This is a genomic window from Metapseudomonas phytobenefica, from assembly GCF_043392685.1.
GTDB lineage: Bacteria > Pseudomonadota > Gammaproteobacteria > Pseudomonadales > Pseudomonadaceae > Metapseudomonas.
The window spans coordinates 1-107,423 of the sequence record NZ_JBHZGM010000016.1 but is presented as its reverse complement, the minus strand read 5'-3'; the positions used below and the strand labels follow the sequence as shown (position 1 = coordinate 107,423).

The following is a 107,423-nucleotide window of genomic DNA, read 5'->3' as shown; positions in this document are numbered from 1 at the left end:
GGCGCGAAGGCCGACTGGCTGATGAACCAGTCGGGGGCCGAGCAGGCAGCGTAGGCGTCGCCTTCTTCGGTGTTGATCTGGTTGAGTTCCTTTTCACGAATGCCGTTGTAGGGTTTCCGCTCCATGGACATGGCACTCACTCCTTGTTTTGCAAAAGGGCGTGGAGGGAGCCGAAGCCCAGGTTGTCGAGCTGAGCACGCTGGCTTTCAAGCGGGGTAACTACCCCGTGCAGGCTGCGCAAGGGCTTGGCCGGTGGCAGGCTCAGGCCGGCGAAGGGCAGCGGGATGGGCGGCGGGTGCAGGCTGAAGTGGGCGGCCTGGCCGAGCAGCCGGTCGGCGGGCAGGTCGCGCTGGGTGGCGGTGAATTCCACCTGGTAGGCGAAGGGCCGGCTGAGGGCTTCCTTGCCCGTGAAGGCGAGCACGTCGAGCGCGGCGTCGAGGTTGCGGACCTGGAGCTGGTGGCGGCTGTAGTCGAAGAAGGGGCGGCGTTCGGTGAGCATGAGGACGGGCTTTCCTGCGTTGACTGCGAACGCAGAAGACTGCCGCTTGCCCTCGCCCCTCACTATCGGATCACTTCAAAACGAACGCTTGAAAAGGAGCTTCGTCGTGCAGGGAGACAGGTAGACGCCAGAAAGGCATTTCCGACGGACGCCGGAAACCCATCGAACGGCGCTGATGGGTATCGCTGCGCTCAAGCGGAACGCCGCCCGCCACATCCCACAAAAAGCGAGCCTAAACTGCACCCACCGCCTGCAACACGCTGGCGCCGGTGAAGAGGAACAGCACCTGCTCCTCCGCCTCCGCGCGGATCGCCTCGCGGCGTTCCGGTTCGCCGATGTAGTCCAGGGACATCTGGAACAGGTTGCGGCTGATCAGTCGTGACACGCGGCGCACCACCGGCTCCGACACCAGCGCCGGCAGCAGTTTGAATTCTCGGACGTCCTCGGCCATGTCAGCGGCAAAACCCTCCATCACCTCCTGAAGCGCCTCGCGCAGCACCGGGGAGGCGCCATGCAGTTCGCGCACGCCGATGATGAAGGCCTCTGCATTGCCGTCGACGAAGTCGAAGAACAGCTGCACCGTCTCGTGGCAGACGCGCCGGCCGCGTCCCAGGTCGATGCCCATCAGCTTCGGCAACACACCGCCGTCGCCCTGCACGGCTCGCGCCGCCGCTTCCCGGCGCAGATCACGCAGGGGCTGGCGCAACTGGGTGGAAATGTTGCGGATGATGGCCAGTCCCAGGTCATCCACATCCTTGAAGTGGCGGTAGAAGGTGTTGGGGTTCAGCCCGGCCTCCCGCGCCAGTTCGCGCAGCCCCAGGCTGCCCAGGCTGCGGCTCTGGGAACCCAGGCGCAGCGCGGCTTCCATGAGCAGGCGCTTGCCGGGGGCATCGGGAGCTCGTTCTGCCGACTGGAGCTCGTCGCCGCTGGCGGAATTCATCTCTGGCCCTACCTAAGGTTGGTTGTGACGACGCTGGATTGCCGGCGAGTATACAGATGTCTACCTTGGTATACAGCTGTATACGCCGCGATTAATAAGAACAGGAGCCCGGCCAATGACTGCGTCACCCAGACCCTCTGCCCGCCACTGCAAGATCGCCATCATAGGTTCCGGTTTCTCCGGCCTCGGTATGGCGATCCGCCTGAAGCAGAAAGGCGAGAACGATTTCCTGATGTTCGAGAAGGAGCCCGGCATCGGCGGCACCTGGCGGGTGAACAACTACCCGGGCTGCGGCTGTGACGTGCAATCGCACCTGTATTCCTTCTCCTTCGAGCCAAACCCGAACTGGACGCGGATGTTCGCCAAGCAGGAAGAGATCAAGACCTACCTGGAAGGCTGCTGGGAAAAGTACCGCCTGCAGGACAAGACTCTGCTCAACACCGAGATCACCCGCCTGGCCTGGAACGATGTAGACGAGCTGTGGCAGATCGAAGACGCCGCCGGCAACCACTACAGCGCGCAGTTCGTGGTCTCCGGCATGGGCGCCCTGTCCACCCCGTCGATCCCGGCGCTGAACGGTCTGAAGAACTTCAAGGGCGAGACGTTCCACTCCCAGCAGTGGAACCACGACTACGACCTCACCGGCAAACGCGTGGCGGTAGTCGGCACCGGCGCCTCCAGCATCCAGTTCGTGCCGCAGATCCAGAAGCAGGTCGCCCAGCTCGACCTCTACCAGCGCACCGCGCCCTGGATCATGCCCAAGCCGGATCGCGCCATCAGTGAGGGCGAGCGCTCCCGTTTCAAGCGTTTCCCCTTCCTGCAGCAGCTCTGGCGCGGCGCCATCTACGCCATCCTCGAAAGCCGCGTGATTGGCTTCGCCCTGACGCCGAAGGTGATGAAACTCGCCGAACTGGTCGCCAGGGGCTACATCAAGCGCAAGATCAAGGACCCGGTCCTGCGCGCCAAGGTCACGCCCGACTACACCATGGGCTGCAAGCGGGTGCTGATCTCCAATGACTACTATCCGGCGCTGACCCGATCCAACGTCGACGTGATCACCGACGGTATCCAGGAAATCCGCAAGAACAGCATCGTCACCGCCGACGGCAAGGAACGCGAAGTCGACGCCATCATCTTCGGCACCGGCTTCACCCCCAGCGACCCGCTGCCCCGCGGCGTGGTCTTCGGGCGTAACGGTGTCGACCTGCTGGACACCTGGCCGCAAGGCCCCGAAGCCTACAAGGGCACTCTCACCGCCGGTTTCCCCAACCTGTTCTTCCTCATGGGGCCGAACACGGGCCTGGGCCACAACTCCATGGTCTACATGATCGAATCGCAGATCCATTACGTGCTCGGTGCCCTCGACCTGCTCGACGCGCGCCGCCTTCGCAGCCTGGAGGTCAAGCGCGACGTGCAGGACAAGTTCAACGGCAAGCTCCAGGGCAGCCTGGGCAATACCGTGTGGAATGCCGGCGGCTGCATGAGCTGGTACCTGCACCCGGTAAGCGGCCGTAACTGCACCGTCTGGCCCGGCTTCACCTGGCGCTTCCGCCTGCTGACCCGCAACTTCGACCCGGCGGCCTATCACTTCAGCCGCAGCGTGCCGGTGCACACCGCCCAGGGCCCGCTGCAAATGTCCACCCAGGAGGTGCCGGCATGAAATCCTTCGAGAACAAAGTCGCTGCAGTCACCGGTGCCGGCTCCGGCATCGGCCGCGCCCTGGCTTGCGCCCTCGCCCGCCAGGGCTGCACCTGGCGCTCGCCGACGTGAACGCCGATGGCCTGGCGGAAACCGCCGCCATGGCGCGCAAGCTGGGTGTGCAAGTCACCGAGACCAGCGTCGACGTCGCCAACCGCGATGCCGTGCACGCCTGGGCCGAACAGGTGGTGCTGGACCATGGCCGGGTCAATCTGGTCTTCAACAATGCCGGCGTCGCCCATGCCGGCACGGTGGATGGCAGTGACTACTCGGAATACGAGTGGATCATGAACATCAACTTCTGGGGGGTGGTGTACGGCACCAAGGCCTTCCTGCCACACTTCAAGGCCAGCGGCGAAGGTCATGTGGTCAACGTGTCCAGCGTGTTCGGCCTGTTCGCCCAGCCCGGCATGAGCGCCTACAACGCCACCAAGTTCGCCGTGTGCGGCTTCACCGAGTCGCTGCGCCAGGAACTGGACATGGAAGGCTGCGGGGTATCGGCCAGCTGTGTACACCCCGGCGGCATCCGCACCAACATCGCCAAGACCGCACGCATGAACGACAGCCTGGCCAAGGTCACCGGCCAGGAATCCAGCCGCGCCCGACAGCTGTTCAACGACCAGTTACTGCGCACCAGCCCGGACAAGGCAGCGGAAGTCATCCTTCGCGGCGTGCTACGCGACAGCCGCCGCATCCTCATCGGCGCCGACACCTGGGCCCTGGACGGCATGCAGCGCCTGTTGCCGACGCTCTACCAACGTCTGGTCACCACCTCCATGCGTCTGGCCGCGAAGTTCGCGCCCAAGCCGAGGGCGAGTGAGGTATCCAAGGCAGTCGATTGATCGAACCGCTTTTACTTGTGGGGACGATTTCAATCGCCAAGCAGACCGGAGGGCTGCCCTGCTGATTATCAGGGGCAGCTACGCTGCCCTCAGCGAATGAATTCGCCCCCACAAAACACCGACCTGCTTTTCCTTGTAGGGGCGAATTCATTCGCCAAGCAGGCCGAAGGTCTGCCCTGGAACGTCCAGCGAGCCGCCGCCGCCCTCACCCCAACCCTCTCCCAGAGGGAGAGGGGGCTTTTTCTGCCTTGGCACCACCCCCTCCAAACATGACCGCAAAGTCACCCGTTCGGAAACCCGAACGACAGTCGGCGCGCATATTCGGAAGCCCGGACACACCCCAAATCAACATAGTTTCCTATCGATATAAAGCCGTTAAATATCAACAACTTAAGTAAAAACTCAAACCACCATACAGCTGGCACGCATTCTGCCAATACAGATCTCGACGGACGCGACTTCCTACTCGCGCCGATAAGAACAAACATCATCGAGGACTGTCGTTCATGCGTATGCTCCCCAAGGTTCTGGCCACCGCTATCGCAGCAACCCTGATTTCCGCTCCGGCTTTTGCCGCCGAGCTGACCGGTACCCTGAAGAAGATCAAGGAGACCGGCACCATCACCCTCGGTCACCGTGACGCTTCCATCCCCTTCTCCTACCTCGGCACCGAGCCGGGCAAGCCCATCGGCTACTCCCATGACATCCAGCTGAAAGTGGTCGAGGCCATCAAGCAGGAACTGGGCATGCCGGAACTGAAGGTCCGCTACAACCTGGTGACCTCCCAGACCCGCATCCCGCTGGTGCAGAACGGCACCGTGGACTTGGAGTGCGGCTCCACCACCAACAATCTTGAACGCCAGAAGCAGGTCGGCTTCTCCGTGGGCATCTTCGAAGTGGGCACCCGCCTGCTGTCCAAGAAGAGCGCCGGCATCAACGAGTTCGACGACCTGAAGGGCAAGAACGTGGTGACCACCGCCGGCACCACCTCCGAGCGCCTGCTCAAGTCCATGAACGCCGAGAAGCAGATGGGCATGAACATCATCTCGGCCAAGGACCACGGCGAGTCCTTCCTGATGCTCGAATCCGGCCGCGCCGTGGCCTTCATGATGGACGACGCCCTGCTCTACGGCGAGATGGCCAAGGCCAAGAAGCCGGATGACTGGGTCGTGACCGGCAAGCCGCAATCCTTCGAAATCTACGGCTGCATGGTTCGCAAGGACGACGAAGCCTTCAAGAACGTGGTCGACAAGGCCATCGCCAGCACCTTCGCCTCCGGCGAGATCAACGGCATCTACGACAAGTGGTTCACCCAGCCCATCCCGCCGAAGGGCCTGAACCTGAACTTCCCCATGAGCGAAGAGCTGAAGAAGCTGGTCGCCAACCCCACCGACAAGTCGGCTGAAGAAATCTGACGCATCTCTCCCTTCACCTTTGGAGGGGGGAATCTCACTCCCCTCTCCCTTCAGGGAGAGGGGCCGGGGGAGAGGGTTGGTGGGCTCCGTGCAATGTCATGCGACCCTCACCCCAGCCCTCTCCCAGAGGGAGAGGGCGCTGTCCGTGCCAGGACAACCTCTCCCCCCTCCACTGCCTTCAACCGCAGACAGATCGACCTGAAAGGGGACAACCCTGATGAATTACAACTGGGACTGGGGCGTGTTCTTCAAGTCCACCGGAATCGGCAGCGAAATCTACCTGGACTGGTTCGTCACCGGCCTGGGCTGGACCATCGCCATCGCCCTGGTGGGCTGGATCATCGCCTTGCTGCTGGGCTCGCTGCTCGGTGTGATGCGCACCGTGCCGAACCGCTGGGTTTCCGGCTTCGCCACCCTCTACGTGGAAATCTTCCGCAACGTGCCGCTGCTGGTGCAGCTGTTCCTCTGGTACTTCCTGGTGCCGGACCTCTTGCCCGAGCCGCTGGAAATCTGGTTCAAGCAGGACCTCAACCCGGCCACCTCGGCCTACCTGAGCGTGGTGGTGTGCCTCGGCCTGTTCACCGCCGCCCGCGTTTGCGAGCAGGTGCGCACCGGCATCCAGGCCCTGCCCAAGGGCCAGCTCGGCGCCGCCCGCGCCATGGGCTTCCGCCTGCCGCAGATCTACCGCTACGTGCTGCTGCCCCAGGCCTTCCGCATCATCATCCCGCCGCTCACCAGCGAGTTCCTCAACATCTTCAAGAACTCCTCGGTGGCGTCGTTGATCGGCCTGATGGAGCTGCTGGCGCAGACCAAGCAGACCGCCGAGTTCTCCGCGAACCTGTTCGAAGCCTTCACCCTGGCCACCCTGATCTACTTCACCCTGAACATGAGCCTGATGCTGTTCATGCGCCTGGTAGAGAAGAAGGTCGCGGTGCCCGGCCTGATCTCCGTAGGGGGTAAGTGATGGATTTCTCTGCAATCATCCCCGCCCTGCCGGGCCTCGGCGAAGGCCTGCTGATGACCTTCAAGCTGATGCTGCTCGGCGTGTTCGGCGGCGTGGCCCTGGGCACCGTCCTGGCCCTGATGCGCCTGTCGCACAACCCGCTGCTGTCAAAGATTGCCGGGCTGTACGTCAACTACTTCCGCTCCATCCCGCTGCTGCTGGTGATCACCTGGTTCTACTTCGCGGTGCCCTTCCTGCTGCGGGCGATCACCGGTGAAGACACGCCGGTAGGCGCGTTCACCTCGTGTCTCGTGGCCTTCATGATGTTCGAGGCGGCGTATTTCTGCGAAATCGTCCGCGCCGGCATCCAGGCCATCCCGAAAGGCCAGATGGGTGCGGCCTCGGCGCTGGGCATGACCTACGGCCAGAGCATGCGCCTGATCATCCTGCCCCAGGCCTTCCGCAAGATGACCCCGCTTCTGCTGCAGCAGAGCATCATCCTGTTCCAGGACACCTCGCTGGTCTACACCGTGGGCCTGATGGACTTCCTCAACGCCGCCCGCTCCCGTGGCGACATCATCGGCCAGCCCCATGAGTTCCTCATCTTCGCCGGCCTGGTCTACTTCAGCGTCAGCTTCATCGCCTCCCAGCTGGTCAAACTCCTGCAGAAAAGGTTAGCCGTATGATTTCCATCAAGAACGTCAACAAGTGGTACGGGGACTTCCAGGTGCTGACCGACTGCAGCACCGAGGTGAGCAAGGGCGAAGTGGTGGTGGTGTGCGGCCCGTCGGGCTCCGGCAAGTCCACCCTGATCAAGTGCGTGAACGCCCTGGAACCCTTCCAGAAAGGCGACATCGTGGTCGATGGCACCTCCATCGCCGACAAGGCCACCAACCTGCCCAGGCTGCGTTCCCGCGTCGGCATGGTGTTCCAGCATTTCGAGCTGTTTCCGCACCTGTCCATCACCGAGAACCTGACCATCGCCCAGACCAGGGTGCTCGGCCGCAACAAGGACGAAGCCCTGGACAAAGGCCTGAAGCTGCTCGACCGCGTCGGCCTCAAGGCCCATGCCCACAAGCACCCCGGCCAGCTCTCCGGCGGCCAGCAGCAGCGCGTCGCCATCGCCCGCGCCCTGGCCATGGACCCGGTGGTGATGCTGTTCGACGAACCCACCTCCGCGCTGGACCCGGAAATGGTCAACGAAGTGCTGGACGTGATGGTCGAGCTGGCCCAGGAAGGCATGACCATGATGTGCGTAACCCACGAGATGGGCTTCGCCCGCAAGGTGGCCGACCGGGTGATCTTCATGGACCGCGGGCAGATCGTCGAAGACTGCGCCAAGGACGAGTTCTTCGGTGATGTGAACGCCCGCTCCGACCGCGCCCAGCAGTTCCTCGCCAAGATCCTCCAGCACTGACCCACCTCCCGCCGCCCGGCTCCCGCGCCGGGCGGCGACTGGCACGGCCCGGATGTCTATGATGCAATGCCCCACCGCCAGCTTCCGCGCCATGCCGCCCGCCCTGACCGTGAAACCGCGTCTTTCCCGCCACCTGCTGCTGTTCCTCCTGCTGCTACTGTGCATGGCGGGCTTCGGCTACATCGGCTTTCACCTGAGTGAGGAAGCCGGCATTCGCCAACTGCGGGTCAACGGCGAGCGCCAGCTGGAACTCCACGCCCGCGCCGTGGAAAGCGAGATCAACCGCTACACCTACCTGCCCAGCCTGCTGGAGCTGGAGTCCAGCGTCAGCCACCTGCTGCTCAACCCCACGCCCTACCGGCGCAACCTGGTCAACGACTACCTCGAAGGCCTGAACCGCCGCAGCGGCGCCCGCGCCATCTACCTGCTGGACACCAACGGCCGCGTGCTGGCCACCAGCAACTGGCGCGATGCCGACAGCTACCTGGGCGAAGACCTCGCCTTCCGCGCCTACTTCCAGGAAGCCGTGCAGGGCCGCCCCGGCCGCTTCTACGGCATCGGCAGCACCACCGGCGAAGCGGGTTACTACCTGGCCCATGGCCTGCGCTACCAGGGCCGGATCATCGGCGTGGCGGTGGTCAAGGTGAAGCTCGAAGCCCTGCAGGAACGTTGGGAAAAGGCCCGCCTGCAAGCCTTCGTCAGCGACGAGAACGGCATCATCATCCTTTCCAGCGACCCGGCCCTGCGCATGAAGGCGGTGCGTCCGCTTTCCGCCGAAGACAAGGAGCGCCTGGCCCGCAGCCTGCAGTACTACTGGTGGGCGCTGAACGAATGGGAGCCCCGCACCCGCGAGGTGCTGGGCGAAGGCCTGGAAGCCATCAGCTTCGCCGCCAGCGGCCCGCAGGGCGAGGCGGAAGGCGACGTCGCCTACCTGGCGCAGACCCGCACCCTCAACGACACAGCCTGGCACTTCACCCTGCTCTCGCCGCTGGCCGACCTGCGCCGCGAAGCGCTGATCCAGGGCATGCTCGCTGCCGTCGGCTTCGCCCTGCTGGCCTTCCTGCTGATCGCCTGGAACGAGCGCCGCAAGGTCATCGCCACCCGCCTGGCCGCCCGTGAAGCGCTGCTGGCGGCCAACAACGAGCTGGAACGCAAGATCGCCGAACGCACCCAGGACCTGCGCGCCAGCAACAGCCGCCTGCTGGCGGAAATCCGCGAGCGCGAGCAGACCGAAGACAGCCTGCGCAAGGCCCAGGACCGCCTGGTCCAGGCCGGCAAGCTGGCGGTGATCGGGCAGATGTCCACCAGCATCGCCCACGAACTCAACCAGCCCCTGGCCGCCCTGCGCACCCTTTCCGGCAACGCCATGCGTTTCCTCGAACGCGGCGCCCTGGACACCGCCACCACCAACCTGTCCGCCATCAACGAACTGGTGGATCGCATGGGCCGCATCACCGCCAGCCTGCGGGCCTTCGCCCGGCGTTCCGACGACCACGGGCAGGCGCGCCTGGGCAAGGCGGTGGATGCCGCCCTGTTCCTGCTCAACGCACGCCTGGAACGCTCGCCGCTGGTACTGCACCGGGAAGTGGACGACGTGCTCCTGGCCATCGACCAGACCCGCCTGGAGCAGATCCTGGTCAACCTCATCACCAACGCGCTGGACGCCATGAGCGGCCAGGCCGACTGCCAGCTCTGGCTCAGCGGCCGGGCCGACGGCGGCGTCTACCGCATGCAGGTGCGCGACAACGGTCCCGGCATCGATCCGGAAAACCGCGTGCACCTGTTCGAGCCCTTCTTCACCACCAAGCCCGGCGAGCACGGGCTCGGCCTCGGCCTGACCCTCTCCGCCAGCCTGGCCACCGCCGCCGGCGGCAGCCTGGCAGCGCACCACCCCGACAGCGGCGGCACCGTCTTCGAGCTCAGCCTGCCGCTGCTGGACAGCCCCGATTCGAACGCGAGCCCCCGACCATGACCGAGCCGCTCAACGTCCTCATCGTCGAAGACGACCCCCACGTCCTGCTCGGCTGCCAGCAGGCCCTGGCCCTGGAAGACATTCCCAGCATTGGCGTCGGCAGTGCCGAGGAAGCCCTGGACAAGGTGGGCGAGGACTTCGCCGGCATCGTCATCAGCGACATCCGCCTGCCAGGCATGGACGGCCTGACCCTGCTGGAACGCCTCAAGGCCCGCGACCGCCAGCTGCCGGTGGTGCTGATCACCGGCCACGGCGATATCAGCATGGCGGTGGGCGCCATGCGCAACGGCGCCTACGACTTCATGGAAAAGCCCTTCTCCCCCGAGCGCCTGGTGGACGTCACCCGCCGCGCCCTGGAGAAGCGCCGCCTGGACCGCGAAGTCAGCAGCCTGCGCCGCCAGCTGGCCGGCCGCCAATCCCTGGAGCAGCGCATCATCGGCCGTTCGCCGGCCATCCAGACCCTGCGCGAACTGATCGCCAATGTCGCCGACACCTCGGCCAACGTGCTGATCGAAGGCGAGACCGGCACCGGCAAGGAACTGGTCGCCCGCTGCCTGCACGACTCCAGCCGGCGCCATGACCACGAGTTCGTCGCCCTCAACTGCGGCGGTCTGCCGGAGAACCTGTTCGACAGCGAAATCTTCGGCCACGAGGCCCACGCCTTCACCGGCGCCGGCAAGCGACGCATTGGCAAGATCGAGCACGCCCACCAGGGCACCCTGTTCCTCGACGAAATCGAGAGCATGCCGATCAGCCTGCAGATCAAGTTCCTCCGCGTGCTGCAGGAGCAGACTCTGGAGCGCCTGGGCTCCAACCAGCCGATTCCGGTGGACTGCCGGGTGATCGCCGCCACCAAGTTCGACCTCAACGAAGCCGGCCGCGCCGGGCGTTTTCGTAGCGACCTCTACTACCGCCTCAACGTGGTCACCCTCGAACTGCCCCCGCTGCGCGAACGCCGCGAAGACATCCTGCTGCTGTTCGAGCACTTCCTGCAGCTGGCCTCCTTGCGCTTCGACCGCGCCGCGCCGGAGCTGGACAACGCCACCGTCTCCGCGCTGATGGCCCACGACTGGCCCGGCAACGTGCGCGAACTGCGCAACGTCGCCGAACGCTTCGCCCTCGGCCTGCCGGTGTTCAAGAAGAGCGGCCAGACCCCGGACGGCAACGAACCGCGCTTCGCCGAGGCCGTGGAAGCCTTCGAAAAATCCCTCCTCAGCGCCGCCCTGGAACGCCACGGCGGCAACCTCAGCCAAGCCAGCATCGCCCTGGGCATGGCCAAGACCACCCTGTTCGACAAGGTGAAGAAGTACGGGCTTTGACCGAGCCCCTTGGGGGCAGGCTGAACCTTGTGGGGGCGAATTCATTCGCTAAGGGCAGCGCAGCTGCCCAACCAGGTCCCGAATGGCAGACCTGCGGTCTGATTAGCGATTGAAATCGCCCCACAGGAAAAGCGACGCCCGCCGCCCTGTGGTCTAAAACCACCAGACCACCCCACACGAACCGCCACCATGTCCTTCCTGCACCGCGCCATCCATGCCAGGCCCGGTGAACTGGCTCCGGCCCTGGCTGCCTTCGCCCTGCTGCTGTGCCTGTTCGGCGGCTACTTCATGCTGCGCCCGGTGCGCGAGTCCATGGGCATCGCCGGGGGCGTGGAGAACCTGCAATGGCTGTTCAGCGCGACCTTCCTCGCCATGCTGCTGGCGGTGCCGGCCTACGGCTGGCTGAACGCGCGGGTGCCCCGGCGGGTCTTCCTCGACTGCGTCTACCTGTTCTTCGCCAGCAACCTGCTGGGCTTCGCCTGGCTGCTCTGGCGTACCCCGGACCCATTGTGGGCGGCGCGGGCCTTCTACGTCTGGCTGTCGGTCTACAACCTGTTCGTGGTGTCCCTGGCCTGGAGCCTGCTGGCCGACGTGTTCGACCGCCGCCAGGCCAAGCGACTGTTCCCTTCCATCGCCGCCGGCGCCAGCCTCGGCGGGCTGCTCGGCCCTCTCGCGGGCGGCCTGCTGGTGAGCGCTCTGGGCACCGCCGGACTGCTGGTGCTGGCCGCCCTGCTCCTGCTGCCCACCCTGGCCCTGCGTCGGGTGCTGATGGATTGGCGGAGCAGCGGCGGCGCCGGGCGGCCCGGGGCGGAAAGCGAACCGCCGGAACGCCCGGTGCCCGGCAACCCCTTCGCCGGCATCAGCCAGGTGCTGAACTCACGCTACCTGCTGGGCATCTGCGCCTTCGTCCTGCTGTTGTCCTGCACCAGCACCTTCCTCTACTTCGAACAGGCGCGGCTGGTGGCAATGCTGTTTCCGGATGGCCGCCAGCAAGTGCGCGTCTTCGCCCTGATCGACTTCACCGTGCAGGCGCTCTCTCTCGCCTGCCAATTGTTCATCGCAGGTCGCGTGGCGCAGCGCTTCGGCGTCGGCGCATTGCTGGCGGTGGTGCCGCTGCTGGTGGCCCTGGGCTTTCTCGGCCTGGCGCTGCTGCCGCAATTCGCCGTGCTGGCCGCGGTGATGGTGCTGCGCCGGGTAGGCGAATACGCCTTCGTGCGGCCGGGCCGGGAAATGCTCTTCGTCCCCCTCAGCGCCCAGGAGAAGTACCGGGCGAAGAACTTCATCGATACCGTGGTCTACCGCGGCGGCGACGCCCTGAGCGCCTGGCTCAATGCGCTGCTCACCGGCCTGGGCCTGGCTTCCGCCGCCGTGGCGCTGGTGGGCGCGGGCGTCGCCCTGGCCTGGTCCGCACTGGGCTGGCGCCTCGGCCGCCGACACGAGCACACTGGACCCTCGTCACCCTCACAGGAGACCGAGCCATGAGAAGCGGCATCACCCGCGCCGAATTCCTCCGTTTGAGTGCCGGCACGGCGCTCCTGGCCATGAGCCCCTTCAGCCTCGCCGCCGACATGGGCCAGCAGCCCGTGCGCCGCCGCGCCATTCCCTCCAGCGGTGAACAGCTGCCGGTGATCGGCGTCGGCACCTACCGGGGCTTCGACATCTCCCGCAGCGACAGCGAGGCCTGGGCGGGCTGTCGCAAGGTGCTGGAGGAACTCTTCGCCGCCGGTGGTTCGGTGATCGACAGCTCACCCATGTACGGCCAGGCGGAAGCAGTGGTGGGCGGCCTGCTGAACGAGCTCGACGCCCAGGACCAGGCCTTCGTCGCCACCAAGGTGTGGACCCAGGGCCGCCAGCGCGGCGTCGAGCAGATGCAGCACTCCATGGGCCTGCTGCAGCGCCAGCGCATCGACCTGATGCAGGTGCACAACCTGGTGGACTGGCAGGAACACCTCGCGACCCTGCGGCAATGGAAGGAGGAAGGCCGCATCCGCTACCTGGGCGTCACTCACTACACCTCCAGCGGTTATGACGAACTGGAGCGGGTACTGCGCGCCGAGACGCTGGACTTCCTGCAGATCGACTACTCCCTCGATGACCGCGATGCCGAGGAACGCATCCTGCCCCTGGCCCGGGAACGCGGCGTGGCGGTGCTGATCAACCGTCCCTTCGGCGGTGGCGGCCTGCTGCGAAATCTGTTGCCACAACCGCTACCGGCATGGGCCGGCGAGTACGGCTGCACGAGCTGGCCGCAACTCCTGCTGAAGTTCTGCCTCAGCCACCCGGCGGTGACCTGCGTGATCCCCGGAACGGGAAACCCCCGCCACATGCTGGACAACCTCCAGGCCGGGCGGGGGAAGGATGCGGATCAGGCGCTGCGGGACAGGTTGATCCGCCTTTTGTAGGGTCAGAATCGCCCTTTGCCAGCCGGACTCCGCGCTTTCGTAGGATGGGTTTCGCTTCGCTCTACGCCATCCTACGAACGACCATCTGCCCGCCGTCAGGCCGAGAATCCGCCATCGATCATCAGGTTCGCCCCGGTGATGTAGCCCGACTCCGGGCCGGCCAGGTAGGCCACGAAGCTGGCGATTTCCTCCGCCTTGCCATAGCGCGGCAGGGCCATGAGCTGCTTGAGGGATTCGGCGAAATCGCCCTGGTCCGGGTTCATGTCGGTATCCACCGGGCCGGGCTGCACGTTGTTGACCGTAATGCCGCGCGGGCCGAGGTCGCGGGCCAGGCCCTTGGTGAACCCGGCCACCGCCGCCTTGCTCAGGGCATAGACCGAACCACCGGCGAAGGGCATGCGTTCGGCATTGGTGCTGCCGATGGTGATGATGCGGCCACCCTCACCCATCACGCGGGCGGCTTCCTGGCTGGCGATCACCACGCTGCGCACGTTCACGTCCAGCGTGCGATCGAGGTCTTCGATGCGGAATTCTTCGATGGGAGCCACGGCCAGTACCCCGGCGTTGTTCACCAGGATGTCGAGACGGCCGAAGGTATCCACGGTGTGGCGAATGGCTGCACGGATGGCCTGCTCGTCGCGGCTGTCGGCCTGGATGGCAATGGCGCGACCGCCCGCGGCTTCAATGGTCTGCACCACGTCGAGCGCGCCGGCGGCGGATGCGACGTAGGTCAGGGCAACGGCGGCGCCGTCACGAGCCAGGCGCAGCGCTACGGCGGCACCGATGCCACGGGAACCGCCCTGGATGAATGCGACTTTGCCTTCGAGGTTTTTGCGGGTGCTCATTCGAAATCTCCTGATACGGGGAATGGGTGAAAGACGGCTCCAGTATTCACCTCGCATTCACGACCGATAAGCTGGCAATCGCTATATTCAGTCGATACCAAAGGTTCATGGAGAGCCCATGGAAACCCTCAGTAGCATCGAGTCCTTCGTGCGCGCCGCGGAGGCCGGCAGCTTCGCCGAAGCCGCGCGGCGCATGGGCCTGACGCCTGCGGCAGTGGGCAAGAACGTGGCCAGGCTGGAGTCCGGCCTGGGCGTGCGCCTGTTCCTGCGCAGCACCCGCCGCCTGACCCTGACCGAAGCCGGTGAGCGTTTCCTGGCGGAGGTGAGTGGCGGCCTGGCAACCATCCAGGGCGCCGTGGCCAATCTGGCCACCAGCCGTGGCCAGCCGGCGGGCACCCTCAAGGTGAGCATGGGTGTGGCCTTCGGTCGCGATTACATCCTGCCGCACCTCTCCGACTTCCTCGCCCGTTATCCGGCGATCGTCCCCGACTGGCACTTCGACAACCGCCCGGTGGACCTGATCGGCGAAGGTTTCGATGCGGCCATCGGCGGCGGTTTCGAGCTGCCGCCCGGGGTGATCGCCCGCCAACTGGCGCCGGGCCACCGGGTGCTGCTGGCCTCGAAGGACTACCTCGCCCGGCATCCGGCCATCGAATCACCCGACGACCTGGCCTGGCACGACGGCATCCTCATCCGCTCCCCGCAGACCGGCCGTGTGCGCAACTGGCCGCTGCGCACCCGCGACGACCGCCAGGCCAGCTTCGAACTGAAGCTGCGCATGACCATGAGCGACCCGGAAGCGGCCTGCCATGCGGCGATGCAGGGGCTGGGCGTGACCCTGGTCAGCACGGTGCACGCCCTGCCCCACCTGCAGCGCGGAACGCTGGAGCGGGTACTGCCGGACTGGTACGTGGAAACCGGCAGCCTGTCCCTCTACTTCAGTGCGCAGAAGCTGCTGCCGGCCAAGACCCGCGTGTTCATCGACTTCATCGTCGAACGCTTCCGCGAGCAGAAGCTGGCGGAAAAATTCAACGCCAACTGGCGCGCCTGAACGCTAACGCCGCTGGCACCGGCCGGTCACCTTGCAGGCCTGGCCCAGGTGCCGTGTCGATGCCCCGAGGCAAAGGCTAGCCGGCTCGCCATCCCCGCAACCACAACATCCTTGCAGTTCAGGCAATAGTCATTATCTGCGGGGATGATTTTTCGCCCTCCCGGTCCATTGGTAACCTGCGCGCACTCACCCATGCACACCGGTACCCCCCATGCAGCACGTCCGCATCCTTGCGCTATCGGTAATGGCGCTGATCCTCACCGGCTGTGCCAGCCAACCCGAACCCGAGCAACGCCCCTACACCGACGCCGAGGTGAAGCAATTCGCCCTGGAAATGCTCAGCCGCGCCGGCCTGCCCTACGACGACTACGAGAAAGTCCGCCAGGCCATCCTCCACCCCAAGGTGCCCGAGGCGGGGAAAGACCTGCCCAAGGTAATGCCGCGCAAAGGCTGAAGTGCCCGTCCGGGCCTCACAGGAGAGGTTTGGCAAATCGTAGGGGGCGCCGCGCGCACCGACTCCGGGTTCGCCTTCTGCGCCCGATCAAACCGCAGGTGCGCATGGCGCCCCATGCCGGATCGCCTTCAGAACCGTAGGTTGGGCAGAGGAACGAAGCCCAACGAACGGTTGCCCCCTAGCGAACGCGCTTGCGCCATACGCTCGCCAGCCAGGGCTGCTGCTCTCGCGGCAGGCCGGTTGGGCGGTAGTAGTGTTCCAGGGCGTCGAAGCCCGCCTCTTCCAGCAGTGCCTTCCAGCTTTCGTAGTCGTGCCAGGAGCCGTAGCGGCTGCCGCTCCAGCCTTCGGCGTTCTCGCCACGGGGGTTGGAACTGAAGAGCACGCCGCCGGGCTTCAGGGTGTCGCGGAGTTGGCCCAAGACGCGGGGCAGTTCCTGGCGTGGGACGTGGAACAGGCTGGCGTTGGCGAAGATGCCGTCGAAGTGTGCCGCCGGCAGGTCGAGGTTCAGGAAATCCTGCCGCCAGACTTCGCAGCCGGAGTCGGCGCGCGCCATGGCGACGAAGCTTTCCGCGCCGTCCAGGCCGATGGCCTTGTGGCCCAGCCGGGTGAAGGTGGCCAGGTCACGACCGGGGCCGCAGCCGAAATCGAGGATGGTGAAAGGCGCCTCGCCCCGGATATGCCGCAGCAGCGCCTCGATGTTCTGGCTCACATCGTGGTCGCGGGTGCCTTCACGGAAACCTTCGGCGTTGCGGTTGTAGTCGTCGAGGGTGGTGGCGGTGATGTTGGCGAGGTCTTCAGGCTGCAGGGGCATGGGCTGTTCTGTGCGGTACGTTGCAGAAAAGTGAATTCTACTCCCGGCATGCCTGCAACAACGCCAGCCTCGTCGTGTTGGAACGGCTCCCGTACAAGGTGTATTCGCGTCCCTGAAAGGCCTCGAATTCGACCGCAAGAGTCGGGATGCACACTCCCCGTCGGCCGCATACTCTCTGCCATGAACGAACAGAAAGCGGAGAGCGCCATGAAGCCCGCAGCCACGACCGCCATCGAACAGGACCCGCGCTGGGCCGCCGTGCAGGCGCGGGACCCGGCCGCCGACCGGCAGTTCGTCTACGCGGTGAAGACCACCGGCATCTACTGCCGCCCCAGCAGCCCGACCCGCCTGCCGCGTCCGGAGAATGTGGAGTTCTTCGACAGCGCCGAACAGGCCGAGGCCGCCGGCTATCGCCCCAGCCGTCGCGCCGTGGCCAGCATGACCGACGTCGCCGAGCAGCACGCGGCGCTGGTTGCAGCCGCCTGCCGGCAGATCGAAAGCGCCGAGCAAGCACCGGGCCTGGAGGCCCTGGCCGAATCGGCCGGCATGAGTGCCTCGCACTTCCACCGGGTGTTCAAGGCGGTCACCGGGTTGACCCCCAAGGCCTACACCCGCGCCCGTCGGGCCCGCAAGGTGCGCGAGCAGCTCGTCCCGGGCGCCTCGGTGACCGAGGTGATCCTGGACGCCGGCTTCAACTCCAACAGCCGCTTCTACGCCGACTCGACCCAGGTGCTGGGCATGAAACCGGCCGACTATCGCGCCGGCGGCACCAACAACGAGATCCGCTTCGCCCTGGGCGAATGCTCCCTGGGCCACTTCCTGGTGGCACAGAGCAGCGTAGGCGTTTGCGCCATCTTCCTGGGCGACGACCCGGATGCCCTGCTGCACGACCTGCAGGACAAGTTCCCCCGCGCGCACCTGATCGGCGGCGACAGCGACTTCGAGCAACTGGTGGCCAGTGTCATCGGTTTCATCGAAGCCCCCAGGCTGGGCCTGGACCTGCCGCTGGACGTTCGCGGCACGGCCTTCCAGGAACGGGTCTGGCAGGCCCTGCGGGAGATTCCGCCGGGCAGCACCGCGAGCTACGCGGAAATCGCCGAGCGCATCGGCTCGCCCCGCGCCGTACGCGCCGTGGCCCAGGCCTGCGCGGCCAACAGCCTGGCGGTGGCCATCCCCTGCCACCGGGTGGTCCGCAGCGACGGCAACCTCTCCGGCTACCGCTGGGGCGTGGAACGCAAGCGCCGCCTGCTGGAGCGCGAGGCCGAGGGGTGAAAACCTGGTCCTTGCTGGGCGCAGACGGGCGGCCATACGCCAGCCCCGCTCCCGGAACCCTCGGCGGGCACCGCAAGTCGCGCATCTTCGGCCGCCTCGACTGCCCCACCGCCCTGCGCGCCATCGCGCGGGGCGGCTATGTGCAGGAACGGGTGTTCTTCCCCGATGAAGCGACCGCGCGGGCAGCGGGGTATCGGCCTTGCGCGCGATGCATGCAGGAGGCGTATCGGGAGTGGAAGGCCCATCGCCAATGAATTCGCCACGGGCCATGCAGCGGCCCCGTAGGTTGCTCCGAGCCCGCGAGGCCCAACGCAGCCAGTCAGAAGCGCAGCTGCGTTGGCTTTCGCTGCGCTCTACGCCAACCTGCGCCCCTGACACGGCCTCCGTAGGCGGACTCACTCGGGAAATGCCGGACTAGCGCACGTAGTCGCTCTCCATCACATCCCGATAGGCCGTGGCGAAGGCTTTCCAGTCCTCATCGGGCATGGGTTTGCGGTGCTGCTTGAACAGCTCGAAATCGTGTTTTGACGCGCTGTAGGCCGTCAGCCGATGGTTGCTCTTGGCCAGGCCCAGCAAGGCGATCTCCACTTTTTTCTCCTCCTCGCCGCTGACCTTGACGAAGATGTTCTTCGGATACAGCCGGCCATGCTCCCAGCCCGCCCGGTGCATGCGGCCGATGGTGTTGGCCAGTTGCTGGATCATCTGCTGGCGCAGCTCGACGGATAGCGGCTGGGCGTACCAGTCTTCAAGGCTGATGAAGCCATCGAGGCTCTCGGTCACCAGCAGCGCCTGCCATTCGGTTTCGGTCTTGCGCGCGGCGCTGAACACCACCTTGGGCACGCGGATGCCCAGCTGGGAAAGGGCCTGCAGCGCCTTCATCTCGTGCAGGATGGTGGGCTCGCCGAAGGGATGGACCAGATCGCGGTGGAAGTGATTGATCTGCCGCTTGCTGTACAACACCTGGCCATCCGGGGCGTGAAGCCGCTGGATGCCGCTTTCGCCGCTCAGCAGCTGATCCTGGGAATCGAACCACTCGCCGTAGGTATCCCACCACTTGTCGAAGCTGCCTTCCGAAGCGCCGTTGTCGTGCCTGAACCACTGGGTGTTCATGAGAGCACCTCCTCGTGAAGCGCCATGGCTCCACCGGGCTACTACCGAGGCAACCCGACAAGGGCCGCCGCCTGGGGCCGATGGGTCCCTGGATTCACGTTAGCGCCCTTTGGCCAACCTTGCCGGCGCGTTCCCAGACACCTGGGGGTCGAATCCAGACAACTCCCGGCACAGCGTTAGACCTAAGGTGACGGACCTTTCATCAGATCGTTTGGAGCTGAAATGTCCGACTTCATCACCGTTCTGCGCGAAACCTGCCCCACCCCCGTGCTGGATGCCACCAAGTGGAAGCGCATCGGCGGCGATCCGCACACCGTGAACCTCAACGCCTACCTGTCCAAGGACGGCAGCAAGATCATGGGCACCTGGATCTGCACTCCCGGCAAGTTCGAGGTGAACTACGAGAAGTGGGAGTACTGCCACTTCCTCGACGGCTACTGCATCATCACCCCCGAAGGCGAAGCGCCCAAGCACCTGAAGGCCGGCGACGTGTTCGTGATCGAACCGGGCATGAAGGGCACCTGGGAAGTGGTGGAGACGGTGCGCAAGTACTTCGTGTTCGCCTGACCTGCCCCCGGCGGGGCCAATCGGCCTCGCCCTCTCATACGATCGAACGAACACCCTGTTCCTTTTCCTAACTGCGCTTGATTGTCGCGCCCTGGCCCCGCCTCGAAACTGATGCCATCAGATTCCGAGACCCGGGGCCATCACAATGAAACTGACAATCACCCCTCCCCTGAAGCCCAGTTACTGGATGGAGTCAGCCGACTCCGCCCCAGCCGCCACCTCCCCCCTGAAAGGACAGCATTCGGTCGACGTGCTGGTGGTCGGCGGCGGTTTCGTAGGCCTCTGGACGGCCATCACCCTGAAGCAGCTGGAGCCCGATGCCCGCGTCATGCTCCTCGAGCAGGATGTCTGCGGCGGCGGCGCCTCCGGGCGCAATGGCGGCTTCGTCATGTCCTGGTGGCCGAAGATCGGCACCCTGCGCAGCTTCTGCGATGAGCAGCAAGCGCGCTTCCTTGGCGAGAGCGCCGAGCGCGCGATCCATGAACTGGGCGAGTTCTGCGCCGAACACAGGATCGATGCGCACTTCCGGCAGAACGGCTGGCTGTGGACCGCCACCACCCCCCAGCACGTGGATACCTGGAACGGAACCCTGGCCGCCTGCGCGCGCCTGGGCGTCCAGCCCTTCGAGCGTCTCAGCGCCGCAGAGGTGGAGCGACGCACCGGTTCCTCAGTGCATCTGGCGGGGGTGTTCGAGCGCAGCAATGCCACGGTGCAGCCGGCGCTGCTGGTGCAAGGCATGCGCCGCGTGGCGATGGTCAGGGGCGTGGAGATACACGAGCGCTCCGGGGTGAGCGGAATCCAGCCCGGCCAACCGGCCAGGGTCGTCACCGCCCATGGCCAGGTGATCGCTCGCAATGTGGTGCTGGCGACCAATGCCTGGTCCGCCGCACTGCCGGAGCTGGCCGCGCTGATGGTCCCGGTCAACAGTTCCATCGTGGTCACCGAGGCCATCCCCGAGCGCCTGGCGAAAGCCGGCTGGAGCGGCGGAGAAGCCATTACCGACTCACAGCTCATGGTGGATTACTACCGCACCACCCGCGATGGCCGCATCGCCTTCGGCAAGGGCACCGGCGCCATCGCCTACGGTTCGCGCATCGGTCCGGTGTTCAGCGAGGACGCGGCCAGCCTCCAGCTCACCGAGGCGGATCTGCGCCGCACCTATCCCCAGCTCGGCGACGTCGGCCTGACCCATCGCTGGTCCGGCCCCATCGACCGCACCTATGACAGCCTGCCGATCTTCGGCCGCCTGGGCGGCCAGGCCAACATCCACTACGGCATCGGCTGGAGCGGCAATGGCGTGGGCCCCAGCCGCCTGGGGGGCCGCATCCTCGCCAGCCTGGCCCTGGGCCGAGACGACGAGTGGAGCCGCTGCCCGCTGGTGGAACGCCATTGCCGTCGCTTCCCGCCGGAGCCACTGCGCTATATCGGCGGATCGATGGTGCGCAACGCGGTGATCCGCAAGGAGCGCGCGGAACTGAGCGGCATCGCGCCGGCCAGCCTGGACCGTTTTCTCGCGCGCTTCGCGCCTGCCGGACTCGAAGACAAATCCTGAGGAGCCAGACATGTCCCCCTTACTCTTGCGCCTGAATGACGAAAGCAGCTTTTCCGAGGCGGCCCCGGTGGGCGCCCCCATCGGCCAGCCCGTCGCCATGAGCCGTAGCGCCGGGCACCAGGTCCTGGCGGACCGCAACGCCACGACCGGTTTCTGGGAATGCAGCCCGGGCCGGTTCCGCCGCCAGGTGGCCGAAGCCGAATACAGCTACGTGATCAGCGGCGAAGGCAGCTTCACCCCGGACGACGGCGAAACCATCGAGTTCCGTGCCGGCGACGTCCTGTACTTCACCGCCAACACCCAGGGCACCTGGGAAATCCGCCAGACCCTGCGCAAGACCTATCTGATCCTCGGCTGAACGCCGAGGCCCTGCCCCGCCCCGAACAAAAGAGGAAACAAGAAGTGGGTATGAACGAACGGATCGAACTGGAACCCGGCCTCAAGGCCCATGCCCTGGGCTCGCTGGAATCCATTGCCATCATCATCGGCACCAATATCGGCGCAGGCGTGCTCAGCATGGCCTACGCCGCACGCAAGGTGGGCTACCTGCCCTTGCTGGTGTGCCTGGCGATCACCTGCATCTTCTGCATCATCACCATGCTCTACGTCGCCGAAGCCAGCCTGCGAACCCGGGGCAACAAGCAGCTCAGCGGCCTGTCGCGGCGCTACCTCGGCTCGCTGGGAGGGTGGCTGATCTTCATTGCCGTCGCCGCCAACAGCTACGGCGCCCTGGTCGCCTACATGACCGGCAGCGGCAACATCATGACCGACTTCTTCGGCGAATACGGCATGAGCCGGCAGCTGGGCAGCCTGATCTTCTTCGTGCCCTCCGCGCTGGTTCTCTACCTTGGCCTCAAGGCCCTGGGCGTGGGCGAAAAGCTCATCAGCGCCGGCATGGTGACCATCGTCTGCATGCTGATAGGCGCCACCCTGCTGCACGATGACACGCGTATCGCGCATCTCTGGCAGAGCCAGTGGCAGTACGTGGTGCCCGTGTTCAACCTCGCCGTCTTCGTCTTCGGTGCGCAGTTCCTGGTTCCTGAACTGGTCCGTGGCAACCTGACGACGCCGAAGCGTCTCCCCCGGCTGATCGTGCTCGGGATGGTGCTGACCTTCGTGCTGGTGGCCGCCATTCCCGCGTCGGTCATCGCGCTGGTGGGCAGCGAGAACCTCAGCGAGGTCGCCACCCTGAGCTGGGGCAAGTCGCTCGGCCTGTGGGCCTATTACGTGGCCAACACCTTCGCCCTGCTGGCCATGCTCACCTCCTATTGGGGCCTGGGTGGCTGCCTTTTCACCAACATCTTCGACCACTTCCGCCTGGGCAGCGAAACCGATCGCCGCAAGCGCCTGGCCGTGCTCGCCCTGGTGGCCGTCCCGCCGTTCCTGCTGGCGTACTCGGGCCTGGGCAGCTTCGTCGATGCGCTCTACTTCGCCGGCACCTTCGGCGGCGTGCTGATGGGTATCATCCCGATCCTGCTGCTCAATGCGGCACGCCGGGCCGGCGACCGGACTCCCGAGTTCACCTGCGGCTGGTACGCCCATCCGCTGATCCAGGGTTTCATCGTGCTGATGTTCGCCGCCAGTGGCGTCTACGCGGTGGTTTCGGCCCTGGGCCTGTTGCCGAGCAGCTGGTAACGGGCCCGGCGAGCCTCGCCATCAGGCCCTGGTTCCGGCGATTTCCCCGGCGCGAAGCGCGATCCAGAGCACCGCGACATCCTCGGTGCTATCCAGAGAGCGGCCGGTGATTTCCTCGATACGGCGCACCCGATACACCAGGGTCTGCTTGTGCACGTTCAGATGCTGCGCGGCCTTCTGCCAGGAGCGGTTCTGCTCCAGGAAGACCCGCAGCGTCTCCTGCAACTGCGTGCCTTGCTGCTGGTCGTAATCGGCCAGCGCGCCGAGCACGCTGCGATGGACGCGCGCGGCCTCTTCCAGGCTGCCGGGTAGCCAGGGTTGTTCAGCCTGCACGCTGTCATAGGCCACCAGGGGGTAGCGTGCAGAGGCATGGGCCAGGGCAAGGCGCGCCTCGCGCAGCGCCTCCTGGGCCCGCGCCGGGTGCCCGACCCGGTTGCTCAGCCCCAGCGGACAACCCAGTTCGGCCTGCAGGAGCGCTGCGCTTCCCCGCACCCGGATCATCACCACCAGTTCCTGGCCCATGCTGCGCGCCAGGAACACCAGGCCACGGCGCCGCAGGCGCTGCTGCCAATCCTCCGCCAGCCCTGCCGGGTGGCGGGCCAGCGCCACTGTCGACTCTTCCACCGGGCATTGCAGCTGCGCCAGGCGTTCCCGCGCGGCGCGTTCCCCCAGCCGCTGCTGCAGCAGGTCGTCGAGCAGTTCGGAACCCAGGCGCAGCTGCCGCTCCTGTTCCGCGTGCAGGCGCTCCAGTTCGATTCCCAGCACGCCCACCAGGTGGTGCAGCAGGCCGTAGTCCAGCAGTTCCCCGCCATGAGCGAGTATTTCGCAGGAGGGTTGTGACGGCAGCGCCATCACCAGGGCCTCGTCGTCCAGATCACTGAGCGTGCATCGCAGTACCGCCGGTGCCGCCCCGCGCAACTCCTGGCGACGGCCCAGCAGCGCCTCGCGCCAGGCTACCGGCAAGGGTTCGAGCGTCGGCTGCCAGGGCTCCAGGCTGCGCGCATCGAACAGGTAGAGCCGCGCCCGCACATCCTTCGCCAGCCGCTCCAGCAGGGCTCGGACACCTATTCCGCGCAGGCCCATCCTGGCGCTTTCGTACAGGCGGCTGATGGCGTTGCGACGCTCGAACTCTTCCTGCTTGTCGGCTTCGAGGATGGCGCGGGTCACCGCCGAGAACGGCACCGAGTAGTGGGTCATCAGCAGCGGGAAATCCAACTGCTCGGCAGTGGCCTGCAAGGCCTGGATATTCGCCGGCGCCTGCATGTTCTCGCCGATCATCAGGCCGGCCACCTTGGCCTGGGCCAGACGCTCCAGATAGACCGTTTGCTGGCTGGCATCGGCGGGAATGCCGATCCCCGTGGTCATCAACAGATCACCCTCGCCCAGCCACTCGGTGGGATCGGCAAGTTCACAGACATGGGCCCAGCGCACACGGCGCGACAGGCCAGCCGCGCCACTGAGCAGGCGGGTACGCAGTGAGGCGTTGTCGATGATGTCCTTGATGTTGAGGGGCATGGGTCGGTCCGGGCTGCCGTCTGGGAAATGCTGGGGAAGGCGCAAGGATGGCATCAACGACAGGTGCCTGTCGCGGCCCGGAAAATGCCTTGGCACACAGGAATGAAGGCCGGCCGTGCGTGGCTCACTACAGTGCAGGGCCAATCGGCCCTGCCTTGCCAACCGCCTCGAGCGCTGATGGCGCTCAGGCCTTGTAACGCTCCGCCGCCGCCGAGCGCGAGAGATTCGGCGCCATGTGGAAGCGCGCCGCGGTGAAGCGGTCCCAGTCTTCCTTTTCCGGCAACGAGGGGATGGTCACCAGTTCGCCCTGGTCGAGTCCGGCCAGCGCCGCGTCCACCATCTCGCCCACGTCCATGAGGATGTCCTGCGGGATGTTCTCGATACCGGTGCCCGAGCGTTCCCAGATTTCCGTGCGGGTCGCGCCCGGCAGCACCACCTGCACGCGCACGCCCTTCTCTCCCACTTCCTGATTCAGCGACTGGCTGAGGTTCAGCACGAAGGCCTTGGTGCCGCTGTAGGTGCCGTTGAACATTTCCGGCGCGAGGGCCAGCACCGAGGCGATATTGATGAGGGTGCCGCGCCCCTGGGCGACGAAGTTGGCGGCAGCGGCGGCGGCCAGGTGGGTCACGGCCACCACGTTGAGCTGGATCATCGCGTCGAAGCGCTCCAGGTCGGTGTCCAGCAGGCTGCCGCTGATGGCCACGCCGGCGTTGTTCACCAGCATGCTGATGGCGGCGTCGCTGCGCAGGCGCTGGGCCACGCGGTTGAGCTCGGTCTTCTCGGTGAGGTCGGCCTTCAGCACTTCCACCTTCACGCCCGCCTGTTCGCGCAGCTGGACGGCCAGGTCTTCCAGGCGGTTCTGGTCGCGGGCGACCAGCAGCAGGTCATGGCCCCGCTCGGCAAGGCGCCTGGCATAGGTGGCACCGATACCGGTGGATGCGCCAGTGATCAGGGCAACGCCTTGGTGCTTCTGTTCGCTCATGGTTCTGTCTCCGGGGAAAGGGCTTGGGGCTTCAAGCGGTGGACTTAAATTACGCTCGTAATATTACGAACGCAATATATCCTCGCCAACCGTTCGTCGTCAGGTCTCTGTGGTGCTGAATCGTTGTAGGGCGATCTCAATCGCCAAGGGTTGCGAAGCGACCCCAAGGGGCAGACCTTCGGCCTGCTTGACGAATGAATTCGCCCCTACAGCAACAGGCCACCAGAATCCCGCCATAAAAAACGGCGCGCGGGCAGCAATCCCGGGCGCCGTAAAACTGCCTAGCAGCTGTGGTGTCGGGCCGCCGGCCCTGGTCGCCGGCAATCCGTAGTGGGCGTCAGAGACGTCCCAGCTCCTGCGCGGTGCGATCCACCGCGATTTTCGTCTTGCTCACCAGTTCGTCGATCTCGGCACGAGTGGCCACCAGGGCTGGCGCCATGATCATGCGGCCCAGGGTGGAACGGATGATCACGCCCTCCTCGAAGCCGATGGTGCGGCAACGCCAGGCGATGTCGTTTTCGTTGGCGAAACGCTTGCGGGTGGCCTTGTCTTCGGCCAGCTGCAGCGCGGCAACGAAGCCGGCGCCCTGGATATCGCCCACCAGCGGGTGGTTGCCGAACACCTCGCGCAGGCACTGCTGCAGGTAGGGGCCGGTGTCATTCTTCACCTGGGCCACCACGCCTTCGTCACGCAGCGCCTTGAGGTTGGCGATGGCCACGGCCGCCGCCACGGGGTGGCCGGAATAGGTCAGGCCGTGGGCGAACACGCCGCCCTGTTCCACCAGCACTTCGGCCATGCGCTTGCTGAGGATCAGGCCGCCCATGGGGATGTAGCCGGAGGTCAGGCCCTTGGCGATGGACAGGGTGTCCGGTTCGAAACCGAAGTGCTGGTGGGCGAACCACTCGCCGGTGCGACCGAAGCCGCCGATCACTTCGTCGGCGCACAGCAGCACGTCGTACTTGCGGCAGATGCGCTGGATTTCCGGCCAGTAGCTTTCCGGCGGGAAGATCATGCCGCCGGCGCCCTGGAAGGGTTCGGCGACGAATGCAGCCACCTTGTCGGCGCCCAGTTCGAGGATCTTCTCCTCCAGCTGGCGGGCGGCGCGCAGGCCGAACTCTTCCGGCGTCAGGTCGCCGCCTTCGGCGAAGTAGTACGGCTCGCCGATGTGGGCGATGTCCGGCAGCATGCCGCCCATCTCGTGCATGAACTTCATGCCGCCGAGGGCCGTGGCCCCCAGGGTGGAGCCGTGGTAGCCGTTCCAGCGGCCGATCATGATCTTCTTCTCGGGCTTGCCGAGGATCTGCCAGTAGCGGCGCACGGTGCGGATCAGCACTTCGTTCGCCTCGGAACCGGAGTTGGTGTAGATGGCGTGGCTGTAGTGGCCCGGCAGCAGGCTGAACAGCAGTTCCGACAGCTCCACCACCGCCGGGTGGGTGGTGTGGAAGAACATGTTGTAGTACGGCAGCTGCTCCAGCTGGCGGGTAGCGGCAGCGGTGAGGTCCTTGCGGCCGTAGCCGAGGTTGGTGCACCACAGTCCGGACATGCCATCGAGGTAGCGCTTGCCGTCGTTGTCCCAGAGGTGGAGGCGCTCGCCGCCAACGATCACCCGCGGCCCTTCGGCGTTCAGCGCCTTCTGGTCGAGGAAGGCATGGATGTGGTGGGCCGCATCGGCTGCCTGGTAGTCACGGGTTTCACGTTGGGCCTGGAATTGAGCGTTCATTGTTAGGGGTCTCCTCGTCCCGGTATTCAGGGGTACCTGATGCTGGCTTAAGCCGCCGGGCAGCGAAATTATTAAAATTGTCTTCGGGCTATACGAAAAAGCTGCCCTGCCCGCCGGGCGCCCTGCGGCCGCGGCAATGATGCAAGGCCAGCGGCGGGCAAGGGCCCGGCACGCGGTCGGGCGGGATCGGGACCGGACCGGCCCCGGGTGAATCGGTCACAGGGTCAGTGGATGTTCTCCAGGGATTCGGGGCGGAACAGGTCCTTGCGCATCACGACCTTGATCCACACCACCGTGATCACCGACACCAGCCCCAGCACCACGCCAGCGATGCCGAAGATCTTTCCGGTCATGTCCGGGCTCGGCGAGGCATACCAGATGGCGTAGAGCATCCCGGCGATACCGAAAAGCTGCGGCAGCGGATAGAACGGCGTCTTGAACGGACGGGCGATGGCCGGGTAGCGACGACGCAAGGCGATCACATCCAGGTGGACGATGATGTAGGCCAGCAGCCAGGCCAGCGCGGCGGCCAGCAGGAGCAGGTTGACCGAGGCGGCGTCCTGCCCCAGCACCAGGATCGGCAGACCAGTGATGGCCGACACGAACAGCACCGACACCCAGGGCGTACGGGCGCGCGGACTGAGGCGCTTGAGGATCGGGAACGCCTGGCCGTTCTGCGCCATGCCATAGAGCATGCGCGGAATGGACGCGAGGGAAGAGTTCAGGGTGCTGAACGTGGCGGTCACCGAGGCGATCACCAGGAACAGCTCACCGGCCTTGCCGAACACTGTGGTGGCCAACAGGTAGTGCGGCAGCGCGTCGGTGGTCAGCGCTTCCTGCGGCACCATGAACAGCGCCCCCAGGCAGTAGAGAGCGATGGTGAAGAAGATCACTGTCAGGCCGATGATCATCGAGCGCGGGATGTTGCGCTCCGGCCGCTTGGTTTCCTCCACCAGCGGGCAGACGAACTCGGCGCCGACGAAGCCCCACACAGCCAGGGCGGTAAGCGTCAGCACACCAGTGCCCATGGGGTTCCAGTCGCCCTGGATCACGCTGCGGGCGGTTTCACTCGGCGCGCCTTCGACGATGGCGGCAATGCCCAGCAACAGCAGCACGAACACCATCACCGCCGCCAGTGCGGTCTGCAGCCTGGCGAAGATGTCGATGCCCATCAGGTTGAGGACGGTGAACAGGCCGAGCACGCCGAAGGCGATGCTGAACGGCGGGAACACGCCCGGGTAGATCTTGCCGACGATCAGGTCGAGCAGCAGCAGTTCGGCCGACAGCGCGAACATCGCTACCACCACGTAGCCGGAGAAGGTCGCGAGGATGGCCGGGAAGTGCCCCAGCGCCACTTCGGTGTAGCTGGAAAGGCCACCGGCGCGGGGAATCATCAGCGCCAGTTCGGAGAAGGAACAGGCGTAACTCAGGGCCAGGAGGTAAGCCAGCCCCAGCGGCACGATGAAGCCCAGGCCGGAGAAACCGGCGCCCTGCAGCATCAGCACCATCACCCCCTGGGATACCACCAGGCCGATGGCCACCGAGAGCAGCGCCCCCAGCCCCAGCACCCGGCGGAAACCGCCCACCTCCTCCTGCCCCTGGGCAGGAATGGACACACTTGCAGTCATGACATTCTCCAATCTTGTATTTGTTATCTGTTCGCCCGGCCGTGGATGCCGGCGGGCCTGGTCAGGCAGGTACGACGGGGGCCGGCCTCGCCAATCGCGCCCGCTCGGCCACCGTGCCCGGCGGCGTCCGCAGGACGCAGGGGGACTGAAGCGGGACGCCGCCCGCCCCCAATTGCGGATGGATCAACGTGCTGCCCAGGCGTTGAAGCGCTCTTCCAGCTCCTCGCCGTGGTTGACCCAGAACTCTGCGCTGACCAGCTGCCCCTCGGCCAGGTTGGCCGGTGCAGTGGGCAGTTGCGCCTGGGTCGCGGCGGGCAAGGCGGCCAGGGCGTCCTTGTGGACCGGGCCGTAGGGGATCTGGCTGGAGAAGGTCTTCTGGGTTTCCGCCTGGCTGGCGAAAGCGATGAAGCGCTCGGCCAGTGCCTTGTTCGGGCTGCCACGGACGATGGCCCAGTGATCCGGGTCGTAGAGGTTGCCGTTCCAGACAATGGTCAGTTTCGAGCCTTCCTGCTGCGCGGCGGCAATGCGACCGTTGTAGGCAGCGGACATCACCACGTCGCCGGCCACCAGCCATTGCGGCGGCTGGGCGCCGGCTTCCCACCACTGGATATGCGGCTTGATCTCATCCAGCTTGCGGAATGCACGGGATACGCCGTCGGGGGTTTCCAGCACCTTGTAAAGGTCCTCGCGCTTCACCCCGTCGGCCAGCAGTGCCGCCTCCAGGGTGTACTTGGCGCCCTTGCGCAGGCCGCGCTTGCCGGGGAAGCGCTGGGTGTCCCAGAAGTCCGCCCAGGAACCGGGCGCACTGGCCAGCTTGTCGGCGTTGTAGGCCAGCACCATGGACCAGACGTAGTTGGCCACGCCGCACTCGCTGACGGTGCCAGGTATGTAGCTGGCGGACTGGCCGAGCACGGCCGGGTCCATGCGTTCGAACAAGCCTTCCTCGCAACCGCGCAGCAGTTCGGGACTCTCCACTTCCACCACGTCCCAGGTGACCTGGCCGATGTCCACCATGGCCTTCACCCGGGACAGCTCGCCGTTGTACTCGCCGGCCACCACCTTGCCGGCGCCGCTCTGTTCGAAAGGTTTGTAAAAGGCCACTTCCTGCGCGGCCTTGGTGGCACCGCCGAAGGAGATCACGGTGAGCCTGGAGGACTCGGCCAGGGCCGGCACGCTGGCACTGGCCAGCAGGGCGATACCGAGGGTGGCACGGATGCACGGGAAGGGCTTGAGCATGGAAACTCCCTCACTACTTGTAAGTTGTGATCAGTTGCCGAGACAGTCATGACCCCGCGCGTGGCACCACGCGGAGGGTATGTGTTTCTTGTTATGGCCGGCCGCGCGCTGCAGGGGCGTGCGGCCGGGTGAATCTCAGCGCAGCTGGAACCAGGTGGTTTTCAGCTGGCTGTACTTGTCGAAGGAATGCAGCGAGAGGTCGCGGCCGAAGCCGGATTGCTTGCCGCCGCCGAAGGGCACCGCGACGTCCAGAGCGTCCACCGTGTTCACCGATACCGTTCCCGCCTTGAGTGCGCGGGCGACGCGATGGGCGCGGTGCAGGTCGTCGCTCCACACCGAGGCGGCCAGGCCGTAGATGCTGTCGTTGGCCAGGCGTATCGCCTCTTCTTCGCTGTCGAAGGCGCTGATGGCCAGCACCGGGCCGAACACTTCTTCCCGAGCCAGTTGCATGTCGCTGCGCACATCGGCGAAGACAGTGGGTTCGACAAAGTTGCTGGAGCCGTTGAAGGTCAGGCGACGACCGCCGGCGAGCAGTCGCGCGCCCTCCCCTTGCGCCCCTTCGATGAAGGACATGACGCGGGCGGTTTGTCCGGCATCGACGATGGCGCCGGCGCGGCTGGCCGGGTCCAGCGGATCGCCGGGCATCCAGTCGCGGGCCTTGGCCAGCAGGCGTTCGATGAATTCGTCCTGGATGGAACGTTGCACATACAGGCGCGAGTTGGCCGAGCAGACTTCACCCTGGTTGAAGAAAATGCCGAAGGCGGCTTTCTCCGCGGCCAGGTCCAGGTCGCGGCAGTCCTCGAAGATCAGGTTCGGGCTCTTGCCGCCACATTCCAGCCAGACCTGCTTGAGGTTGGACTGGGCCGAATACTGCATGAAGTATTTGCCCACCTGGGTGGAGCCGGTGAACACCAGGCAATCCACGTCGGGGTGCAGGCCAAGGGCCTTGCCGGCGCTCTCGCCCAGGCCCGGCACCACGTTCAACACGCCTTCGGGCAGCCCGGCTTCGAGTGCCAGTTCAGCCAGGCGCAAGGCGGAGAACGGCGACTGCTCGGCGGGCTTCAGCACCACGCTGTTGCCGGCGGCCAGGGCCGGCGCCAGCTTCCAGGCAGCCATGTCGAGGGGGAAGTTCCAGGGCACCACGGCGGCGACCACGCCCAGCGCTTCGCGGGTGATGGTGGCCAGCGCACTGGCCGCGGTGGGCGCAACCTGATCGTAGAGCTTGTCCAGCGCCTCGCCGTACCAGGCGAACACATGGGCCGCGCCCGGTACGTCGATGTTGTAGGCGTCCATCACCGGCTTGCCCATGTTCAACGAGTCCAGCAGGGCCAGCTCCTCGCGATGGGCCAGCATCAGCTCGGAGAGGCGCAGCAGTATCTTCTTGCGTTCCGACGGTGCCATGCGCGCCCAGGGGCCGTCATTGAAGGCGCGGCGCGCGGTGCGCACGGCCAGGTCGACTTCCGCCTCGCCACAGGCGGCGACGCGGGCCAGCAACTGGTTGGTGGCCGGATTGATCGAGTCGAAGGTTGCGCCGGAGGCGGCGGACACCTGGCGACCGCCGATCAACGCCTTGTCAGTGAATGCTTGCCGGGCAGCCCGCTGCTGCCAATAGCCAAGATCGAACACGCTGCACTCCCAGATCGACCGTCTGCGCGGTCAGGTTGTTATTCGGGTCGAGGCAGATGGTGCTCCAGCTTCAGGCATAGGAAAATTATTAAAATTATGCTCGAGTCATATGAAAAAACTCGGCAGCTCATGCGGCCTCGCAGGCGCTGCCTGAGGTAAGTTCCCCCCACAACGACAAGCACACAGAATCGCCTCGCGCGTGCGCAGGCGGCCGACAGCAGAGGTGCCCGTGGCTGCTTATACCTTGCGACAACTCAAGTATTTCGTGACAACGGTGGAGGCCGGCAGCGTGGCCGAGGCCTCGCGCAAGCTGTACATCGCCCAACCGTCCATCTCCACCGCCATCAAGGGCCTGGAAGAGAGCTTCGGGGTGCAGTTGTTCATCCGCCACCACGCCCAGGGCGTGTCCCTGACCCCCAGCGGCACGCGCTTCTACGAGAAGGCCCAGGAGCTGCTGCGGGTGGCCCGCGAGTTCGAACAGAACGCCCTGGCCGACAACGACATCGTCGCCGGGCAGATCGACATCGGCTGCTTCGAAACCGTCGCCCCGCTCTACCTGCCCCAGCTCATCGCCGGCTTCCGCGAGCTGTATCCCGGCGTGGACATTCGCATCCGCGACGGCGAGCAGCAGGAGCTGGTGCAGGGCCTGACCGCCGGTACCTTCGACCTCGCCTTCCTCTACGAACACGACCTGGACAGCACCATCGCCACCGAGCCGCTGATGCCGCCGCAGAAGCCGTACGCCCTGCTGCCGGAAAACCACCGCTTCGCCAACCAGGCCCAGGTGTCCCTGCGCGACCTCTGCCTGGAGCCGATGATCCTCCTGGACGTGCAGCCGAGCCGGACCTATTTCGTCAGCCTGTTCCACGAGTTGGGCCTGACGCCCAACATCGTCTTCAGCTCGCCGTCGATCGAGATGGTGCGCGGCATGGTCGGCCAGGGTTTCGGCTTCTCCCTGCTGGTCACCCGCCCCCATTCGGAGTGCACCTACGACGGCAAGAAAGTGGTCACCGTCGACGTCGCCGAACCCGTCGCCACCTCCGGCCTGGTCGCCGCCCGCCTCAAGCGCGGCCAGCTCACCAAGCCCGCACAGCTGTTCGTGGACTTCTGCCGCGAACGCCTGGCGCAGAAAGCGCACGACGCGCCCTAGGCTGGTCAGGGCGCAGGCCCAACGCGCTGCGCCGCCTCCTCCCCTCACAGGATGTGATGAAGCCAGGCGATTCCGATCGACCTTGATCGATGGGTATCGCAAGCGCCCCATCCTGCGAGCTGTGCCCGCAAACGCTCTTCAACATCACAACAGCCGCCTTGCCAATTGCCTGGAAATGGCCACCGGCGATGTAATGCCAGCGGCGCCAGCGCAACCGTCTGGTCGAAGTCTGTCGCAATTGGATCGGCGAGCATCGTCCACGCGCAAGAAGCGCTTCAGCGGCCACGCGACCATTACGGGGCTCGGACCGTCGCCCAGCGGCAGGTTTCAAACCTACAAGAAAAAGTACGCAAAGCTTGAGGAGGCCTATGCACAAGACACCCAAATCACCCGTCGACAAGGTCGTATTCTGGGGGGCTGTCGTGATATCGGCCTCGTTGGTCGCCGGAGGGGCGATCTGGCCCAAGGGCTTGTCGACTGCGGCGCAGGCGCTGCTGGACAAGATCATCGACTGGTTCGGCTGGAGCTTCGTCCTATCCACTGCGTTCTTCCTGGGCTTCGCCCTGTTCCTGGCATTCAGCCGCTTCGGCCGGATCAAACTCGGCAAGGACGATGAACAACCCGAGTTCAGAACCTCTTCCTGGATCGCGATGATGTTCAGCGTCGGCATGGGCATCGGGCTCATGTTCTGGGGCGTGGCCGAACCGATCACGCACTTTTCGAGCATTCCGCCCGAACTGGCGCCGCCCCACTCCAGGGAAGCGGCCAAGATCGCCATGGGCTACGCCTACTTCCATTGGGCATTCCACCCCTGGGCGATCTACGCCATCGTCGGCCTGGTCATCGCCTATTTCTCGTTCCGCAAGGGACTGCCCAACCTGATCTCCAGTGCCTTTACGCCGCTGATTGGCGAGGCAGGCGTACGCGGACCGCTGGGCAAGTCGATCGACATCCTGGCGGTCCTGGCCACGCTGTTCGGCACCGCCACCTCGCTCGGCCTCGGCGCGCAGCAGATCAACAGCGGTCTGAACTACCTGTGGAACACCGGCGAATCGAACAGCATCGCGCTGGCGATCATCGTGGTGATGACGGTGCTGTTCATCCTTTCCGCCATTTCCGGCGTGGGCAAGGGGGTGCAGTTCCTGAGCAACCTGAACATGGTGATCGCGGTGCTACTGCTGCTCTTCCTGGCGGCAGTGGGCCCCAGCGTATTCATCGTCAATACGCTGGTGGCCTCGATAGGCGAATACCTCCAGCAACTGATACCGATGTCGTTCCGCACCGCGGCGTTCAGCGATGGCAAGTGGCTCGCCGGCTGGACCATCTTCTACTGGGCCTGGTGGATTTCCTGGGCACCCTTCGTAGGCACCTTCATCGCGCGCATTTCGCGCGGCCGTACCATTCGCGAATTCGTGACCGGCGTGATCGTCATTCCCAGCGGGGTGACGATGGTGTGGTTCGCGATCATGGGCGGTTCGGCGCTGTACTCGGAACTGGCCGGCGCGGGCGGCATCGCCGCAGCGGTGAAGGACCAGGGGCCGGCGGTGGCGCTGTTCATGTTGTTGGCGCAGTATCCCGCCGCGGCGCTGACCTCATTCGCGGCCATTGTGCTGGTGGGTGTGTTCTTCATATCTGGGGCCGATGCGGGCGCCATCGTCATGGGCATGCTCTGCGCCCGCGGCAGCCTGAAGCCGCCGTGCTGGCTGGTGGCGCTGTGGGGCGTGCTGACTAGCGCTGCGGCCTCGGTGCTGTTGGTGATGGGCGGCCTCAATGCACTGCAGACCGCCGCCATCATCTTCGCCGCGCCCTTCCTGCTGGTGATGGTGGGATTGTGCATATCGCTGTGCAAGGCACTGCTGAATGACCAGCCGATCGGCGCAGCGCACGACTCGCTCGCCGCCCTTCGCAATCCGGTGCGTACCGCTACGGATTGAGGATCAGCAGGTGCCGCCTCGGGGCGGCACCTGCTTTCTCGCCTTCGTTGAGGTACTGCACTGGTGCGTACAACGCACCCTAGCGGACGCTCCGTCGCGCGGCGCTCCGCACGCGAAGCAAAACCCAACGCAGCGGACTCGCCTCACTGCGGGGCCCAGCGCGACCTCCCTGCCCCACAGGCAAGAAGGCCGCAGCCAGTTACAGTGCAGCGAGTCCGCGCTTCAGGTCGGCCTTGAGGTCGTCCAGGTCTTCCAGGCCGATGGCCAGGCGGATCAGGCTGTCGCTGATGCCCGCGTTGGCACGCTCCTGCGGCGACAGGCGGCCGTGGGAGGTGGTGGCCGGATGGGCGATGGTGGTCTTGGTGTCGCCCAGGTTGGTGGTGATGGAGATCATCCGGGTGGCATCGATGAAGCGCCAGGCTGCTTCCTTGCCGCCCTTGACCTCGAAGCTGACCACCGCGCCGAAGCCCTTCTGCTGGCGCTTGGCCAGTTCGTGCTGCGTATGGCTTTCCAGCCCGGCGTAGTAGACGCGCTCGATACCGGGCTGCTGCTCCAGCCAGCGCGCGATTTCCAGGGCGCTGGCGCAGTGGGCCTGCATGCGCACACGCAGCGTTTCCAGACCCTTGATCATCACCCAGGCGTTGAAGGGGCTGAGAGTCGGGCCCGCGGTACGCAGGAAACCCACGACTTCCTTCATGTGCTCGGCACGGCCGGCGACCACGCCGCCCATGGTGCGGCCCTGGCCGTCGATGTACTTGGTGGCCGAATGCATGACGATGTCGGCCCCCAGTTTCAGCGGCTGTTGCAGGGCCGGGGTGCAGAAGCAGTTGTCCACCACCAGCAAGGCGCCCTTCTCGTGGGCGATGTCGGCCAGGGCCGAAATGTCGACCAGCTCTGCCAGGGGGTTGGACGGCGACTCGACGAACAGCAGTTTGGTATTGGGCTTGATTGCCGCCTTCCAGCCGTCCAGATCGGACAGGGCCGGGTAGTCGACTTCGATGCCGAAGCGCTTGAGGTACTTCTCGAACAGACTGATGGTGGAGCCGAATACGCTGCGGGACACCAACACGTGGTCGCCACCACTGCACAGGCTCATGGCGATGGCGAGGATGGCGGACATGCCGGACGCGGTGGCCACGGCCTGCTCGGCCCCTTCCAGTGCGGCGATGCGCTCTTCGAAGGTTCGCACAGTCGGGTTGGTGTAACGCGAATAGACGTTGCCCGGCACTTCGCCGGCAAAGCGCGCTGCGGCGTCGGCAGCGGAGCGGAACACGTAGCTGGAGGTGAGGAACATGGCCTCGCCGTGCTCACCCTCCGGCGTGCGACGCTGTCCGGCACGCACAGCCAGGGTTTCGAAGGCCGCGCCTTCCAGGTCACTGTCCAGCCTTCCGGCTTCCCATTCCTTCGTCATGTTCCCACCTCTTCAAAAACGTAGCCCGGATGGAATCCGGGCTATCGACCTGTGGCGCGAGACTACGGCCTGCAGATCAGTTGTTGTACAGATCGATAATGGCGCTGACCGCGTGGGCCTTGGCCTTGGAAGCGTCGTTGCGCGCCTGCTCGATCTTGTTCAGATACTGCTCGTCGACATCCCCGGTGATGTATTGGCCATCGAATACGGCGCAGTCGAAATGGTCGATCTTCACCTTGCCGCCGCCCACTGCATCGATCAGGTCCGGCAGGTCCTGGTAAACCAGCCAGTCGGCACCGATCAGCTCGGCCACTTCCTCGGTGGAACGGTTGTGGGCGATCAGCTCGTGGGCGCTGGGCATGTCGATGCCGTAGACGTTCGGGTAGCGCACCGCCGGGGCAGCCGAGCAGAAGTAGACATTCTTGGCGCCGGCTTCGCGGGCCATCTGGATGATCTGCTTGCAGGTGGTGCCGCGCACGATGGAGTCGTCCACCAGCATCACATTCTTGCCGCGGAATTCCAGTTCGATGGCGTTGAGCTTCTGGCGTACCGACTTCTTGCGCGCGGCCTGGCCCGGCATGATGAAGGTACGGCCGATGTAGCGGTTCTTCACGAAACCTTCGCGGAACTTCACGCCCAGGTGCTTGGCCAGCTCCAGGGCTGCAGTGCGGCTGGTATCCGGGATCGGGATCACCACGTCGATGTCATGATCGGGACGCTCGCGCTGGATCTTCTCGGCCAGCTTCTCGCCCATGCGCAGACGCGCCTTGTAGACGGAGATGCCATCCATGATGGAGTCCGGGCGCGCCAGGTAGACGTGCTCGAAGATGCAGGGGGAGTACTGCGGGTCAGCCGAGCACTGGCGGGTGTAGAGCTTGCCGTCCTCGGTGATGTACACCGCTTCGCCCGGAGCCAGGTCACGGATCAGGGTGAAGCCGAGCACGTCGAGGGCGACGCTTTCGGAGGCAATCATGTATTCCACGCCTTCGTCGGTGTGGCGCTGGCCGAAGACGATCGGGCGGATCGCGTGGGGATCGCGGAAGCCGACGATGCCATAGCCGGTGATCATCGCCACCACGGCATAACCGCCCTTGCAGCGTTCGTGCACACCGGAAACGGCGGCGAACACATCTTCCTCGGTGGGCTGCAGCTTGCCGCGGTGGGCCAGCTCGTGGGCGAATACGTTGAGCAGCACTTCCGAGTCGGAGTTGGTGTTCACGTGGCGCAGATCGGATTCGTAGATTTCCTTGGCCAGCTGCTCGACGTTGGTCAGGTTGCCGTTGTGCGCCAGGGTGATGCCGTAGGGCGAGTTCACGTAGAACGGCTGGGCTTCGGCGGAGCTGGAGGAGCCGGCGGTGGGATAGCGCACATGGCCGATGCCCATGTTGCCGACCAGGCGCTGCATGTGGCGCTGCTGGAAGACGTCGCGCACCAGGCCGTTGTCCTTGCGCAGGAAGAGCCGGCCATCATGGCTGGTCACAATACCGGCAGCGTCCTGGCCGCGATGCTGAAGGACGGTAAGCGCGTCATACAGCGCCTGATTGACGTTCGACTTACCGACGATACCGACGATGCCACACATGTGACGCAACCCCTGCTAGTAGTTCAGGCTAATCAAGTACCCGCCCAGACCGGTTGGAAATGGAAGGGCATTCTTTCGGGTGCGACGCATCAGCTGGGTGAGCTGATGCCGCTCGCGAGCCACTGACTGGTAAAGCCCAGAATGAGGTTCTTCGACCAGTCGGCGACCATTAGAAAATGCGGCAACAGCGTGGATTGCTGCCACCAGGGATCCTGTTGCACCGGCGCCAGGCTGAGCAGGCCGACCAGCAGCACGACCAGCAGCGCACCACGGGCGGCGCCAAAGGCCATGCCCAGGACGCGGTCGGTGCCATCCATGCCGGTGACCCTGACCAGCTCGCCGATCAGGAAATTGATCAAGGCGCCAACCAGAAGGGTGGCGACGAAAAGAATGGAACATGCGGCAATGATACGCGCCGAAGGCATTTCGATGAATTCGGTGAGGTGCAACGACAGGGCGCCGCCGAAAGTCCAGGCCACTACACCTGCGACTATCCATGTCAGCAGCGAGAGAGCTTCCTTGACGAAACCCCGACTCAAACTGACCAGACTGGAAACGGCGATGATGGCGATGATCGTCCAATCGACCCAGGTGAATGCCACGATGCGGCCCACAAACGGAAAAGGCGCTGCATTTTAGCAGAGCCCTTTGACTCCGGTAACCCGCAGAACCGAAAGGGCTCGACTATCCCGACCTGTCAGCCCTTTTCCGGCTGGAAACGAACGATGAAGCCGTTCAGCTTCTGCTGGCGCGCCAGCTGGTCACGCAGGCGATTGGCCTCGGCCCGCTCGATGACCGGCCCGACGAAGACGCGGTTCATGCCTTCGACGCTGCGGATATAGGCGTTGTAACCCTGGCTGCGCAGGTTCTTCTGCAGGTTCTCGGCACTGGCGCGGTTGGACAGGCTGGCGAGCTGGATCGACCAGCTGACCGGCAGTCCATTGACGTCCAGGCGCTTCTCTTCGGTCTTCACCTCGGCCACGGGGGCCGCCGGAGCAGGCGCCTTGGCCTGTACCTGGGGTTTGGATTGGGATTGCGGCTGCGCCGGAGCGGCCGGCGCAACAGGCTGGGCAGGCGCAGCGGGAACCGGAGCCGGAGCAGGTTGCTCGACCGCCGGCGTATTGGACGCCAGCGCATCTTCGGCCGGCTCCAGCGGCGGCACGGGTTCCTGGGGCAGCGCCTGGGGTTCCGGCACCTGGACCTGCTCGAGCTCGACCGCAGGCATTTCCGGTGCTTTCGGCATCGGCGGGGCCTCGACCACGACCTGGCGCAGCTCGTCCTCACGGCTGAACAGCATCGGCAGGAAGATCACCGCCAGCGCCACCAGCACGAGCGCGCCGACGATACGTTGCTTGAGTCCCTTGTCCAGTACAGCCATTTCCCCTACTCCCCCGTTGCGCGGCTTTCCAGCCAGCTCAGCGCCTCAGCCACACTGTAGAACGAGCCGAACACCAGGATCTCGTCGTCCGGTGTCGCCTGCTCGCACTGTGCGTCGAGTGCTGCAGCGATATTTTCGTGGACACTGACGCTTGCATGCAGGTTCGTCAATGCCGCCTGCAACTCGGACGCGGGGCGGGTCCGCGGCGTCGGCAACGGGGCGACTGCCCAGTTGGCCAGGCAGCCTTGCAGAGGGCGAAGAACCCCGGGGAGATCCTTGTCGGAAAGCAGGCCGAACACGGCCGAACGGCGCCCGGCGACAGGTCGGGCGGTCAGGCGCGCAGCCAGGTATTCGGCCGCCTGGGGGTTGTGCCCGACATCCAGCAGCAGGGAAATTCGCTTGCCGCGCCAATCGATCTGGCGGCGATCCAGACGCCCCGTGACGCGGGTGCCCAGCAGGGCAGCCTGCAAGGCCTCCGGCTGCCAGGGCATGTCCAGCAGTGCGTACGCCTGAAGCGCCAGGGCGGCGTTTTCCATGGGCAGGTCGAGCAGGGGCAGATCGTGCAATTCCAGCACCTGGCCGGACGCGCTCACGCCGCGCCAGTGCCAGTTGGCCTCGCCTTGCGCCAGGTCGAAATCACGGCCACGGAGGAACAACGGGGCGGGCAGTGCGTTCGCTTGCTCCAGCAGCGGCTGCGGCGGGTCGAGGTCGCCACACAGGGCAGGTTTGCCAGCGCGGAAGATGCCGGCTTTCTCGAAGGCGACGCTTTCCCGGGTATCACCCAGCCAGTCGGCGTGATCCAGGCCAACGCTGGTCACCAGCGCCAGGTCGGCGTCCACCAGGTTCACCGCATCCAGGCGGCCACCCAGGCCCACTTCCAGCACCACGGCATCCAGCGCTGCATGCTGGAACAGCCAGAAGGCGGCCAGGGTGCCCATTTCGAAATAGGTGAGGGAGATTTCGCCGCGCGCCGCCTCGACGGCGGCAAAGGCGTCGCAGAGCGCCTGGTCGCTGGCCTCCTGGCCATTCAACTGGACCCGCTCGTTGTAACGCTGCAGGTGCGGCGAGCTGTACACGCCGACCTTGAGCCCCTGGGCGCGCAACAGCGCGGCCAGGAAAGCACAGGTGGAACCCTTGCCGTTGGTGCCGGTGACCGTGATCACCTTCGGCGCCGGCCGGCTCAGGCCGAGCCGGCTGGCGACTTCGCGGCTGCGCTCCAGCCCCATGTCGATAGCCGTGGGGTGGAGTTGTTCAAGATAGGAAAGCCAGTCGGCAAGGGTTCTCTGGGTCATGCGATAGCCGGGGAAGGAAGACGCATCATCTGCGCCAGCAGCCGGCCAAGGCGCTCACGCAGTTCCGCGCGGGGAATGATCATGTCGATGGCGCCGTGCTCCAGCAGGAATTCGCTGCGCTGGAAGCCTTCGGGCAGTTTCTCGCGCACGGTCTGCTCGATCACGCGCGGACCGGCGAAGCCGATCAGTGCACGCGGCTCGCCGACGATCACGTCGCCGAGCATCGCCAGGCTGGCGGAAACGCCGCCGTAGACCGGGTCGGTCAGCACGGAAATGAACGGGATGCCCTCCTCGCGCAGGCGCGCCAGGGCTGCGGAGGTCTTGGCCATCTGCATCAGGGAGATCAGGGCTTCCTGCATGCGGGCACCGCCGGACGCGGAGAAGCACACCAGCGGACAGCGCTGCTCCAGGGCGACGTTGGCGGCACGCACGAAGCGCTCGCCGACGATAGCGCCCATGGAACCGCCCATGAAGGAGAATTCGAAGGCGCAGGTCACGATCGGCATCTTGTGCAGGGTGCCGCGCATGGCGATCAGGGCATCCTTCTCACCGGTATCCTTCTGCGCGGCCGCCAGGCGGTCCTTGTACTTCTTGCTGTCGCGGAACTTCAGGCGATCCACCGGCTCCAGGTCGGCACCGATTTCTTCACGGCCTTCCGGATCCAGGAAGATATCCAGACGGGTGCGAGCATTGATGCGCATGTGGTGGTTGCATTTCGGGCAGACGTCCAGCGTCTTTTCCAGCTCGGGCTTGTACAGCACCGCGTCGCAGGACGGGCACTTGTGCCAGAGGCCTTCCGGGACCGAGCTCTTTTTCACCTCGGAACGCATGATCGAAGGGATCAGCTTGTCTACCAGCCAGTTGCTCATGCTCTAGTTCTCCACAGCTTTCAGGCCCGAACACGCGCTAGCGGTTCATAGCCCCGCGCATGTCCTTGAGCGAATTCATGGTTGCGATCCCGGCCCTGACGATATGTCCGGGGATCACCCTGGCGATGACCTTGCCATCGCCCTCGTAATAAACAGGCCCGATCGACGCAGCCTTGCCACGCGACCCGGCAGGCTTCGCCTGCGTGGGCAACTCGCTTATGGACGGCAGCGAATCGCCGTCCGTCACATATGCAGGAGACGCGCCAGCCGCCGGACACGCGAAAGTTTCCGCGATCCGCATTTCAGCCGCGTGCCTGCTGGATGAAGGCCTGAATCTTCGCGGCATCCTTGATGCCCTTGCTGGCCTCGACGCCACCGCTCACATCCACCGCGTAGGGACGCACCTGGCGCACCGCGTCAGCGACGTTCTCCGGAGTCAGCCCGCCCGCGAGGATCAGTGGCTTTGCCGCATCTTGGGGCACCAGGCTCCAGTCGAAAGCCTCGCCGGTGCCACCGGGCGTGCCCGCAACAAAGGTGTCGAGAAGGATCCCGGAGGCCGCAGGGTAGCGCGCGATCGCCGCGGCGACGTCGTCACCCGCCTTGACTCGCAATGCCTTGATGTATGGACGGCCGTAACCTGCGCAGTCGTCCGGGCCTTCATCGCCATGGAACTGCAGCAGGTCCAGCGGAACTTCGCTCAGCAGCCGGGTCAATTCGGCGCGCGGCATGTCGACGAAGAGCCCGACAGTGGTCACGAACGGCGGCAGTGCAGCGATGATGGCGCTGGCCTGGGCGGGCGTGACCGCTCGCGGGCTCCTGGCGTAAAACACAAAACCCAGGGCATCCGCCCCGGCGGCGATTGCGGCCAGGGCGTCCTCGATTCGGGTGATACCGCAGATTTTGATGCGAACGGCTGACAAGATGCAGGTACCTGAAGGCTAAAGACCTGGGATGTTAGCAAAGGCCCGAGGCAGCGTCAGCCCACCACATCCGGCAAACCGGAAAGGAAGTGCGGCCCCAGGAAGCGCTCCGGAATGTCGAACTCTTCCGGATACTCGACGCGGACCAGGTAGAGCCCGTAAGGGTGCGCCGTCACCCCGCCCTCGCGGCGGATGCGGCCATCCAGGACCTGCTTCGCCCATTCGACCGGCTGCTCGCCAGCACCGATGGCCATCAGCACTCCGGCGATGTTGCGCACCATGTGGTGAAGGAAGGCGTTGGCACGGATATCCAGCACGATCAAACGGCCGTACTCGATCAGCTCCAGGTGATGCACGGTCTTGATCGGCGACTTGGCCTGGCACTGGCTGGCACGGAATGCACTGAAATCATGGGTGCCGACCAGGTAACGGGAGGCCTCGCGCATGCGCTGGATATCGAGCGGGCGGTGATTCCAGGTCACCTCTTCGGCCATGTGCGCCGGACGAATCTCGTCGTTGTAGATCACATAGCGATAACGCCGCGCCACGGCACTGAAACGGGCATCGAAATTCGACGGCATCTGCCTGGCCCAGGTGACGCTGATATCCGTCGGCAGGTTGGCGTTGGCACCCATTATCCAGGCGTGCTCGGACCTTGCCACCGGGGTGTCGAAATGCACCACCTGCCCGCTGGCATGCACCATGGCATCGGTCCTGCCAGCGCAACTCAGGGCGACGGGAACGCCGCCAGCCACACGGGTAAGTGCCTTTTCCAGGGCGCCCTGGATGGACGGAACCCCGTCGATCTGACGCTGGAAACCACGATAACGCGAACCCTTGTACTCGACTCCAAGGGCGATTCTGTAAATGCCAACGGCAGCCGTTTCGGCTGCCGCTGTGGGTACTGCTTCTGTCATCTATCAGCTGAGTCGTGCGATCAGTTCGCGCGCTTCCTGTTGTTGAGTGTCATTACCCTCGGACAGCACCTCGTCGAGGATGTCGCGAGCGCCTTCGGTGTCACCCATGTCGATATAGGCGCGAGCCAGATCCAGTTTGGTCGCGGTTTCATCGGTACCGGAAAGGAAGTCGAAGTCATCTTCCTCATCCAGCCCCAGGCCCAGGTCCGAAGCCTCGTCTTCCAGCACGGCAACCGGGTCGGACTCCGGCGCCTTCTGCAGGCTTTCGGAGAGCTGGTCCAGTTCGGCAGTCACTTCGTCCAGCTGCGCGGCAAAGCTGTCGTTGTCGGCCACCGGCTCGGCAACCGGCTCGTCGGGCAGCGACAGATCGAAGTCAGCCGGCAGGTCGGGCAGGCCGGCACTCGCCTCTTCCACCGTCGGGGCAACTGGTTCGTCTGCCAGGGGCGCGTCGAGCTCGCTGTCCAGGCTCAGCAGGAAATCGTCCTCGTCAGCGCTTGCCGGCTGAGCGGTCGGCTCCAGGTCGAGGCTGAAATCGGCCAGGTCGTCGCTGAGCCCGAGGCTCTCATCGCCAGTCAGCAGTTGGTCGCCGCCACCAATGTCCAGATCAAAATCCAGGTCGGTTTCAGCCTTGGCCGGCGCAGCTAGTGCCTCGAACTCCAGGTCGTCCAGGCTCAGTTCGTTGGCCGGTGCAGCCTCCGGCTGAATGGCAGCTGGCTTCTCTTCCGCCACTTCCAGATCCAGCTCGGAGCCCAGGTCGTCCAGACTCAGGTCGAACGCGTCATCCAGGTCCGCGCCGGAAGCCACCGGAGCGCTGGCCGGCACATCGTCCAGGGTCAGATCGTCGAGGCTGAAGCTGTCGAGGTCGTCGGCCGCCGCCAGGCCAGCGGCAGCAGTCGCTGCGACGGCGGCAGCGCCCATGGCCGGGTACTTGGCTTTCAGTTGCTCGATATCGCTGCCAGCCCCGCCGATTTCACGGAGCTCGCTTTCCTGACGTGCGAAGCCTTCGCGATCACCCAATTCGGCATGGACCTCCATCAGCTTCAGGCGAAGGTCGCTGCGATGGGGCTCTTCGTTGATGGCGGCCTGCAGCAGTTCGGCAGCCTGGTTGAAGCGGCCGTAGGCGATGTAGATGTCGGCCTCGCTGATCACGTCGCTGGTCTGCGAGGTCACACGCTCCTCGGCCCTTGCCGGAACGGCTTCAGGCTCGTCGGCCACAGCGGAATCCAGCTCCGGACCGGGGAACGCGGCGAAGCTGTCATCCTTCAGGTCGAGATCGTCGGCGAAGGTGTTTTCGTCATCCTGCGCGGCCAGGCTGTCCTGCAGCTCGGCCTCTTTCAGGGCGTTGCGGCGCGACAGCACCATCAGCAGCACCAGCAAGGCTACCAGGGCACTACCGCCTGCCATCAGCAGAAGCATCGGGTTGGCCAGCACGTCGTCGATGATGCTGGACTGCGGCGGCTCGACCACCGGCGCGGCAGGCGCGGTCTGTACCGGCTTGGCGGGAGCGGCGGGTTTGGCCGGCTCCGCGGGCTTGGCGGGCTGTGCAGCGGCTGGTGCCGGCGCAGGCGCGACAGGCTGCGCGGGAGCGGGCGCCGGAGCTGCGGGCTGTACAGGAGCAGAGGCAGCGGGAGCAGCAGCTTGTGCAGGCGCAGGTTGAGCAGCGGCCGGCTGGGCCGGAGCGGGCGCAGCGGCAGTAGCCGGTGCCTCAGGTGCAGCTGGAGCGGGTTGTGCGGGGGCGTCTGCCGGCTTGGCCGGTGCTGCGGCAGCAGGCGCTTCAGCCGGAGCGGCAGGAGCCTGCTTGCCCTGACCGGCCATGTCGGCCTGCAGCTTTGCGAGCTGGCTGTCCTTGAGTTGGATCAGACGCTGCAGCTTGTCCATCTGGCTCTGCAGGTCGGTCATCCGGCTCTTCAGTTCGTCGTTCTCGCGACGGGCCGAATCCAGGCTTTCCTGGGTCACCGCCAGCTTGTCGCTGAGCGCCTTGCTTTCGCCGTTGGCGCCCTTGTCGCTTCCGCTGGAAGCCTTGCCGCTGGCGGCGGATACCAGTCGCAGGCTGTCCTGGGTTTCAACCTTCTCGGGAGCGTTGCCGGCGCTGCTGCGCTTGGTGGCGTCGAGCTGGCGCTTGCCCTCCCCTGCCAGGCTACGGCCCTCACGCCAGGCGGTGTTCTGTGCCTGGACCTGGGCAATGGCCTCGGCCTGGGTACGGCTGGCGATCTGCTTTTCATCGGGCAGGCGCAGTACCTGGCCGCTCTTCAATCGATTGATATTGCCGTCGACGAAGGCATCCGGGTTCAGGTCCTGGATGGCCAGCATTGCCTGGTGCACCGAACCACTGGCACGGGTGCGCTCGGCGATCTCCCAGAGAGTGTCGCGAGAGGTAGTGCGGTATTCATTGGCCCGCGCCCTGGGCGCGGCAGCCGGCGCTGCAGCCGGGGCACTCGGACGGACAGCAGCTGGTGCTGCCGGTGTGCTACGGACCGGGGCAGGGGCCGGAGCTACAGCAGGACGCGGCGCCGGAGCAGGCGCGGCGACCGGGATCCGAGGAGCCACGGCAGCGGCAGCCTGGGGCGAATAGAGCGGCGGATCGAGGAGCAGCGTGTACTCACGCAGCAGGCGGCCATTGGGCCAGAGCACCTCGACGAGGAAATTCAGATAGGGTTCACGGACCGGCTTGCTGGAGGTCACCCGAATGACGCTGCGACCATTGGGCTTGAGGACGGGGGTAAACTTGAGGTCCTGCAGGAAGTACTGGCGATCCACGCCAGCCTTGGAGAAATCCTCGGCCGAAGCTAGGTTCGGCTTGACCTCAGCCGATGCCAGGTCACGCACTTCGAGCAACTCGATTTCCGCATCCAGGGGCTGGTTCAAGGACGATCGCAGGGTGACTTCCCCGAGCCCGAGGGCGTTGGCAACACCCGAAGTCAGCGCGGATGCAGCCGCGATTGCCAGCACAAGTTTGCGAACCCGAAGCATAGAGAGATTCCCTTGTTTTTAACTTATTCTCGCTGCGCGAGATGAGGGTCTTAAGTCGCTGCCTGCGCGCGCCGAAACGGCGGCTCCCCATCAACGATAAGGCCAAGCCAGTATTGTCAAGCTAGAATGTATCTACAAACTTTCAGGTAAGTATCTTTGACAGATAGTGTTTTATCAACAACTCGGCAGACTGCACGGCATTGAGCGCAGCGCCTTTTCTCGCATTATCAGAAGCAATCCACAAATTGAGTTCGCAGGGGTCATCCAACCCACCCCGAACCCTTCCTACATATACCGAATCCTGCCCCACGGCGTCGCCGACAGCGGTCGGATAATCGCCCTCGTCTTCTACTAATTCGACACCCGGCGCCGTCGCCAGCCGCTCGCGCACCCGTTCGAGGTCGACCGGCTGCCCGGCCACGACGGATACCGCCAGGCTGTCGCCAAAGAAGACGGGAGCCAGGGCGCAGGTCGCCGACACCCGCAGGCCCGGCACGCCGAGCAGCTGCTTGATCTCGCCCGCGAGTCGCCGCTCCAGGGCGATATGGCCCTCGGCATCCGGTGCACCGGCCTGGGCCAGGACGTTGAAGGCGATCTGCCGATCGAAGAAGCGCGGTTCCAGCGGGCGCGCATTGAGCAGCTCGGCGGTCTGGCGCGCCAGTTCAGTGACGGCTTCGCGACCACGGCTGGAAACCGCGAGACTGGCCATCACGCTGAGGCGCTGCGGCTTGAGCAGATCGCCAAGCGGCGCCAGCACGCAAGCCAGGGCCACCGCACAGGCGCTGGGACTGGTCAGCCGGTACGGCGCCGTCAGCGTGTCGAGCGATTGTGGATTGGCTTCCGGAACCAGACTGGGCGCGTCAGCCGGATCGAGGGCACCGGACAGGTCGATCAGCGAGCAACCGGCGGCCGTCGCACGCGCAGCGAAACTGCGGGTCACCGCCTCGCCGGCAGCAAAGAAGGCGAGATGAGCCTGGGAGAAATCGAAGTCGGCCACGTCCCGCACCCGCAGGTTGCGGCCCTTGTAGGCGACCGACGCGCCCGCGGATTCGCCGCTGGCGAGCAGGTGCAGGTTACCGACCGGGAATTCCCGCTCTTCGAGGATCTGGACGAGGGTTTCGCCAACGGTGCCGGTGGCGCCGATCACGGCGATGTCGAGGGACTGGCTCATGGGGAAAGAACTTCTGGCGATGCGGGGAGCGGCACTTTAACCGCCACCCCGCACGCAGGCAATCGAGGGTCAGAAGGTGTCGACGAGCCTCATCGACACCCTCCTTGCCATCAACGCTCCAGCAGGATGCGCAGCATGCGGCGCAGCGGCTCGGCGGCGCCCCAGAGGAGCTGGTCGCCGACGGTGAAGGCGCCCAGGTACTGCGAGCCCATGTTGAGCTTGCGCAGGCGGCCGACCGGAACGCTCAGGGTGCCGGTCACGGCGGTCGGGCTCAGCTCGCGCATGCTGATTTCGCGCTGGTTGGGCACCAGCTTCACCCAGGGATTGTGCTGGCTGATCATGCCTTCGATGTCGGCGAGCGGCACGTCCTTGTTCAGCTTGATGGTCAGCGCCTGGCTGTGGCAACGCATGGCGCCGATGCGCACGCAGATGCCATCCACCGGGATCGGGCTCTTGAAGCGACCGAGAATCTTGTTGGTCTCGGCCTGGCCCTTCCACTCTTCGCGGCTCTGGCCATTGGGCAGTTCCTTGTCGATCCACGGGATCAGGCTGCCAGCCAGGGGAACGCCGAAGTTCTCGCTGGGGAAATCCTCGCCGCGCATGGCTTCGGCCACCTTGCGGTCGATGTCGAGGATGGCGCTGGCCGGGTTGGCCAGGTCATCGGCAACGGCACTGTTGATGGCGCCCATCTGCTTGATCAGCTCGCGCATGTTCTGCGCACCGGCGCCGGAGGCCGCCTGGTAGGTCATGGCGCTCATCCACTCCACCAGACCGGCTTCGAACAGGCCGCCCAGTGCCATCAGCATCAGGCTGACGGTGCAGTTGCCGCCGATGTAGTTCTTGGTACCGGCGTCCAGCTTCTGGTCGATGACCTTGCGGTTCACCGGATCGAGGACGATCACCGCGTCATCCTGCATGCGCAGGCTGGAAGCGGCGTCGATCCAGTAGCCCTGCCAACCGGCCTCGCGCAGCTTGGGGAACACCTCGTTGGTGTAGTCGCCGCCCTGGCAGGTCAGGATCACATCGAGGCTCTTCAGCTCGTCGATGCTGTAGGCATCCTTCAGCGGGGCAATGTCCTTGCCGACCGCAGGGCCCTGGCCACCGACATTGGAAGTGGTGAAGAACACCGGCTCGATCAGGTCGAAATCCCGCTCTTCCAGCATTCGCTGCATGAGAACGGAACCCACCATGCCGCGCCAACCGATCAGACCTACACGCTTCATGACAACTACACCTTTCTTGAAAAGTGGGCCGCCGGCATTCCGGCGGGCCCGACAGATTACAGATTACGCAGTGCCGCGACCACTGCATCGCCCATTTCGCGAGTACCGACCCTGGTCGAACCGGCGGAGTAGATATCGCCGGTCCGCCGTCCCTGGTCCAGCACCAGGCTGACGGCCTTCTCGATGGCGTCGGCGGCAACGGTCTGGTTGAAGCTGTAGCGGAGCATCATCGATACGGAAAGTATGGTCGCCAACGGGTTGGCGATGCCCTGGCCGGCGATATCCGGTGCCGAGCCGTGGCAGGGTTCGTACATACCCTTGTTGTTCGAATCCAGCGAAGCAGAAGGCAGCATGCCGATGGAACCGGTAAGCATGGAAGCCTCATCCGACAGGATGTCGCCGAACATGTTGTCGGTGACCATCACGTCGAACTGCTTGGGCGCGCGCACCAGCTGCATGGCGGCGTTGTCGACGTACATGTGGCTGAGTTCGACGTCCGGATAATCCTTGGCCACCTCTTCCACCACTTCGCGCCACAGCTGGCTGGAGGCCAGCACGTTGGCCTTGTCCACCGAGCACAGCTTCTTGTTGCGCACGCGGGCCATGTCGAAGCCGACGCGGGCGATGCGGCGGATCTCGCTTTCGCTGTACGGCAGGGTGTCGTACGCCTGGCGCTCGCCGTTCTCCAGCACGCGCTGCTCGCGGGGCTGGCCGAAGTAGATGCCGCCGGTCAGCTCACGGACGATCAGGATGTTCAGTCCGGCGACCACTTCCGGCTTGAGGCTGGAGGCTTCGGCCAGTTGCGGATAGAGGATGGCCGGGCGCAGGTTGGCAAACAGGCCCAGTTGCGAACGGATCTTCAGCAGGCCGCGTTCCGGACGGATGTCGCGCTCGATCTTGTCCCACTTCGGACCGCCCACGGCCCCCAGCAGCACGGCATCGGCCTTGCGTGCGCGCTCCAGGGTTTCGTCGGCCAGCGGCACGCCGTGCTTGTCGATGGCGGCGCCGCCGATGACGTCTTCAGTCAGCTCGAAACCCAGCTGGAACTTCTCGTTGGCCAGCTCCAGCACCTTGACCGCTTCGGCCATGATCTCCGGGCCGATACCGTCGCCGGGGAGAATCAGAATCTGCTTGCTCATGCTTTCCTCTCGTTAGGCGCGCTCCGCGCCATGCAATGCGTTCTAGCGTTCGGCCCAGAGCACCAGGACATCGGTGCTGAAGGAGCCGTCCGCGGCAATTTCAAAATATTCGCGCACCTCATCGCCCACGGCTGCCTGCAAGGCCAGGATGGCCTCGCGGAATACCACCGGCGTGCGCATGCGCTCGACCCAGGAGGCGAACTCCAGGCGCAACCGCTGGCGCGTGTGACTACGTACCTGCAAACCGGCCTCGGCCACCTGGCGCAGCCACTCGGCGGGCGAGTAGTTGCGCACGTGGCTGGTGTCTCGCAGCACTTCGACGGTCTGCAGATGGGTATCCAGCAGCGGGCGTCCGGGCGAAGCCACGTCGATGAATGCGGCTACGCCGCCCGGCTTGAGGACACGACGAACTTCGCGCAAGGCCATGCCCAGGTCGCTCCAGTGATGCGCCGAGTAGCGGCTGAAGACGAACTCGAAGCTGGCGTCAGCGAACGGCAGCGCCTCGGCCACACCCTGTTGGGTGACGACGTTGCGCAGGCCACGCTGGGCAGCAGCACTGGCCACGACATCGAGCATCTGCGCGGAGAGATCGTAAGCGACAACTTCACCGACCAGCGGTGCCACCTGGAACGCCACATGGCCCGCGCCGCAACCGAGGTCCAGCACACGCGCGTCGCCGCGCCCGGCCACCTCGGCCTGCAACAGGGCGAACTCGGAGCCCTGGGCATGCACGGCGCTGTTCAGGTAGGCAGCGGCCTGCTCGCCGAACTGCCGCTGGACCACTTGCTCATGGGCCTTGTCGCTCACGTTGCTCTCCTTGTCGTTCAGGCGTCGCGGAACAGCCAGGGGCTTTCCTGGCGGTGCTTGTTTTCGAAAGCCTTGATCGCGTCGGCATCCTGCAGGGTCAGGCCGATGTCGTCCAGGCCGTTGAGCAGGCAGTGCTTGCGGAACGCGTCCACCTCGAAGCTGTATTGCTTGCCATCCGGACGGGTGACGGTCTGTGCGGCGAGGTCAACGGTCAGCTGATAGCCCTCGGTGGCCTCGCACTGCTGGAAGAGCTCGTCGACTTCCTCGTCCTTCAGGATGATCGGCAGCAGGCCGTTCTTGAAGCTGTTGTTGAAGAAGATGTCCGCGTAGCTCGGCGCGATGATGGCGCGGAAGCCGTATTCGTCCAGCGCCCAGGGCGCGTGCTCGCGGGAGGAACCGCAACCGAAGTTCTCGCGGGCGAGCAGCACGCTGGCACCCTGGTAGCGCGGGAAGTTCAGCACGAAGTCCTTGTTCAGCGGACGCTTGGAATTGTCCTGGTTGGGCTGGCCCACATCCAGGTAACGCCATTCGTCGAACAGGTTGGGACCAAAGCCGGTGCGCTTGATCGACTTGAGGAACTGCTTGGGGATGATCTGGTCGGTGTCGACGTTGGCGCGATCCAGCGGAGCGACGAGACCGGTGTGTTGGGTAAAGGCTTTCATCTCGACTCTCCTTCCTTACTTGAGCAATTCGCGAACATCGACGAAACGGCCGGTCACCGCAGCGGCGGCAGCCATGGCCGGGCTGACCAGGTGGGTACGGCCACCGGCGCCCTGACGGCCTTCGAAGTTGCGGTTGGAGGTGGACGCGCAGTGCTCGCCGCTCTCCAGACGGTCCGGGTTCATCGCCAGGCACATGGAGCAGCCCGGTTCACGCCATTCGAAACCCGCCTCGATGAAGATCTTGTCCAGGCCTTCCTGTTCGGCCTGCTGCTTGACCAGGCCGGAACCTGGCACCACCAGCGCCTGTTTGACGGTAGCAGCGACCTTGCGTCCCTTGGCCACTTCCGCGGCGGCGCGCAGGTCTTCGATGCGCGAGTTGGTGCAGGAGCCAATGAACACGCGGTCCAGCTGGATATCGGTGATTGCCTGGTTGGCAGTGAGGCCCATGTATTTCAGCGCGCGTTCGATGGAATCGCGCTTGACCGGGTCGGCTTCCGCAGCCGGGTCCGGCACGCGCTGGTCCACGGGCAGCACCATTTCCGGCGAAGTGCCCCAGCTCACCTGCGGCTTGATGTCCTCGGCACGCAGTTCGACCACGGTGTCGAAATGCGCGTCGGCGTCGGACACCAGGTTGCGCCAGGCGGCCACGGCCTTGTCCCAGTCAGCGCCCTTCGGTGCAAAGGGACGGCCTTGCACGTAGGCGATGGTCTTTTCGTCCACCGCCACCAGGCCCACGCGGGCACCGGCTTCGATGGACATGTTGCAGATGGTCATGCGGCCTTCGACGGACAGGTCACGAATGGCGCTGCCGGCGAATTCCAAGGCGTGGCCGTTGCCGCCGGCGGTGCCGATCTTGCCGATCACGGCCAGCACGATGTCCTTCGCAGTGACGCCGGCAGGCAGCTTGCCTTCCACGCGGACCTGCATGTTCTTCATCTTCTTCGCCACCAGGCACTGGGTAGCCAGCACGTGCTCGACCTCGGAGGTGCCGATGCCGTGGGCCAGCGCACCGAAGGCGCCGTGGGTGGACGTGTGGGAGTCGCCGCAGACCACGGTCATGCCCGGCAGGGTAGCGCCCTGCTCCGGGCCAACTACGTGGACGATGCCCTGGCGCACGTCGTTCATCTTGAACTCGAGGATGCCGAAGTCATCGCAGTTCTCGTCCAGGGTCTTGACCTGGATGCGCGACACTTCATCGGCGATCGCTTCGAGGCCGCCCTGGCGCTCGGCGCGGGTGGTCGGCACGTTGTGGTCCGGGGTGGCGATGTTGGCGTCGACGCGCCAGGGTTTGCGTCCAGCCAGGCGCAGCCCTTCGAAGGCCTGCGGCGAGGTCACTTCGTGAAGGATGTGCCGGTCGATGTAGATCAGCGACGAACCATCGTCGCGGCGCTTCACCTCGTGAGCATCCCAGAGCTTGTCGTAGAGCGTCTTGCCGGCCATCGTCAGGTCCTCATCAGCTTGTTTCTGTGCGCAGGGGTCGAAAGCCCCTTTTGCTTGTGAGGTCGATCCTAGGGACTTGCATCGAATAACTCAAATTCATATTTTTTATTTAAAGCATTCCACAATGGAATGTAGAACCCAGCGGCCCTCTTCAGCCACGGAGCCCAGTCATGGATCTGGCCAGCCTCAACGCCTTCATCGCCATTGCCGAAACCGGCAGCTTCTCCGAAGCCGGGGAACGCCTGCACCTGACCCAGCCAGCGGTGAGCAAACGAATCGCCTCCCTGGAGCAACAGCTCAGCGTACGCCTGTTCGACCGCCTGGGCCGTGAAGTGAGCCTGACCGAGGCCGGGCGCGCCCTGCTCCCCCGCGCCTACCAGATCCTCAATGTGCTGGACGATACCCGCCGCGCCCTGAGCAACCTGTCCGGCGACATCAGCGGCCGCCTGACCCTGGCTACCAGCCACCATATCGGCCTGCATCGCCTGCCGCCCCTGCTGCGCGCCTTCACCCGCGCCTATCCCCAGGTCGCGCTGGACATCCAGTTCCTCGACTCGGAAGTGGCCTACGAAGAGATTCTCCACGGCCGCGTGGAACTGGCAGTGATCACCCTGGCGCCGGAAACCGCCCTGCCAGTGCAGGCGGTGCCGGTGTGGAACGATCCGCTGGACTTCGTCGCCGCGCCGGAACACCCGCTAGCCCGCGACAAGACCATCTTCCTTCCCGATGTGGCGCGGCACCCGGCGGTATTCCCCGGCGGCAACACCTTCACCCACCACATCGTGCGGCGCATGTTCGAGGCGGAAGGGCTGACGCCGAACATCGCCATGAGCACCAACTACCTGGAAACCATCAAGATGATGGTTTCCATCGGCATCGCCTGGAGCGTGCTGCCGCGCACCATGCTCGACGACTCGGTGGTGCGCCTGCCGCTGCAGGACATCCAGCTGTCGCGCCAGCTCGGCTACATCCTGCACACCGAGCGCACCCTGTCCAACGCTGCCAAGGCCTTCATGGCGCTGCTGGACGCGCAACGCGACAACCTTGCGTACCTGTGAAGGCAAAGGCTAATTTGAGCCGCATCACATAAGAAAAGGGCCGGAAGGCAGTAGGAACCTTCCGCCGTTCACCGGCCCGGATATCTGCCCTCTCGACGGAAAGGGGCGCGCATGCGCAAAGCCAGTGACCCGAATCTTCCGCTTCCCCATATTCCTGCCCTCGACCCCATCGCCTTCGAGCAATCCTGGCAAGATGCCGCGAGCCTTCTGGCCGCGCTGAACGGCGCCAGTCTGGGTGCCTGGTCCTGGGACATCGATTCCGGCCAGGTCAACTGGTCCCGTGGCGCCCAGGCGCTGTTCGGCCTGGACCCCAACCGCCCGCTGCGGCAGCCGGTGGAATACATTCAGCTGATCCCCGAGGAAGACCGCGTCGAAGTACTGCGGCTGTTCCGCGAAGTGCTCGACGGTCGCAAACCCCAACGTTCCATGTGCCATCGCATTCGCTGGCCCGATGGCACGCTGCACTGGCTGGAGATCAGCGGCAGCCTGCAGCAGCCCACGAGCGACGGCCGCCGACGCATGGTCGGCGTGATCCGCGACGTCACACGCCAGCGCGCCCAGGAGCAGGCCCTGAAGGACAGCCAGGAGCGCCTCAACCTGGCGCTGGAGTCCGCCGACCTCGGCACCTGGGACTGGCATATCGCGACCGGCATCCTCTATGGCTCCGCACGCGCCTCAGCCCTCCACGGACTGGCCAGGGAGCCGTTCGAAGGCGAGTTCCGGGAATTTTTCGTCTGCGTGCCGGAAGAAGACCGCCAGACCATGCGCCACGCTTACCAGGCGCTGCTGGAAGGACGCGGCAACGACTACCAGGTGACCTATCGCACCCGTTTCAGCAACGGCGAGGTGCACTACCTGGAAAGTACCGCCAAGCTCTACCGCGACGACCTCGGTAACCCGGTCCGCATGACCGGCATCCTCATTGACATCAGCGAACGGGTTCGCCGCGAACAGCGCCTGGCGGCCTCGGAAGAGAAGTTCGCCACCCTGTTCCAGGCCAGCCCCGACCCGATCTGCGTTTCGCGCATTCGTGACGGCGTGTTCATCGAGATCAACCCGAGTTTCAGCGAAGTGTTCGGCTGGCAGCCCGAGGAGATCGTCGGCAGGAGCGCCCCACAGCTGCAGTTCTGGGCCGATCCCGAGCAGCGCACACGAGTGTTCGGCGAACTGCTCCGCAACCAGGGGCTGGACAACGTCGAAGCACGCTTCCTCACCCGTGACGGCCGCCTGCTGACCTGCGTGGTGTCCAGCCGCTTCATCCGCGTCGAACGCCAGCTGTGCATCACCACCACCTTCCGCGACATCACCGCGCGCCAGCAGGCCGAAGCGGCACTCAAGGCCAGCCAGGAGAAGTTCGCCAAGGCGTTCCACTCCAGCCCCGACGCGATCACCATCACCGAGCGCGACAGCGGCCGTTACATCGAGATCAACGAAGGTTTCAGCCGCCTGACCGGATACCGCGCCGACGAAGTGCTGGGCCGAACCTCGAAGGAGATGAACATCTGGGCCAGGCCCAGCGAACGCGACCAAATGCTCGAAGAGCTCAGGCGCAATGGGCGTGTGCATCACCTGGAGATGATCGGCCAGCATCGCGACGGCAGCCAGAAGGTGGTGGAAGTCTCGGTGGAGCAGATCGACCTGGAGGGCACCGCGTGCCTGCTGCTCACCGCCCGGGACGTCAGCGCGCTCAAGGACGCCCAGGCGCAGATCCAGCACCTGGCCTACCACGACCCGCTGACCAACCTGCCCAACCGCGCACTGCTGACCGACCGCCTGACCCAGCAGATCGCCCTGCTGCAGCGCCACAAGATGCGCGGCGCCCTGCTCTTCCTCGACCTCGACCACTTCAAGCACATCAACGACTCGCTCGGCCACCCGCTCGGCGATGCCGTACTCAAGATGGTCACCGCCCGCCTGGAAGCCAGCGTGCGCCTGGAAGACACGGTGGCGCGCCTGGGCGGCGACGAGTTCGTGGTGCTGCTGACCGGGCTCGAAGGCAAGCGCTCGGAAGTCACCTATCAGGTCCGGGGAATCGCCGACAAGCTGCGCAAGCTGCTGGCCGAGCCCATGCTGGTCGAAGGTCACCGCCTCCAGGTCACCCCCAGCATCGGCATCGCCCTGATCCCGGACCACGGCGCGAGTCCGGCCGACCTGCTCAAGCGCGCCGACATCGCCCTCTACCGGGCCAAGGATTCCGGCCGCAACGCGATCCAGATTTTCCGCAGCACCATGCAGGAGGCCGCCAGCGAACGCCTGCGTCTGGAGAGCGACCTGCGCCTGGCACTGGCCCGCGACGAGTTCGAGCTGCACTTCCAGCCCCAGGTGGACGCACGCAACAACCGCATAGTCGGCGCCGAAGCCCTGCTCCGCTGGCAACATCCGACCTTGGGGCCGCAATCCCCCGGCCAGTTCATCCAGGTGCTGGAAGAGAGCGGACTGATCCTCGACGTGGGTGCCTGGGTGCTGGACGAAGCCTGCAACGCCTGCGAACAACTGCTTGCTGAAGGCCTGGTCAACGCCAAGGATTTCGGTCTCTGCGTGAACATCAGCCCCCGGCAGTTCCGCCAGAGCGACTTCGTCGAGCGTGTGGAGCGCGCCCTGAAACGGAGCCAACTTCCAGCCCAGGTGCTGAAGCTGGAGGTCACCGAAGGCATCGTCATCCAGAACATCGAGGACACCATCGGCAAGATGCGCCGCCTGAAGAAACTGGGTGCAAGCTTCGCCATGGACGACTTCGGCACCGGCTATTCCTCGCTGACCTACCTCAAGCGCCTGCCGGTGGATGCGCTGAAGATCGACCAGTCCTTCGTCCGTGACGCCACCCAGGACCCCAACGATGCGGAAATCATTCGCGCCATCGTCGCCATGGCCCGCAGCCTGGGCCTGGAAATGATTGCCGAGGGCGTCGAGCGCAGAGAGCAGCTGGACTTCCTCGAACAGCAGGGCTGCCACCTGTACCAGGGCTACCTGTACAGCAAGCCGGTGCCGCTGGCCGAGTTCCGCGCCCTGCTCGCCCACAGCCAGCAGCGACCGCAGCCGGCCTGAAGCAGGTGCAGGAGCGAGCTCTGCTCGCGAATCGGGCAGGCACATTGTTTCCCGTAGGTTGGTCCGAGGAACGAGGCCCAACGCAGCCGGGCAAGTCCGCTGCGTTGGGATTTGCAGGCTCGCGGAGCGCCGCCCGACCCAACCCACAAAAGCCTTCCCGCCCTGTGGGAGATTTCAATCGCGAATGAATTCCACAGGAAAACGAAAAGGGCGCCCGTGGGCGCCCTCTTCTTTTCCGGTGAAGCCCGGAGATCAGTTTTCCAGCACTGCGCGCTGGCCGTTGATCGGGATACGCTTGGCCTTCGCCTCTTCCGGCACCACACGCACCAGGTCGATATTCAGCAGGCCGTTCTGCAGAGCGGCGGCCTTGACCTCGATGTGGTCGGCCAGGCGGAACGACAGCTTGAAGGCGCGCTGGGCGATGCCATGGTGCAGGTAGGTGACAGACTCGTCGCTCCTCTCGCGCTTGCCGCCGCTGACGGCCAGCACGCCGCGCTCCACCTGGATATCCAGGTCTTCTTCCTGGAAGCCGGCTACGGCAATGACAATGCGGTACTCGTCGTCACCATGCTTCTCGACGTTGTAGGGCGGATAGGTGCTGCCACTTTCATTGCGCAGGGCAGATTCGAACAGGTCGTTGAAGCGGTCGAAACCCACGGAATGACGGAACAGAGGGGCGAGGGAAAATGCAGTGCTCATGTTGATCTCCTGAATAATCAGCAAGTATTTCGAGTGCGGGACCCGACTTCGGCATCCTGCAGTAACCTAGATATGGACGCCCGAAAGCTTTTCAAGACCCCGAGGAAGAACTCATGAAAGTCATGCTGATCACCGGTGCCAGCCGCGGCATCGGCGCCGCGACGGCGCGCCTGGCCGCGCAGCGCGGCTATGCCCTGGGCATCAACTATCGGCAGCAGCGGGACGCGGCCGAAGCGCTGGTGCGTGAAATCGAGGTCGCTGGCGGCCGCGCCCTGGCCCTGTGTGCGGACGTCGGCGATGAAGCCCAGGTACTAACAATGTTCGAACAGCTGGACCGGGCATTCGGGCGGCTGGACGTGCTGGTCAACAACGCCGGCATGCTGGAGCGCCAGATGCGCCTGGAAGACATGGACGTCGCCCGTTTCGAGCGGGTGCTGCGAGCCAACGTGACGGGCAGCTTCCTCTGTGCGCGGGAAGCCATCAAGCGCATGTCCACCCGCCATGGCGGACAGGGTGGCGCCATCGTCAACCTGTCCTCCATCGCCGCGCGCATCGGCGCACCGAACGAGTACATCGACTACGCGGCAGCCAAGGGTGCGATCGACAGCATGACCCTGGGCCTGGCCAAGGAACTGGCAATGGACGGGATTCGGGTCAACGCGGTGCGCCCCGGTGTGATCCGCACCGAGATCCACGCCAGTGGCGGCGAACCGGACCGGGTCCGGCGGGTGAGCCAGTCGGTACCCATGGGGCGCGGCGGCGAAGCCGAGGAAGTGGCCAACGCGATTCTCTGGCTGGCCAGCGAGGAGGCGTCCTACACCAGCGGGGCGCTCCTGGATGTGGCGGGCGGGCGCTAGCGCCCTGCCCTCACGGGTTTCTCAGACCGCCTCGGCCCATTCCTGGCCGAGGTCCGGCCCCCCGAGCAGCGAGTCGATCCGCGCGCAGTCGTTTTCACGGCGGACCTCGGCGAACAGCGCTACCGCCTCGGGGTAGCTGCGGGTGAGCATGCCCAGCCACTGCTTCAGGCGCCCCGGCGCGTAACGCGGCGCCAGTTTCTTGCGGGCCTGGCGCCAGAAGTCCTGGAGCATGGGCTGGAGTTCGCTCCAGCTCATTTCCCGCACCGGTTCGCCGGCACGCGCGGCGGCGATCTGCCGGGCGAGGTCCGGACGGGATACCAGGCCCCGGCCAAGCATGATGTCTTCCACGCCGCTCACTTCGCGGCAGCGGCGCCAGTCATCCAGGGTCCAGACTTCGCCGTTGGCGAACACCGGCACCTTGACCGCTTCCTGCACCCGCGCCACCCATTCCCAGTGCGCCGGCGGCTTGTAGCCTTCGGCCTTGGTCCGCGCATGCACCACGATCTGCTGGGCGCCGGCGTCGGCCAGGGCGCGCGCGCAATCCAGCGCGCCATCAGGGCTGTCGAAGCCCAGGCGCATCTTCGCGGTCACCGGAATGTCCGCCGGTACGGCGCGGCGCACCTCGCGCACGATCGCATGCAGGAGCTCGGGCTCCTTGAGCAGCACGGCGCCGCCGCGCGACTTGTTCACCGTCTTGGCCGGACAGCCGAAATTGAGGTCTATCACCGGAGCGCCGAGTTCGCAGGCAAACGCCGCGTTGTCGCCCAGGCAAACCGGATCGGAGCCGAGCAATTGCACGCGCATGGGCGTGCCGGCGCGGGTGCGGGCGCCGTCGGCCAGTTCAGGGGCCAGCTTCTCGAAGGTGCTGGCCGCCAGGAGGCGGTCGCAGACCCGGATAAATTCGGTCACACACCAGTCGATGCCGCCGACACGGGTCAGCACATCGCGAAGGATCTCGTCGACCAGCCCCTCCATGGGGGCCAGGGCGATTTGCATGGAAGAAAGGCTCACAGGAAAAAGGCGCGTAGTTTACGCAGCATGACGAACGGCGAATATCCTGCGGAGCATACAACGGGACTGATGGTCGAAATGTCACCGTTTCAGCGCAGGAGAACTGCCCGGATGAATTCACTCGTACCCGTCCTCGCCGCACTCATGTTGGCCAGCACCGCGGTATTCGCTGCCAGCGAAGCGCTACTGTCGCCGCCGCCACAACCAGCGCCAGAGGCCTTCGGCGAGCTGCTGATCAGCCGGGACGAAAACGCCCCGAACGCCTGTGATATCGAACTTTACGTCCAGAACGAACTGGTAGCACGGGTCGCACCGGGCCAGTCCGTGAGCGTTCCGGTCCCCGCCGGCGCGGTGAGTCTGCGGGTTGCGCAGCAAGGTTCCGGCCATTGCGCGGATCAGTTCGCCGACATCTCGCAGTCAGCCATCATCGAGCCCGGCGAAGTCCGCCATCTGCGCATCGTGCAGGACGAGCACGAGGTGTTCCTCGCGCCCGCGGCGGACTGAAGCCTAGAGTTCCAGGGGGAATGGCGGCTGCAGCGCGCTGCCGTAACCTTCGACGAACTCGCTGGGCATGCGCCTGGGTCGGCCGGAGGACAGTTCGATACAGACGAAGGTGGTCCTGGCCCGCAGCAGGGTGGCGCCATCCTCCGGCCGCACCAGCTGGAAACGCCGGTCCATCTTCAGCTTCTGGTCAGACTCGACGATCCAGGTACCCATCTGCAGTTCCTGGCCTTCATATGCGGCGGCGAGGTAATCGATCTCATGCCGCAGCACCGCCATTGCCCGATCCAGGCGGCGATATTCGGCAAGATCCAGCCCCAGGCTCTGGGAATGCCGCCAGGCGCAGCGCTCCAGCCAGCTGACGTAGACCGCGTTGTTGGCGTGTCCGAGGCCATCGATGTCTTCGGCGCCGACCTTGATGTCGATGACGAACGGGTTGGGCATGTCCCAGGTCATGAATGGTGCTCCAGGCTGCTGGCCAGTTCGCGGGCCTCACTGGCGAGTTGGGTTATCTGGTCCCAGGCGCGGGCGCGGATCAGGCTCGACGGCGCGATCCAGGTACCGCCCACGCAAGCCACATTGGGCACGCGCAGGAAGCTCAGCAGGTTATCCGGCGTGACCCCGCCGGTGGGGCAGAAGCGGATGCCGGTGAACGGCCCCTTGAGGGACTTCAGCATCTTCACACTGCCATCGCCGTTGGCTGGGAACAGTTTCAGCGAACGGTAGCCGTACTCCAGCGCCAGCAGCACTTCCGACGGCGTCATCACGCCGGGCAGGTAGGGCAAGCCGGAATCCTCGGCGGCCGCGGCGAGGCGCTCGGTGCAGCCTGGGCTGACGGCGAAATGCGCCCCGGCGTCCCGTGCCTCGAGGAACTGTTCGGTGTGGATCAGGGTGCCGGCCCCCACCAGCAGGTCCGGGAATTCCTTGCGGATCGCCGCCAGCGCATCGAGCGCGCGTGGCGTGCGCAGGGTCACTTCCAGCACTTCAATGCCGCCGGCGCTGAGCGCCCCGGCAAGATCCAGTGCCAGCCCGGTATCTTCGATCACCAGCACGGGCAGAACCGGTCGCGCCCGCTGCAACACCACATCCATCGTCAGGCTCATGTCAGTTCTCCACGTTGCAAAGTTCCCGGCCCCGCGCCCGAAGACAGCGCCGGACCGATGAACCTTGGAAGTAGAGCACCGACGGCAGGTCACCCGCCAGCCCCGCAGAGGTTCAACTCAGGGTGTGAGCAGCACCACGGGTCTGGCCTACCTGCGCCAGGAGCGCGAGCACAGCCCGGATCAGCCGGGGATCGGACAACAAGCGCTGGTGGCCCCCCTGCTCCAGACGCAGCAACTGGCTGTCGAACCAGGCGTCGTGAATGATCCGGGCATCAGCAGCAGGTACTACCGGGTCATCGTCGGCGTGCGCCACCAGGCCGGGGATATCCAATTGGTAGCGCTGCACGTCGAGATGCGCGGCCGGAATCCCCGCATGGCGCTCCACCAGGCTGACGAAATGCGCCCGCGCCCTGGGCGGCAGCCCCATGTAATGGGCAAAGCTGCGCAGCGGCCCGAGGATGCGGCTGGGGGCCGAAATGCTCACCATTGCACGCGAACGCAGGCCCATCTGACTGGCGAGCAAGGCACTGGCACCGCCCATTGAGTGCCCGATTACCGCGTGCAACGGTGGCAGTTCGCCTGCGGCTTCCAGCAAGGCCCGGGCGAAGAGCACCACGTTGGCTTCACGCCCCGGCGATCGACCGTGGGCCGGACCATCCAGCGCCACGACTCCGAAACCGGAATCCACCAGGGCCTGGATCAGGCTGGCGAACTGGGTCGGGCGCCCTTCCCAGCCGTGCATCAGCAACACGGTGGGGCCGCTGCCCCAGCGCAGCGCGGAAAGACCGAAGCGCAGAGTGATGCGTTCGGAGCTGCCGAGCAGTGGCATCTCCCAATCCCGCGGAGGCAGATTGCGCGGCGTCATGAACTGACGACGCATGCGCCGGGCGACGGTCTGCGGGGCCAGGCGACCGAGGGTGGCGTTGACGCCACGGATGAAACTCAAGCTGTTCATGTTCGGACTCCTCAGATGACCGCCGATTTGGCGGCGCGCAGTACTCGGTCGGACAGGTCTCCCTGACCCAGGGCACGAGCCAGGGCCAGGCCACCCACCATCAGGGCGATGTCGGCGAGGGCCATGTCGGCTTCTTCCGGGCTGTCGCACATCTCGGCGCTGAGCACCTCCAGATGCTCGGCCAGCAGCGCCCGGTAAACCTCAGGAAGCTGCGGGAACGCCCCCAGGGAACTGGGCAGTGGACAACCGGAGCGCGTGGCGTCCCGGTGCTTGCGCGACAGATAGAAGGCTGCCGCCAGGGCCCGGCGCTCCGGAGCGGGCAGGGTCGGATCGACCAATGCCATGAGGTCCCGGCGCTTGCGCAGCAATTGCTCGAACACCTCCAGCATCAGCGCATCCTTGCTGGCGAAATGGGCATAGAAGCCCCCTACCGTGAGGCCGGCGGCGCCCATCACATCAGCCACGCCCGGTTCCTGCGGGCCGTGCTGCAACAAAGCTGAAGCGGCGGCTTGCAGGATGCGTTCGCGGGTCTGGGCTTTCTTGTCGCTCATGACGGCCTCTCCTTTGAATTACAATCATAATATTATTGGTGTAATACAAATTGGCAAGCCGCAATTGCCGCCATCCGTCGGCGCATGAAATTCTCGGGCTGAAAAACAAAAGGGCCATCCCATGCTGGAATGCCCCTTGAAAAGCCCGCAGAGCGGGAAACTGAAAGTGGCGTCCCCTAGGGGACTCGAACCCCTGTTACCGCCGTGAAAGGGCGGTGTCCTAGGCCACTAGACGAAGGGGACAGAACCTTCGAACAACAAGGCCAGCACTAGGCTGGCCCTGAGTGATGCGTGGCGCATCGTATTTGGTGGAGCTAGACGGGATCGAACCGTCGACCTCTTGCATGCCATGCAAGCGCTCTCCCAGCTGAGCTATAGCCCCGAATTGCTTCGGCCGCACCGGCCTGGCCGATGCTGCTGGAAAGTGGCGTCCCCTAGGGGACTCGAACCCCTGTTACCGCCGTGAAAGGGCGGTGTCCTAGGCCACTAGACGAAGGGGACAGAACCTTCGAACAACGGGGCCAGCACTAGGCTGGCCCCTGCGATGCGTGGCGCATCGTATTTGGTGGAGCTAGACGGGATCGAACCGTCGACCTCTTGCATGCCATGCAAGCGCTCTCCCAGCTGAGCTATAGCCCCGAACTGCTTCGACTGTACCGGCCTGGCCGATACTGCTGGAATATGGCGTCCCCTAGGGGACTCGAACCCCTGTTACCGCCGTGAAAGGGCGGTGTCCTAGGCCACTAGACGAAGGGGACGAAACCTTCATGCCTTTTCGCGACCCACCCCTGAAGGGAGTGGTGGAGCTAGACGGGATCGAACCGTCGACCTCTTGCATGCCATGCAAGCGCTCTCCCAGCTGAGCTATAGCCCCGTCGCGAGGACGGGGCGCATATTAGGGGCGCCCCCTCCTGCTGTCAACAATATTTTTTCTACAAGCCGAACTTTTTTATCTGGAAGAACAAACACTTACCCGACCTCGGCCGGTACGGGCCATTCCCCGCACCGACCGAAGGGCCATCAGGCGATGGCCGCGAGCAGTTTCTCCCACTCCTTGGTCTCTTTCTTCGACACGCCACCGAGCAGCTCGATGGCCTGGCGCAGCCGGTAGCGGCTGAGGTCGGCGCCAAGGATTTCCATCGCATCCAGCACGGAGACCGAACTGGCCTGGCCGGTGATGGCCGGGAACATCAGCGGCATGACATCACGCAGCTTGAGTTCCAGGCTCTCGGCCACGGCCTGGATACAGCCGGTGATGCGGTCCTTTTCCCACTGACGCAGGGACTCCAGCTTCCACAGCACGAGCTGCATGACCTGGCGAACCTGATCCGGATTCAGCTTCTTGTGCTCGAACAGCTTGGCATCCAGCGGCACCGCACCGGAGAAGAAGAAGCCCGCCAGCGGGGCGATCTGGCTGAAGGTCTCCACCCTGCCCTGCACATGCGGCGCGATGCGCATCAGGTATTCGGGGTTGAGCGCCCACTTCTGCACCTCGGCGGCGAAGCGTTCCACCGGCAGCTCGCGAATCCATTGGCCGTTCAGCCAGGACAGCTTTTCCAGATCGAAGATCGGCCCCCCCAGGGAGATACGCGACAGGTCGAAGTGTTCGATCATCTCCGCCAGGGAGAACTTCTCGCGCTCGTCCGGCATCGACCAGCCCATACGGCCGAGATAGTTGAGCATCGCCTCGGGGAGGAAACCCATGCGCTCGTAGAAGGTGATGGAGGTGGGGTTCTTGCGCTTGGACAGCTTGCTCTTGTCTGGATTGCGCAGCAGCGGCATGTAGCAGAGCTTGGGCTGCTCCCAGCCGAAGTATTCGTAGAGCTTGATCAGCTTGGGCGCCGAAGGCAGCCACTCTTCGCCACGCAGCACGTGGGTGATGCCCATCAGATGGTCGTCCACCACGTTGGCGAGGAAGTAGGTGGGCAGGCCGTCGGTCTTCATCAGGACCTGCATATCCATGCGATCCCACGGGATTTCCACATCGCCACGGAGCATGTCCGGCACCACGCAGACGCCTTCGCTCGGCACCTTCATGCGCACCACATGGGGTTCGCCAGCGGCGATACGCTTGTCGGCCTCCTCCCTGGAAAGGTGCATGCAGTGGCCGTCGTAGCGCGGGGTTTCCTTGCGCTCGGTCTGCTCGGCGCGCAGCTTGTCGAGGCGTTCGGCGGTGCAGAAACAGGGGAAGGCGTGGCCCTTGTCCACCAGTTCCTGGGAATACTTCTTGTAGATCTCGCCACGCTCGCTCTGGCGATAGGGACCATGCGGGCCGCCGACATCCGGGCCTTCGTCCCACTCGATGCCGAGCCAGCGCAGGGCATCGAAGATCTGCTGCTCGGACTCGCGGGTGGAGCGCAGCTGGTCGGTGTCTTCGATGCGCAGGATGAACTGACCGCCGTGCTGGCGCGCGAAACACAGGTTGAACAGGGCAATGTAGGCAGTGCCCACGTGCGGGTCGCCGGTGGGCGACGGCGCGATTCGGGTACGGACGGTGGTCATGGATTGCTCTCGAAACAGAGGGACGATCAAAGGCGCGATCTTATCAGGCTGGCCGCCGCCGGCTCCAGCAAGTGACCTTCCTGCACCGGCAGGCTGCGCATCAGGAAGTCGAGGAAGGCCTTGACCTTCATCGCCTGGAAGCGTCTCGACGGATAGACAGCATAGATCTCGCCGCTGGGCAGACGCGCCTCGGGCAACAGCTCGATCAACTCACCCCGCTGCACGGCGGGCTCGGTGAACATCAGCGGCAGCGCTGCGATACCGGCGCCGGCCAGCACCGCTTCCCGGGCGAAGGTGATGTTGTTGCAATAAAGCACGCGCTGGCAGGGCACGCTTTCGCCCTGCAGCATCCAGTAACGCTGGGAATCCTGCGGCAACAGAACGGCACGATGGCCGGCCAGCGCCTCGACGGTGCGCGGCGTGCCGTGGGCCGCCAGATAGGCCGGACTGGCGCACAGGCGCCGGGCGCTCTCGAAGAGCTTGCGGGCGATCAGGGTGGAGTCCTGGGGCTGGCCGATCATGATGGCGATATCCACGCCTTCTTCGAGCGGATCGACGTTGCGCGAGGTAATCTCCACCTCGGCGGTGATCTGCGGATACTGGCGCATGAAACTGCCCAGCACCTTGCCGAGGAACAACTGGCCGAACTCGATGGGCGCCGTCACCCGCAGCAGGCCGGAGGGTTCCTGCTGCAACTGCATCACCGCCTGCTCGGCCTCGGCGAAGTCCAGCATGATCTGCCGGCAGCGCTCGTAATAGGCCAACCCCACTTCGGTCAGGCGCAGTTTGCGAGTGGTGCGATTGAGCAGGCGAACGCCAAGCCGCTCTTCCAGCAGGGCGATGCGCCGGCTGACGGTGGATTTCTGCATGCCCAGGCTCTGCGCGGCCTGGGTGAAGCTGTGGCACTCGACCACGCGGGTGAAGATCAGCGCATCATCCAGCCCCATGATTGTTCCCTATAAGCAACAAAGTTTCTGAATTGTACTGGCTATTTGCGACGACGGAACACTGCTAGATTCGCAACATTCTGCAAAGACTTCGAGCCCGGTTTTTCATATGCCTGCCAAATTGCAACGCCGCCTGTTCATCTTCATCGCCCTGGTGGCCGTGGTCATCGCCGGTTTCTTCGCCCACTGGCTGCTGATCGGCCGCTTCGTCGAATCCACCGACAACGCTTATGTCCAGGGTGAGATCACTCGCATCTCCAGCCAGCTGGGCGCCCGGATCGACGAAGTCCTGGTCACCGACAACCAGCAAGTGAACAAGGGCGACCTGCTGGTACGCCTGGAAGCCGACGACTTCAAGCTGGCCCTGGAGCGCGCCCGCGCCCAGCTTGCGACCCGCGAGGCGGAACTGGCCCAGGCGCAGAGCAAGCTGACCCAGCAATCCAGCCTGATCGCCGCCAGCCAGGCCGACCTGTCAGCCAGCCAGGCGACCCTTGGCCGCGCCGAGATCGACCTCTCCCGCGCCCAGACCCTACGCAAGCCCGGCTATATCTCGGAAGAGCGGGTCACCACCCTGGCCGCCGACTCCCGCGTGGCACGTTCCCAGGTCGCCAAGGCCGAGGCCGACCTCAAGGCCCAGCGCCAACAGATCGATGCCCTGAATGCCGAGGTCAAGCGCCTGGAAGCGCAGATCGCCACCGCCCGCGCCGAAGTGGCCCAGGCCGAAATCAACCTCGGCCGCACCGAGATCCGCTCCCCGGTGGACGGCCGCGTCGGCCAGCGCGCCGCGCGCAATGGCCAGTACGTCCAGGTCGGCGCCCACCTGCTGTCCCTGGTGCCGGACTCCGACATCTGGGTCCAGGCCAACTTCAAGGAAACCCAGATTGAGCGCATGGTGCCCGGCCAGAGCGCCGAACTGGTGTTCGACAGTTTCCCCGACACCCCGATCGAAGCCCGCGTGGACAGCCTGTTCGCGGCGTCCGGCGCACAGTTCAGCCTGCTGCCGCCAGACAACGCCACCGGCAACTTCACCAAAGTGGTGCAGCGCATTCCGGTGAAGCTGACCTTCGCCGCCGACAACCCGCTCAAGGGCCGTATCCGCCCCGGCATGTCCGTTCTGGTCAAGGTGCACCTGAAGGCCGAGAACCATGCCGGCTGATGCACTGGTTCGCCCGACGGGCGAACCCACCCGGCGCGACTGGATCGCGGTGATGAGCGCCATGCTTGGCGCCTTCATGGCGGTCCTCGACATCCAGATCACCAACTCTTCGCTCAAGGACATCCAGGGGGCGCTCTCCGCCACCCTGGAAGAAGGCTCGTGGATTTCCACCTCCTATCTGGTGGCGGAAATCATCATGATTCCCCTCACCGCCTGGCTGGTGCAGCTGCTCTCCGCGCGGCGCCTGGCCGTCTGGGTGTCCGTAGGTTTCCTGATCTCCTCGCTGCTCTGCTCCCTGGCCTGGAGCCTGGAGAGCATGATCGTGTTCCGCGCCATGCAGGGCTTCACCGGTGGTGCGCTGATCCCGCTGGCCTTCACCCTCACCCTGATCAAGCTGCCGGAACACCATCGCGCCAAGGGCATGGCACTGTTCGCCATCACCGCCACCTTCGCCCCGTCCATCGGTCCGACCCTGGGCGGCTGGCTGACGGAAAGCTTCGGCTGGGAATACATCTTCTACATCAACGTGCCGCCGGGCCTGCTGATGATTGCCGGCCTGATGTACGGCCTGGAAAAGAAAGCCCCGCACTGGGAGCTGTTGAAGCGCACCGACTACGCCGGCATCGTTACCCTCGGCCTCGGGCTGGGCTGCCTGCAGGTGTTCCTCGAGGAAGGCCATCGCAAGGACTGGCTGGAGTCGCAGCTGATCGTCGGCCTGGGCAGCGTCGCCCTGGTGAGCCTGATCCTGTTCGTCATCCTCCAGGTGTCGCGCCCTAACCCGCTGATCAACCTGGGCATCCTGAAGAACCGCAACTTCGGCCTGTCGAGCATTTCCAGCATTGGCCTGGGCATGGGCCTGTACGGCTCCATCTATGTGCTGCCGCTGTACCTGGCGCAGATCCAGGGCTACAACGCGCTGCAGATCGGCGAAGTGATCATGTGGATGGGCGTTCCGCAGCTGTTCCTGATTCCACTGGTACCCAAGCTGATGAAGGTGGTTCCGCCCAAGTTCCTCTGTGCGCTGGGCTTCGGCCTGTTCGGCTACGCCAGCTTTGCCTCCGGCATACTCAACCCGGACTTCGCCGGTCCGCAGTTCAACCAGATCCAGATCATCCGCGCCCTCGGCCAGCCGCTGGTGATGGTGACGGTGTCGCTGATCGCCACCGCCTACATCCAGCCCCAGGATGCGGGCTCGGCCTCCAGCCTGTTCAACATCCTGCGCAACCTCGGCGGCGCCATCGGCATCGCCCTGCTCGCCACCCTGCTGGATGCACGGGCCAAGGTCTACTTCGACTACCTGCGCGAATCCCTGGTCCCGAGCAATCCGCAGGTAGCCGAACGCCTGGCCCTGCTGACCGAGAAACTCGGCAGCGAGCAGGCGGCCCTCGGCAAGCTCAGCGAGATCGCGCACCAGCAGGCCAGCATCATGGCCTACAATGACGCCTTCCATTTCATCGGCATCGCCCTCGGCGTCAGCATGCTCGCCGTGCTGCTCACCCGCGCCCTGCCCGCCGGCTCCCCTGGCGAGGCCAGCGCCGCCGCCCACTAATCCCGCGCCGATCACCGGCGCGATTCGTTTCAGGCTGTACATGTCCTCCCACGCTTCGACCCGCCGCACCCTTCTGCTGATCGGTGCTTTCGCCATGATTTACATCGGCTGGGGCACCACCTACCTGGCCAACCATTTCCTCCTCCGCGAACTGCCACCCTTCGTCATCGCCACCCTGCGTTTCCTGTTCGCCGGCACCCTGGCCCTGGGCTGGGTGCTGGCCAGCGGCAAGGCGCAGGTCCAGCGCAGTGACCTGGGTGGCGCGCTGATCGGCGGTGTAATGCTGATTGCCATGGGACAGGGAGCGCTGATCTACGCTAACCAGTTCCTGCCGACCGGCATGCTGGCGATGCTCTACACCACCCTGCCCCTCTGGAGTGTCGCCCTGGAATGGCTACTGGATCGCCGCCCGCCGCTGTGGGTCCTCTGCGGCCTGGCCCTGGCCAGCGGCGGCATCGTGATGCTGATGGGCAACGGCCTTGGCAGCAACGCCGGATTCGAGCAGTGGTTCGCCGGCGGCCTGGTCGTGCTGGCCACCCTGCTCTGGGCGATCGGCGCCTGGCTGCTGCGCCAGCGCCCACCCTTCCGCTCCAGCTGGATGGGGCTCAGCCTGCAGATGCTGACCGGCACCCTGGTCCTGGCCATCTTCGGCCTCTGGCGGGGCGACTGGAGCGGCGTTGAGCTGGCCAACGTAAGCCTGGACGCCTGGCTGTGGATGGCTTACCTGGTGATTCCCGTCAGCCTGGGCGTCTATCCCGCGTACTTCTGGCTGCTGCGGGAAGTGAAGCCGAGCCTGGTGTCCACTTTCGCCTTCGTGAACCCTGTCGTAGCACTGCTGCTGGGGTTCCTGATCCTCGGTGAGCGGCTGGAAGTCACAGCCCAGCTGGCCTGCCTGGCGACCCTTGCAGGGGTGGTCATGATCATCTTCGGCCGACGCTGAGGCCCCATGAAAAAGGCGCCCTTGGGCGCCTTTCTCCTAGAGGTTTATCAGCCGCTCGCGCAGCTTCTGGATCTCGTCGCGCAGCTGCGCCGCGGCTTCGAACTCCAGGTCGCGAGCCAGCTGGAACATCTTCTCCTCCATCTGGCGAATGCGCTTGGTGATCTCGCTGGGCGAACGCAGCTCGGCCTCGTAACGGGCACTCTCCTCGGCAGCCTTGGCCATGGCCTTGCGTTTGTTGCTGCGCGAGCCGGGCACGGTGGCGCCCTCGAGGATGTCCTGGATGTCCTTCTTCACGCCCTTCGGCACGATGCCATGGGCCTGGTTGAACGCAATCTGCTTGTTGCGCCGCCGCTCGGTCTCACCCAGGGCACGCTGCATGGAGCCGGTGACGTTATCGGCGTAGAGGATCGCCTTGCCGTTCAGGTTTCGCGCTGCACGGCCAATGGTCTGGATCAGCGAGCGCTCGGAACGCAGGAAGCCTTCCTTGTCGGCGTCCAGAATGGCGACCAGCGACACTTCCGGCATGTCCAGGCCTTCGCGCAGCAGGTTGATGCCCACCAGCACGTCGAAGGTGCCGATACGCAGGTCACGAATGATCTCCACGCGCTCGACGGTATCAATATCCGAGTGCAGGTAACGCACCCTGACGTCGTGATCGGCCAGGTAATCGGTGAGATCCTCGGCCATGCGCTTGGTCAGGGTGGTGACCAGCACCCGCTCTTCGACGGCCACGCGCTTGCGGATTTCCGAGAGCAGGTCATCGACCTGGGTCGTGGCCGGGCGCACTTCGACTTCCGGGTCCACCAGGCCGGTGGGCCGCACCACCTGCTCGATCACCCGGCCAGCGTGCTCGGCTTCGTATGGGCCGGGCGTTGCCGACACGAAGATGGTCTGAGGGCTGATGGCCTCCCATTCGTCAAAACGCAACGGGCGGTTGTCCAGCGCAGAGGGCAGTCGGAAGCCGTACTCCACCAGGGTTTCCTTGCGCGAACGGTCCCCTTTGAACATGGCCCCGACCTGGGGAACGGTGACGTGGGATTCGTCGATGACCAGCAAGGCATTGGCTGGCAGGTAATCGTAAAGCGTCGGCGGTGCCTCGCCTGGCGCACGACCGGACAGATAGCGGGAATAGTTCTCGATGCCGTTGCAGTAGCCCAGTTCGAGGATCATCTCCAGGTCGAAACGGGTGCGCTGCTCAAGGCGCTGCGCCTCCACCAGCTTGTTCGCCGAGCGCAGTTGTTCCAGGCGCTCCTTCAGCTCTTCCTTGATCTGATCCACCGCCTCCAGCAGAACCTCGCGGGGCGTCACGTAGTGGCTCTTCGGGTAGAAGGTGAAACGCGGCAGCTTGCGAATCACTTCGCCGGTCAGCGGATCGAACGCCGCCAGGCTTTCCACCTCGTCATCGAACAATTCGACGCGAATGGCTTCCAGGTCCGATTCCGCCGGAAAGATATCGATGACATCGCCGCGAACCCGGAAGGTGGCGCGGGCGAAGTCCATGTCATTGCGGGTGTATTGCAACTCAGCCAGGCGCCGCAACAAGGTGCGCTGGTCGATACGGTCGCCGCGGTCGATATGCAGCACCATCTTCAGGTAGGACGCCGGATCCCCAAGGCCGTAGATGGAGGAAACGGTGGCGACGATGATGGCATCGGGCCGTTCCAGCAGGGCCTTGGTCGCCGACAGGCGCATCTGCTCGATGTGGTCGTTGATCGAAGCGTCCTTCTCGATGTAGGTGTCGGAGGATGGGACGTAGGCTTCCGGCTGGTAGTAGTCGTAGTAGGAAACGAAATACTCGACGGCATTGTTCGGAAAGAAGGCTCGGAACTCGCCGTACAACTGGGCAGCCAATGTCTTGTTGGGCGCCAGGACCAGCGTGGGCCGCTGAACCTGGGAAATGACGTTCGCAATGCTGAAGGTCTTCCCCGACCCCGTCACACCCAGCAGGGTCTGGTGCGAAAGGCCGGCTTCCAGTCCTTCCACCATCTGGCGAATGGCCTCCGGCTGGTCGCCGGCGGGCTCGAAGCGGGTGACAAGCTGGAACTCCGACATGCTGACCTCGACTTTGGATGTGACACCTGCGCAGGACTGGCGTCATACCTGGTGGAAAGCTCGCGCGCGATGTCGCCGCAAGCTGTCTGGGTCGCTATAATACCGGCCCGATTGCGCAACCCCTAGCGCACATCGTTCGGGGTTGCGTCCCATCCTCACCTTCCTCCTCCGAGCTGCCGCATCATGAGTCTGTTTTCTGCCGTCGAAATGGCTCCGCGCGACCCCATCCTGGGTCTTAACGAAGCGTTCAACGCCGATACCCGTGCCACCAAGGTCAACCTGGGCGTGGGTGTTTACTACAACGAGCAGGGCCGCATCCCGCTCCTGCGCGCTGTAGCCGAAGCGGAAAAGGCCCGCATCGAAGCGCACGCCCCGCGCGGCTACCTGCCGATCGAAGGCATCGCCGCCTACGACCAGGCCGTGCAGAAGCTGCTGTTCGGTGCCGATTCCGAACTGCTGGCCCAGGGCCGCGTGGTAACCACCCAGGCCGTAGGTGGCACCGGTGCACTGAAGACCGGCGCCGATTTCCTCAAGCGCCTGCTGCCCAACGCTGTGGTCGCCATCAGCGACCCGAGCTGGGAAAACCACCGCGCCCTGTTCGAATCCGCCGGCTTCCCGGTGCAGAACTACCGTTACTACGATGCCGCCACCAATGGCGTGAATCGTGCCGGCCTGCTCGAAGACCTCAAGGCCCTGCCCGCCCGTTCCATCGTGGTCCTGCACGCCTGCTGCCACAACCCTACCGGCGTGGACCTGGAACTGGACGACTGGAAAGCCGTTCTGGAAGTCCTGCGCGAGCGCGAGCACGTGCCGTTCCTCGATATCGCCTACCAGGGCTTCGGCTCCGGCATCGATGAAGACGCCTTCGCAGTGCGCCTGTTCGCCGAGTCCGGCCTGCAGTTCTTCGTATCCAGCTCCTTCTCCAAGTCGTTCTCCCTGTACGGTGAGCGTGTTGGCGCCCTGTCCGTGGTGACCAGCTCGAAGGAAGAAGCCGGCCGTGTGCTGTCCCAGGTCAAGCGCGTGATCCGCACCAACTACTCCAACCCGCCGACCCACGGCGCTACCGTGGTGGCCTCGGTGCTGAACAGCCCGGAACTGCGTGCAATGTGGGAAGCGGAACTTGGCGAAATGCGCACCCGCATCCACAGCATGCGCCTGGCCATGGTCGAGCAACTGGCCGCCCAGGGCGCCAAGCGCGACTTCAGCTTCGTAGCTCGCCAGCGCGGCATGTTCTCCTACTCCGGCCTCACCGCCGAGCAGGTTGAACGCCTGAAGAACGAGTTCGGCATCTACGCTGTCAGCACCGGCCGCATCTGCGTTGCCGCGCTGAACAACAGCAACCTGGAAAGCGTGACCCGCGCCATCACCCAGGTCCTTTGAAAAAATTTGGGAGAAGCTCAGGCAAACGCTTGACTTCTCCTTTCTTATCAGTAAGATACGTCGCATCCGATCCGCGATAGCTCAGTCGGTAGAGCAAATGACTGTTAATCATTGGGTCCCTGGTTCGAGTCCAGGTCGCGGAGCCAAATTCAAAGCCCTCGGCACATGCCGGGGGCTTTTTCTTTGTGGGCCGGACTCTCACCAGGGACTACGTCCCAGGTTATTCGGTCCTACGTCCCTCACCCCTTCGGGGCCGCGCTGAAGCGCGTTCGGCTGGCACCGTCGAGTCCAGGTCGCGGAGCCAAATTAAATGCCCCCGGAACATGCCAAGGGCTGCTTCTTTGCATCCGAGTTCCGTAGCCTGGATGAAATCCGGGGAAAGCCCCACCGCCCCCCTATTTCATCCGGGCCACGACTTACCAGTTCGCTTCGCCCTGCGCCAACCGATGTTTCCCCTGCGGATTCCCGGTTTTCCATACGCAAAAAAGCCGCCCTTGAGGCGGCTTTCTTGGCATTACCTGCTGCTCACTCAGCTGTCAGCATGTCGCGACTCTTCTCAAGCGTCTTGACGCCAATGCCCTTGACTTCGAGCAAGTCGTCCACCGAGGAGAATGGTCCGTTTTCCTCGCGATACTGCACGATCGCGCGGGCCTTCGTCGCACCAATACCGACCATCCGCTCCTGCAGCGCAGCCTCATCTGCCGTGTTGATGTTCAGTTTACCGGCGTCGACGGAAGCACTTGCGACTGCCGTCGCTGCATCGCTCTTCGCTGCGACAGCAACCTGGGAGTAGCCGAAGCACAGCGAACACAGCACCAGAAGCAACGAGGCAATTCGAACGCGAAACATCATGAACACTCCTTGTCATCAGTAAAGGAAAGGGCGGTACTCCATAAACCGCCCAAACCAAACTAATGCCTAGGGCTGGAGGGCTCAATTCGGCACTGATGATGAAACCAGTCAACAATTTCCCCTTTTAAGGCGTAATCATGGACTGTTTCGGGTAGGAATCTACGCACGCGAACAGAGATGCAGAGGCTGTGACGTGGGATCCTAGTCTCAGGAAAATGATGATCAGGTTGGAACAAAAAATCCACGCTGTCATCCAGCATGGATTGATTTATATCCAACTTATCAACTAACAGGGAGAGGAGACTATTTCCGAACAAACGCAAGGCTGGCTCACAAACGACTAGAAAGCGTCATCCAGAGCACTCTCTATCCGAGCCGGAGTCATTCATTGACCCGATCCCGCAACTCCTTGCCCGGCTTGAAGTGCGGAACGAACTTGCCATCCAACCGCACGGACTCCCCGGTCTTGGGGTTTCGTCCGACACGTGGCGCGCGGAAGTGAAGGGAAAAACTACCAAACCCACGAATCTCGATACGGTCCCCCGTCGCCAATGCTTGGGACATCTGCTCAAGCATGGTTTTGATGGCAAGCTCTACGTCCTTCGACGACAGCTGGCCCTGATGAGTAACAATTCGTTCGATCAATTCCGACTTGGTCATGGTTTTCCCTTCTAATTCAAGCGGCTAGATCAGCTCATTGAGGTTTTAGCACGCCAGAGAGGCTTTGAACAGCCCAAACGCCGGAAGGGAAATCGCAGACAACAAAAAGGGCGGCCTAGGCCGCCCTTTCTGCTGATGGAGCAGGGTGATTAGCCCTGGTTCTCCATCTGAGCACGGATCAGGTCACCAATGGTGGTCGGGCCGGTGGACTCGACTTCCTGCTTGCGCAGTTCCTTCATGGCGTCCTTCTCGTCATCAACGTCCTTGGACTTGATGGAGAGGCTGATTACGCGGCTCTTGCGGTCGATGCTGATGATCTTGGCTTCGACTTCTTCGCCTTCCTTCAGCACGTTGCGCGCGTCTTCAACACGGTCACGGCTGATTTCGGAAGCCTTCAGAACACCTTCGATCTCGCCGCCGAGGCTGATTACAGCGCCCTTGGCGTCAACTTCTTTCACGGTGCCGCGAACGATGCTGCCCTTCTCGTGCAGGGAGGCATAGCTGGAGAACGGATCGTCTTCCAGTTGCTTGATGCCCAGGGAGATGCGCTCACGCTCCGGATCAACGGAGAGGATGACGGTTTCCAGCTCGTCGCCCTTCTTGAAGCGGCGTACGGCTTCTTCGCCAACTTCGTTCCAGGAGATGTCGGACAGGTGAACCAGACCGTCGATACCACCTTCCAGGCCGATGAAGATACCGAAATCGGTAATCGACTTGATGGTGCCGGAGATCTTGTCGCCCTTGTTGAAGCGGCTGGAGAAGTCTTCCCACGGGTTGGACTTGCACTGCTTGATGCCCAGGGAGATACGACGACGCTCTTCGTCGATGTCCAGAACCTGAACTTCCACTTCGTCGCCAACCTGAACGACTTTCGACGGATGGATGTTCTTGTTGGTCCAGTCCATTTCGGAAACGTGTACCAGGCCTTCCACGCCCTCTTCCAGCTCGGCGAAGCAGCCGTAGTCGGTGAGGTTGGTTACACGGGCGGTCACGCGGGTGCCCTCCGGGTAACGAGCCTTGATGGCAACCCACGGGTCTTCGCCCAGTTGCTTCAGACCCAGGGATACGCGGTTGCGCTCGCGGTCGAACTTCAGGACCTTCACGTCGATCTCGTCACCAACGTTGACGATCTCGGACGGATGCTTGATGCGCTTCCAGGCCATGTCGGTGATGTGCAGCAGGCCGTCTACGCCGCCCAGGTCAACGAACGCACCGTAGTCAGTGAGGTTCTTGACGATACCTTTGACCTGCTGGCCTTCCTGCAGGGATTCCAGCAGGGCTTCGCGCTCGGCGCTGTTCTCGGCTTCCAGGACACTGCGACGGGAAACGACAACGTTGTTGCGCTTCTGATCCAGCTTGATGACCTTGAACTCGAGTTCCTTGCCTTCCAGGTGGGTGGTGTCGCGTACGGGACGCACGTCGACCAGGGAGCCCGGCAGGAACGCGCGGATGCCGCTGACGTCGACGGTGAAACCGCCCTTGACCTTGCCATTGATAACGCCCTTGACCACTTCTTCGGCGTTGAAGGCGGCTTCCAGAACCAGCCAGGACTCGGCACGCTTGGCTTTCTCGCGGGACAGCTTGGTTTCACCGAAGCCGTCTTCCACTGCGTCAAGCGCAACGTGGACCTCGTCACCCACCTTGATGGTCAGTTCGCCTTGTTCGTTGAAGAACTGCTCGACCGGGATGACGCCCTCGGATTTCAGGCCCGCATGGACGGTGACCCAGTCACCATCGATGTCGACCACGATGCCGGTGATGATGGCACCCGGCTGCATGTCGAGGGATTTCAGGCTTTCTTCAAAAAGTTCTGCAAAGCTTTCGCTCATGTTCATACCTGTAGTCAAAGGCCAGGAAAGGCCCTATTCCGCACTCCAGCCAATGCGGTCAAGTCATCAATAGAAGCGACGAGGATCGAAGCTGGTATCCTGCGCCACCCCGGTTGCGCCGCATCCCACAAATGCGAAAAGTGACGCGAATCTCGGTGTTGACATTGGCGTTTTCAACCTCCGGACGGAGGGATCGAGCCAATATAAGGGCTGGAATGGTAGCAACGGGGTAGACGCCCGTCAATCGCGCATCCAGCCCCGCTCCAGAATGGTCGGCAGTCTACGCTTAACCGCCTTCGCCCTGCAGATGAAGCGCCAAACGGCGCAACATCGCATCGCAGTCGGCCAGTTGTTCGCAGCTGATGAATTCGTCCGGCTTGTGTCCCTGATCCATGCTGCCCGGACCGCATATGACAGTGGGAATACCCGCTTGTTCGAACAAGCCACCCTCGGTACCGAAGGCCACGGTGCCGAACTCTGTCGAGCCGCTGAGCAGCGCCAGCAGCCGCGCCGCCTCGCTGTCCGGCGAAGTGGCCAGCCCCGGATAGGCGCTCAACGGTTTCAGGCTAATCCCCGTTTCCGGCTGCACCGCGCGCATCCGCGGCGCCAGTTCGGTCTCCGCGTAGGCTTGCAGTTCATCGACAACCTGCCGGGCATCGAAGTCTGGCAGCGCACGCACCTCGAAATCGAACTCGCACTCCGCCGGCACGATGTTCAGGGCACGCCCGCCCTTGATGGTCCCGGTCTGGACCGTCGAGAACGGCGGGTCGAATCGCTCGTCATGACGCTCGGGCCGCGCCAGTTCCGCACCGATATCCCCCAGCTTGCCGATCAGCCGCGCGGCGTACTCGATGGCATTGACACCATAGGGCGCATAGGCGGAATGGCAGGCGGCACCCCGGACCTGGCAGCGCATCGCCAGCTTGCCCTTGTGGCCGAGCACCGGTTTCAGCTCGGTAGGCTCGCCGATCAGGCACAGTCGCGGCTTGTGGGGCCGTCGCTCCAATTCCGCCAGCATGGGCCGCACACCGAGGCAGCCCACCTCCTCGTCATAGGAGAAAGCCAGATGAACCGGAAGCGTCAACGGTCTCTCCAGAAAGACCGGCACCGCGGCCAGGACCGATGCGATAAAGCCCTTCATATCCGCCGTACCGCGCCCGTACAGCCGCCCTTCCCTCTCCGTCAGCCGGAAGGGCTCCACCGACCAGGGCTGCCCATCCACCGGCACCACATCCGTATGGCCGGACAGCACGACGCCACCCCGGTCACGCGGACCGATGGTGGCGAACAGATTGGCCTTGGTGCGTTCCTGGTTATGAAAGAGCTCGCACTCCACCCCAAGCCCGGCCAGGTAGTCCCGGATGAACGCGATGAGCTCGAGGTTGGAGTCACGGCTCACCGTGGCAAAGCCGATCAGCCGCTCGAGCAGCTCGCGGCTGGACAACTCACTCATCGCCCGGCACCCCGTAACTGGGCGCGGCGGTCGGGTTCAGCGCCCGGGTCAGGTAGTCCTGCATCTGCGGCCGATAGGCCTGCCAGAGGGCATCCAGCTGCCCGATGGGTTCCTCATCCGCCCAGTCCACGCGCAGGTCGATGATCGGCCAGGTGAAGTCCCCTACCACCTTCAACGCCGCCGAATGCACCGGACCGGCTTCACCACCGGCGGCCATCGCGGCATGCATGGCCGCCAGCAGGCGGTCGGCCAGTACACCCGGCGTTTCTTCAAAGGCCTGCACCATGGCCTCGATCACCCGGGTGCTGGACAGCAGGTTCCCGGCGGCAACGCACTGCTCGCCCGCCACCGCATTGTGCACCCCCAGTGCCTCGCTGCCGCTGAACAGCGCGGTACGGCCCTGGGCGTCGATCACGCTCACCTGCCGGTATTGGCTCCAGCCGTTGGTGCTCAGTGCCCGATCGAGGGCAGCCGCCGGTTCCAGATGCTGCGAGTCGAGCAGGTCGAGGATCTGCGGCCCCAGGGCCGGCAGGGTGACGTTCTGGGTCGCGACCGCGCCGACTCCGGCACGTACCCAGGGGCAACGGGCGCCAACGGCGATGCTGGAAGAACTGATGGCGATGCCGAGCTGCCCGGTTTCAGGGCAGCGGCCGATGATGGAGAACGTCATGGTCCTGCTCCTTATGCCTGCGCCGGCTGCCAGTCGTCCGGGATCACCGCGATGACGTCGATTTCCATCAGCCACTGGGGCTGGCCCAGGGCCGACACCACCAGCCCGGTGGAGATGGGGAATACGCCCTTCAGCCATTTGCCGACTTCCTGGTAGACGGGCTCGCGGTAGCGCGGGTCGATCAGGTAAGTGGTGGTCTTGACGATGTGGGACAGGTCACTGCCGGCCTCTTCCAGCAGCTGCTTGACGTTCTTCATCGCCTGCTCGGCCTGGGCACGCGGATCGCCAAGGCCCACCAGGCGCCCCTCGAAGTCGGTGCCGACCTGGCCGCGAACGTAGACGGTGTTGCCGGCGCGCACGGCCTGGCACAGGTCATTGTTCAGGGTCTGGTTCGGGTAGGTGTCTTTGGTGTTGAACATGCGGATGCGGGTATGGGTAGGCATCTACTGGCTTCCTGTAAACAGAAGGTTGAACGGGCGAATCAGGGGGAACGGGACTGATCTTCCGATCAGTCCTCGGCCCGGCGCTGCGCAGCGTCGCGGTAGGCGAGGTACTTGCGCTGCGTGGCGATGTGGTCGGCGATGTGCTTGGCGTCGTGCCAGACGCCCCAGATGAAGGTGGAGCCGCGACGCGACAGCCAGGGCAATCCGAGGAAATACACGCCGGGTTCGCTGGACACGCCGCGCTGATGCTTCGGCTTGCCGTTCGCGTCGAAGGCATTGACCTGCAGCCAGCTGAAATCCACGGAGTAGCCGGTGGCCCAGATGATCGAAGTGACGCCAGCCTCGGCGAGGTCGAGTTCGAGAATCGGATTGATCACGCAATCCGGTTCCGGGAAGGTCCTGCGCGCTTCGGGTTCTTCCGGCAGGTCGAGACCATTGCGGGCGATGTAGGCATCCGCGGCATCGAGCAGCGACAGGTAGTTCTCATCGCCACGAGCGAGGTTCTCCGCCAGATCGGCCTGGAAGGTCACCACACCGTCGTTGAAGGACTTCGTCAGGCCGACCAGCGTCATGCCCTGCTGGGCCAGCTCGCGGAAGTCGACTGTCTTGCCGCCGCGGGCACCGCTCACCGCGATGGTGACGTGCTCCTTGCCCGGCTTGGCGGCCTCGGCATCCCACTCGCCGAGAACGCCCAGCCACCAGCAGAAATCACGGTTGCGATAGGCACGCGGAGGACGATCATGCGGCCCGACCGACAGGTAAACCTTGCGACCGGCGCGCATCAGTTCATCGGCGATCTGCACCCCCGACGAACCCGCGCCCACCACCAGGACAGCACCCTCGGGCATCTGCTCCGGGTTGCGGTATTGGGCGGAGTGGATCTGCAGGAGCCGATCATCCTTGGGGGCGATCGGTGGAATCACCGGACGCTGGAAGGGGCCGGTGGCAGATACCACGCGGCGGGCCTGGATCACGCCTTCGGAGGTTTCGATGGTGAAGCCCGGACGGTCGGTATTGCGCACTACCCGCTTCACCTCCACCCCGGTACGGATGGGGGCGTCGAACTTCTTGGCATAGGCCTCGAAGTACGCAGCAACCTGATCCTTCGGAGCAAAGGCGTCGGGGTCCAGGCCTTCGAATTCAAGGCCCGGGAAGCGGTCATGCCAGGCCGGGCCATTGGCGACCAGCGAATCCCAACGCCCGGTGCGCCAGGCTTCGGCAATGCGGTTGCGCTCGAGAACCAGGTGGGGCACGCCGAGCTTGCTCAGGTGCTCACTCATGGCCACGCCTGCCTGGCCGGCACCGACAACAAGCGTGTCGATTTCCATTTGATCAATCATCACGCCCGTGTGCTTTTGAAAGGCGGCTTGGTTCAGGTCGGTCATGGTTGCCTCCTCTGACTCGGATCCTTGTTGTTCTGCTGATGCAGATAACTGTTGGGGTTGGCCGCATTCTGTTCAGAGGCAGGGATTCGCGAAATTATGATTTTTGTAGTCGCTGGCTAGGAAAAAGCTGCACGCGCGGAAAACGCCACGGCCCACGCGGCACAAGGCTTCGGATATAGGTTTTTTAGCGTCAGGCACGACATATTTGATGGCCCGAAACCCTTGGAACGGGCGGGTTCGACCGGTTGCGCCCGCCTGGCCCATTGATCGAAATCCATTTGCCGCTGCCCGGCCGCGCCTGATATCTGTATAAATCCACAGTAAAAGCCCAATCCGCCCGCCCCATGCCCGCAGCCCTCGAAGACCCCTTCTATTACCTGAACAACTTCCACACCCTGCTGGACTGGATTCACGAACGCTACAGCGACCTGCTGGATGCCGAGGAGCAGGCGTTCATCCAGGACTTCCGCGCCCTGCCCCGCGCCTCCCAGGCACTGCTGGTGCGCATGGTGATGCGCAAGGGCACGCTATTTCGCGCCAGCAAGCTGAACTACGCGGAAATAGGCGATACCCCTGCTGCGGCAGAACCTCTGGTGGCCCTGGGCTGGGTGGATGACACGCCGGAACTCGAACTGCCCCAGCTCTTCGGCCTGCTCACCCTTGGCGAAGTGGATGCCTGCTTCGGCAAGGCAGCGGGACGCAAGGCGGAGCGGCTGGAAGCCCTGATGAGCGAACACGGCGAACCCCGTAACTTCGCTGCCTGGTACCCGGCCAGCAGCGACTGCGTGTACGCGCTCGGCCTGATGGATGTCTGCGACCGCTTGCGCCTGATGTTCTTCGGCAATCTCTACCAGGACTGGTCCGAATTCGTCCTCGCCGACCTCGGCATCTACCAGTACGAAAAAGTGCAGATCGACGCTTCGGCACGAGGCTTCCGCGAGCGCGCCGACCTCAACTACTACCTGCACCTGCACCGCTGGCGGGAGCGCTTCGATGCCGGCGAAGCGCTGGACCGGCTGCTCCCCGAACTGCCGCTGGAGCCCCACTCGAATCCCTGGCTGGATGCACGTCGGCGCAAGTTGCTGTTCCAGGTCGGCCAGCACTGCGAACGCGGCGATCTGCTGGAAGCTGCCCTGGGTCTGTACCGCCTGTGCGATTACCCGGGCGCGCGGGTACGGCGCATCCGCGTACTGGAGCGACTGGACGCCCACGCTGAGGCCTTCGAGCTGGCGCAACGCGCCTGCGCAGAGCCCGAAAGCGAAGAGGAAGAGCAGCACCTCGGCCGTATCCTGCCGCGCCTGCGACGCAAGCTGGGCCTGCCCAAGGAGCCGCCTGCCGGCAAGGCCCCGGTACAGCGCATCGACCTGGTCTTGCCGCAGCCGCCCGAACCACTCTCGGTGGAGCACGCCGTGCTGCTGCATTTCCACGAAGACGGCGCGCCCGTGCACTACGTGGAGAACACCCTGCTCAATTCGCTGTTCGGCCTGCTCTGCTGGGACGCCATTTTCGCTGCGCTCCCCGGTGCCTTCTTCCACCCGTTCCACAATGGCCCGGCAGACCTGCTCAGCCCCGACTTCCATGCCCGCCGCGCCGAACTGTTCGACGCCTGTCTGGCGCAACTGGACAGTGACGCCTACCAGGCCAGCATCCGCCGCACCTACGCCACCAAGCAGGGACTGCTATCGCCCTTCGTCTATTGGGGCAACCTGGACGAAACCCTGCTCGAACGTGCCCTGACCTGCCTGCCGGCAGCGCAGTTGAAAGCCTGCTTCCAGCGCATCCTCGCGGACATCAAGGCCAATCGCGCCGGCCTGCCGGACCTGATCCAGTTCTGGCCGCAAGAACGGCGTTATCGCCTGATCGAAGTGAAGGGCCCCGGCGACCGTCTGCAGGACAACCAGTTGCGCTGGCTGGAGTTCTGCGCCCGGCACGGGATTCCCGTGGAAGTCTGCTACGTGCAGTGGGCGGACGCCTGACATGGGCTACAGCGTCGCCGTGCGTGCGCTCTGCGAGTTCACCGCCAAGTGTGGCGACCTCGATCTGCGCTTCACCCCGGCGCCCACCGCCCAGGAAGGCATCGCCGGCCACGCCCTGGTCGCCGCCCGCCGCGGCGAGGGCTACCAGACGGAAGTGGTCCTGAGCGGCGAGTACGGGCCGTTGCGGGTACGCGGCCGCGCCGACGGCTACGACCCGGCGCAAAACCGCCTGGAAGAGGTGAAGACCTACCGTGGCGACCTCCAGCGCATGCCGGACAATCACCGGCAATTGCACTGGGCCCAGGTGAAGGTCTATGGCTGGCTGCTCTGTCAGCAGGAGGAGCTGACGGAAATCGAACTGGCGCTGGTGTATCTCGACATCGGCAGTCAGAAAGAAACCCTGCTCATCGAGCGTCATCGCGCAGAAGACTTGCGCCGCTTCTTCGAAGAACAGTGCACGCGCTTCATCGCCTGGGCCGAACAGGAACTCGCCCACGCCAGTGCGCGCAACACCGCCCTCGAAGCCCTTGGTTTCCCCCACGCAGAATTCCGCCAGGGCCAACGCCAGCTCGCCGAAGCGGTGTACAAGGCCGTCAGCACCGGCTGCTGCCTGATGGCCCAGGCGCCCACCGGCATCGGCAAAACCCTGGGCACACTGTTCCCGCTGCTCAAGGCCGTGCCGCGCCAGGGGCTGGATAAGGTCTTCTTCCTCGCCGCGAAAACACCCGGTCGGCAACTGGCCCTGGATGCGCTGGCGCAGACCCGGGCAGAGCCGCTGCGCGTGCTCGAACTGGTGGCCCGCGACAAGGCCTGCGAGCACCCGGAAAACGCCTGCCACGGCGAGTCCTGCCCGCTGGCCCGGGGCTTCTACGAACGCCTGCCGGCCGCCCGCTGGGAAGCAGCGGAACGCCGCTGGCTGGATCGCGAAGCCATTCGCGCCGTGGCCCTCGCCCATCAGGTCTGCCCGTATTACCTGGCCCAGGAAATGGCTCGCTGGAGTGACGTGGTGGTGGGCGACTACAACTACTACTTCGACTCCAGCGCCCTGCTCCACAGCCTGGCCAACGCCAACCAGTGGCGCGTGGCGGTGCTGGTGGACGAAGCCCACAACCTGGTGGAACGAGCCCGCCGGATGTACTCGGCCGAACTCGACCAGCTCAGCCTCAAGGCCCTGCGCAAGGCTGTGCCAACGGTGCTGAAGAAGCCCCTGGAGCGGGTCAATCGTGCCTGGGGCGAGCTGAACAAGCAGCAGGTCGAGGACTACCGCGCCTGTGACGCCCCGCCACAGAAGCTGTTGAACGCTCTGCAGGGGGCGGTCGTGGCCATCACCGACTACCTCACCGACAACCCCACCGCCACGGACGCCCGACTTCAGGACTTCTACTTCGAAGCCATGCAGTTCGGCCGCATGGCCGAGCAGTTCGACAGCCATTCGCTGTTCGACATCAGCAAACGCCCCGGCAAGGCGGGCGGCAGCCTGTCGCGCCTGTGCCTGCGCAACCTGGTGCCAGCCCCCTTCCTCGCCCCGCGCTTTGCCGCCAGCCGCTCCACGGTGCTGTTCTCCGCCACCCTCAATCCGAGCCATTACTACAGCGACCTGCTGGGCCTGGCACACAACACGCCCTGGCTGGAAGTGGACTCGCCCTTTCGCGCCGATCAGCTTCAGGTACGGGTCGCCGCCAACGTTTCCACGCGCTACCAGCATCGCGGCGCCTCGCTCGGCCCTATCGCCGAATTGATGGCCCGGCAATTTGCGGAACGCCCCGGCAACTACCTGGCCTTCTTCAGTAGCTACGACTACCTGCAGCAGGCCGCGGAGCGCTTCGCCCGCGAGCATCCGCAGGTGCCCATCTGGCTACAGGGACGGCAGATGGACGAAGCCGAGCGCCAGGCCTTCATCCAGCGCTTCGAGGACGGCGGCCGGGGAATCGGTTTCGCCGTGCTCGGTGGCGCCTTTGGCGAAGGCATCGACCTGCCCGGGGAGCGGCTTATCGGCGCCTTCGTCGCCACCCTTGGCCTGCCGCAGCTGAATGCCGTGAACGAGCAGTTGAAGGTGCGCATGGGCGCGCTGTTCGGCGCCGGCTACGACTACACCTACCTCTATCCCGGGATACAGAAGGTGGTGCAAGCCGCCGGCCGGGTCATCCGCACCACCGAGGACCGGGGTGTGGTGCACCTGGTCGACGACCGCTTCGCACGGCCGGAAGTGCAGCGGCTCCTGCCTTCCTGGTGGGCCATCGATTTGCTGTAGGGCTGTATCCCTGACGGGCCCAGACACCGTAAGCGAGCTCTGCTCGCGAATATCCCATGCATCGAATCGCGAGCAGAGCTCGCTACTACAGCCTCCCGGACTCCGCGCGATGCGGTGGGGCAGCGACTGCGCCCCTTCAGGAGGCCGAGCGGAATCGTTAGCTGTTGCCAGAGCCCGAAAGCCTTGTAGGCAGCTGTTGCCACTATCGCCGGCAAACGCTCATATCCACCTTGCCCACGAACGGGTTGCCATAGCCCATTACGCAGGCGACGCGCTGGTTGCGATTGCGCTCCCAGGCTTCCACCGGGTACTGGCGGTTCCAGGCGTTGTAGAGCTTGCGGTCCTGGCTGGAGAGTCGCAGGCCGTAACGATCGCTCATGTAGAAATAGGTGCGCGCGATCATTCCGCGAATCCGCTGGCGGGGCATCGCCTTGCGCGCCTTGAAATCCACCACCATGGGGCAGGCGCCGTACTGGCTGGGTTTCTGCGCAAGCCAGGCAAAGCTGTAGTTGCTGCGGTCGCCATTCACCTCGCCGATGCTCGGTACCAGGTTATGCAGATCGGCCTCGGCGCGCTGATAGACGGCGTCATTCTCCGCGCAGTTCTTGCGCCCCCCTTTCTGCCAGCACTGGCGCTGATGGCCGATCACCCAGGCCGGCACTATGTGCTCCCACTCGATGCGTCTGGCCCGTTGCGGCGACTTCCTCGGGACATAGCCACAGCTCTTCAGGTCCACCCGATTGCCCTGGTATCGGCAGCCGCAATAGAACTCCACCGGGTGAGTGGCATAGAGCTTCCACGCGATCTTCTTGGCTTCATTGAATGTGCGGGGGGCGGCGGCTTCCGTAGCGGCGGAAAACAACAGGCAAAACAGTAGGATAGAGCGGTTCATCAGGTTTCTTGTTCCCGGGGACTGCGTCAGGAGGAAATGACTGACACCAGATTTTTCCTTTGGTTTGGTTGCCATCGGACCGTGGCAACCGTTATATGTATAAATATACAGTAATTCAGGAAAAGTCCTATGCCTGTATCAGCCCCGATCCGCTTGCCAAAGGCCGAACAACCCGCTCCACCAAATATTCCACTGCCCTACCAGCTGCCGCTGCCCTTCCCGCCCCGCGGCCAGGTGCAGCCCCTGCACGCCAGTCGGCAGTTGCACTGAATTCATCCGAGGACACCCAGATGCTGGATGTGCGCCAGTTGAAGTACACCGTCAGCCGCATGGCTCCGGAAGAGGTCCGCGAAGCGGTGGAAGAACTACGCCTGGAAGGCCTGGTGACCGATGGCAAGACCCCATTCGGCCGCCTGCATTTCAATACCTGCCTGGCCGAGATCGAGGCCCTGTTCCAGCGCGCCGGTTATCACCGCCAGCTGGATGTGGTGGGTTATCAGGGCCAGGCCTATGCCCTGTTCGACCCGGCGCGCTGGGAACCGGTGCAGGTGCTCAGGTGGCTGAAGGACTACGTGGACTCGCGCGAGGTGGAAAGCGCCTAGCGCTTTTGCGCGTAGGCCATGAACAGCCCGCTGCCGACGATGATGCCGATGCCGAGCAGGCCGATCTGGTCCGGCGCGTGGTTGAACAGCAGCAGACCGAGCAGGCCGGCGAAGACGATCTGCCCATAGCCGAACGGCGCCAGCAGTGGCGGCGAGGCGTGACGGAACGCCTGGGTGAGCAGCATGTGCCCGCCCATGCCGCAGGCACCCAGGGCCAGCATCAGCAGACTGTGGCCGAGGGTATCCGGCAGGTGCCAGAAGAACGGCACCAGGGCGCTCATGATCAACGTGTTGGTCAGGCCGGTGATGAAGTTGCTGGTACCCGAGCTGTCACTCCGGGCCAGGATGCGGGTCAGCAACTGGTAGAAGGCGAAGCAGACCGCCGCCGCCAGGGGATAGAGAATCGCCGGGGTGAACAGCGCACTCCCCGGCCGCACGATCAGCAGCACCCCGGCAAAGCCCACCAGCACCGCCCCCCATTGGCCGCGGGAAACCCGCTCCTTGAGCAGCGGCACCGAAAGCGCGGTGACCAGCAGCGGCGCCAGGAAGATCACCGAAGTCGCCTCGGCCAGCGGGATGTACCGCAGGCCCGTGGTGAACAGCAGGCTCACCCCGACCAGGCTAAGTGCCCGCACCACCTGCAGCAACGGTCGCCTGGTGCGCAACACCCGCATGCCCTCACGCGGCAACAGGAAGCCCGCCATCAACAGGGTATGCACCAGATAGCGCACCCAGACCACCATCACGATGGGATAGAAGGCCGAGAGGTACTTGGAAATCGCGTCGTGGCTGGAAAACAGGAAAGTGGCCAGGCAAACCAGAACAATGCCTTTGATCGGCTGGTCCACGCGTTGCGACAGGGGGCTTGGGGAGCTCATCTGGGTTCCGGGTCGTCTGCGGGGAGAGGGCTTGGTAGCAGACTAATGATTAGGCGACTCAAGATATCGGCTTAACCGGGTCGACTCAAGGGACCGGATGTCCACAGGTTCGCAAGGTAGATTCATTGGCTATATCTGTATCAAGTGCTGCAAGCCGCTGCATTCCTCCTTCTGCGGCGGAGAATCGTCGCTGGCGCTGACCTGCCGACCCTCGGCATCCAGGCCGACGACTCCCACCACCCGGTAGCAGTCGACGTCATCGTCCAGCGGAATGGCGAACAGCCGCACCGTTTCATCCAGGGCGAAGTGGTGCACTTCCTCGCCGACCGCAACGCCATCGCGATAAGCCTGCAAGTACAGCTCGGCGGCCACCGCCTCGCCTTCCTCGTCGCGGCTGAGCACGCCGACCAGGCTGTCCTCGTCGTCCACCACCTGCAGCCAGTGCCCGCGCAGATGCACCTCCGCCGCCCGGACCGGCGCAGCGGCCAGCCCCAGCAGGCAGCAGATCGCCAATGCGCGCAGCGAACCGCCCATCAGCGGCTGCTCAGCTGGCTGTAATCTTCCGGCGTCGGCAGGCCAAGCCACTCCTGCCAGCGCCGCAGGTCGCCACGGGCGCTTTCGAACAGAGCGCTGGCTTTCATCTTCTCCAGGGAGCTCACGCACTCCTCCAGCGGCGCCTCCTCGCGCAGGCAGGGGTTACCTGGAGGCAGCTGGGTGCCTGCCAGGTAGGACACCAGGAAGTAGGTAGCAGCGTTGTCGGTGGGAAAGATGTGCCGGCCGCCGGTACGCAGCCAGCCGCGCAGGGCTTCGGTCAGGTTGTCAGCGTAGGCCTTGGCGTCGGAGGTGAAATCGACTTCAGTGCAGTCCTTCAGGTAGAGGTTGCTCGCAGTTTCATCGCTGACCTTGCCGTACAGGGTGCAATAAAGATCGACGTATTTGCCCTCGAGCACCGGCTCGGAGAATTTCTTCGGATCGCTATGGAGCTCCGCCTGCACGTTGAACATTTCGTTGGCGCCGGGCAGTTCCAGGATCACGTCGTTGGCATAGTCGATGCGAACGGACAGGACTTCGCCTGTAACGATGAGCTTGCGCCCCCTGAAGAAGGGATCGACCGCCTCGCCGTCGTCTTCATACAACCGTGCCAGCTTCGAACTGGGCATGCGCTCCACCGGGTTGACCATCGACAGCGCGCTCAGGGCCGACTTCCCTCCGGCCAGGGCCACCAGGTAATCCTGCTCCATGATGTGGCGAAAGAAGTTCAGGGCGCCCGGGTCCACCTGCGGGTGATCGCCGGCATCCTGCCTCGACCGGGCATCGCCGGCCTTGGCCTGGAGCGCGGACGTCTCGATCAAGTCCTTGGCGGTACTGCTGATGTGCACGCCCAGGAGAAACAGCGGCACCGCGAGGATGGCCACGGCGATGCTGCTGCCGGATTTCCCGGTAAGGCTTTCGATCGCCCGCCACGACGCTGGGCACAACCAGATCGCACCGCACAGCATCAGCAGTCCGCCGATGACGGAACTGCCCATGACCCCGAAGGACGCGGCAACCAGGACCGAACAGACGATCCAGCAGATCAGCCGGATCACAGGTACGAACTTCATTCAACGCCCCTTCTCGTAGCAAGACTGGCCCCGGAGGTTGCCGGAAGGCCGTGGCCCTCCCCGGGTCATCGACCTCGGGACGGCCGGATTCTTGGCAAGGGGCGGCGGGAATGAAAATTACCAATCCTCATTTTCTGTCAGCGACCTGCCGCGCCTGGACTCCAGGAGGCGAAGGTGCGAGTAGCGCGGCAGACCGAAAGTCCATCGCTCAAGTGCGCTCTTGAAGATTGCAAGCGCTATCGCCGAGAAAACCTCTCGGCAGTTGGGGGAAGCCGCAGAACTCTGCCCCCGACAACGATGACCATTTTTGATTCGCATCAGGCGCGGAGCGGCTTCGACAATCGACGGAGTGACAACCAAAGTGGAGCGTTTGAAATGCTGGTCCTGTGTCGCAACGTCGGGGAAACCCTGGTCATCCAGCACTCGCCGGAGACCCTCACTCACATCAAGGTCATTCGCACGGAGCGGCCCACGGTCATCCTGAGCGTGGAAACCCGGACCCTAGATGGAAAACTCAAGGAGCTGACCGAGTTGCGCCTGCGCGAAAGCGCCTGATGAAACCCGGCGTCGGAGAGTGGCTCGCCCGCAGCCATCTCTCCGTCCGCTGTTGTATCGGTCAGCGGTTGAGGCAACGGACGTTGTCGATCTCCCGGGCGTAATAGCAGATCACCCCGTCATCGGACACCGGCAGGAATTCCAGTCGCAGCTTCGCCCCCGTCGCCAGACCGTACTGTCTCCCGAAGAACACATCGGGAATCTCACTCAGCTCTTGCATCGGCCTGGCTCGACTGGTCTGCGCCTTCTGCAACCGCAGTTCGAGGCTGCGTGGACCGACATGTTCGACGTCCGCCAGCAGCGATGCGTAGTTCACCTCAGCACCGACCCGCTCCATGGCGGCAAAGCTCAGCACATCGCTGATGATGACCCGCTCTTCCGAACGTATCAGGGTGCCGTCGTTGAGCAGTATCCGATTCGCGCCGTGGTAGGAAACCCCTTGCGAATAGACCGCCGGATCGCTCGCCAGTCCAGCCAGCGCAAGCAGGGCCAGGCCACCGAGGATGAAGGCATGCTTGTAGCGGTGCAGCATCATGGCCAGCCCCTCATGCAGCGGCGGACCATCTCCAGTTGCAGGTTGGCCATCGGGTTGTCCTCCAGAAAGATCAGGTTTTCCGTCGTGCCATCGGGGCGCACGCAACTGAGGTCGTAGAGGCGGTTGGAACGGTTGATCCAGACCTGTCCGGCCAGCCCCTCTTCACGGGCGTCCAGCGCCGCCTTGAACGCTTCGCGGGTGCGGGTGATCTCCTCCGCACTGTCGCCGACGAAATGGAAAGTCGTCGACGCCGCCGCCACATCCTCGACCAGCAGGTCCGAGACGGCGCCATCGAATACACCCAAGCGATACAGCCCGACCAGGGCGAGCAGGCAGAACATCGCCCCGTAGGCCGGCACCAGCAGCTTCGGCGAGCGCGGCAGGCCCTCCAGCCAGGTCCCGCGAACGCTGGTCGGCGCAGCTTCCACCTGCTCGTTCGCGCCCGGCGCATCATCAACGGCCGCGGCAGCTGCGGGCGCGGAATCGTCCACCAGATACTGCGCATTGAACCGATACCCCCGGCGCGGGACCGTCTGCAGCAGCTCGTGGTCGGTGCCGTCCTCGATCAGGTTGCGCAGGGTGAATATCGCCTGGTTGAGACTTCCGGCGGCAACGACGCGATTGTCCCAGGCGTATTCCATTATTTCGTTGCGACTACGGGTTTCCCCGGGACTGTCCAGCAGAAGTTGCAACAGGCGTGACTCGGAATATGACAAGGTCACCGCGCGCGGCTCGCCCGAAGTCAAACCCACATGCAACTTATTGCTTGCTGCATCGAACTCTGCAGTACCGCCGTTTTTCAGCAGGAATTTGAACTGGCTTTTCATGAAAGTTTTCTGAGCTTATTGATTTCATTACCCACGAAAGAGGCTGCGAATTCTCTCGTACATCGACTTGCAGCTGCACACTCCCCGGCATAAATGACGATTTTTGATTCTTGTTTTCCGCGCCCCTTCTGCAAAGTGCGGGGGCGCCGAAAAAGGCGCGGCAGCGCGGCGTTGCACCTCTCCTCCCCCTCCTGGCGGCACGCCGCGCTGCCACTTTCGAGCCCGGTACCGGCGAGACTTTTCCGGCCCAGGGGCCGAGCAGGCCGACGCGTCTTCAACAGGAACCCCCATGCAATTCAAAGAACTTTCCATCCTTGCGCTTTCGACTTCGCTATTCGGTTGCTCAATGGCGCCGAGCATCGACTCCTCGATAGTTCCCGGACAACAGACAGACGTGCTGCTGCAAGTCATCGAACGGGATGACGGCACCATCGCCTGGAAAAAATACCCGGCACCTCTTTCCAGCAACCACGACAAGGCAGTTTTCATCGACTTGCCGATGACCTCTTCATTTACCAGCAGCAACTCGAAACTCGGCGCGTCCGATGCAGATATCAGAAAACTGATCCTCCACTTCCGCGGTCAGCTGGAACGGCAACTGACTTCCGCCGGCTACCGCGTGGTGCCGCACCCCACGCCGGGGGCACTGTCGCTGCGCGTGTCTATCAGCGACCTCGAACGCACCCCGCGCGATCCGAGCGTGATGGAGTACATCCCCATCGGCTTCCTGGTGGGCCTGTCCCTGCACGTCACCGGCGTGCGCGACGAAACCCTCTACGTGTTCTTCGACAGCGAGGTCCGTGACGGACTGACCGGCGAAACCGTCGGCCGCGCCGTCGACCGGGCCAGGGGCCGCAACCTCGAACAGTCCGACAAGCCCGTGGCCGAGGACATCTACCCCGCCATGGACGCGGCGGCGCTGCGCATCCGCGAGCGCCTGGACCGCGAATTCCAGCGCAAGGCCTCGGCCTGATCCCAACTTCCCCTCCCAACCAGCAAACCATGCAGGACCACAGATGAAATTCGGCAAACAACTTGCAACTGTCTTCATCGCCCTCAGCGCCCTCAACGCCGTCGCGGATGACCGCGGCCTCTACGTGGGTGGCGGCGTGACCAGGGTAGAAACCGACGAGCACAGCCTCAGTGACGACGACAACGCCTACAAGGCCTACATCGGCTACCGCCTGAACCCCTACCTGGCCATCGAAGGCGCCTGGGTCGACCTCGGCAACTTCGAGGGCGACCGTGGAGACTTCGAAGGCCACTCCGTGCAGGCCGCGGCCCACCTCGGCGTACCGGTGGGCGACCGTCTGCGCCTGTTCGCCAGCGCCGGTGTCCATGCCTGGGATGCCGACGCGGACGTCGCCGGCGACAGCAGCGACCTGGACCTGACCTACGGCCTCGGCGTCGAACTGGACGTGTTCCGCAACGTCGGCGTGCGCCTGGAGCAGGAAGTGTTGAAGGTCGGCGACATCGAGCTCGACCAGACCAGCGCCAGCGCCTACCTGCTTTTCTGACCCCCTTCGCGGCCCCTGCCCCGGCAAGGGCCGCGCCTTCCTCAAATTCCCTCCAGCCTGCCCAGCAGCCCTTCCGGCCGTGCTTGCTCACGGTCCTGCGCGAACTTGTAGGCGATGTAGTACTTGTACACGTTGCTCACATAGTCGACGGGCTCTCGGCCCACTTCCCTCGCCACCACCGACTCGACATGACCGAACCAGCGGTCCGGATCCAGGCCGCTTTCCCGAGCCATGCGCCGCGCCTTCTGCAGATTGCCCGGCCCGGCGTTGTACGCCGCCAGCAGCATGAACATGCGATCCTCCGCATCGAGCGCCGGATCGTCGAGGTAGGTGTCGGCGAGAAAGCGCAGGTACTTGCTGGCCGCCTCGACGTTCCGTTCCGCGCTGTTGCGCACACCCGCCACCCGCACATTGGGATCGGCCGCCGTGCTCGGCAGCATCTGCATCACCCCCACCGCACCCCGGTTGCTGCGTGCACGCTGGTCGAAGCGGGACTCATGGAAGGCCTGGGCCATCAGCATCAGCGGGTCCAGGTCGTAGCGGCGGGCGGAAGCAATAAAGGCCCGGTTGAGCTGGCGGAATCGGCGCAACTCCGCGGCCGACGCCGGTTCGCCGAGAAAGCGTCCAGGGTCTCGGCGGCCATTGCTCAGGTCCCTTCCGAGGCGGCTTTCGCGATCCTGCCCGGCAAGGAACTCCGCCAGCACCGCATACAGCTCGGGGTTGTTCTGGCGCACCGCCCAGGCGTAGTGGCCGCCCCAGTCGAGGTCTACGGGCCGCTGGATTGCGATCCGCCCCAGGGTCGGCTGCCAGGCCTGGGCCACGCGACGATCCACGACGGTAGCGGCGTGGACGCCGGCGTCCACCAGCGCCAGCAGTTCTTCGGGCTCGGTTCCTTCGTCCAGGGGTACCACGCGGATCGGCGCCATGCCGCGCTCGACAAGGGTCTGGCTCAGCGCCAGCAGTTCCCGGAAATCATTGCCCAGTGCCGGTACCGCCACCTCCCTGCCAGACAGGTCATCGAGGTTGTCGACCGGCTCGCCGGACGGCCCGCTCACCAGTACCGGATCGGCCCGGAACGAACCGGGTGCGGTAACCACCTGCCCGCCGAAGCGCGCGGCCTCCCCTTCCACCAGCCCGCCCGCAGCGATGTCGCCGACGCCCCGGACCAGGCTGGGCAGCAGATGTTCACGACTTACCGGAATGAACATCACGTGCCAGCGGCCCTTGCCGGCCTGGCGCGGATAGCGCTGGTTCAGCCAGCGTTCGAAGGCAAGGCCCACCTCATGGCTCACACCCTTCTGATGGCCCTGGTCGATGTGGAAGAAGGTTCGGCTATAGGGCACCAGGATGCGGATGGTGCGGCGCTCGCGGAGGCAATCGAAGTCGTCGGTGCGATCCGGTGGCGGCTCGGGAGCGAGGATGGGCAGTGCAACCCGGGATGCTTCCTGCTGCATGGCATTGGCCAGGGCCATCTGCAACGGCAGCAGTCCCATCAACAAGCCGGCCGGCAGGGCGAGCGTTCCCAACAGCGGTCGGCGCCGAATTCGAGTTCCCATCGGTGTTCCTGTCATCTGGTTCGTGGCACGCAGCGCTCCGCCCCCTGGCCGAACGACTCGGCCCGGGAACGGCGATGCACGCAAGGCAAGGTTCAGTGCCCGTGTGCCGAGTCAGTATTTTTCTTCGATGTAGCGGAAGGGATAGTCGGGCGACCTGTACGCCCCCAGCTTGCCGCGCTTCGGCAGCCTGACGTCCTTCCCATCGCGCACCTCCTGGTAGGGCACCTGGGCCAGGATGTGCCGGATGACATTGAGACGAACCCGGCGCTTGTCCTCGGAGCAGGCGATGTGCCAGGGCGCCCAGGACGTATCGGTGGCGATGAACATTTCGTCACGGGCACGGGTGTATTCATCCCAGCGGCCGAAGGAGCGGATGTCCATCGGCGACAGCTTCCAGGTCTTGCGACCGTCGTTGATCCGGTCTTCAAGCCGGCGCTGCTGTTCCTCCGGGCTGACTTCCAGCCAGTACTTCAGGAGAATGATCCCCGACTCGACCACGGCGCGTTCGAACAAGGGCGTGAAGGCGAAGAATTTCTCCACTTCCTTCTCGCTGCAGAAACCCATGACCCGTTCGACGCCGGCGCGGTTGTACCAGCTGCGGTCGAAGATCACGACCTCCCCGCCCGCCGGGAAGTGGCTGATGTAGCGCTGCACGTACATCTGCGACTTCTCCCGCTCGGTGGGCGTCGGCAGCGCGACGCTGCGGAAGATGCGCGAGCTGGTGCGTTCCGTCAGGGCCTTGATCACGCCGCCCTTGCCCGCCCCGTCGCGCCCTTCGAAGACGATGCAGATACGCATGCCCTCCTGGACGACCCAGCGCTGCAGCTTCACCAGCTCGACATGCAGTCGCTTCAGCTCCGCCTCGTACTCCTTGCGCGGCATCCTGGGCGCTTTGCCCGATTCCCTGGTCTTGTCGGATTTCCCGGCCATATATCCCTCTCTTCTCCAGACATCCGGATTCCGCATCGCGGAATCCTCTCGATTGTCCGGACACGCTCGGGTACTCCCTGTGACCGTCCCGCATCCGGCCAGCGGGAACGTCCCGCCAGTCCTTGAATCCGGAGGGTGGCAAACCGTTGCGCCATCCATGCCGGATTTCCCGCAGCCAGAAAGAATCACCTGCCCTCGCCCCGGCACCCGCTGGGGCTCCGTGGCGAAAAGCAGGTGCAACGCTCAATGGAAGGGGAAGATGTAGTTCATCCAGGCCGCCATGCGCAGGAGGATCTTGCGCATCACTGCCACGTGGTGGAAATGCTCACTGTAGAGCGCCGCCTGACCGTAGGCGCCGCCGGGCATCAGCGCGGCGTAGCGGGCGTAATCCGGGTCGGTGATTTCGACGATCACCGGCACCCGTCCGGGAGGCGGCGAACCGGTGAAGCTGAGCAGGTTGCCGGAGGGTTGCACCTGGCCCTCACCGATCACCGAAATCACCTGCTTCACCTGGCCCTTGAACACCTGGCCCGGGATGCCGTCGAAGGCCACTTCGGCCTCGTCGCCGGGGGTCAGGCGCAACTGGCTGTTCTGGCGCATCCAGGCAACGAAATAGTGACCTTCGTCCGGGATGAAGACCATCGATGGTCGAAGCGGCAGCTTCACCGCCCGGACGCCCGGACGCAGCGCCACATGGGTGACGAAGCCCTTGCCTGGCGCCCGTACCACGGTGTTGTCGAGGTCGAACCTGGCGATGTTCAGCTGCGCCTGCAGGTCATCCACCCGCGCCGTGGTGAGGTCCACGTCGCGGCGGTTGCCGACGTTACGTGCGGCCAGTTCGCGGGCGCGGGACTGGTCGGCACGGGCCGATATCAGCTGTGCCTGGATGGACTTCACCCGGTTCTCGAACGGCGTCGGGTCGATGCGGAACAGCACGTCACCCTTGTTCAGCGGCTGGTTGGCCTTGACCGGCACTTCGATGACCTGGCCGGACACCTCGGGCACGATGGGCACCGAGGTGAAGTAGGTCCGCGCCACTTCCGAATAGGGGTGGTTGTAGTTCATCAGGAAGATCAGCGCACCGATCAGCACCACGCCGCCCAGCGCGGCAGTGGGAACCGACCACTTGTTCAGCGGGATCTTGAAGATCTTGAAGACGGCGACGCAGATGGCCGTGTAGGTGAGGATCAGCAACAGGTCCATGTCAGGCCTCCTCTACCGCCTGGGCCGAACGGGAAGCGCCCTGCCCCTCGAGGCGTTCGAGACGCTGACGCATCCCGGCCAATTGCTGCTCCAGTTCCGCCTTCGGCGTGCCGAAGCCCCAGCCGCGATCCTCGCGGTACAACATCGCCCAGATCCACAGGAACGGCCAGATCGCATGGAGGGTGAACAGGCTCACCCAGCCGGCGGCATGGATGGCGTCCTGGTGGGGGTGGTTGCGCCGCCTGGAGATTTCGTAAGGGATGTCGTGGATCACGATGATGCCGTAGAACAGCACGATCACGACGAAGAACAGCACGCCAAGGGCGAAGTAATCGAGAAACCCGTCACTGACCATTTCATCACCTGGTTTTCGGGGGGAAGACGTCCGCGTCCGGTTGGTCTGCGCAAGGCACCGGAAATGTCGCGGATTCGTGGGCAGACCGCTGAGTGCCAGGATTTCCGGCGCACGCGAAGGGGAACCGGCCCATCGACCGGTTCCTGCCTGGGTATTTAACGGAGGAGGCCCGTCAGGGCCTGAAGTCGCGCGCGTCCCGCGCCCAGTCGTCGAGCACCGGCTTGAGGTCGTCCAGCACCAGCGGTGTCTTGCGGTTCTCCAGGTTCAGTCCCTGGCCCTTGCGCGCCATCCTCACCACGGGCTTGCCGCTGGCGGCATCCACCGCCTCCAGCTCCGCGTAAATGGTCACTTCCTGGTCACGGATGCCGGCAGCGGTGGTCGCGGCGGCGGCCAGCAGGGCGATCGGGATGACCTCGTAGGCCTTCAGCTGTTCGGTGGAGATCGCCACGGCGGAGATGGATGGACGCACTATCAGGGTGTCCGCCTCCGCCGTGCCGACCAGGCGGGCCTTGCCGATCAGTTCGCGCTGCAGCGCCAGACGCATGTAGGTGGCGATCTGGTCCATGGTCTGCTGGCTCAACTGGTCGCTGGGCGACTGGGCGGGATGGAACACCGGTTTTTCCACCAGGAGCGAGCCATAGCGTTGCGGGTCGAAGTCCGCTGCCGTCCAGCGCAGCACCGGCTGGCCGCTGGCGGACATCTTCTCTTCAAGCTGCGAGTAATCCCCCAGGAAGCCCGAATACTGCTCAGGCTGGGTGACCTTGCTGGAACAGCCGCTGCCCAGCAGGACAAACCCTGCCAGCGCAAATCCCATTAGCGGTTTCACCATAGAAAACTCCAGGTTTGACGGGGTTGGCCCTGCGGGTTGCACCCCACTGCTGACTGGCGGCAAAGCCTATGGATGAGCGCTTTCCGGCACTTCGCATTTCACGACAGTTTTTTAGCATTTCATGACAGTGTGACCGGGTTCCTTGCAACAAATCGTGTCGGCCAAGGCCGCCCGGGCAATTTCGACGAATGCCTGTTCGCGCCCGGCGACACAACTGGTAAAACTGGCGGCGTCGCCGAAGAGTCCTTGCGCACGTCATGCACGGCCCCAACCCCAGCGTTCAGAGCATTCCCTACCCGCCGCTGCTCGACCAGCCGGCGCAACTCACCCGCGCCGAACTCCTCGCCTCCCTGGAAAACACCATGGCCCACCATCGCGGCGGTCCGGTCTGGCTGTTCGCCTATGGCTCACTGATCTGGCGGCCGGAATGCCCCACCCTGGAACGGCGCCGCGCACGCATCCACGGCTACCATCGCGGCCTGTACCTCTGGTCGCTGATCCATCGCGGCACCCCGGAAACCCCGGGGCTGGTACTGGGCCTGGACCGCGGCGGCTCCTGCGCCGGCTTCGCCTATCGCCTTCCGGGGGAGCAACTGGAGGAGCACCTGTTCGCCCTCTGGCAGCGGGAAATGCCCGACGCCGCCTACCAGCCGAAATGGCTCAACTGCCAGCTGGACGGCGGCCCCAGGGTGCAGGCGCTGGGTTTCGTGCTGCGACGCGACTTCGCCTGCTATGCCGGCGCCCTGCCGGACCATGTGCTGCGCCAGGTGTTCGACAGCGCCAGCGGCCGCTACGGCAGCACCCGCGACTACGTTGAAAGGACCGCCAGCATCCTGCGCGCCAACGCCATGCCCGACCGCAAGCTGGAGGAAACCCTGGTGCGCTGCTGCAAGCAGGGTGCGCTGAGCTTCAGCTGAGCACTGCGGGTCGAATGCCTCGCCAAAAATTGCGGCCCGGCGCCCAGGATTCCTTGCCGACAACACGAAAAATCACACAATACGTTTGCCTTGAACCCCTACAGGGCGCGTGCGTAGCGTTTTGAGCCCTCCAGCAGCTACGAGTACCCGCACATGACTTCGCACCGCTTTCCCACCCTGCAAGACTTCCCCGTCGACGTTCTGGACGTATGCGCCGACTCCAGCCCCGAGGCTTGCCACCGGCTGGGCGACTACCGCCTGGCGCAGGTTTCCAGCCTGATCGAACGCCTGCGCCAGGAGCGCGATGCCGGCGCATCCGGCCAGCTGCGCGAGGAGCTCCTGCTATCGACGATGGAAGCGCTGCTGATGGATGCGCACCTGATGTATGCGCGGGCGCGCGGGCCGGCCGAAGGCAAGGCTTAGCTCCGGCTGGCACTTTTTTGTGGTGGCGAATCCACCACCGAGCACAACGCCGACCGCTTTAGCCCGGTCTGGGCCGGGTGCGCACGGCGCACCCTACCCGACGGGCATCACTCCAGCCCAACCTCCACCACATCCCCCTGCAAGCGGACCGGCCATACCCGCAGCTGCTGCTCCGGGTACTCCAGGCAGGAACCGTCTTCCAGGCGGTAGTGCTGCTTGTACAAGGGCGAGGCGATCACCAGGTCACCACCGAGGTGACCGACGATGCCACGACCGATGACGTTGGCGCCGGCCAGCGGGTCGTGGTTGTCCACCGCGAACAGCTGGCGCCCCTCCTCGCCATCGGGGAGGTAGAAGAGCGCTACCTGGGCGCCCTCTACCCAGGCCACCACGCCCGAGTTGGGCACCAGGTCCTGGCGGGAGCAGACGCTCTGCCAGGTTTCGGAAACTTCGATGCGTTGTGCGCTGTACTGGGCCATCAGACCACCTCCTGGGCTACGGGGATCAGCGTGAGCTCGGCGGCCTTCGCCGGACGGATCTGCCCACGTTCATTGACGAAATGGATATCCGGATCACCGCGCCCGTCGTTGACGAAGGTGCGGAAGCGCTTGAGCTTCTCCGGGTCCTTGATGGCGTTGGCCCACTCGCATTCGTAGCGGTCCACCACCAGTTGCATCTGTGCCTCCAGTTCCTCGGCCAGCCCCAGGCTGTCGTCGATGATCACCGCCTTGAGGTAATCCAGGCCGCCCTCCAGGCTCTCGCGCCAGACCGAGGTGCGCTGCAGCTTGTCGGCGGTGCGGATGTAGAACATCAGGAAGCGGTCGATGTAGCGGATCAGGGTCTGGTCATCGAGATCAGTGGCGAACAGCTCGGCGTGGCGCGGACGCATGCCGCCGTTGCCGCAGACATAGAGGTTCCAGCCCTTCTCGGTGGCGATCACGCCCACGTCCTTGCTCTGCGCCTCGGCGCATTCGCGGGTGCAGCCGGACACGGCGAACTTCAGCTTGTGCGGCGAGCGCAGGCCCTTGTAGCGGTTCTCGATGTCCAGGGCCATCTTCACGCTGTCCTGCACGCCGTAACGGCACCAGGTGCTGCCCACGCAGGACTTCACGGTGCGGGTGGACTTGCCGTAGGCGTGGCCTGTCTCGAAGCCGGCAGCGATCAGCTCGCCCCAGATATCCGGCAGCTCGTGAAGCTGGGCGCCGAACAGGTCGATGCGCTGGCCGCCGGTGATCTTGGTGTAGAGCCTGTACTTCTTCGCCACCTCGCCAATGGCGATCAGGCCCTCCGGGGTGATCTCGCCGCCGGGGATGCGCGGCACCACCGAGTAGGTGCCGTTCTTCTGCATGTTGGCCATGAAGGTGTCGTTGGTGTCCTGCAGCGGCACCAGCCACGGTTCCTGGATCGGCCGGTTCCAGCAGGACGCGAGGATGGAGCCGATGGCCGGCTTGCAGATTTCGCAGCCCACATGGCCACGGCCGTGCTTGGCGAGCATCTCCTCGAAGGTCTCGATGCCTTCCACCCGCACCAGCGCATATAGCTCCTGGCGGGTGTAGGCGAAGTGCTCGCAGAGGCTCTTGTCCACGGCCACGCCACGGGCCGACAGTTCGTGCTCCACCACCTGCTTGAGCAATGCCGCGCAGCCGCCACAACCGGTGGCCGCCTTGGTGCAGGCCTTGACCCCAGCGACGTCGGTGCAGCCACTGTCGATGGCCGAGCAGATGGCACCCTTGCTGACGTTGTGGCAGGAGCAGACGGTGGCGGTGGCCGGCAGTGCATCGGCGCCCAGGGCCGGTGCGCCTTCGCCCGCCGGCAGGATCAGGCTGGCCGGATCGGCCGGCAGCTTGATGCCGTTCTGCACGTATTGCAGCAGGGTGTCGTAGTAGCTGTTGTCGCCCACCAGCACCGCACCCAGGGCCTGCTTGCCGTCGGCGGATACCACCAGGCGGCGATAGCTGGAGGTGGCTTCGTCGATGAAGCGGTAGCTGCGGGCGCCCGGCAGCGCGCCGTGGGCGTCGCCGATGGAGCCCACGTCAACGCCCAGCAGCTTCAGCTTGGTGGACATGTCGGCGCCAATGAACGGATCGGCGTCCTCGCCGCAGAGCTGCGCGGCGACGCTGCGGGCCATCTGGTAGCCGGGGGCGACCAGGCCGTAGATGCTGCCGTTCCAGGCGGCGCACTCACCGATGGCAAAGATGTCCGCGTCCGAGGTCAGGCACTGGCCGTCGATGGCCACGCCGCCGCGCGGACCCAGTTCCAGGCCGCACTGGCGGGCCAGGGCGTCCTGCGGGCGGATGCCGGCGGAAAAGACGATCAGGTCGGTTTCGAGGAAATCCTCACCGGCGAAGTTCATCCGGTAGCGATATTCCTCGCCGGCGCTGATGGACTGGGTGGCTTTCGAGAGATGCACCCCCACGCCCAGTGCTTCGATGCGCGCCTTGAGTGCCTGGCCGCCCTGGTCATCGAGCTGCACCGGCATCAGGCGCGGGGCGAATTCCACCACGTGGGCGTCGAGGCCGAGGGACTTCAGCGCATTGGCGGCTTCCAGGCCCAGCAGGCCGCCGCCCACCACCACGCCACGGCGTGCCTGGGCAGCAGCAGCGCGGATGGTGTCGAGGTCGGCCAGGGTACGGTAGACCAGCCGCGAGTTGCCTTCGGCCCCTTCGATGGGCGGCACGAAGGGATAAGAGCCCGTCGCCAGCACCAGCTTGTCGAAGGCGACGCTGCCGTTGGCAGTGACCACTTCGCGACGCTCGCGGTCGATCTCCAGTACCGGCACGCCCAGGTGCAGGGTCACGCCCGGAGTCTGGTAGAGGCTGGCTTCGCCCAGGGCCAGGGACTCGGCGTCGCGGCCGGCGAAGTACTCGGAGAGATGCACACGGTCGTAGGCGCGCAGCGGCTCTTCGCTGAAGACTTCGATGCGATAGCGACCCAGTGCGCCGCGCTCGACCAGTTGCTCCACACAGTGGTGGCCGACCATGCCATTGCCGATGACGACCAGCGTTTGCACATCAGGAGTGGAAATGTTCATAGGTAGCACCCGGTCCAAGCCAATCACGTTTTCTGGGGGCAAAAAAAAGCGCCTGGGACTTATCGCCCCAGGCGCCTTTGCCTGTTCGTTCATGGGTGTCGCCGAGCCACGCTGCCTGGCGCACCTGTCAACCCGGGGGAACGATCGCCTTTGATCTGCCGGGTCGCCCTCCGCACTGTTCGCGGTGGGTCTGGACCTGCCTATGCAGTGGCTGTGCCAGATTGCCTCCCGGCGGCATCGAAGCGGCCAACATCCCCGCCACAAGCCAGTAATGACGGGCCCTGCAGCCATTCACCCGGTTTTCGGGCATTACTCGACAGGCAACATCCGCCCGCCTCGAAGCAGGAACCAAAACGGTGCGACGGAGGATCAATCGCCCCATCCTGAAGCTCGCCCGCATCACCATTCGGCCCCTCGAAAAACACCTGCAAGGTGCGCCGCACAATGCCTTGGCGGGTATTCGCAGGACTTGGCATGTGCCTTGCGATAGCCCTGCCGGGGGCAATCAATGCCGATTGCCTCACCCCACGACAAAGGCGCCGTGTCTCCCCCGTTTCGACGGTGGGTGGCATGGCGCTTTTTCGTTTCTGCGCAAGGTAATGGATATGGCGAACAAGACAGTGCGAAGCGTGTGTCCTTATTGCGGTGTCGGCTGCGGCATCGTCATGGAGGTGGCGGACAACCGTGTGGTCAAGGTGAGCGGCGACAAGTCCCACCCGACCAACTTCGGCCGCCTCTGCACCAAGGGCAACACCTGCGCCCAGCCGCTGACCGACTCGGGCCGCATGGAGCACGCCTACCTGCGCCACGAGCGCAGCCGCGACCCGGTGCGCAGCGGCATCGACCAGGCCATCGACGACACTGCCCGGCGCCTGCGCGAGTTGCTCGACGCCCACGGTCCGGATGCCATTTCCTTCTATGTGTCCGGGCAGATGTCCCTGGAGGCCCAGTATCTGGCCAACAAACTGGCCAAGGGGTTCATCCGCACCCGCCACATCGAATCCAACTCGCGGCTGTGCATGGCCAGCGCCGGCAGTGGCTACAAGCTCTCCCTCGGTTCCGACGGGCCGCCCGGCGCCTACCAGGATTTCGACAAGGCCGACCTCTTCCTGGTGACCGGCGCCAACATGGCCGACTGCCACCCGATTCTCTTCCTGCGCATGATGGACAGGGTCAAGGCCGGGGCGAAGCTGATCGTGGTCGACCCGCGCCGCACCGCTACCGCCGACAAGGCCAGCCTCTACCTGCCGATCAGGCCGGGCACCGACCTCGCCCTGCTCAACGGCCTGCTTCATCTGCTGCACAGGAATGGCCATACCGACCCGGCCTTCATCGCCGCCCATACCCGCGGCTGGGAGGCCATGCCGGAGTTCCTCGCGGACTACACGCCGGAGCGCGTCGCCGCCATCACCGGGCTGCCCGAAGCGGATATCCGCAAGGCCGCCCAGTGGATCGGCGAAGCCCGGGACTGGATGAGCTGCTGGACCATGGGCCTCAACCAGAGTACCCACGGCACCTGGAACACCAACGCGCTGTGCAACCTGCACCTGGCCACCGGCGCCATCTGCCGTCCGGGCAGCGGCCCCTTCTCCCTCACCGGCCAGCCCAACGCCATGGGCGGCCGCGAGATGGGCTACATGGGCCCCGGCCTGCCCGGCCAGCGTTCCCTGCAGGTGGACGAGGACCGGGCATTCATCGAAGACCTGTGGCAACTGCCGCGCGGCCACCTGCGCCAGGACGGCGGCAGCGGCACCGTCGCCATGTTCGAAGCCATGGCCGCAGGTGATATCAAGGCCTGTTGGATCATCTGCACCAACCCGGCGGCCACCGTGCCGAATCGCCGCCTGGCCATCGAAGGCCTGCAGGCGGCGGAACTGGTCATCACCCAGGATGCCTTCCTCGATACCGAAACCAACCGCTACGCCGACATTCTCCTGCCCGGCGCCCTCTGGGCCGAGACGGAAGGTGTGATGATCAACTCCGAGCGCACCTTGACCCTCACCCAGAAAGCCGTGGACGCCCCCGGCGACAGCCTGCCGGACTGGCAGATCATCGCCCGCGTCGCCTGCGCCATGGGCTTCGAGGAGGCCTTCGGCTACACCTGCGCTGCCGAGGTGTTCGAGGAAATCAAACGGGCCTGGAACCCGAAGACCGGCTACGACATCCGTGGCGCCAGCCATGAACTGCTGCGCCAGGGGCCGATGCAGTGGCCCTGCGCGCCGGAAAGCGCCGCCAACGCGCGCAACCCCATCCGCTACCTCAACGACGGCATCAGCCAGGCGCCCAGAACCGACGCCGATGGCAATCGCCCGGCCATCGCCTTCGCCACCGAGGACGGCAAGGGCGTATTCCTGGCCCGTCCCCACATGGAGCCGGCGGAGCTGCCCGACGACGAGTTTCCCCTGGTGCTCAACACCGGGCGCGTGCAGCACCAGTGGCACACCCTGACCAAGACCGGCAAGGTCGCCACCCTGAACAAGCTCAACCCCGGGCCTTTCGTGGAAATCCACCCGGCCGACGCCAGCCGCCTCGGCATCGTCGACAAGGGCCAGGTGGAAGTACGTTCCCGCCGTGGCCGCGCGGTGCTGCCGGCCCTGGTCAGCGACCGGGTGCAGCCGGGCAACTGCTTCGCGCCCTTCCACTGGAACGACCGCTATGGCGACGACCTGGCGATCAACGCCGTCACCTGCGACGCCATCGACCCCATTTCGCTGCAGCCGGAGTTCAAGTACAGCGCCGTTGTCCTGGCACCTGTCGCTCCGGCCAGCGCCCAGCTCATCCCCTTGGTAGAAGCCGAGCCGGTCGCGGCCAGCGCCGCCGCCGGTGATTCGGAGGAACTCGCCGACATGCCGATCAATGCCTTCGCCCGTCTGCTGAACCTCGATGCCAGCACCGATCTCTGCCTGGCGCCCACCGAGCAGCGCTACCTGCAGGGTTACCTGCTCGGCCTGCGCAGCGAGGAAGGCCGCAAGCTGGGCGGCGTGCCCACGCTACCGGCCAGCGCGCCGCTGAGCCGGGACACCCGCCTGCTGCTGGATGGCCTCCTCGCCGGCCTGTTCTCCCGCACCTGGAAGGCCACGGAGGCTGCGCCCTCCGCAGCATCGGCGCCAGGCAAACCGCTGCTGGTGCTGTGGTGCTCGCAAACCGGTAATGCGGAAAGCTTCGCCACTACCTGCGCCGATGCCCTCAAGGCCGAGGGCCGCGCGGTGAGCGTACGCGCGATGGATGCCGTCCAGCCTGCCGAACTCGCCGCTGCGGGCACCGCCTTGCTGATCGCCAGCACATTCGGCGACGGCGCCCCCTCCGACAACGGCGCTTCGTTCTGGAATGCCCTGGACGCGGAAAGCGCCCCGTCCCTTGCCGGCCTGGAGTTCGCCGTGCTGGCCATGGGCGATTCCAACTACGACCAGTTCTGCGGCTTTGGCCGCAAGCTCGATGCCCGCCTGGAAGCCCTCGGCGCGCGCCGCCTGGCACCGCGCATGGATTGCGAACCGGAATACGAAGAATCGGCGCTCGCCTGGTTGACCAATGTGCGCAACGCCCTTGCCGGCGCTGCCGCCCCGCTCCCGGTGACCGAACCGGCCGGTGTCGATGACAGCCCCGTGGTCGAGACGGCCCCTCGTTACAGCCGCCAGCAACCACTGCGCAGCCGCCTGCTGCATAACCGTGTACTGAACGGGCCGGACTCGGCCAAGGAAACCCGGCAGATCGTCCTCGACCTCAAGGACAGCGGTCTCTCCTACCAGGCCGGCGATGCCCTGGGCGTATGGCCGAGCAACAGTCCGGCGCTGGTCGAAGAAGTGCTGGTCGCAGCCGGCCTGGATGGCGATCAGGTGGTGGAAGTGAAGGACCTGGGCAGCCTGCCCCTGGCGCTCGCCCTGAATCGCTATTTCGAAATCGCCAGGATCACTCCCGACCTGCTGCGCTTCGTCGCCGAACGCTCGCAAAGCCCGGAGCTGGCACGGCTGTTGGACCCGGCGAACAAGACCAAGCTGGATAACTGGCTCTGGGGCCGCCAACTGCCCGATCTGCTGCGAGCGTTCCCCATCCTGATCAGCGCCGACGAACTGCTGGGCCAGCTCAAGCGTCTGCAGCCGCGCCTCTACTCCATCGCTTCCAGTTCACTGGCTACGCCGGACGAGGTGCACCTGACCGTATCCACCGTGCGTTTCCAGTGCGATGGCCGCGAGCGTGGCGGCGTCTGCTCGGCCTTCCTCGCCGACCGGGCGGACAACGGCGAAGTGCCGATCTTCATCCAGAAGTCCGCGCACTTCCGCGTCCCGGCCGATCCCTATCGACCGATGATCATGGTCGGCCCCGGCACCGGCATCGCCCCCTTCCGCGCCTTCCTCCAGGAACGCCAGGCGGCAGGCGCCAAGGGGCGCAACTGGCTGTTCTTCGGCGAACAGCGGCAAGCCAGCGACTTCTACTACCGCGACGAACTGGAGGCCTGGCTGGCCTCTGGCCACCTGCACCGCCTGGACACCGCCTTCTCCCGCGACCAGGAGGAGAAGATCTACGTGCAGCAACGCATGCTCGAACACGGCGCCGAGCTGTGGCGCTGGCTGGAGGATGGTGCGCATTTCTATGTCTGCGGCGACGCCAGCCGCATGGCCCGGGACGTGGACGCAGCGCTCAAGGCTGTGGTGCGCGAGCATGGCGGAATGAGCGCGGCACAAGCCGAGGCCTACGTCGGCGCCCTGGCCCGGGACAAGCGCTACGTGCGGGATGTGTATTGAGGGCGGGCCTGCGGCCCGCTTGGCGAATGAATTCGCCCCCACAGGGATGTGCACGGCTCCACAGGATGGGCCAGGCGGCGTTCCGCGAGCGCAGCGATACCCATGGGATTAGCGAGCGAAACTCGCTCCTACAAAGACACCGCACCACCATCGCAGAGACTGCGCGAGCCGCCATTCATTGATTGAAACGGGAATCGTCGCGCTGGAAGTGCAGCAGTGATCCTTTATAGGCTTCACCGTTGTCCATGACGCGATTCATGCAGGTGATCTGCGACGCGTATTCGAGTTCAGCCATTTCCCGGCAGAACTTCGAGCGGTTCGGGCGATTGGGATCGACGATGTAGACATCCACCAGGTCCGCCGAATGCCGGTCGATGAAGTCGGCGAGCTGCGCCGGTTGATCGCGCTCGTAAATGACATCGCTGCCGATGATGATGTCGAACAACCCGAGGTCGTCATTGATGTCGGACCATTTGGCCGCCCGGTAATTGATCGGTCCGAGATCGTTCAGGCGCAGGTTTTCCGCCAGGAAATCCGGAATCAGCGGGTGAAAGTCACTGGCCGTTACATCGCCGCCCCGACGGTGCACGACAAGGCTGGCCAGGGCCAGGCCAGCTCCCACTTCGAGGATGCGCTTACCCTGCAGGTCCATCGTCAGCATGGTGTGCGCCAGAACCTGCCCGGACGGCCAGACCTGACCGAACAAGGGCCAGCTTTCGGGGGAAATTCCGAGATTCTCCGCCTCGAGTTCCGGATCGTGATACTGCTGATGATCGAGCAATGAGCGAATATGAAAATCCATATCCCCTACAGATATATCCTGAAATCTGACTTGATAGCCCGGCATGCAGAACTCTCCAATACAGTGAGCGGTGCCGCCAGAAGCGCAGAACCAAATAGTTTTCTTGCAACTATCAAGGATTCATGGAGGCGTTGAATGACAAAAGAAGGGCCACCAGCGATATGTGGCCGGTGGAACAATCTTGAATTTTCAGGAAAATAAAATAGAAAAAGCCCCGCATTGCGGGGCTTTTCGAACGGAAAGTATCAGACTACCTGAACTTTGTCCGCTTGCAGGCCTTTCTGGCCACGTACGACTTCGAAAGTCACTTGCTGGCCTTCACTGAGGCTCTTGAAGCCGTTGCTTTCGATCGAACGGTAGTGAACGAACAGATCAGCGCCTTCTGCCGGGGTGATGAAGCCGAAGCCTTTTTCATCGTTGAACCACTTGACGGTGCCGGATTGACGATTGGACATTTCAAATCTCCAGGATAAAAAAAATAACCCTGACAAATAATCAGGAATTACTGAAGTGCTAATGCTGTAACGAATCGAGGAGATGAAATAACTTCAATCAGAACATCGAACCAAGTATCGCAGAGACAATTGCAGTGCAGTGGGCCGCACTATACGCGGTTCAGCCGGGAAGTACAGGTTTATTTTCCGCCGAATAACTCGGCCAGCCAAATATGCTTGGCATTCATACGCTTAGGGATGGTCTGAAGTAGCCCTGCATTTCCGGCCGACTTCTGCCCTTGCCGATTTTAAAAGCGGCGATTCGACCAAAATCGGTCAAGTCATCCGCTCACTTCGGTGTTTTTAGCCACCGCGAGCACCTCTCAGCGGCCCTTTCCCACATTACAGGCGCACCTCTCCTGCATCCGTCAGCAAATGTCGGCGCGCCATCCACAGGTTCGACAGGGCAAACAATGTCACCAACTGCGCCGTGTTCTTCGCCAAGCCACGGAAGCGCACCTTGGTATAACCAAACTGCCGCTTGATCACCCGGAACGGGTGCTCGACCTTGGCGCGCACCTGTGCCTTGGCCTTCTCGATCTTGCGCTTGGCTTTGTACAGCGCGCTGCGCTTACTCAGCTTCTTGTACGTAC

The 107,423-nt window shown here is 64.6% G+C and carries 94 protein-coding genes, 7 tRNA genes and 1 pseudogene; 38 read left to right on the top strand and 64 right to left on the bottom strand.

Annotated elements, in window-relative coordinates; genetic code table 11:
- Window positions 1–136: 136 nt before the first annotated feature.
- Together ACFW0B_RS14605 and ACFW0B_RS14600 are read right to left on the bottom strand one after the other, a co-directional pair.
- Entirely contained in the window at window positions 137–499 is a 363-nt protein-coding gene (locus ACFW0B_RS14605; RefSeq protein WP_449149307.1) for a hypothetical protein, read from the bottom strand.
- A gap of 232 nt (window positions 500–731) precedes the next feature.
- On the bottom strand, window positions 732–1,439 hold the full coding sequence (locus ACFW0B_RS14600; RefSeq protein WP_449149305.1) for a TetR family transcriptional regulator: 708 nt from the start codon (window positions 1,437–1,439) through the stop codon (window positions 732–734).
- A 115-nt stretch (window positions 1,440–1,554) separates the two neighbouring features.
- On the opposite strand from ACFW0B_RS14600, the gene ACFW0B_RS14595 reads away from it, so the two are divergent.
- The 10 genes and pseudogenes from ACFW0B_RS14595 to ACFW0B_RS14550 all read left to right on the top strand — a co-directional run bounded on the left by ACFW0B_RS14595 (window position 1,555) and on the right by ACFW0B_RS14550 (window position 13,447).
- On the top strand, window positions 1,555–3,099 hold the full coding sequence (locus tag ACFW0B_RS14595; protein ID WP_449149303.1) for a flavin-containing monooxygenase: 1,545 nt from the start codon (window positions 1,555–1,557) through the stop codon (window positions 3,097–3,099).
- Window positions 3,096–3,979 (top strand): annotated as a pseudogene (locus ACFW0B_RS14590) (SDR family NAD(P)-dependent oxidoreductase). Before ACFW0B_RS14595 ends, ACFW0B_RS14590 begins: the two are co-directional and overlap by 4 nt.
- Window positions 3,980–4,485: 506 nt before the next feature.
- Window positions 4,486–5,394, top strand: a complete 909-nt coding sequence (locus ACFW0B_RS14585) for a glutamate/aspartate ABC transporter substrate-binding protein (protein ID WP_449149301.1) — start codon at window positions 4,486–4,488, stop codon at window positions 5,392–5,394.
- 217 nt (window positions 5,395–5,611) lie between these two features.
- On the top strand, window positions 5,612–6,358 hold the full coding sequence (locus tag ACFW0B_RS14580) for an amino acid ABC transporter permease (protein WP_449149299.1): 747 nt from the start codon (window positions 5,612–5,614) through the stop codon (window positions 6,356–6,358).
- A complete protein-coding gene (locus tag ACFW0B_RS14575) occupies window positions 6,355–7,023 on the top strand; it encodes an amino acid ABC transporter permease (protein WP_449149297.1) in 669 nt (222 codons plus the stop codon). The genes ACFW0B_RS14580 and ACFW0B_RS14575 overlap by 4 nt, the downstream gene beginning before the upstream one ends.
- Window positions 7,020–7,754 (top strand): amino acid ABC transporter ATP-binding protein, encoded by a 735-nt coding sequence (locus ACFW0B_RS14570; RefSeq protein ID WP_449149295.1) that lies wholly within the window; start codon window positions 7,020–7,022, stop codon window positions 7,752–7,754. The genes ACFW0B_RS14575 and ACFW0B_RS14570 overlap by 4 nt, the downstream gene beginning before the upstream one ends.
- Window positions 7,755–7,815: 61 nt before the next feature.
- Entirely contained in the window at window positions 7,816–9,726 is a 1,911-nt protein-coding gene (locus tag ACFW0B_RS14565; protein ID WP_449149313.1) for a sensor histidine kinase, read from the top strand.
- Complete coding sequence (aauR, locus tag ACFW0B_RS14560) at window positions 9,723–11,045, top strand: two-component response regulator AauR (protein ID WP_449149293.1); 1,323 nt, start codon at window positions 9,723–9,725, stop codon at window positions 11,043–11,045. Before ACFW0B_RS14565 ends, aauR begins: the two co-directional genes overlap by 4 nt.
- Window positions 11,046–11,234: 189 nt before the next feature.
- Window positions 11,235–12,527: an NTP/NDP exchange transporter gene (locus ACFW0B_RS14555; protein ID WP_449149291.1), complete on the top strand. Its 1,293-nt coding sequence runs from the start codon at window positions 11,235–11,237 to the stop codon at window positions 12,525–12,527.
- The gene (locus tag ACFW0B_RS14550) at window positions 12,524–13,447 is read left to right on the top strand and encodes an aldo/keto reductase (RefSeq protein WP_449149289.1); all 924 of its coding nucleotides are present in this window, start codon (window positions 12,524–12,526) and stop codon (window positions 13,445–13,447) included. The genes ACFW0B_RS14555 and ACFW0B_RS14550 overlap by 4 nt, the downstream gene beginning before the upstream one ends.
- Window positions 13,448–13,542: 95 nt before the next feature.
- Here the strand turns inward: ACFW0B_RS14550 and ACFW0B_RS14545 are convergent, their stop codons facing one another.
- Entirely contained in the window at window positions 13,543–14,292 is a 750-nt protein-coding gene (locus ACFW0B_RS14545; RefSeq protein ID WP_449149287.1) for a 3-oxoacyl-ACP reductase family protein, read from the bottom strand.
- A 118-nt stretch (window positions 14,293–14,410) separates the two neighbouring features.
- Here ACFW0B_RS14545 and ACFW0B_RS14540 point away from each other — a divergent pair, with 118 nt between their 5' ends.
- Both ACFW0B_RS14540 and ACFW0B_RS14535 read left to right on the top strand, forming a co-directional pair.
- Window positions 14,411–15,343, top strand: coding sequence for a LysR family transcriptional regulator (locus ACFW0B_RS14540; protein ID WP_449149285.1), 933 nt, complete (start codon window positions 14,411–14,413; stop codon window positions 15,341–15,343).
- A gap of 211 nt (window positions 15,344–15,554) precedes the next feature.
- Window positions 15,555–15,797 carry a hypothetical protein gene (locus tag ACFW0B_RS14535; RefSeq protein ID WP_449149283.1) on the top strand — a complete coding sequence of 81 codons (243 nt, stop codon included), beginning with the start codon at window positions 15,555–15,557 and terminating at the stop codon, window positions 15,795–15,797.
- 178 nt (window positions 15,798–15,975) lie between these two features.
- Here the strand turns inward: ACFW0B_RS14535 and ACFW0B_RS14530 are convergent, their stop codons facing one another.
- Window positions 15,976–16,608, bottom strand: coding sequence for a class I SAM-dependent methyltransferase (locus ACFW0B_RS14530; RefSeq protein WP_449149281.1), 633 nt, complete (start codon window positions 16,606–16,608; stop codon window positions 15,976–15,978).
- A gap of 207 nt (window positions 16,609–16,815) precedes the next feature.
- Here ACFW0B_RS14530 and ada point away from each other — a divergent pair, with 207 nt between their 5' ends.
- Both ada and ACFW0B_RS14520 read left to right on the top strand, forming a co-directional pair.
- Complete coding sequence (ada, locus tag ACFW0B_RS14525) at window positions 16,816–17,880, top strand: bifunctional DNA-binding transcriptional regulator/O6-methylguanine-DNA methyltransferase Ada (protein WP_449149279.1); 1,065 nt, start codon at window positions 16,816–16,818, stop codon at window positions 17,878–17,880.
- Complete coding sequence (locus ACFW0B_RS14520) at window positions 17,877–18,134, top strand: Ada metal-binding domain-containing protein (protein WP_449149277.1); 258 nt, start codon at window positions 17,877–17,879, stop codon at window positions 18,132–18,134. Before ada ends, ACFW0B_RS14520 begins: the two co-directional genes overlap by 4 nt.
- Window positions 18,135–18,294: 160 nt before the next feature.
- On the opposite strand, the gene ACFW0B_RS14515 is transcribed toward ACFW0B_RS14520, so the two are convergent.
- Window positions 18,295–18,990, bottom strand: coding sequence for a lipopolysaccharide kinase InaA family protein (locus tag ACFW0B_RS14515; RefSeq protein WP_449149275.1), 696 nt, complete (start codon window positions 18,988–18,990; stop codon window positions 18,295–18,297).
- A gap of 222 nt (window positions 18,991–19,212) precedes the next feature.
- Between ACFW0B_RS14515 and ACFW0B_RS14510 the strand changes: the two genes are divergently transcribed.
- The 4 genes from ACFW0B_RS14510 to ACFW0B_RS14495 all read left to right on the top strand — a co-directional run bounded on the left by ACFW0B_RS14510 (window position 19,213) and on the right by ACFW0B_RS14495 (window position 22,744).
- Entirely contained in the window at window positions 19,213–19,557 is a 345-nt protein-coding gene (locus tag ACFW0B_RS14510) for a cupin domain-containing protein (protein WP_151132725.1), read from the top strand.
- Between the two features lie 145 nt (window positions 19,558–19,702).
- Entirely contained in the window at window positions 19,703–21,109 is a 1,407-nt protein-coding gene (locus ACFW0B_RS14505) for an NAD(P)/FAD-dependent oxidoreductase (protein ID WP_449149273.1), read from the top strand.
- 10 nt (window positions 21,110–21,119) lie between these two features.
- Window positions 21,120–21,467, top strand: coding sequence for a cupin domain-containing protein (locus ACFW0B_RS14500; RefSeq protein ID WP_449149271.1), 348 nt, complete (start codon window positions 21,120–21,122; stop codon window positions 21,465–21,467).
- Between the two features lie 50 nt (window positions 21,468–21,517).
- The gene (locus ACFW0B_RS14495; RefSeq protein ID WP_449149269.1) at window positions 21,518–22,744 is read left to right on the top strand and encodes an aromatic amino acid transport family protein; all 1,227 of its coding nucleotides are present in this window, start codon (window positions 21,518–21,520) and stop codon (window positions 22,742–22,744) included.
- A gap of 21 nt (window positions 22,745–22,765) precedes the next feature.
- Here ACFW0B_RS14495 and ACFW0B_RS14490 read toward each other — a convergent pair whose 3' ends face one another.
- The 6 genes from ACFW0B_RS14490 to ACFW0B_RS14465 form a co-directional block, all read right to left on the bottom strand.
- Entirely contained in the window at window positions 22,766–24,259 is a 1,494-nt protein-coding gene (locus ACFW0B_RS14490; protein WP_449149267.1) for a PucR family transcriptional regulator, read from the bottom strand.
- Window positions 24,260–24,443: 184 nt separating this feature from the next.
- Window positions 24,444–25,241: an SDR family NAD(P)-dependent oxidoreductase gene (locus ACFW0B_RS14485; protein ID WP_449149265.1), complete on the bottom strand. Its 798-nt coding sequence runs from the start codon at window positions 25,239–25,241 to the stop codon at window positions 24,444–24,446.
- 337 nt (window positions 25,242–25,578) lie between these two features.
- Window positions 25,579–26,961, bottom strand: coding sequence for an aspartate aminotransferase family protein (locus ACFW0B_RS14480; RefSeq protein WP_449149263.1), 1,383 nt, complete (start codon window positions 26,959–26,961; stop codon window positions 25,579–25,581).
- A gap of 224 nt (window positions 26,962–27,185) precedes the next feature.
- The gene (locus tag ACFW0B_RS14475; protein WP_449149261.1) at window positions 27,186–28,589 is read right to left on the bottom strand and encodes an APC family permease; all 1,404 of its coding nucleotides are present in this window, start codon (window positions 28,587–28,589) and stop codon (window positions 27,186–27,188) included.
- A gap of 183 nt (window positions 28,590–28,772) precedes the next feature.
- On the bottom strand, window positions 28,773–29,825 hold the full coding sequence (locus ACFW0B_RS14470) for an ABC transporter substrate-binding protein (RefSeq protein ID WP_449149259.1): 1,053 nt from the start codon (window positions 29,823–29,825) through the stop codon (window positions 28,773–28,775).
- Window positions 29,826–29,960: 135 nt separating this feature from the next.
- Complete coding sequence (locus ACFW0B_RS14465; RefSeq protein WP_449149257.1) at window positions 29,961–31,451, bottom strand: aldehyde dehydrogenase; 1,491 nt, start codon at window positions 31,449–31,451, stop codon at window positions 29,961–29,963.
- 229 nt (window positions 31,452–31,680) lie between these two features.
- Here ACFW0B_RS14465 and ACFW0B_RS14460 point away from each other — a divergent pair, with 229 nt between their 5' ends.
- Both ACFW0B_RS14460 and ACFW0B_RS14455 read left to right on the top strand, forming a co-directional pair.
- Window positions 31,681–32,601, top strand: coding sequence for a LysR family transcriptional regulator (locus tag ACFW0B_RS14460; RefSeq protein ID WP_449149255.1), 921 nt, complete (start codon window positions 31,681–31,683; stop codon window positions 32,599–32,601).
- A gap of 368 nt (window positions 32,602–32,969) precedes the next feature.
- Window positions 32,970–34,535 (top strand): BCCT family transporter, encoded by a 1,566-nt coding sequence (locus ACFW0B_RS14455; RefSeq protein ID WP_449149253.1) that lies wholly within the window; start codon window positions 32,970–32,972, stop codon window positions 34,533–34,535.
- Window positions 34,536–34,734: 199 nt separating this feature from the next.
- Here ACFW0B_RS14455 and ACFW0B_RS14450 read toward each other — a convergent pair whose 3' ends face one another.
- From ACFW0B_RS14450 to leuC, 15 genes are all read right to left on the bottom strand, one after another.
- Complete coding sequence (locus ACFW0B_RS14450) at window positions 34,735–35,946, bottom strand: O-succinylhomoserine sulfhydrylase (RefSeq protein WP_449149251.1); 1,212 nt, start codon at window positions 35,944–35,946, stop codon at window positions 34,735–34,737.
- A 76-nt stretch (window positions 35,947–36,022) separates the two neighbouring features.
- Complete coding sequence (gene purF / locus ACFW0B_RS14445; protein WP_449149249.1) at window positions 36,023–37,528, bottom strand: amidophosphoribosyltransferase; 1,506 nt, start codon at window positions 37,526–37,528, stop codon at window positions 36,023–36,025.
- 89 nt (window positions 37,529–37,617) lie between these two features.
- Entirely contained in the window at window positions 37,618–38,130 is a 513-nt protein-coding gene (locus tag ACFW0B_RS14440; protein ID WP_449149247.1) for a CvpA family protein, read from the bottom strand.
- A gap of 95 nt (window positions 38,131–38,225) precedes the next feature.
- Complete coding sequence (locus ACFW0B_RS14435; protein ID WP_449149245.1) at window positions 38,226–38,906, bottom strand: SPOR domain-containing protein; 681 nt, start codon at window positions 38,904–38,906, stop codon at window positions 38,226–38,228.
- A 5-nt stretch (window positions 38,907–38,911) separates the two neighbouring features.
- The gene (gene folC, locus ACFW0B_RS14430) at window positions 38,912–40,198 is read right to left on the bottom strand and encodes a bifunctional tetrahydrofolate synthase/dihydrofolate synthase (RefSeq protein ID WP_449149243.1); all 1,287 of its coding nucleotides are present in this window, start codon (window positions 40,196–40,198) and stop codon (window positions 38,912–38,914) included.
- Window positions 40,195–41,067: an acetyl-CoA carboxylase, carboxyltransferase subunit beta gene (gene accD, locus ACFW0B_RS14425; protein WP_449149241.1), complete on the bottom strand. Its 873-nt coding sequence runs from the start codon at window positions 41,065–41,067 to the stop codon at window positions 40,195–40,197. The genes folC and accD overlap by 4 nt, the downstream gene beginning before the upstream one ends.
- Window positions 41,068–41,369: 302 nt before the next feature.
- A complete protein-coding gene (locus ACFW0B_RS14420; protein WP_449149239.1) occupies window positions 41,370–41,987 on the bottom strand; it encodes a phosphoribosylanthranilate isomerase in 618 nt (205 codons plus the stop codon).
- Between the two features lie 56 nt (window positions 41,988–42,043).
- Window positions 42,044–42,904 carry a tRNA pseudouridine(38-40) synthase TruA gene (gene truA, locus ACFW0B_RS14415; protein WP_449149237.1) on the bottom strand — a complete coding sequence of 287 codons (861 nt, stop codon included), beginning with the start codon at window positions 42,902–42,904 and terminating at the stop codon, window positions 42,044–42,046.
- A 3-nt stretch (window positions 42,905–42,907) separates the two neighbouring features.
- On the bottom strand, window positions 42,908–45,874 hold the full coding sequence (locus tag ACFW0B_RS14410) for a FimV/HubP family polar landmark protein (RefSeq protein WP_449149235.1): 2,967 nt from the start codon (window positions 45,872–45,874) through the stop codon (window positions 42,908–42,910).
- A gap of 142 nt (window positions 45,875–46,016) precedes the next feature.
- Entirely contained in the window at window positions 46,017–47,045 is a 1,029-nt protein-coding gene (locus ACFW0B_RS14405; RefSeq protein WP_449149233.1) for an aspartate-semialdehyde dehydrogenase, read from the bottom strand.
- A 110-nt stretch (window positions 47,046–47,155) separates the two neighbouring features.
- Window positions 47,156–48,268: an aspartate-semialdehyde dehydrogenase gene (gene asd / locus ACFW0B_RS14400; protein WP_449149231.1), complete on the bottom strand. Its 1,113-nt coding sequence runs from the start codon at window positions 48,266–48,268 to the stop codon at window positions 47,156–47,158.
- 56 nt (window positions 48,269–48,324) lie between these two features.
- Window positions 48,325–49,407 (bottom strand): 3-isopropylmalate dehydrogenase, encoded by a 1,083-nt coding sequence (leuB, locus tag ACFW0B_RS14395; protein WP_449149229.1) that lies wholly within the window; start codon window positions 49,405–49,407, stop codon window positions 48,325–48,327.
- A 42-nt stretch (window positions 49,408–49,449) separates the two neighbouring features.
- Window positions 49,450–50,214: a class I SAM-dependent methyltransferase gene (locus ACFW0B_RS14390; RefSeq protein WP_449149227.1), complete on the bottom strand. Its 765-nt coding sequence runs from the start codon at window positions 50,212–50,214 to the stop codon at window positions 49,450–49,452.
- Window positions 50,215–50,231: 17 nt separating this feature from the next.
- The gene (leuD, locus tag ACFW0B_RS14385) at window positions 50,232–50,876 is read right to left on the bottom strand and encodes a 3-isopropylmalate dehydratase small subunit (RefSeq protein ID WP_449149225.1); all 645 of its coding nucleotides are present in this window, start codon (window positions 50,874–50,876) and stop codon (window positions 50,232–50,234) included.
- Between the two features lie 15 nt (window positions 50,877–50,891).
- On the bottom strand, window positions 50,892–52,316 hold the full coding sequence (gene leuC / locus ACFW0B_RS14380; RefSeq protein WP_449149223.1) for a 3-isopropylmalate dehydratase large subunit: 1,425 nt from the start codon (window positions 52,314–52,316) through the stop codon (window positions 50,892–50,894).
- Window positions 52,317–52,486: 170 nt separating this feature from the next.
- Between leuC and ACFW0B_RS14375 the strand changes: the two genes are divergently transcribed.
- Window positions 52,487–53,374: a LysR family transcriptional regulator gene (locus ACFW0B_RS14375; RefSeq protein ID WP_449149221.1), complete on the top strand. Its 888-nt coding sequence runs from the start codon at window positions 52,487–52,489 to the stop codon at window positions 53,372–53,374.
- Window positions 53,375–53,485: 111 nt separating this feature from the next.
- Window positions 53,486–56,419, top strand: coding sequence for an EAL domain-containing protein (locus ACFW0B_RS14370; protein WP_449149219.1), 2,934 nt, complete (start codon window positions 53,486–53,488; stop codon window positions 56,417–56,419).
- A gap of 252 nt (window positions 56,420–56,671) precedes the next feature.
- Here ACFW0B_RS14370 and ACFW0B_RS14365 read toward each other — a convergent pair whose 3' ends face one another.
- Window positions 56,672–57,118 (bottom strand): Hsp20 family protein, encoded by a 447-nt coding sequence (locus ACFW0B_RS14365; RefSeq protein ID WP_449149217.1) that lies wholly within the window; start codon window positions 57,116–57,118, stop codon window positions 56,672–56,674.
- A gap of 122 nt (window positions 57,119–57,240) precedes the next feature.
- Between ACFW0B_RS14365 and ACFW0B_RS14360 the strand changes: the two genes are divergently transcribed.
- A complete protein-coding gene (locus ACFW0B_RS14360) occupies window positions 57,241–57,975 on the top strand; it encodes an SDR family oxidoreductase (RefSeq protein WP_449149311.1) in 735 nt (244 codons plus the stop codon).
- Between the two features lie 21 nt (window positions 57,976–57,996).
- On the opposite strand, the gene ACFW0B_RS14355 is transcribed toward ACFW0B_RS14360, so the two are convergent.
- A complete protein-coding gene (locus tag ACFW0B_RS14355) occupies window positions 57,997–58,971 on the bottom strand; it encodes a tRNA dihydrouridine synthase (protein WP_449149215.1) in 975 nt (324 codons plus the stop codon).
- A 126-nt stretch (window positions 58,972–59,097) separates the two neighbouring features.
- On the opposite strand from ACFW0B_RS14355, the gene ACFW0B_RS14350 reads away from it, so the two are divergent.
- Window positions 59,098–59,490, top strand: a complete 393-nt coding sequence (locus ACFW0B_RS14350; protein ID WP_449149213.1) for a hypothetical protein — start codon at window positions 59,098–59,100, stop codon at window positions 59,488–59,490.
- Window positions 59,491–59,493: 3 nt separating this feature from the next.
- Here ACFW0B_RS14350 and ACFW0B_RS14345 read toward each other — a convergent pair whose 3' ends face one another.
- The 12 genes from ACFW0B_RS14345 to ACFW0B_RS14290 all read right to left on the bottom strand — a co-directional run bounded on the left by ACFW0B_RS14345 (window position 59,494) and on the right by ACFW0B_RS14290 (window position 65,545).
- Window positions 59,494–59,943: an acyl-CoA thioesterase gene (locus ACFW0B_RS14345; RefSeq protein ID WP_449149211.1), complete on the bottom strand. Its 450-nt coding sequence runs from the start codon at window positions 59,941–59,943 to the stop codon at window positions 59,494–59,496.
- Window positions 59,940–60,590: a bifunctional 4-hydroxy-2-oxoglutarate aldolase/2-dehydro-3-deoxy-phosphogluconate aldolase gene (locus ACFW0B_RS14340; RefSeq protein ID WP_449149209.1), complete on the bottom strand. Its 651-nt coding sequence runs from the start codon at window positions 60,588–60,590 to the stop codon at window positions 59,940–59,942. The genes ACFW0B_RS14345 and ACFW0B_RS14340 overlap by 4 nt, the downstream gene beginning before the upstream one ends.
- 112 nt (window positions 60,591–60,702) lie before the next feature.
- Window positions 60,703–61,545, bottom strand: a complete 843-nt coding sequence (locus ACFW0B_RS14335) for an alpha/beta hydrolase (protein WP_449149207.1) — start codon at window positions 61,543–61,545, stop codon at window positions 60,703–60,705.
- Between the two features lie 11 nt (window positions 61,546–61,556).
- Window positions 61,557–62,096: a TetR/AcrR family transcriptional regulator gene (locus ACFW0B_RS14330; RefSeq protein WP_449149205.1), complete on the bottom strand. Its 540-nt coding sequence runs from the start codon at window positions 62,094–62,096 to the stop codon at window positions 61,557–61,559.
- Between the two features lie 167 nt (window positions 62,097–62,263).
- Window positions 62,264–62,339 (bottom strand) — tRNA-Glu (locus ACFW0B_RS14325).
- A 63-nt stretch (window positions 62,340–62,402) separates the two neighbouring features.
- Window positions 62,403–62,478 (bottom strand) — tRNA-Ala (locus tag ACFW0B_RS14320).
- A gap of 43 nt (window positions 62,479–62,521) precedes the next feature.
- Window positions 62,522–62,597 (bottom strand) — tRNA-Glu (locus ACFW0B_RS14315).
- 62 nt (window positions 62,598–62,659) lie between these two features.
- Window positions 62,660–62,735: transfer RNA gene (locus tag ACFW0B_RS14310), tRNA-Ala, on the bottom strand.
- Window positions 62,736–62,778: 43 nt separating this feature from the next.
- Window positions 62,779–62,854 (bottom strand) — tRNA-Glu (locus ACFW0B_RS14305).
- A gap of 40 nt (window positions 62,855–62,894) precedes the next feature.
- Window positions 62,895–62,970 (bottom strand) — tRNA-Ala (locus tag ACFW0B_RS14300).
- A 146-nt stretch (window positions 62,971–63,116) separates the two neighbouring features.
- Window positions 63,117–64,598 (bottom strand): glutamate--tRNA ligase, encoded by a 1,482-nt coding sequence (gltX, locus tag ACFW0B_RS14295; RefSeq protein ID WP_449149203.1) that lies wholly within the window; start codon window positions 64,596–64,598, stop codon window positions 63,117–63,119.
- Between the two features lie 26 nt (window positions 64,599–64,624).
- Window positions 64,625–65,545, bottom strand: a complete 921-nt coding sequence (locus ACFW0B_RS14290; RefSeq protein WP_190828647.1) for a LysR family transcriptional regulator — start codon at window positions 65,543–65,545, stop codon at window positions 64,625–64,627.
- A 109-nt stretch (window positions 65,546–65,654) separates the two neighbouring features.
- Here ACFW0B_RS14290 and ACFW0B_RS14285 point away from each other — a divergent pair, with 109 nt between their 5' ends.
- Genes ACFW0B_RS14285 through ACFW0B_RS14275 form a run of 3 tightly spaced genes read left to right on the top strand, consistent with a single transcriptional unit; the run spans window position 65,655 to window position 69,190 of the window.
- Window positions 65,655–66,701 (top strand): HlyD family secretion protein, encoded by a 1,047-nt coding sequence (locus ACFW0B_RS14285; protein ID WP_449149201.1) that lies wholly within the window; start codon window positions 65,655–65,657, stop codon window positions 66,699–66,701.
- The gene (locus ACFW0B_RS14280; protein WP_459251713.1) at window positions 66,691–68,250 is read left to right on the top strand and encodes an MDR family MFS transporter; all 1,560 of its coding nucleotides are present in this window, start codon (window positions 66,691–66,693) and stop codon (window positions 68,248–68,250) included. The genes ACFW0B_RS14285 and ACFW0B_RS14280 overlap by 11 nt, the downstream gene beginning before the upstream one ends.
- 40 nt (window positions 68,251–68,290) lie before the next feature.
- The gene (locus ACFW0B_RS14275; RefSeq protein WP_449149199.1) at window positions 68,291–69,190 is read left to right on the top strand and encodes an EamA family transporter; all 900 of its coding nucleotides are present in this window, start codon (window positions 68,291–68,293) and stop codon (window positions 69,188–69,190) included.
- 36 nt (window positions 69,191–69,226) lie between these two features.
- Here ACFW0B_RS14275 and uvrB read toward each other — a convergent pair whose 3' ends face one another.
- Entirely contained in the window at window positions 69,227–71,242 is a 2,016-nt protein-coding gene (gene uvrB, locus ACFW0B_RS14270; protein ID WP_449149197.1) for an excinuclease ABC subunit UvrB, read from the bottom strand.
- Window positions 71,243–71,425: 183 nt separating this feature from the next.
- On the opposite strand from uvrB, the gene ACFW0B_RS14265 reads away from it, so the two are divergent.
- Together ACFW0B_RS14265 and ACFW0B_RS14260 are read left to right on the top strand one after the other, a co-directional pair.
- Entirely contained in the window at window positions 71,426–72,622 is a 1,197-nt protein-coding gene (locus tag ACFW0B_RS14265; RefSeq protein WP_449149195.1) for an amino acid aminotransferase, read from the top strand.
- Window positions 72,623–72,692: 70 nt separating this feature from the next.
- Window positions 72,693–72,768, top strand: a tRNA-Asn gene (locus tag ACFW0B_RS14260).
- Between the two features lie 379 nt (window positions 72,769–73,147).
- Here ACFW0B_RS14260 and ACFW0B_RS14255 read toward each other — a convergent pair.
- The 7 genes from ACFW0B_RS14255 to ACFW0B_RS14225 form a co-directional block, all read right to left on the bottom strand.
- Window positions 73,148–73,474 (bottom strand): ComEA family DNA-binding protein, encoded by a 327-nt coding sequence (locus tag ACFW0B_RS14255; RefSeq protein ID WP_449149193.1) that lies wholly within the window; start codon window positions 73,472–73,474, stop codon window positions 73,148–73,150.
- A 381-nt stretch (window positions 73,475–73,855) separates the two neighbouring features.
- Window positions 73,856–74,134: an integration host factor subunit beta gene (gene ihfB / locus ACFW0B_RS14250; protein WP_077525274.1), complete on the bottom strand. Its 279-nt coding sequence runs from the start codon at window positions 74,132–74,134 to the stop codon at window positions 73,856–73,858.
- Window positions 74,135–74,283: 149 nt separating this feature from the next.
- A complete protein-coding gene (gene rpsA / locus ACFW0B_RS14245) occupies window positions 74,284–75,963 on the bottom strand; it encodes a 30S ribosomal protein S1 (RefSeq protein ID WP_449149190.1) in 1,680 nt (559 codons plus the stop codon).
- A gap of 286 nt (window positions 75,964–76,249) precedes the next feature.
- Window positions 76,250–77,416 (bottom strand): acetylornithine deacetylase, encoded by a 1,167-nt coding sequence (argE, locus tag ACFW0B_RS14240; RefSeq protein ID WP_449149188.1) that lies wholly within the window; start codon window positions 77,414–77,416, stop codon window positions 76,250–76,252.
- Entirely contained in the window at window positions 77,409–78,086 is a 678-nt protein-coding gene (locus ACFW0B_RS14235; protein WP_449149186.1) for a DUF1028 domain-containing protein, read from the bottom strand. The genes argE and ACFW0B_RS14235 overlap by 8 nt, the downstream gene beginning before the upstream one ends.
- Before the next feature lie 11 nt (window positions 78,087–78,097).
- A complete protein-coding gene (locus ACFW0B_RS14230) occupies window positions 78,098–78,529 on the bottom strand; it encodes a RidA family protein (RefSeq protein WP_044874932.1) in 432 nt (143 codons plus the stop codon).
- A 65-nt stretch (window positions 78,530–78,594) separates the two neighbouring features.
- Window positions 78,595–79,914 carry a flavin-containing monooxygenase gene (locus tag ACFW0B_RS14225; protein WP_449149184.1) on the bottom strand — a complete coding sequence of 440 codons (1,320 nt, stop codon included), beginning with the start codon at window positions 79,912–79,914 and terminating at the stop codon, window positions 78,595–78,597.
- A gap of 344 nt (window positions 79,915–80,258) precedes the next feature.
- On the opposite strand from ACFW0B_RS14225, the gene ACFW0B_RS14220 reads away from it, so the two are divergent.
- Together ACFW0B_RS14220 and ACFW0B_RS14215 are read left to right on the top strand one after the other, a co-directional pair.
- A complete protein-coding gene (locus tag ACFW0B_RS14220; protein ID WP_449149182.1) occupies window positions 80,259–81,890 on the top strand; it encodes a VRR-NUC domain-containing protein in 1,632 nt (543 codons plus the stop codon).
- A gap of 1 nt (window position 81,891) precedes the next feature.
- Window positions 81,892–84,141, top strand: coding sequence for an ATP-dependent DNA helicase (locus ACFW0B_RS14215; RefSeq protein ID WP_449149180.1), 2,250 nt, complete (start codon window positions 81,892–81,894; stop codon window positions 84,139–84,141).
- 202 nt (window positions 84,142–84,343) lie between these two features.
- Here ACFW0B_RS14215 and ACFW0B_RS14210 read toward each other — a convergent pair whose 3' ends face one another.
- The gene (locus ACFW0B_RS14210) at window positions 84,344–85,033 is read right to left on the bottom strand and encodes an endonuclease (RefSeq protein ID WP_449149178.1); all 690 of its coding nucleotides are present in this window, start codon (window positions 85,031–85,033) and stop codon (window positions 84,344–84,346) included.
- A 290-nt stretch (window positions 85,034–85,323) separates the two neighbouring features.
- Between ACFW0B_RS14210 and ACFW0B_RS14205 the strand changes: the two genes are divergently transcribed.
- Window positions 85,324–85,635 (top strand): transcriptional regulator, encoded by a 312-nt coding sequence (locus ACFW0B_RS14205; protein ID WP_449149176.1) that lies wholly within the window; start codon window positions 85,324–85,326, stop codon window positions 85,633–85,635.
- Here ACFW0B_RS14205 and ACFW0B_RS14200 read toward each other — a convergent pair.
- The 3 genes from ACFW0B_RS14200 to ACFW0B_RS14190 form a co-directional block, all read right to left on the bottom strand.
- Window positions 85,632–86,513 carry a DMT family transporter gene (locus ACFW0B_RS14200; protein ID WP_449149174.1) on the bottom strand — a complete coding sequence of 294 codons (882 nt, stop codon included), beginning with the start codon at window positions 86,511–86,513 and terminating at the stop codon, window positions 85,632–85,634. The two genes, ACFW0B_RS14205 and ACFW0B_RS14200, sit on opposite strands and share 4 nt — an antisense overlap.
- Before the next feature lie 129 nt (window positions 86,514–86,642).
- A complete protein-coding gene (locus ACFW0B_RS14195) occupies window positions 86,643–87,047 on the bottom strand; it encodes a hypothetical protein (RefSeq protein ID WP_449149172.1) in 405 nt (134 codons plus the stop codon).
- Complete coding sequence (locus ACFW0B_RS14190; protein ID WP_449149170.1) at window positions 87,047–88,117, bottom strand: hypothetical protein; 1,071 nt, start codon at window positions 88,115–88,117, stop codon at window positions 87,047–87,049. Before ACFW0B_RS14190 ends, ACFW0B_RS14195 begins: the two co-directional genes overlap by 1 nt.
- 375 nt (window positions 88,118–88,492) lie before the next feature.
- On the opposite strand from ACFW0B_RS14190, the gene ACFW0B_RS14185 reads away from it, so the two are divergent.
- Entirely contained in the window at window positions 88,493–88,672 is a 180-nt protein-coding gene (locus ACFW0B_RS14185; protein WP_449149168.1) for a hypothetical protein, read from the top strand.
- 61 nt (window positions 88,673–88,733) lie between these two features.
- Here ACFW0B_RS14185 and ACFW0B_RS14180 read toward each other — a convergent pair whose 3' ends face one another.
- Both ACFW0B_RS14180 and ACFW0B_RS14175 read right to left on the bottom strand, forming a co-directional pair.
- Window positions 88,734–89,207 (bottom strand): hypothetical protein, encoded by a 474-nt coding sequence (locus ACFW0B_RS14180; protein WP_449149166.1) that lies wholly within the window; start codon window positions 89,205–89,207, stop codon window positions 88,734–88,736.
- A complete protein-coding gene (locus ACFW0B_RS14175; RefSeq protein WP_449149164.1) occupies window positions 89,204–90,034 on the bottom strand; it encodes a winged helix-turn-helix domain-containing protein in 831 nt (276 codons plus the stop codon). The genes ACFW0B_RS14180 and ACFW0B_RS14175 overlap by 4 nt, the downstream gene beginning before the upstream one ends.
- 289 nt (window positions 90,035–90,323) lie before the next feature.
- Between ACFW0B_RS14175 and ACFW0B_RS14170 the strand changes: the two genes are divergently transcribed.
- A complete protein-coding gene (locus ACFW0B_RS14170; protein WP_449149162.1) occupies window positions 90,324–91,007 on the top strand; it encodes a DUF3313 family protein in 684 nt (227 codons plus the stop codon).
- Between the two features lie 43 nt (window positions 91,008–91,050).
- Window positions 91,051–91,551: an outer membrane beta-barrel protein gene (locus tag ACFW0B_RS14165; protein WP_449149160.1), complete on the top strand. Its 501-nt coding sequence runs from the start codon at window positions 91,051–91,053 to the stop codon at window positions 91,549–91,551.
- Between the two features lie 41 nt (window positions 91,552–91,592).
- Here ACFW0B_RS14165 and ACFW0B_RS14160 read toward each other — a convergent pair whose 3' ends face one another.
- The 5 genes from ACFW0B_RS14160 to ACFW0B_RS14140 form a co-directional block, all read right to left on the bottom strand.
- Entirely contained in the window at window positions 91,593–93,107 is a 1,515-nt protein-coding gene (locus ACFW0B_RS14160) for an MltF family protein (protein ID WP_449149158.1), read from the bottom strand.
- A gap of 111 nt (window positions 93,108–93,218) precedes the next feature.
- Window positions 93,219–94,037: a polyphosphate kinase 2 gene (gene ppk2 / locus ACFW0B_RS14155; RefSeq protein WP_449149156.1), complete on the bottom strand. Its 819-nt coding sequence runs from the start codon at window positions 94,035–94,037 to the stop codon at window positions 93,219–93,221.
- Between the two features lie 243 nt (window positions 94,038–94,280).
- Window positions 94,281–95,240, bottom strand: coding sequence for an HlyD family secretion protein (locus tag ACFW0B_RS14150; RefSeq protein WP_449149154.1), 960 nt, complete (start codon window positions 95,238–95,240; stop codon window positions 94,281–94,283).
- 1 nt (window position 95,241) lies between these two features.
- Window positions 95,242–95,595: a DUF3302 domain-containing protein gene (locus ACFW0B_RS14145; RefSeq protein WP_449149152.1), complete on the bottom strand. Its 354-nt coding sequence runs from the start codon at window positions 95,593–95,595 to the stop codon at window positions 95,242–95,244.
- Between the two features lie 172 nt (window positions 95,596–95,767).
- Complete coding sequence (locus ACFW0B_RS14140; protein ID WP_449149150.1) at window positions 95,768–96,409, bottom strand: DUF3313 domain-containing protein; 642 nt, start codon at window positions 96,407–96,409, stop codon at window positions 95,768–95,770.
- Between the two features lie 272 nt (window positions 96,410–96,681).
- Between ACFW0B_RS14140 and ACFW0B_RS14135 the strand changes: the two genes are divergently transcribed.
- Window positions 96,682–97,341, top strand: coding sequence for a gamma-glutamylcyclotransferase (locus tag ACFW0B_RS14135; protein ID WP_449149148.1), 660 nt, complete (start codon window positions 96,682–96,684; stop codon window positions 97,339–97,341).
- A 153-nt stretch (window positions 97,342–97,494) separates the two neighbouring features.
- Window positions 97,495–97,764: a Rho GTPase-activating protein gene (locus tag ACFW0B_RS14130; protein WP_449149146.1), complete on the top strand. Its 270-nt coding sequence runs from the start codon at window positions 97,495–97,497 to the stop codon at window positions 97,762–97,764.
- Between the two features lie 107 nt (window positions 97,765–97,871).
- On the opposite strand, the gene nirD is transcribed toward ACFW0B_RS14130, so the two are convergent.
- Together nirD and nirB are read right to left on the bottom strand one after the other, a co-directional pair.
- The gene (gene nirD / locus ACFW0B_RS14125) at window positions 97,872–98,243 is read right to left on the bottom strand and encodes a nitrite reductase small subunit NirD (RefSeq protein ID WP_449149144.1); all 372 of its coding nucleotides are present in this window, start codon (window positions 98,241–98,243) and stop codon (window positions 97,872–97,874) included.
- Window positions 98,243–100,795 (bottom strand): nitrite reductase large subunit NirB, encoded by a 2,553-nt coding sequence (gene nirB / locus ACFW0B_RS14120; protein ID WP_449149142.1) that lies wholly within the window; start codon window positions 100,793–100,795, stop codon window positions 98,243–98,245. The genes nirD and nirB overlap by 1 nt, the downstream gene beginning before the upstream one ends.
- A gap of 605 nt (window positions 100,796–101,400) precedes the next feature.
- Between nirB and ACFW0B_RS14115 the strand changes: the two genes are divergently transcribed.
- Window positions 101,401–105,534, top strand: coding sequence for a sulfite reductase subunit alpha (locus tag ACFW0B_RS14115; RefSeq protein WP_449149140.1), 4,134 nt, complete (start codon window positions 101,401–101,403; stop codon window positions 105,532–105,534).
- A 175-nt stretch (window positions 105,535–105,709) separates the two neighbouring features.
- On the opposite strand, the gene ACFW0B_RS14110 is transcribed toward ACFW0B_RS14115, so the two are convergent.
- From ACFW0B_RS14110 to ACFW0B_RS14100, 3 genes are all read right to left on the bottom strand, one after another.
- A complete protein-coding gene (locus ACFW0B_RS14110; RefSeq protein ID WP_449149138.1) occupies window positions 105,710–106,381 on the bottom strand; it encodes a class I SAM-dependent methyltransferase in 672 nt (223 codons plus the stop codon).
- A 200-nt stretch (window positions 106,382–106,581) separates the two neighbouring features.
- Window positions 106,582–106,791 carry a cold-shock protein gene (locus ACFW0B_RS14105; RefSeq protein ID WP_449149136.1) on the bottom strand — a complete coding sequence of 70 codons (210 nt, stop codon included), beginning with the start codon at window positions 106,789–106,791 and terminating at the stop codon, window positions 106,582–106,584.
- Between the two features lie 381 nt (window positions 106,792–107,172).
- Window positions 107,173–107,423 (bottom strand): transposase (locus tag ACFW0B_RS14100; protein ID WP_449149134.1); only part of this gene is annotated, 251 nt, incomplete at its 5' end.

What these genes read in the sequence shown, in the direction of transcription:
- ihfB (WP_077525274.1), bottom strand. Translation starts at nt 74,134, where the DNA reads ATGACCAAGTCGGAATTGATCGAACGAATTGTTACTCATCAGGGCCAG.
- ACFW0B_RS14215 (WP_449149180.1), top strand. Translation starts at nt 81,892, where the DNA reads ATGGGCTACAGCGTCGCCGTGCGTGCGCTCTGCGAGTTCACCGCCAAG.
- ACFW0B_RS14135 (WP_449149148.1), top strand. Translation starts at nt 96,682, where the DNA reads ATGCACGGCCCCAACCCCAGCGTTCAGAGCATTCCCTACCCGCCGCTG.
- ACFW0B_RS14105 (WP_449149136.1), bottom strand. Translation starts at nt 106,791, where the DNA reads ATGTCCAATCGTCAATCCGGCACCGTCAAGTGGTTCAACGATGAAAAA.
- ACFW0B_RS14255 (WP_449149193.1), bottom strand. Translation starts at nt 73,474, where the DNA reads ATGATGTTTCGCGTTCGAATTGCCTCGTTGCTTCTGGTGCTGTGTTCG.
- ACFW0B_RS14530 (WP_449149281.1), bottom strand. Translation starts at nt 16,608, where the DNA reads ATGCCCCTGCAGCCTGAAGACCTCGCCAACATCACCGCCACCACCCTC.
- ACFW0B_RS14340 (WP_449149209.1), bottom strand. Translation starts at nt 60,590, where the DNA reads ATGAGCCTGACGATGGATGTGGTGTTGCAGCGGGCGCGACCGGTTCTG.
- ACFW0B_RS14510 (WP_151132725.1), top strand. Translation starts at nt 19,213, where the DNA reads ATGTCCGACTTCATCACCGTTCTGCGCGAAACCTGCCCCACCCCCGTG.
- ACFW0B_RS14265 (WP_449149195.1), top strand. Translation starts at nt 71,426, where the DNA reads ATGAGTCTGTTTTCTGCCGTCGAAATGGCTCCGCGCGACCCCATCCTG.
- ACFW0B_RS14435 (WP_449149245.1), bottom strand. Translation starts at nt 38,906, where the DNA reads ATGGCTGTACTGGACAAGGGACTCAAGCAACGTATCGTCGGCGCGCTC.
- ACFW0B_RS14375 (WP_449149221.1), top strand. Translation starts at nt 52,487, where the DNA reads ATGGATCTGGCCAGCCTCAACGCCTTCATCGCCATTGCCGAAACCGGC.
- ACFW0B_RS14555 (WP_449149291.1), top strand. Translation starts at nt 11,235, where the DNA reads ATGTCCTTCCTGCACCGCGCCATCCATGCCAGGCCCGGTGAACTGGCT.
- ACFW0B_RS14585 (WP_449149301.1), top strand. Translation starts at nt 4,486, where the DNA reads ATGCGTATGCTCCCCAAGGTTCTGGCCACCGCTATCGCAGCAACCCTG.
- ACFW0B_RS14580 (WP_449149299.1), top strand. Translation starts at nt 5,612, where the DNA reads ATGAATTACAACTGGGACTGGGGCGTGTTCTTCAAGTCCACCGGAATC.
- ACFW0B_RS14110 (WP_449149138.1), bottom strand. Translation starts at nt 106,381, where the DNA reads ATGCCGGGCTATCAAGTCAGATTTCAGGATATATCTGTAGGGGATATG.
- ACFW0B_RS14470 (WP_449149259.1), bottom strand. Translation starts at nt 29,825, where the DNA reads ATGCTCAAGCCCTTCCCGTGCATCCGTGCCACCCTCGGTATCGCCCTG.
- ACFW0B_RS14490 (WP_449149267.1), bottom strand. Translation starts at nt 24,259, where the DNA reads ATGCCCCTCAACATCAAGGACATCATCGACAACGCCTCACTGCGTACC.
- ACFW0B_RS14605 (WP_449149307.1), bottom strand. Translation starts at nt 499, where the DNA reads ATGCTCACCGAACGCCGCCCCTTCTTCGACTACAGCCGCCACCAGCTC.
- ACFW0B_RS14450 (WP_449149251.1), bottom strand. Translation starts at nt 35,946, where the DNA reads ATGACGAAGGAATGGGAAGCCGGAAGGCTGGACAGTGACCTGGAAGGC.
- ada (WP_449149279.1), top strand. Translation starts at nt 16,816, where the DNA reads ATGAAGCCCGCAGCCACGACCGCCATCGAACAGGACCCGCGCTGGGCC.
- ACFW0B_RS14175 (WP_449149164.1), bottom strand. Translation starts at nt 90,034, where the DNA reads ATGAAAAGCCAGTTCAAATTCCTGCTGAAAAACGGCGGTACTGCAGAG.
- ACFW0B_RS14335 (WP_449149207.1), bottom strand. Translation starts at nt 61,545, where the DNA reads ATGAACAGCTTGAGTTTCATCCGTGGCGTCAACGCCACCCTCGGTCGC.
- rpsA (WP_449149190.1), bottom strand. Translation starts at nt 75,963, where the DNA reads ATGAGCGAAAGCTTTGCAGAACTTTTTGAAGAAAGCCTGAAATCCCTC.
- ACFW0B_RS14350 (WP_449149213.1), top strand. Translation starts at nt 59,098, where the DNA reads ATGAATTCACTCGTACCCGTCCTCGCCGCACTCATGTTGGCCAGCACC.
- ACFW0B_RS14225 (WP_449149184.1), bottom strand. Translation starts at nt 79,914, where the DNA reads ATGACCGACCTGAACCAAGCCGCCTTTCAAAAGCACACGGGCGTGATG.
- ACFW0B_RS14485 (WP_449149265.1), bottom strand. Translation starts at nt 25,241, where the DNA reads ATGAGCGAACAGAAGCACCAAGGCGTTGCCCTGATCACTGGCGCATCC.
- ACFW0B_RS14165 (WP_449149160.1), top strand. Translation starts at nt 91,051, where the DNA reads ATGAAATTCGGCAAACAACTTGCAACTGTCTTCATCGCCCTCAGCGCC.
- ACFW0B_RS14230 (WP_044874932.1), bottom strand. Translation starts at nt 78,529, where the DNA reads ATGCCTACCCATACCCGCATCCGCATGTTCAACACCAAAGACACCTAC.
- truA (WP_449149237.1), bottom strand. Translation starts at nt 42,904, where the DNA reads ATGACAGAAGCAGTACCCACAGCGGCAGCCGAAACGGCTGCCGTTGGC.
- ACFW0B_RS14365 (WP_449149217.1), bottom strand. Translation starts at nt 57,118, where the DNA reads ATGAGCACTGCATTTTCCCTCGCCCCTCTGTTCCGTCATTCCGTGGGT.
- ACFW0B_RS14220 (WP_449149182.1), top strand. Translation starts at nt 80,259, where the DNA reads ATGCCCGCAGCCCTCGAAGACCCCTTCTATTACCTGAACAACTTCCAC.
- ACFW0B_RS14480 (WP_449149263.1), bottom strand. Translation starts at nt 26,961, where the DNA reads ATGAACGCTCAATTCCAGGCCCAACGTGAAACCCGTGACTACCAGGCA.
- ACFW0B_RS14345 (WP_449149211.1), bottom strand. Translation starts at nt 59,943, where the DNA reads ATGACCTGGGACATGCCCAACCCGTTCGTCATCGACATCAAGGTCGGC.
- folC (WP_449149243.1), bottom strand. Translation starts at nt 40,198, where the DNA reads ATGACCCAGAGAACCCTTGCCGACTGGCTTTCCTATCTTGAACAACTC.
- asd (WP_449149231.1), bottom strand. Translation starts at nt 48,268, where the DNA reads ATGAAGCGTGTAGGTCTGATCGGTTGGCGCGGCATGGTGGGTTCCGTT.
- ACFW0B_RS14330 (WP_449149205.1), bottom strand. Translation starts at nt 62,096, where the DNA reads ATGAGCGACAAGAAAGCCCAGACCCGCGAACGCATCCTGCAAGCCGCC.
- leuD (WP_449149225.1), bottom strand. Translation starts at nt 50,876, where the DNA reads ATGAAAGCCTTTACCCAACACACCGGTCTCGTCGCTCCGCTGGATCGC.
- ACFW0B_RS14140 (WP_449149150.1), bottom strand. Translation starts at nt 96,409, where the DNA reads ATGGGATTTGCGCTGGCAGGGTTTGTCCTGCTGGGCAGCGGCTGTTCC.
- ACFW0B_RS14505 (WP_449149273.1), top strand. Translation starts at nt 19,703, where the DNA reads ATGAAACTGACAATCACCCCTCCCCTGAAGCCCAGTTACTGGATGGAG.
- ACFW0B_RS14170 (WP_449149162.1), top strand. Translation starts at nt 90,324, where the DNA reads ATGCAATTCAAAGAACTTTCCATCCTTGCGCTTTCGACTTCGCTATTC.
- ACFW0B_RS14475 (WP_449149261.1), bottom strand. Translation starts at nt 28,589, where the DNA reads ATGACTGCAAGTGTGTCCATTCCTGCCCAGGGGCAGGAGGAGGTGGGC.
- aauR (WP_449149293.1), top strand. Translation starts at nt 9,723, where the DNA reads ATGACCGAGCCGCTCAACGTCCTCATCGTCGAAGACGACCCCCACGTC.
- uvrB (WP_449149197.1), bottom strand. Translation starts at nt 71,242, where the DNA reads ATGTCGGAGTTCCAGCTTGTCACCCGCTTCGAGCCCGCCGGCGACCAG.
- ACFW0B_RS14130 (WP_449149146.1), top strand. Translation starts at nt 97,495, where the DNA reads ATGACTTCGCACCGCTTTCCCACCCTGCAAGACTTCCCCGTCGACGTT.
- leuB (WP_449149229.1), bottom strand. Translation starts at nt 49,407, where the DNA reads ATGAGCAAGCAGATTCTGATTCTCCCCGGCGACGGTATCGGCCCGGAG.
- leuC (WP_449149223.1), bottom strand. Translation starts at nt 52,316, where the DNA reads ATGGCCGGCAAGACGCTCTACGACAAGCTCTGGGATGCTCACGAGGTG.
- purF (WP_449149249.1), bottom strand. Translation starts at nt 37,528, where the DNA reads ATGTGTGGCATCGTCGGTATCGTCGGTAAGTCGAACGTCAATCAGGCG.
- ACFW0B_RS14550 (WP_449149289.1), top strand. Translation starts at nt 12,524, where the DNA reads ATGAGAAGCGGCATCACCCGCGCCGAATTCCTCCGTTTGAGTGCCGGC.
- ACFW0B_RS14570 (WP_449149295.1), top strand. Translation starts at nt 7,020, where the DNA reads ATGATTTCCATCAAGAACGTCAACAAGTGGTACGGGGACTTCCAGGTG.
- ACFW0B_RS14145 (WP_449149152.1), bottom strand. Translation starts at nt 95,595, where the DNA reads ATGGTCAGTGACGGGTTTCTCGATTACTTCGCCCTTGGCGTGCTGTTC.
- ACFW0B_RS14500 (WP_449149271.1), top strand. Translation starts at nt 21,120, where the DNA reads ATGTCCCCCTTACTCTTGCGCCTGAATGACGAAAGCAGCTTTTCCGAG.
- ACFW0B_RS14355 (WP_449149215.1), bottom strand. Translation starts at nt 58,971, where the DNA reads ATGCAAATCGCCCTGGCCCCCATGGAGGGGCTGGTCGACGAGATCCTT.
- argE (WP_449149188.1), bottom strand. Translation starts at nt 77,416, where the DNA reads ATGAGTGAGTTGTCCAGCCGCGAGCTGCTCGAGCGGCTGATCGGCTTT.
- ACFW0B_RS14600 (WP_449149305.1), bottom strand. Translation starts at nt 1,439, where the DNA reads ATGAATTCCGCCAGCGGCGACGAGCTCCAGTCGGCAGAACGAGCTCCC.
- ACFW0B_RS14150 (WP_449149154.1), bottom strand. Translation starts at nt 95,240, where the DNA reads ATGGACCTGTTGCTGATCCTCACCTACACGGCCATCTGCGTCGCCGTC.
- ACFW0B_RS14180 (WP_449149166.1), bottom strand. Translation starts at nt 89,207, where the DNA reads ATGATGCTGCACCGCTACAAGCATGCCTTCATCCTCGGTGGCCTGGCC.
- ACFW0B_RS14190 (WP_449149170.1), bottom strand. Translation starts at nt 88,117, where the DNA reads ATGAAGTTCGTACCTGTGATCCGGCTGATCTGCTGGATCGTCTGTTCG.
- accD (WP_449149241.1), bottom strand. Translation starts at nt 41,067, where the DNA reads ATGAGCAACTGGCTGGTAGACAAGCTGATCCCTTCGATCATGCGTTCC.
- ACFW0B_RS14540 (WP_449149285.1), top strand. Translation starts at nt 14,411, where the DNA reads ATGGAAACCCTCAGTAGCATCGAGTCCTTCGTGCGCGCCGCGGAGGCC.
- ACFW0B_RS14285 (WP_449149201.1), top strand. Translation starts at nt 65,655, where the DNA reads ATGCCTGCCAAATTGCAACGCCGCCTGTTCATCTTCATCGCCCTGGTG.
- nirD (WP_449149144.1), bottom strand. Translation starts at nt 98,243, where the DNA reads ATGGCCCAGTACAGCGCACAACGCATCGAAGTTTCCGAAACCTGGCAG.
- ACFW0B_RS14360 (WP_449149311.1), top strand. Translation starts at nt 57,241, where the DNA reads ATGCTGATCACCGGTGCCAGCCGCGGCATCGGCGCCGCGACGGCGCGC.
- ACFW0B_RS14185 (WP_449149168.1), top strand. Translation starts at nt 88,493, where the DNA reads ATGCTGGTCCTGTGTCGCAACGTCGGGGAAACCCTGGTCATCCAGCAC.
- ACFW0B_RS14410 (WP_449149235.1), bottom strand. Translation starts at nt 45,874, where the DNA reads ATGCTTCGGGTTCGCAAACTTGTGCTGGCAATCGCGGCTGCATCCGCG.
- gltX (WP_449149203.1), bottom strand. Translation starts at nt 64,598, where the DNA reads ATGACCACCGTCCGTACCCGAATCGCGCCGTCGCCCACCGGCGACCCG.
- ACFW0B_RS14210 (WP_449149178.1), bottom strand. Translation starts at nt 85,033, where the DNA reads ATGAACCGCTCTATCCTACTGTTTTGCCTGTTGTTTTCCGCCGCTACG.
- ppk2 (WP_449149156.1), bottom strand. Translation starts at nt 94,037, where the DNA reads ATGGCCGGGAAATCCGACAAGACCAGGGAATCGGGCAAAGCGCCCAGG.
- ACFW0B_RS14195 (WP_449149172.1), bottom strand. Translation starts at nt 87,047, where the DNA reads ATGGGCGGTTCGCTGCGCGCATTGGCGATCTGCTGCCTGCTGGGGCTG.
- ACFW0B_RS14115 (WP_449149140.1), top strand. Translation starts at nt 101,401, where the DNA reads ATGGCGAACAAGACAGTGCGAAGCGTGTGTCCTTATTGCGGTGTCGGC.
- ACFW0B_RS14565 (WP_449149313.1), top strand. Translation starts at nt 7,816, where the DNA reads ATGCAATGCCCCACCGCCAGCTTCCGCGCCATGCCGCCCGCCCTGACC.
- ACFW0B_RS14280 (WP_459251713.1), top strand. Translation starts at nt 66,691, where the DNA reads ATGCCGGCTGATGCACTGGTTCGCCCGACGGGCGAACCCACCCGGCGC.
- ACFW0B_RS14545 (WP_449149287.1), bottom strand. Translation starts at nt 14,292, where the DNA reads ATGAGCACCCGCAAAAACCTCGAAGGCAAAGTCGCATTCATCCAGGGC.
- ACFW0B_RS14515 (WP_449149275.1), bottom strand. Translation starts at nt 18,990, where the DNA reads ATGAACACCCAGTGGTTCAGGCACGACAACGGCGCTTCGGAAGGCAGC.
- ACFW0B_RS14595 (WP_449149303.1), top strand. Translation starts at nt 1,555, where the DNA reads ATGACTGCGTCACCCAGACCCTCTGCCCGCCACTGCAAGATCGCCATC.
- ACFW0B_RS14200 (WP_449149174.1), bottom strand. Translation starts at nt 86,513, where the DNA reads ATGAGCTCCCCAAGCCCCCTGTCGCAACGCGTGGACCAGCCGATCAAA.
- ACFW0B_RS14205 (WP_449149176.1), top strand. Translation starts at nt 85,324, where the DNA reads ATGCTGGATGTGCGCCAGTTGAAGTACACCGTCAGCCGCATGGCTCCG.
- ACFW0B_RS14370 (WP_449149219.1), top strand. Translation starts at nt 53,486, where the DNA reads ATGCGCAAAGCCAGTGACCCGAATCTTCCGCTTCCCCATATTCCTGCC.
- ACFW0B_RS14235 (WP_449149186.1), bottom strand. Translation starts at nt 78,086, where the DNA reads ATGACGTTCTCCATCATCGGCCGCTGCCCTGAAACCGGGCAGCTCGGC.
- ACFW0B_RS14160 (WP_449149158.1), bottom strand. Translation starts at nt 93,107, where the DNA reads ATGGGAACTCGAATTCGGCGCCGACCGCTGTTGGGAACGCTCGCCCTG.
- ACFW0B_RS14405 (WP_449149233.1), bottom strand. Translation starts at nt 47,045, where the DNA reads ATGAGCCAGTCCCTCGACATCGCCGTGATCGGCGCCACCGGCACCGTT.
- ACFW0B_RS14290 (WP_190828647.1), bottom strand. Translation starts at nt 65,545, where the DNA reads ATGGGGCTGGATGATGCGCTGATCTTCACCCGCGTGGTCGAGTGCCAC.
- nirB (WP_449149142.1), bottom strand. Translation starts at nt 100,795, where the DNA reads ATGAACATTTCCACTCCTGATGTGCAAACGCTGGTCGTCATCGGCAAT.
- ACFW0B_RS14495 (WP_449149269.1), top strand. Translation starts at nt 21,518, where the DNA reads ATGAACGAACGGATCGAACTGGAACCCGGCCTCAAGGCCCATGCCCTG.
- ACFW0B_RS14535 (WP_449149283.1), top strand. Translation starts at nt 15,555, where the DNA reads ATGCAGCACGTCCGCATCCTTGCGCTATCGGTAATGGCGCTGATCCTC.
- ACFW0B_RS14455 (WP_449149253.1), top strand. Translation starts at nt 32,970, where the DNA reads ATGCACAAGACACCCAAATCACCCGTCGACAAGGTCGTATTCTGGGGG.
- ACFW0B_RS14275 (WP_449149199.1), top strand. Translation starts at nt 68,291, where the DNA reads ATGTCCTCCCACGCTTCGACCCGCCGCACCCTTCTGCTGATCGGTGCT.